Source organism: Pseudomonas sp. S3(2024) (assembly GCF_036861315.1).
Lineage (GTDB): Bacteria > Pseudomonadota > Gammaproteobacteria > Pseudomonadales > Pseudomonadaceae > Aquipseudomonas > Aquipseudomonas putida_A.
Window position 1 is genome coordinate 54,100 of the sequence record NZ_JAZAQQ010000008.1, and the last position, 114,133, is coordinate 168,232.

The 114,133-nt window shown below is 61.9% G+C and carries 107 protein-coding genes (2 of these 107 running past the window's edge); 58 read left to right on the forward strand and 49 right to left on the reverse strand.

Features of this window, described 5'->3' with window-relative positions; translation table 11 throughout:
- The 11 genes from ribD to VLA07_RS20160 all read left to right on the forward strand — a co-directional run.
- Positions 1-1,088: the 3' portion of a bifunctional diaminohydroxyphosphoribosylaminopyrimidine deaminase/5-amino-6-(5-phosphoribosylamino)uracil reductase RibD gene (ribD, locus tag VLA07_RS20110; protein WP_333990872.1), read on the forward strand. 46 nt of this gene lie to the left of the window's left edge; 1,088 of the gene's 1,134 nt are visible here — the last part of the coding sequence; the start codon falls outside the window, past its left edge; the stop codon is at positions 1,086-1,088.
- Between the two features lie 47 nt (positions 1,089-1,135).
- Positions 1,136-1,801, forward strand: coding sequence for a riboflavin synthase (locus tag VLA07_RS20115; protein ID WP_333990873.1), 666 nt, complete (start codon positions 1,136-1,138; stop codon positions 1,799-1,801).
- A gap of 16 nt (positions 1,802-1,817) precedes the next feature.
- Entirely contained in the window at positions 1,818-2,909 is a 1,092-nt protein-coding gene (gene ribBA / locus VLA07_RS20120; protein WP_003228650.1) for a bifunctional 3,4-dihydroxy-2-butanone-4-phosphate synthase/GTP cyclohydrolase II, read from the forward strand.
- Between the two features lie 188 nt (positions 2,910-3,097).
- Positions 3,098-3,574, forward strand: coding sequence for a 6,7-dimethyl-8-ribityllumazine synthase (ribH, locus tag VLA07_RS20125; RefSeq protein ID WP_003228649.1), 477 nt, complete (start codon positions 3,098-3,100; stop codon positions 3,572-3,574).
- Entirely contained in the window at positions 3,571-4,071 is a 501-nt protein-coding gene (gene nusB / locus VLA07_RS20130) for a transcription antitermination factor NusB (protein ID WP_003228643.1), read from the forward strand. The genes ribH and nusB overlap by 4 nt, the downstream gene beginning before the upstream one ends.
- A gap of 17 nt (positions 4,072-4,088) precedes the next feature.
- Positions 4,089-5,054, forward strand: a complete 966-nt coding sequence (gene thiL / locus VLA07_RS20135; protein WP_333990889.1) for a thiamine-phosphate kinase — start codon at positions 4,089-4,091, stop codon at positions 5,052-5,054.
- Positions 5,051-5,554 carry a phosphatidylglycerophosphatase A family protein gene (locus VLA07_RS20140; protein ID WP_007910933.1) on the forward strand — a complete coding sequence of 168 codons (504 nt, stop codon included), beginning with the start codon at positions 5,051-5,053 and terminating at the stop codon, positions 5,552-5,554. Before thiL ends, VLA07_RS20140 begins: the two co-directional genes overlap by 4 nt.
- A 34-nt stretch (positions 5,555-5,588) precedes the next feature.
- Positions 5,589-6,326: a substrate-binding periplasmic protein gene (locus VLA07_RS20145; RefSeq protein WP_333990892.1), complete on the forward strand. Its 738-nt coding sequence runs from the start codon at positions 5,589-5,591 to the stop codon at positions 6,324-6,326.
- A gap of 239 nt (positions 6,327-6,565) precedes the next feature.
- Positions 6,566-7,183 (forward strand): GTP cyclohydrolase II, encoded by a 618-nt coding sequence (ribA, locus tag VLA07_RS20150; protein ID WP_027612931.1) that lies wholly within the window; start codon positions 6,566-6,568, stop codon positions 7,181-7,183.
- Positions 7,180-7,599 carry an MFS transporter gene (locus VLA07_RS20155; protein WP_115986863.1) on the forward strand — a complete coding sequence of 140 codons (420 nt, stop codon included), beginning with the start codon at positions 7,180-7,182 and terminating at the stop codon, positions 7,597-7,599. The genes ribA and VLA07_RS20155 overlap by 4 nt, the downstream gene beginning before the upstream one ends.
- Positions 7,599-8,399, forward strand: coding sequence for a cobalamin-binding protein (locus VLA07_RS20160; protein WP_333990895.1), 801 nt, complete (start codon positions 7,599-7,601; stop codon positions 8,397-8,399). Before VLA07_RS20155 ends, VLA07_RS20160 begins: the two co-directional genes overlap by 1 nt.
- A 111-nt stretch (positions 8,400-8,510) precedes the next feature.
- Here the strand turns inward: VLA07_RS20160 and VLA07_RS20165 are convergent, their stop codons facing one another.
- From VLA07_RS20165 to VLA07_RS20185, 5 genes are all read right to left on the reverse strand, one after another.
- Complete coding sequence (locus VLA07_RS20165; RefSeq protein ID WP_333990896.1) at positions 8,511-10,370, reverse strand: TonB-dependent receptor domain-containing protein; 1,860 nt, start codon at positions 10,368-10,370, stop codon at positions 8,511-8,513.
- A gap of 141 nt (positions 10,371-10,511) precedes the next feature.
- Positions 10,512-12,410: a 1-deoxy-D-xylulose-5-phosphate synthase gene (dxs, locus tag VLA07_RS20170; RefSeq protein WP_333990897.1), complete on the reverse strand. Its 1,899-nt coding sequence runs from the start codon at positions 12,408-12,410 to the stop codon at positions 10,512-10,514.
- A 91-nt stretch (positions 12,411-12,501) separates the two neighbouring features.
- A complete protein-coding gene (gene ispA, locus VLA07_RS20175; RefSeq protein WP_333990898.1) occupies positions 12,502-13,389 on the reverse strand; it encodes a (2E,6E)-farnesyl diphosphate synthase in 888 nt (295 codons plus the stop codon).
- Positions 13,386-13,628, reverse strand: coding sequence for an exodeoxyribonuclease VII small subunit (locus VLA07_RS20180; protein ID WP_003228627.1), 243 nt, complete (start codon positions 13,626-13,628; stop codon positions 13,386-13,388). Before VLA07_RS20180 ends, ispA begins: the two co-directional genes overlap by 4 nt.
- Positions 13,629-13,716: 88 nt before the next feature.
- On the reverse strand, positions 13,717-14,862 hold the full coding sequence (locus tag VLA07_RS20185) for a Fic family protein (protein ID WP_333990902.1): 1,146 nt from the start codon (positions 14,860-14,862) through the stop codon (positions 13,717-13,719).
- A gap of 277 nt (positions 14,863-15,139) precedes the next feature.
- On the opposite strand from VLA07_RS20185, the gene VLA07_RS20190 reads away from it, so the two are divergent.
- From VLA07_RS20190 to VLA07_RS20215, 6 genes are read left to right on the forward strand one after another with little or no spacing between them, the layout of a single operon-like run.
- Positions 15,140-15,931: a YfaP family protein gene (locus tag VLA07_RS20190; protein ID WP_041064910.1), complete on the forward strand. Its 792-nt coding sequence runs from the start codon at positions 15,140-15,142 to the stop codon at positions 15,929-15,931.
- Positions 15,932-15,969: 38 nt separating this feature from the next.
- Positions 15,970-17,682, forward strand: coding sequence for a DUF2138 domain-containing protein (locus VLA07_RS20195; RefSeq protein WP_333990904.1), 1,713 nt, complete (start codon positions 15,970-15,972; stop codon positions 17,680-17,682).
- On the forward strand, positions 17,652-18,317 hold the full coding sequence (locus tag VLA07_RS20200) for a DUF1175 domain-containing protein (protein ID WP_045121987.1): 666 nt from the start codon (positions 17,652-17,654) through the stop codon (positions 18,315-18,317). Before VLA07_RS20195 ends, VLA07_RS20200 begins: the two co-directional genes overlap by 31 nt.
- Positions 18,314-22,888 carry an alpha-2-macroglobulin family protein gene (locus tag VLA07_RS20205; RefSeq protein WP_333990908.1) on the forward strand — a complete coding sequence of 1,525 codons (4,575 nt, stop codon included), beginning with the start codon at positions 18,314-18,316 and terminating at the stop codon, positions 22,886-22,888. The genes VLA07_RS20200 and VLA07_RS20205 overlap by 4 nt, the downstream gene beginning before the upstream one ends.
- Position 22,889: 1 nt before the next feature.
- On the forward strand, positions 22,890-24,509 hold the full coding sequence (locus VLA07_RS20210) for a DUF2300 domain-containing protein (protein WP_330207168.1): 1,620 nt from the start codon (positions 22,890-22,892) through the stop codon (positions 24,507-24,509).
- Between the two features lie 3 nt (positions 24,510-24,512).
- Complete coding sequence (locus VLA07_RS20215) at positions 24,513-25,325, forward strand: YfaP family protein (RefSeq protein WP_108183924.1); 813 nt, start codon at positions 24,513-24,515, stop codon at positions 25,323-25,325.
- Between the two features lie 23 nt (positions 25,326-25,348).
- Here VLA07_RS20215 and VLA07_RS20220 read toward each other — a convergent pair whose 3' ends face one another.
- From VLA07_RS20220 to exaC, 11 genes are all read right to left on the reverse strand, one after another.
- Complete coding sequence (locus VLA07_RS20220; RefSeq protein ID WP_027612917.1) at positions 25,349-25,783, reverse strand: hypothetical protein; 435 nt, start codon at positions 25,781-25,783, stop codon at positions 25,349-25,351.
- 15 nt (positions 25,784-25,798) lie between these two features.
- The gene (locus tag VLA07_RS20225; RefSeq protein WP_333990911.1) at positions 25,799-26,353 is read right to left on the reverse strand and encodes a hypothetical protein; all 555 of its coding nucleotides are present in this window, start codon (positions 26,351-26,353) and stop codon (positions 25,799-25,801) included.
- A gap of 890 nt (positions 26,354-27,243) precedes the next feature.
- Positions 27,244-27,990 carry a S24 family peptidase gene (locus VLA07_RS20230; RefSeq protein WP_027612915.1) on the reverse strand — a complete coding sequence of 249 codons (747 nt, stop codon included), beginning with the start codon at positions 27,988-27,990 and terminating at the stop codon, positions 27,244-27,246.
- A 223-nt stretch (positions 27,991-28,213) separates the two neighbouring features.
- The gene (ppa, locus tag VLA07_RS20235) at positions 28,214-28,741 is read right to left on the reverse strand and encodes an inorganic diphosphatase (protein ID WP_008052339.1); all 528 of its coding nucleotides are present in this window, start codon (positions 28,739-28,741) and stop codon (positions 28,214-28,216) included.
- A gap of 112 nt (positions 28,742-28,853) precedes the next feature.
- On the reverse strand, positions 28,854-29,666 hold the full coding sequence (locus VLA07_RS20240; RefSeq protein WP_003228597.1) for a zinc-dependent peptidase: 813 nt from the start codon (positions 29,664-29,666) through the stop codon (positions 28,854-28,856).
- Between the two features lie 4 nt (positions 29,667-29,670).
- The gene (locus VLA07_RS20245) at positions 29,671-30,321 is read right to left on the reverse strand and encodes a DedA family protein (protein WP_041064947.1); all 651 of its coding nucleotides are present in this window, start codon (positions 30,319-30,321) and stop codon (positions 29,671-29,673) included.
- Positions 30,322-30,667: 346 nt separating this feature from the next.
- Complete coding sequence (locus VLA07_RS20250; RefSeq protein WP_007958617.1) at positions 30,668-31,129, reverse strand: GNAT family N-acetyltransferase; 462 nt, start codon at positions 31,127-31,129, stop codon at positions 30,668-30,670.
- 114 nt (positions 31,130-31,243) lie between these two features.
- Positions 31,244-32,068 (reverse strand): ethanolamine ammonia-lyase subunit EutC, encoded by an 825-nt coding sequence (eutC, locus tag VLA07_RS20255; protein ID WP_333990923.1) that lies wholly within the window; start codon positions 32,066-32,068, stop codon positions 31,244-31,246.
- Positions 32,069-32,073: 5 nt separating this feature from the next.
- Positions 32,074-33,468: an ethanolamine ammonia-lyase subunit EutB gene (locus VLA07_RS20260; protein WP_333990925.1), complete on the reverse strand. Its 1,395-nt coding sequence runs from the start codon at positions 33,466-33,468 to the stop codon at positions 32,074-32,076.
- A gap of 191 nt (positions 33,469-33,659) precedes the next feature.
- Positions 33,660-35,030 (reverse strand): ethanolamine permease, encoded by a 1,371-nt coding sequence (gene eat / locus VLA07_RS20265; RefSeq protein WP_333990926.1) that lies wholly within the window; start codon positions 35,028-35,030, stop codon positions 33,660-33,662.
- Between the two features lie 306 nt (positions 35,031-35,336).
- On the reverse strand, positions 35,337-36,857 hold the full coding sequence (exaC, locus tag VLA07_RS20270; protein WP_025108675.1) for an acetaldehyde dehydrogenase ExaC: 1,521 nt from the start codon (positions 36,855-36,857) through the stop codon (positions 35,337-35,339).
- A 389-nt stretch (positions 36,858-37,246) separates the two neighbouring features.
- On the opposite strand from exaC, the gene VLA07_RS20275 reads away from it, so the two are divergent.
- From VLA07_RS20275 to VLA07_RS20290, 4 genes are all read left to right on the forward strand, one after another.
- Positions 37,247-39,154, forward strand: a complete 1,908-nt coding sequence (locus VLA07_RS20275) for a sigma-54-dependent Fis family transcriptional regulator (protein ID WP_333990929.1) — start codon at positions 37,247-37,249, stop codon at positions 39,152-39,154.
- 157 nt (positions 39,155-39,311) lie between these two features.
- Positions 39,312-40,661 (forward strand): UDP-N-acetylmuramate:L-alanyl-gamma-D-glutamyl-meso-diaminopimelate ligase, encoded by a 1,350-nt coding sequence (gene mpl / locus VLA07_RS20280; protein ID WP_333990931.1) that lies wholly within the window; start codon positions 39,312-39,314, stop codon positions 40,659-40,661.
- The gene (gene ubiX / locus VLA07_RS20285; protein WP_007968137.1) at positions 40,658-41,305 is read left to right on the forward strand and encodes a flavin prenyltransferase UbiX; all 648 of its coding nucleotides are present in this window, start codon (positions 40,658-40,660) and stop codon (positions 41,303-41,305) included. The genes mpl and ubiX overlap by 4 nt, the downstream gene beginning before the upstream one ends.
- Complete coding sequence (locus VLA07_RS20290; protein WP_007968135.1) at positions 41,298-41,582, forward strand: YceK/YidQ family lipoprotein; 285 nt, start codon at positions 41,298-41,300, stop codon at positions 41,580-41,582. Before ubiX ends, VLA07_RS20290 begins: the two co-directional genes overlap by 8 nt.
- Positions 41,583-41,716: 134 nt before the next feature.
- Here the strand turns inward: VLA07_RS20290 and VLA07_RS20295 are convergent, their stop codons facing one another.
- The 3 genes from VLA07_RS20295 to VLA07_RS20305 all read right to left on the reverse strand — a co-directional run bounded on the left by VLA07_RS20295 (position 41,717) and on the right by VLA07_RS20305 (position 44,679).
- Positions 41,717-42,358, reverse strand: a complete 642-nt coding sequence (locus VLA07_RS20295; protein ID WP_108589967.1) for an oxidoreductase — start codon at positions 42,356-42,358, stop codon at positions 41,717-41,719.
- Positions 42,359-42,385: 27 nt separating this feature from the next.
- A complete protein-coding gene (locus VLA07_RS20300; RefSeq protein ID WP_150368180.1) occupies positions 42,386-44,113 on the reverse strand; it encodes a C13 family peptidase in 1,728 nt (575 codons plus the stop codon).
- A 110-nt stretch (positions 44,114-44,223) separates the two neighbouring features.
- Positions 44,224-44,679, reverse strand: coding sequence for a MaoC family dehydratase (locus VLA07_RS20305; RefSeq protein WP_003228575.1), 456 nt, complete (start codon positions 44,677-44,679; stop codon positions 44,224-44,226).
- Between the two features lie 180 nt (positions 44,680-44,859).
- Between VLA07_RS20305 and VLA07_RS20310 the strand changes: the two genes are divergently transcribed.
- From VLA07_RS20310 to VLA07_RS20320, 3 genes are read left to right on the forward strand one after another with little or no spacing between them, the layout of a single operon-like run.
- Complete coding sequence (locus tag VLA07_RS20310; RefSeq protein ID WP_095139173.1) at positions 44,860-45,222, forward strand: CidA/LrgA family protein; 363 nt, start codon at positions 44,860-44,862, stop codon at positions 45,220-45,222.
- Complete coding sequence (locus VLA07_RS20315) at positions 45,222-45,938, forward strand: LrgB family protein (RefSeq protein ID WP_096796307.1); 717 nt, start codon at positions 45,222-45,224, stop codon at positions 45,936-45,938. The genes VLA07_RS20310 and VLA07_RS20315 overlap by 1 nt, the downstream gene beginning before the upstream one ends.
- Positions 45,939-45,948: 10 nt before the next feature.
- Positions 45,949-46,539: an LON peptidase substrate-binding domain-containing protein gene (locus VLA07_RS20320; RefSeq protein WP_007960613.1), complete on the forward strand. Its 591-nt coding sequence runs from the start codon at positions 45,949-45,951 to the stop codon at positions 46,537-46,539.
- A gap of 3 nt (positions 46,540-46,542) precedes the next feature.
- Here VLA07_RS20320 and VLA07_RS20325 read toward each other — a convergent pair whose 3' ends face one another.
- On the reverse strand, positions 46,543-47,859 hold the full coding sequence (locus VLA07_RS20325) for a bifunctional DedA family/phosphatase PAP2 family protein (RefSeq protein ID WP_333990941.1): 1,317 nt from the start codon (positions 47,857-47,859) through the stop codon (positions 46,543-46,545).
- Positions 47,860-47,969: 110 nt separating this feature from the next.
- On the reverse strand, positions 47,970-48,668 hold the full coding sequence (locus VLA07_RS20330; protein WP_103367244.1) for a DNA-3-methyladenine glycosylase: 699 nt from the start codon (positions 48,666-48,668) through the stop codon (positions 47,970-47,972).
- Between the two features lie 177 nt (positions 48,669-48,845).
- Between VLA07_RS20330 and VLA07_RS20335 the strand changes: the two genes are divergently transcribed.
- From VLA07_RS20335 to VLA07_RS20395, 13 genes are all read left to right on the forward strand, one after another.
- Positions 48,846-50,117 (forward strand): glutamate-5-semialdehyde dehydrogenase, encoded by a 1,272-nt coding sequence (locus VLA07_RS20335; protein WP_333990944.1) that lies wholly within the window; start codon positions 48,846-48,848, stop codon positions 50,115-50,117.
- Positions 50,086-50,808, forward strand: a complete 723-nt coding sequence (gene nadD, locus VLA07_RS20340; protein ID WP_049827899.1) for a nicotinate-nucleotide adenylyltransferase — start codon at positions 50,086-50,088, stop codon at positions 50,806-50,808. The genes VLA07_RS20335 and nadD overlap by 32 nt, the downstream gene beginning before the upstream one ends.
- Positions 50,809-50,880: 72 nt before the next feature.
- Positions 50,881-51,375, forward strand: a complete 495-nt coding sequence (gene rsfS / locus VLA07_RS20345; RefSeq protein ID WP_007960601.1) for a ribosome silencing factor — start codon at positions 50,881-50,883, stop codon at positions 51,373-51,375.
- A 9-nt stretch (positions 51,376-51,384) separates the two neighbouring features.
- On the forward strand, positions 51,385-51,852 hold the full coding sequence (rlmH, locus tag VLA07_RS20350) for a 23S rRNA (pseudouridine(1915)-N(3))-methyltransferase RlmH (protein ID WP_003185785.1): 468 nt from the start codon (positions 51,385-51,387) through the stop codon (positions 51,850-51,852).
- 10 nt (positions 51,853-51,862) lie between these two features.
- Positions 51,863-53,758, forward strand: a complete 1,896-nt coding sequence (gene mrdA / locus VLA07_RS20355) for a penicillin-binding protein 2 (RefSeq protein WP_027612897.1) — start codon at positions 51,863-51,865, stop codon at positions 53,756-53,758.
- Between the two features lie 31 nt (positions 53,759-53,789).
- The gene (gene rodA, locus VLA07_RS20360; RefSeq protein ID WP_166497270.1) at positions 53,790-54,893 is read left to right on the forward strand and encodes a rod shape-determining protein RodA; all 1,104 of its coding nucleotides are present in this window, start codon (positions 53,790-53,792) and stop codon (positions 54,891-54,893) included.
- A gap of 17 nt (positions 54,894-54,910) precedes the next feature.
- Positions 54,911-55,921 (forward strand): lytic murein transglycosylase B, encoded by a 1,011-nt coding sequence (gene mltB, locus VLA07_RS20365; protein ID WP_007960589.1) that lies wholly within the window; start codon positions 54,911-54,913, stop codon positions 55,919-55,921.
- Positions 55,921-56,931, forward strand: coding sequence for a septal ring lytic transglycosylase RlpA family protein (locus VLA07_RS20370; RefSeq protein ID WP_247268891.1), 1,011 nt, complete (start codon positions 55,921-55,923; stop codon positions 56,929-56,931). The genes mltB and VLA07_RS20370 overlap by 1 nt, the downstream gene beginning before the upstream one ends.
- 187 nt (positions 56,932-57,118) lie before the next feature.
- On the forward strand, positions 57,119-58,276 hold the full coding sequence (locus VLA07_RS20375; RefSeq protein WP_003228546.1) for a D-alanyl-D-alanine carboxypeptidase family protein: 1,158 nt from the start codon (positions 57,119-57,121) through the stop codon (positions 58,274-58,276).
- A gap of 86 nt (positions 58,277-58,362) precedes the next feature.
- Entirely contained in the window at positions 58,363-58,638 is a 276-nt protein-coding gene (locus tag VLA07_RS20380) for a DUF493 domain-containing protein (protein WP_330207157.1), read from the forward strand.
- A complete protein-coding gene (gene lipB / locus VLA07_RS20385) occupies positions 58,638-59,285 on the forward strand; it encodes a lipoyl(octanoyl) transferase LipB (RefSeq protein ID WP_027612894.1) in 648 nt (215 codons plus the stop codon). The genes VLA07_RS20380 and lipB overlap by 1 nt, the downstream gene beginning before the upstream one ends.
- 25 nt (positions 59,286-59,310) lie before the next feature.
- Positions 59,311-60,309, forward strand: a complete 999-nt coding sequence (gene lipA, locus VLA07_RS20390) for a lipoyl synthase (protein ID WP_160768663.1) — start codon at positions 59,311-59,313, stop codon at positions 60,307-60,309.
- A gap of 126 nt (positions 60,310-60,435) precedes the next feature.
- Positions 60,436-61,386: a S66 peptidase family protein gene (locus VLA07_RS20395; RefSeq protein ID WP_333990966.1), complete on the forward strand. Its 951-nt coding sequence runs from the start codon at positions 60,436-60,438 to the stop codon at positions 61,384-61,386.
- Positions 61,387-61,511: 125 nt separating this feature from the next.
- Here the strand turns inward: VLA07_RS20395 and VLA07_RS20400 are convergent, their stop codons facing one another.
- From VLA07_RS20400 to leuS, 5 genes are all read right to left on the reverse strand, one after another.
- Positions 61,512-62,834 (reverse strand): lytic murein transglycosylase, encoded by a 1,323-nt coding sequence (locus tag VLA07_RS20400; protein WP_247268890.1) that lies wholly within the window; start codon positions 62,832-62,834, stop codon positions 61,512-61,514.
- A 61-nt stretch (positions 62,835-62,895) separates the two neighbouring features.
- Positions 62,896-63,060: an alternative ribosome rescue factor ArfA gene (arfA, locus tag VLA07_RS20405; RefSeq protein WP_027612891.1), complete on the reverse strand. Its 165-nt coding sequence runs from the start codon at positions 63,058-63,060 to the stop codon at positions 62,896-62,898.
- 199 nt (positions 63,061-63,259) lie between these two features.
- Positions 63,260-64,297 carry a DNA polymerase III subunit delta gene (gene holA / locus VLA07_RS20410; RefSeq protein ID WP_003228535.1) on the reverse strand — a complete coding sequence of 346 codons (1,038 nt, stop codon included), beginning with the start codon at positions 64,295-64,297 and terminating at the stop codon, positions 63,260-63,262.
- A 39-nt stretch (positions 64,298-64,336) separates the two neighbouring features.
- A complete protein-coding gene (locus VLA07_RS20415; protein ID WP_333990971.1) occupies positions 64,337-64,942 on the reverse strand; it encodes an LPS-assembly lipoprotein LptE in 606 nt (201 codons plus the stop codon).
- An 88-nt stretch (positions 64,943-65,030) separates the two neighbouring features.
- The gene (leuS, locus tag VLA07_RS20420; protein ID WP_333990973.1) at positions 65,031-67,637 is read right to left on the reverse strand and encodes a leucine--tRNA ligase; all 2,607 of its coding nucleotides are present in this window, start codon (positions 67,635-67,637) and stop codon (positions 65,031-65,033) included.
- A gap of 256 nt (positions 67,638-67,893) precedes the next feature.
- Between leuS and VLA07_RS20425 the strand changes: the two genes are divergently transcribed.
- Positions 67,894-68,217: a hypothetical protein gene (locus tag VLA07_RS20425; RefSeq protein ID WP_096796296.1), complete on the forward strand. Its 324-nt coding sequence runs from the start codon at positions 67,894-67,896 to the stop codon at positions 68,215-68,217.
- 105 nt (positions 68,218-68,322) lie between these two features.
- Positions 68,323-69,102, forward strand: a complete 780-nt coding sequence (locus tag VLA07_RS20430) for a YdcF family protein (RefSeq protein ID WP_330207155.1) — start codon at positions 68,323-68,325, stop codon at positions 69,100-69,102.
- A 91-nt stretch (positions 69,103-69,193) separates the two neighbouring features.
- Here the strand turns inward: VLA07_RS20430 and lnt are convergent, their stop codons facing one another.
- The 5 genes from lnt to miaB form a co-directional block, all read right to left on the reverse strand.
- Positions 69,194-70,717 (reverse strand): apolipoprotein N-acyltransferase, encoded by a 1,524-nt coding sequence (gene lnt / locus VLA07_RS20435; protein ID WP_333991198.1) that lies wholly within the window; start codon positions 70,715-70,717, stop codon positions 69,194-69,196.
- 381 nt (positions 70,718-71,098) lie between these two features.
- On the reverse strand, positions 71,099-71,938 hold the full coding sequence (locus tag VLA07_RS20440; RefSeq protein ID WP_027612886.1) for an HlyC/CorC family transporter: 840 nt from the start codon (positions 71,936-71,938) through the stop codon (positions 71,099-71,101).
- Between the two features lie 5 nt (positions 71,939-71,943).
- On the reverse strand, positions 71,944-72,438 hold the full coding sequence (ybeY, locus tag VLA07_RS20445; RefSeq protein WP_096795275.1) for an rRNA maturation RNase YbeY: 495 nt from the start codon (positions 72,436-72,438) through the stop codon (positions 71,944-71,946).
- Positions 72,431-73,429, reverse strand: coding sequence for a PhoH family protein (locus tag VLA07_RS20450; protein ID WP_007960560.1), 999 nt, complete (start codon positions 73,427-73,429; stop codon positions 72,431-72,433). The genes ybeY and VLA07_RS20450 overlap by 8 nt, the downstream gene beginning before the upstream one ends.
- A gap of 228 nt (positions 73,430-73,657) precedes the next feature.
- Positions 73,658-74,986 (reverse strand): tRNA (N6-isopentenyl adenosine(37)-C2)-methylthiotransferase MiaB, encoded by a 1,329-nt coding sequence (gene miaB, locus VLA07_RS20455; RefSeq protein ID WP_064589373.1) that lies wholly within the window; start codon positions 74,984-74,986, stop codon positions 73,658-73,660.
- A 132-nt stretch (positions 74,987-75,118) separates the two neighbouring features.
- Here miaB and VLA07_RS20460 point away from each other — a divergent pair, with 132 nt between their 5' ends.
- Entirely contained in the window at positions 75,119-75,448 is a 330-nt protein-coding gene (locus VLA07_RS20460; protein WP_003185742.1) for a DUF1820 family protein, read from the forward strand.
- 124 nt (positions 75,449-75,572) lie between these two features.
- Here VLA07_RS20460 and VLA07_RS20465 read toward each other — a convergent pair whose 3' ends face one another.
- The 4 genes from VLA07_RS20465 to VLA07_RS20480 all read right to left on the reverse strand — a co-directional run bounded on the left by VLA07_RS20465 (position 75,573) and on the right by VLA07_RS20480 (position 79,091).
- Positions 75,573-76,127: a tetratricopeptide repeat protein gene (locus VLA07_RS20465; protein ID WP_003228518.1), complete on the reverse strand. Its 555-nt coding sequence runs from the start codon at positions 76,125-76,127 to the stop codon at positions 75,573-75,575.
- 225 nt (positions 76,128-76,352) lie between these two features.
- Complete coding sequence (gene hemL / locus VLA07_RS20470; protein WP_333990991.1) at positions 76,353-77,636, reverse strand: glutamate-1-semialdehyde 2,1-aminomutase; 1,284 nt, start codon at positions 77,634-77,636, stop codon at positions 76,353-76,355.
- A 15-nt stretch (positions 77,637-77,651) separates the two neighbouring features.
- On the reverse strand, positions 77,652-78,275 hold the full coding sequence (thiE, locus tag VLA07_RS20475) for a thiamine phosphate synthase (RefSeq protein ID WP_333990993.1): 624 nt from the start codon (positions 78,273-78,275) through the stop codon (positions 77,652-77,654).
- A gap of 18 nt (positions 78,276-78,293) precedes the next feature.
- Positions 78,294-79,091 carry a hydroxymethylpyrimidine/phosphomethylpyrimidine kinase gene (locus tag VLA07_RS20480; RefSeq protein WP_007960553.1) on the reverse strand — a complete coding sequence of 266 codons (798 nt, stop codon included), beginning with the start codon at positions 79,089-79,091 and terminating at the stop codon, positions 78,294-78,296.
- Positions 79,092-79,532: 441 nt separating this feature from the next.
- Here VLA07_RS20480 and VLA07_RS20485 point away from each other — a divergent pair, with 441 nt between their 5' ends.
- The 4 genes from VLA07_RS20485 (at position 79,533) to VLA07_RS20500 (ending at position 86,025) form a co-directional block, all read left to right on the forward strand.
- Positions 79,533-81,887, forward strand: a complete 2,355-nt coding sequence (locus tag VLA07_RS20485) for a 7TM diverse intracellular signaling domain-containing protein (RefSeq protein WP_333990997.1) — start codon at positions 79,533-79,535, stop codon at positions 81,885-81,887.
- A 97-nt stretch (positions 81,888-81,984) separates the two neighbouring features.
- On the forward strand, positions 81,985-83,634 hold the full coding sequence (locus tag VLA07_RS20490; RefSeq protein ID WP_115988826.1) for an acyl-CoA dehydrogenase family protein: 1,650 nt from the start codon (positions 81,985-81,987) through the stop codon (positions 83,632-83,634).
- 183 nt (positions 83,635-83,817) lie between these two features.
- The gene (gene amn / locus VLA07_RS20495; RefSeq protein WP_167734182.1) at positions 83,818-85,317 is read left to right on the forward strand and encodes an AMP nucleosidase; all 1,500 of its coding nucleotides are present in this window, start codon (positions 83,818-83,820) and stop codon (positions 85,315-85,317) included.
- 72 nt (positions 85,318-85,389) lie between these two features.
- On the forward strand, positions 85,390-86,025 hold the full coding sequence (locus VLA07_RS20500) for a pseudouridine synthase (protein WP_333991000.1): 636 nt from the start codon (positions 85,390-85,392) through the stop codon (positions 86,023-86,025).
- Here the strand turns inward: VLA07_RS20500 and VLA07_RS20505 are convergent.
- Together VLA07_RS20505 and VLA07_RS20510 are read right to left on the reverse strand one after the other, a co-directional pair.
- The gene (locus tag VLA07_RS20505) at positions 86,020-86,229 is read right to left on the reverse strand and encodes a DUF2788 domain-containing protein (RefSeq protein WP_003228500.1); all 210 of its coding nucleotides are present in this window, start codon (positions 86,227-86,229) and stop codon (positions 86,020-86,022) included. The two genes, VLA07_RS20500 and VLA07_RS20505, sit on opposite strands and share 6 nt — an antisense overlap.
- Before the next feature lie 188 nt (positions 86,230-86,417).
- Positions 86,418-86,897, reverse strand: coding sequence for an Lrp/AsnC family transcriptional regulator (locus VLA07_RS20510; RefSeq protein ID WP_008081091.1), 480 nt, complete (start codon positions 86,895-86,897; stop codon positions 86,418-86,420).
- Positions 86,898-87,351: 454 nt separating this feature from the next.
- On the opposite strand from VLA07_RS20510, the gene VLA07_RS20515 reads away from it, so the two are divergent.
- A complete protein-coding gene (locus tag VLA07_RS20515; protein WP_096795269.1) occupies positions 87,352-88,392 on the forward strand; it encodes a DUF6515 family protein in 1,041 nt (346 codons plus the stop codon).
- Here the strand turns inward: VLA07_RS20515 and VLA07_RS20520 are convergent.
- Positions 88,386-89,294 (reverse strand): cation diffusion facilitator family transporter, encoded by a 909-nt coding sequence (locus tag VLA07_RS20520; RefSeq protein WP_098965762.1) that lies wholly within the window; start codon positions 89,292-89,294, stop codon positions 88,386-88,388. The two genes, VLA07_RS20515 and VLA07_RS20520, sit on opposite strands and share 7 nt — an antisense overlap.
- Positions 89,295-89,303: 9 nt before the next feature.
- Entirely contained in the window at positions 89,304-89,723 is a 420-nt protein-coding gene (locus VLA07_RS20525; protein ID WP_333991019.1) for a polyribonucleotide nucleotidyltransferase, read from the reverse strand.
- A gap of 109 nt (positions 89,724-89,832) precedes the next feature.
- Between VLA07_RS20525 and hrpB the strand changes: the two genes are divergently transcribed.
- Positions 89,833-92,352, forward strand: coding sequence for an ATP-dependent helicase HrpB (gene hrpB / locus VLA07_RS20530; RefSeq protein ID WP_333991021.1), 2,520 nt, complete (start codon positions 89,833-89,835; stop codon positions 92,350-92,352).
- A gap of 161 nt (positions 92,353-92,513) precedes the next feature.
- On the opposite strand, the gene VLA07_RS20535 is transcribed toward hrpB, so the two are convergent.
- Together VLA07_RS20535 and VLA07_RS20540 are read right to left on the reverse strand one after the other, a co-directional pair.
- Positions 92,514-93,593, reverse strand: a complete 1,080-nt coding sequence (locus VLA07_RS20535; protein WP_333991024.1) for an endonuclease/exonuclease/phosphatase family protein — start codon at positions 93,591-93,593, stop codon at positions 92,514-92,516.
- A gap of 74 nt (positions 93,594-93,667) precedes the next feature.
- Positions 93,668-94,342, reverse strand: coding sequence for a YciC family protein (locus VLA07_RS20540; protein ID WP_150368164.1), 675 nt, complete (start codon positions 94,340-94,342; stop codon positions 93,668-93,670).
- Positions 94,343-94,520: 178 nt separating this feature from the next.
- On the opposite strand from VLA07_RS20540, the gene VLA07_RS20545 reads away from it, so the two are divergent.
- The 3 genes from VLA07_RS20545 to VLA07_RS20555 all read left to right on the forward strand — a co-directional run bounded on the left by VLA07_RS20545 (position 94,521) and on the right by VLA07_RS20555 (position 96,649).
- Entirely contained in the window at positions 94,521-95,279 is a 759-nt protein-coding gene (locus VLA07_RS20545; RefSeq protein WP_096795265.1) for a DUF2076 domain-containing protein, read from the forward strand.
- Positions 95,280-95,496: 217 nt separating this feature from the next.
- Positions 95,497-96,003 (forward strand): LabA-like NYN domain-containing protein, encoded by a 507-nt coding sequence (locus VLA07_RS20550; RefSeq protein ID WP_333991026.1) that lies wholly within the window; start codon positions 95,497-95,499, stop codon positions 96,001-96,003.
- Between the two features lie 40 nt (positions 96,004-96,043).
- Positions 96,044-96,649, forward strand: a complete 606-nt coding sequence (locus VLA07_RS20555) for a 3'-5' exonuclease (protein ID WP_247268881.1) — start codon at positions 96,044-96,046, stop codon at positions 96,647-96,649.
- A gap of 134 nt (positions 96,650-96,783) precedes the next feature.
- Here VLA07_RS20555 and VLA07_RS20560 read toward each other — a convergent pair whose 3' ends face one another.
- On the reverse strand, positions 96,784-97,236 hold the full coding sequence (locus VLA07_RS20560; protein WP_333991029.1) for an Lrp/AsnC family transcriptional regulator: 453 nt from the start codon (positions 97,234-97,236) through the stop codon (positions 96,784-96,786).
- Positions 97,237-97,399: 163 nt separating this feature from the next.
- On the opposite strand from VLA07_RS20560, the gene yedA reads away from it, so the two are divergent.
- Positions 97,400-98,341 (forward strand): drug/metabolite exporter YedA, encoded by a 942-nt coding sequence (yedA, locus tag VLA07_RS20565; protein WP_247268879.1) that lies wholly within the window; start codon positions 97,400-97,402, stop codon positions 98,339-98,341.
- A 65-nt stretch (positions 98,342-98,406) separates the two neighbouring features.
- The gene (locus VLA07_RS20570; RefSeq protein WP_333991031.1) at positions 98,407-99,744 is read left to right on the forward strand and encodes a DEAD/DEAH box helicase; all 1,338 of its coding nucleotides are present in this window, start codon (positions 98,407-98,409) and stop codon (positions 99,742-99,744) included.
- Positions 99,745-99,861: 117 nt separating this feature from the next.
- Here the strand turns inward: VLA07_RS20570 and VLA07_RS20575 are convergent, their stop codons facing one another.
- Entirely contained in the window at positions 99,862-101,103 is a 1,242-nt protein-coding gene (locus VLA07_RS20575; protein ID WP_333991033.1) for a TIGR03862 family flavoprotein, read from the reverse strand.
- Between the two features lie 281 nt (positions 101,104-101,384).
- On the reverse strand, positions 101,385-102,305 hold the full coding sequence (locus VLA07_RS20580; RefSeq protein WP_333991034.1) for a histone deacetylase family protein: 921 nt from the start codon (positions 102,303-102,305) through the stop codon (positions 101,385-101,387).
- A gap of 81 nt (positions 102,306-102,386) precedes the next feature.
- Here VLA07_RS20580 and VLA07_RS20585 point away from each other — a divergent pair, with 81 nt between their 5' ends.
- From VLA07_RS20585 to VLA07_RS20595, 3 genes are all read left to right on the forward strand, one after another.
- Positions 102,387-102,956 carry a GNAT family N-acetyltransferase gene (locus tag VLA07_RS20585; protein ID WP_333991200.1) on the forward strand — a complete coding sequence of 190 codons (570 nt, stop codon included), beginning with the start codon at positions 102,387-102,389 and terminating at the stop codon, positions 102,954-102,956.
- A 105-nt stretch (positions 102,957-103,061) separates the two neighbouring features.
- Positions 103,062-103,931, forward strand: coding sequence for an acyl-CoA thioesterase II (gene tesB / locus VLA07_RS20590; protein WP_003228466.1), 870 nt, complete (start codon positions 103,062-103,064; stop codon positions 103,929-103,931).
- Positions 103,928-104,521 (forward strand): HAD family hydrolase, encoded by a 594-nt coding sequence (locus tag VLA07_RS20595; protein ID WP_333991038.1) that lies wholly within the window; start codon positions 103,928-103,930, stop codon positions 104,519-104,521. The genes tesB and VLA07_RS20595 overlap by 4 nt, the downstream gene beginning before the upstream one ends.
- Before the next feature lie 115 nt (positions 104,522-104,636).
- Here the strand turns inward: VLA07_RS20595 and VLA07_RS20600 are convergent, their stop codons facing one another.
- The 4 genes from VLA07_RS20600 to VLA07_RS20615 form a co-directional block, all read right to left on the reverse strand.
- Positions 104,637-105,590, reverse strand: a complete 954-nt coding sequence (locus VLA07_RS20600) for an alpha/beta hydrolase (protein ID WP_333991040.1) — start codon at positions 105,588-105,590, stop codon at positions 104,637-104,639.
- Positions 105,591-106,481, reverse strand: a complete 891-nt coding sequence (ypfJ, locus tag VLA07_RS20605) for a KPN_02809 family neutral zinc metallopeptidase (protein ID WP_027612863.1) — start codon at positions 106,479-106,481, stop codon at positions 105,591-105,593.
- 190 nt (positions 106,482-106,671) lie between these two features.
- A complete protein-coding gene (locus VLA07_RS20610) occupies positions 106,672-107,505 on the reverse strand; it encodes an aldo/keto reductase (RefSeq protein ID WP_333991043.1) in 834 nt (277 codons plus the stop codon).
- Positions 107,489-109,228 carry an FAD-dependent oxidoreductase gene (locus tag VLA07_RS20615; RefSeq protein WP_333991046.1) on the reverse strand — a complete coding sequence of 580 codons (1,740 nt, stop codon included), beginning with the start codon at positions 109,226-109,228 and terminating at the stop codon, positions 107,489-107,491. Before VLA07_RS20615 ends, VLA07_RS20610 begins: the two co-directional genes overlap by 17 nt.
- 174 nt (positions 109,229-109,402) lie before the next feature.
- Here VLA07_RS20615 and VLA07_RS20620 point away from each other — a divergent pair, with 174 nt between their 5' ends.
- From VLA07_RS20620 to VLA07_RS20635, 4 genes are all read left to right on the forward strand, one after another.
- Complete coding sequence (locus VLA07_RS20620; protein WP_333991048.1) at positions 109,403-110,179, forward strand: IclR family transcriptional regulator; 777 nt, start codon at positions 109,403-109,405, stop codon at positions 110,177-110,179.
- A gap of 143 nt (positions 110,180-110,322) precedes the next feature.
- Positions 110,323-111,384: a Gfo/Idh/MocA family protein gene (locus VLA07_RS20625; protein ID WP_333991050.1), complete on the forward strand. Its 1,062-nt coding sequence runs from the start codon at positions 110,323-110,325 to the stop codon at positions 111,382-111,384.
- 2 nt (positions 111,385-111,386) lie between these two features.
- A complete protein-coding gene (locus VLA07_RS20630) occupies positions 111,387-112,202 on the forward strand; it encodes a sugar phosphate isomerase/epimerase family protein (protein ID WP_247269249.1) in 816 nt (271 codons plus the stop codon).
- 64 nt (positions 112,203-112,266) lie between these two features.
- On the forward strand, positions 112,267-113,145 hold the full coding sequence (locus VLA07_RS20635) for a DMT family transporter (RefSeq protein ID WP_007963736.1): 879 nt from the start codon (positions 112,267-112,269) through the stop codon (positions 113,143-113,145).
- Positions 113,146-113,272: 127 nt separating this feature from the next.
- On the opposite strand, the gene VLA07_RS20640 is transcribed toward VLA07_RS20635, so the two are convergent.
- Positions 113,273-114,133 carry the 3' portion of an MFS transporter gene (locus VLA07_RS20640; protein ID WP_333991054.1) on the reverse strand. It continues 477 nt past the right edge of the window, so 861 of the gene's 1,338 nt are visible here — the last part of the coding sequence; its start codon lies off the right edge, out of view; its stop codon occupies positions 113,273-113,275.

Genomic DNA, 114,133 nt, shown 5'->3' on the forward strand with positions numbered 1-114,133 from the left:
CACGCGCGCTGGAGCTGGCGCGCAAGGGCCACTACACCACCCATCCCAATCCACGGGTTGGCTGCGTGATCGTGCGTGACGGGCAGATTGTCGGCGAAGGCTTTCACGAGCGCGCCGGCGAACCCCACGCCGAGGTCCACGCCCTGCGCGCTGCCGGTGAACTGGCCCGGGGCGCCACGGCTTACGTGACCCTTGAGCCGTGCAGCCACCATGGCCGCACACCGCCGTGCGCCGATGCGTTGGTGACTGCCGGGGTTGCTCGGGTGGTCGCCGCGATGCGCGATCCGAACCCACAGGTCGCCGGGCGTGGCTTGCAGCGTCTGAGCGATGCCGGGATCGCCACCGAAAGCGGCGTGCTGGAAGTCGAGGCGCGCCAGCTCAATCAAGGTTTCCTGAAGCGCATGGAACATGGCTTGCCGTTCGTGCGGGTCAAGTTGGCGATGAGTCTCGACGGGCGCACGGCGATGGAAAGTGGCGAGAGCCAGTGGATCACCGGCCCGGCCGCGCGTTCCGCCGTGCAGCGTTTGCGCGCGCAGGCGGCCGTGGTGTTGACCGGCGCCGACACCGTACTGGCCGACGGCGCACGCCTGACCGTACGCGCCGACGAACTGGGTCTGGATGCCGAGCAAACCGCACTGGCCATCAGCCGTCCGCCGCTGCGGGTGCTGATCGACGGGCGCCTGCGGGTGCCGTTGGATGCGCCGTTCTTCAAGGCCGGCCCGGCGCTGGTCGCCACCTGCATGGCGGTCGAAGAGCAATACGCCAATGGCCCGGAGTGCCTGATCGTGCCGGGTGATGACGGTCAGGTCGATCTGCATCAACTGCTCATCGAGCTGGCCAACCGTGGCGTCAACGAAGTGCTGGTCGAGGCTGGCCCACGCTTGGCCGGCGCGTTCGCGCAGCTTGGTCTGGTCGACGAGTTCGTGATCTTCATTGCCGGCAAGTTCCTCGGCTCCACGGCGCGACCGTTGCTGGACTGGCCGCTGGCCTATATGAAGGACGCTCCCGAGCTGAAAATCACTGAAATCCGCGCGGTTGGCGATGACTGGCGAGTCACTGCGACGCCAGTCGTTTCGGCGAGCGTATAATTCCCGGCCATCGCCTTAGCGCTGGCTTCGTTCTCAAGGAGAACCCCATGTTTACCGGCATCATCGAATCCATCGGCAGTATCCGTGCACTGACCCCCAAGGGCGGTGATGTGCGGGTGCATGTCGAAACCGGCAAGCTCGACCTGAGCGACGTCAAACTCGGCGACAGCATCGCGGTCAACGGCGTGTGCCTGACGGCGGTTGAACTGCCGGGCAACGGTTTTGCCGCCGACGTCAGCCGCGAAACCCTCGACTGCACCGCCATGAATGACCTGAAAAGCGGCAGCCCGGTCAATCTGGAAAAAGCCCTGACCCCGACCACCCGTCTCGGCGGGCATCTGGTCAGCGGTCACGTCGACGGTGTCGGCGAAGTGGTGTCGCGCAGCGACAACGCTCGTGCGGTGGAATTTCGCATCCGCGCGCCGAAAGAACTGGCCAAGTACATCGCCCATAAAGGCTCGATCACCGTCGACGGCACCAGCCTGACCGTGAACGCGGTCGATGGCGCCGAATTCATGCTGACGATCATTCCGCACACCTTGAGCGAAACCATCATGGCTTCCTACAAGCCGGGCCGCCGGGTGAACCTGGAAGTCGATTTGCTGGCGCGCTACCTGGAGCGTCTGCTCCTCGGCGACAAGGCTGCTGAGCCAAGCGCTGGCGGCACGATCACTGAAAGCTTTCTGGCCGCCAACGGCTATCTCAAATCCTGACTGAAGGGGGTGCCTTGTGGCGCTCAATAGCATCGAAGAACTGGTTGAAGACATCCGCCAAGGCAAGATGGTCATCCTCATGGATGACGAAGACCGCGAGAACGAAGGCGACCTGATCATGGCCGCCGAATGCTGCAAGGCCGAGCACATCAACTTCATGGCCAAGCACGCCCGTGGCCTGATCTGCATGCCGATGAGCCGCGAGCGTTGCGAGCTGTTGAAGCTGCCACTGATGGCGCCACGCAACGGTTCCGGTTTCGGCACCAAGTTCACCGTATCGATCGAAGCCGCCGAAGGCGTCACCACCGGTATCTCCGCCGCCGACCGTGCGCGCACCGTGCAAGCGGCGGCGGCAAAAGACGCCAAGGCTGAAGACATCGTCAGCCCGGGCCACATCTTCCCTCTGATGGCCCAGGCCGGCGGCACCCTGGCGCGCGCTGGTCATACTGAAGCCGCCTGCGACCTGGCGCGTATGGCCGGTTTCGAGCCAAGCGGCGTGATCTGCGAAGTGATGAACGACGACGGCACCATGTCCCGTCGCGCTGAGCTGGAAGCGTTCGCCGCCGAACACAACATCAAGATCGGCACCATCGCCGACCTGATTCACTACCGGATGATCCACGAACGTACCGTTCAGCGGATTGCCGAGCAGCCGCTGGACAGCGAACTGGGCCAATTCAACCTGGTGACCTATCGTGATTCGGTGGAAGGCGATGTGCACATGGCCCTGACGCTGGGCACCGTTTGCGCCGAAGAGCCGACCCTGGTTCGCGTGCACAACATGGACCCGCTGCGCGACCTGCTGATGGTCAAGCAACCGGGCCGCTGGAGCCTGCGCGCCGCGATGGCTGCGGTGGCCGAGGCCGGCAGCGGTGTGGTGCTGTTGCTCGGCCACCCGCTGGACGGCGACGTGCTGCTGGCGCATATCCGCGAAACCGGTGAGCAGGCAGCGGTGAAAAAACCGACCACCTACAGCATTGTCGGCGCCGGTTCGCAGATCCTGCGTGACCTCGGCGTACGCAAAATGCGCCTGATGTCTGCGCCAATGAAATTTAATGCGATATCCGGTTTCGATCTGGAAGTTGTAGAATACGTGCCCTCCGAATAATGACCCGGTTGTTTCCGGCATTGTTGACATGGATTCTTGTGGTGAGGGGATTCATCCCCGATGGGCTGCGCAGCGGCCCCAGTTTTGGGACTGCTACGCAGTCCATCGGGGATAAATCCCCTCGCCACAGCTAATATCACTGAGGGATGCGTACGAAACGCGTCCCGGCTCTTTAAGAGATCTGACGAATGACCCTGAAGACCATCGAAGGTACCTTCATCGCCCCTAAAGGCCGCTACGCTCTGGTAGTGGGCCGTTTCAACAGCTTCGTGGTTGAAAGCCTGGTCAGCGGTGCAGTTGATGCCCTGGTTCGCCACGGCGTGAGCGAAAGCGACATCACCATCATCCGCGCGCCTGGCGCCTTCGAAATCCCGCTGGTTGCGCAGAAAGTCGCCCAGAAAGGCGAGTTCGCAGCCATCATCGCCCTCGGCGCGGTCATTCGTGGCGGCACTCCACACTTCGAATACGTGGCAGGCGAGTGCACCAAGGGTCTGGCCCAGGTGTCCATGGAGTTCGGCGTACCGGTCGCGTTCGGCGTCCTGACCGTTGATTCCATCGAGCAAGCCATCGAACGTTCCGGCACCAAGGCCGGCAACAAAGGTGCTGAAGCTGCCCTGTCCGCTCTGGAAATGGTCAGCCTGCTGGCGCAGTTGGAGGCCAAGTGATTAGCGACGATAGCGATCGTTTCAACCCGCGCGATCCGAAACCTGCGGATGCCGGCAAGCCATCGAAGAGCGTCAAGCGTCGCGAAGCCCGTCAGCTCGCGACCCAGGCCCTGTATCAGTGGCATATGGCCAAGGCTTCGCTGAACGAGATCGAAGCGCAGTTCCGCGTTGATAACGATTTCACCGATGTCGACGGCGCGTATTTCCGCGAAATCCTCCACGGGGTTCCGGCGAGCCGCACCGAAATCGACACCGCGCTCAAGCCGTGCCTGGACATCGAAATCGAAGAGCTGGACCCGGTTGAACTGGCGGTTCTGCGCCTGTCTACCTGGGAACTGCTCAAGCGCGTCGACGTGCCATACCGCGTGGTGATCAACGAAGGTATCGAGCTGGCGAAAGTCTTCGGTTCGACCGACGGCCACAAGTTCGTCAACGGCGTACTCGACAAGCTGGCTCCGCGCCTGCGTGAAGCTGAAGTGAAGGCGTTCAAGCGCTGATACGCGCTTGAGACCTCATGGGCGAGTTTGAGCTGATCCGCAATTTCTTCGCCGCCGCGCCTTGTGCGCAGGGCGGCGAGGGCGTTGCCTTGGGGATCGGCGACGACTGCGCCTTGCTCGCGGTTTCCTCCGGGGAACAGCTGGCGATTTCCACCGATACGCTGGTGGCCGGCGTGCATTTCGCCGATCCCTGCGATCCGTTTCTGCTCGGTCAGCGCTCGCTGGCCGTCGCGGTCAGCGATCTGGCCGCCATGGGCGCCACGCCCGTTGCCTTTACCCTTGCCCTGACTGTGCCGATGGTGACTGCCGATTGGCTGCAAGCCTATGCCCACGGTTTGAACCGCATGGCGCAGAGCTGCAGCATCGCGCTGGTTGGCGGCGACACCACGCGCGGGCCGTTGAGCCTGACGGTCACGGTGTTCGGTCGGGTGCCGGCCGGGCAGGCCTTGACCCGCAGCGGCGCACAACCGGGCGATCTGCTCTGCGTCGGCGGCGAGCTGGGCAATGCCGCCGGTGCCTTGCCGCTGGTGCTTGGCCAGCGTGAAGCCGCAACGGATATCGCCCAGCCGTTGCTCGATCATTACTGGTCGCCCCAGCCGCAACTGGCTCTTGGTCAGGCGCTGCGTGGCAAGGCCACTGCCGCTCTCGACATCTCCGACGGCCTGCTCGCCGACTGTGGGCATATCGCCCTGGCCTCGCAGGTTCGCCTCGAAGTTGAACGTGAGCGCGTACCGTTGTCCGATGCTTTAGTGGCGTTTCTCGGTCAGCGCGGTGCCGAACGGGCGGCGTTGAGCGGCGGCGATGACTATGTGCTGGCCTTCACGCTACCGTCCGTCGAGTTGCCGGCACTGCTGGCCGATGGCTGGCCGATCCATGTGATCGGGCGTGTGGCGCAGGGCCAGGGTGTGGTGTTGCTGGATCGCGAAGGACACGACATCACCCCGCAAATCCGGGGTTATCAACATTTTCAGGAGACACCGTGACAGATCACCCGAAACAGGTTCCGGCCGAATTCGTTCCGCCGTCGGTCTGGCGCAATCCCTGGCATTTCCTCGCGTTCGGCTTCGGCTCCGGCACCTTGCCGAAAGCGCCGGGCACGTGGGGTTCGTTAGTTGCGCTACCCTTTATCCCGTTGTGGCAGATGTTGCCCGACTGGGGTTACTGGCTGATGCTCGGGATCACCATGCTGTTCGGCTTCTGGCTGTGCGGCAAGGTCGCCGACGATCTGCGGGTCCACGACCACGAAGGCATCGTCTGGGACGAAATGGTCGGGATGTGGATCACCCTGTGGCTGGTGCCGGAGGGCTGGTACTGGTTGCTCGCGGGTTTTCTGGTGTTCCGTTTCTTCGACATTCTCAAGCCGTGGCCGATTCGCTGGATCGACCGGCATGTCCACGGCGGCGTCGGCATCATGCTCGACGACGTGCTGGCTGGCGTATTCGCCTGGCTGGCAATGCAGGGACTGGTGTGGATTTTCGCCTGATCCGGATCGTCAGGGTTAAGTGAGGAAACTAGGGATGGCTCGACGCTGGTTGGCGCTTGTGATGTTTACCTTTTGGAGCACCGTCGCCGGTGCCCAAGAAGCCGTGCCGACGCCTGCGGTCATCCATCTGGCCAGCGAAGACTGGGAAGACTACACCGCCGCCGACGGCCACGGCCTGGGCTGGGACGTGCTGCGCAAGGTGTTCGAACCGGCCGGGGTGAAACTCGACATTCGCAGCGAACCATACACTCGTTCAGTTGGGCTGGCCCAGCGTGGCGAGGTCGATGCTTGTGTCGGTTCTTATCATGAAGAATTCAGCGACCTGCTCTATCCGCGCTGGAATTTCGACACCGACCACATCTACGCCCTGGGCCTGGCAAGTAATCCAGCACCGACCCCGGAAACCCTCGGTCAATATCGGCTGGCCTGGGTGCGCGGTTACGACTATCAGAATTATCTACCCGGCGTGCGCAACTTCAACGAGGTCGTGCGACGTACCGGGATCCTCTCGATGCTCACCCACAACCGCGCCGACTATTACATCGATGCCTTGACCGAAATCGATTACGTGCTTGGCCGGGCCAGGGAACCGACGCAGTTTCGCAAGACGCATATCGCCGAACTGCCGCTGTACCTGTGCTTCGCCAACACACCGCAATCGCGCACGTTGATGGCAGTGTTCGACCGACGCATGGAGCAGTTGGTGAAGAGCGGCGAGCTGAAGCCAATTTTCGAACAGTGGAAGCAGCCGTATCCATTCGAGTCGAAATGACAGGGCCGTCCCCCCTGTGGGAGCGGGCTTGCTCGCGAATGCGGTGTGTCAGCCAGCCTATTGATCGACTGACACGACGCTTTCGCGAGCAAGCCCGCTCCCACAGGGTTTTGTACTGCCCGGGTGTTATCAAACTTTTTGATCGTTATGCCCGATAATTCAGCCTAAGCGTCTGCAGGAACCTGCTGTTACAATGCCGGCCTGCGAATTTTCAGAATTTTTAGATCAGGAGCACACCGGTGCCTGTCGTTTTTGTCGCCGCTTCCAAGCTGCCAACGCCTTTTGCGCAATTCACCATGCACGGTTTTCTCGATGAGGCTACCGGCCGCGAGCACGTTGTGCTGAGCCTGGGTGATTTCGCCGACGGTGCCCCGGTTCTCGGCCGGTTGCACTCCGAGTGCCTGACCGGTGATGCGCTGTTCAGCCAGCGCTGCGACTGCGGCTCGCAACTCGAAGCGGCGCTCAAGGCCATCGCCCGTGAAGGCCGTGGCGTGCTGCTGTACCTGCGTCAGGAAGGTCGCGGCATCGGTCTGCTGAACAAGATCCGCGCCTACGAGTTGCAGGACGGCGGCGCTGACACTGTTGAAGCCAACGAGCGTCTGGGCTTTGCCGCCGATCAGCGTGACTACGCCATGTGCCTGCCGATGCTCGAGCATCTGGGCGTGAAGTCGCTGCGTCTGATGACCAACAACCCGCGCAAGGTCAAAGCCCTGACCGACATGGGCATCGTCGTCGCCGAGCGCGTGCCGCTGCACACCGGCCACAACCCGCACAACAAACTGTACCTGGCGACCAAGGCCAGCAAGCTCGACCACATGATGGGTAACGAGCATCAGGGCGAGGTCGACCGCGCGTGACCCGCGGTCAGGTGCGACGCCGCTTGGCGGTCGACTGGTGGAAATACCTGGCGCTGGCGCTGGTACCGCTGTTTGTCCTCAATGGCCTGTTCGGCCAGGGCGCAGGCATTCTGCCGGTGCTGGCCATGCCGTTGTTCATTGCCGGCGTGGCCTCGATGTTTGTCAGCCTGAAGTTTTTCGGCCGCTACAAGCACGCGCTGATCGCCACGCAAAAAGCCCTTGATACCCCCGACGAACCGGCGGCCTGGATTGCCTTGGCGGCCCGGCGTCGCAGTGCATTTCTCGCGGCCGCATTGCCGGCATGGATCGGCGCGCTGGCGGTGTTCGTCGGCCTTGAAGCCGTACCGCTGATGCTGCTGGCGTTGTCCACGGCGGTGCTGTTCTACCTCTATCGCATCCCGCGTCAACTCGGCTGATGCGTCATCTGTGGCTGGCGGTTCTGCTGCTGGCCTGCGCCGGCCCGGTGCTGGCGAGTCTGCGAGTGGTCAGTCTCGCGCCTTCTCTGTCTGAAATCGTTGTTGAGCTGGGCTCGGCCGATCTGCTGGTTGGCGTGCTCGATGCCGGCGAGCGTCCGGCGGCGCTCAAGGATGTCCCGTCAGTGGGGCGCTACGGTCAGCTGGACATGGAGCGTCTGCTCAGTTTGAAGCCCGATTTGCTGCTGCTGTGGCCCGGCAGTGTCGGCCCGGCACAACGCGATCAGCTCAAACGCCTGAACATTCCGACCTACGTCGCCGAGCCGCACAATCTCGAACAGCTTTCTGCACAGATCGAGACGATTGCCGCGCAACTGGGGCGACCTGAGCGTGGGACGAAACTGGCGGCGGACCTGCGCCAGAAGCTCGATGACCTGCGCCAACGCTATCGCCGGGACACGCCGCTGACCGTGTTCTATCAAGTCTGGGACAAGCCGCTGTACACCGTCGGTGGCGGGCAGATCATCAGCGATGCGCTCGAAGTCTGTGGCGCACGCAATGTGTTTGCCGATCTGAGTTTGCCGGCGCCGCAGGTGAGTATCGAAGCAGTGCTGCAGCGCGATCCGCAGGTGATACTGGCCGGTGATCAGGGCCAGCTCGATGCGTGGAAGGCCTGGCCGCAGGTAAGTGCGGTGGCACATGGTCAGTTGCTGCTGATCAGCGACAAAGGCCTGGAGCGCCCAAGCGGCCAGATGATCGAAGCCACCGCCAAACTCTGCCATTTGATTGCGCCTGAGCGCTGAGACCGAGGTGAATTCTTCGCGAGCAAGCCCGCTCCCACAGTTGGAATGCGTTACCCCTGTGGGAGCGGGCTTGCTCGCGAAGAGGTCAGTCAAAACAGCGTCAATTCCGGATCAGAGCCCCGGTGTCCAGGTCACCCCAAACACCCACGCCCGACCTTCCTCGCGATAGCCATACTGGCTGCCGTCATAGCTGTACAGCGCACGGCTGTAACCCTTGTCCAGCAGGTTATCGACCTTCAGATCCAGTTTGATCTCGCGATTCAGCGCCCAGTTGCTGCGCAGTCCAAGCGTGCCGTAGCCACCCAACGGCTGGGTGTTGTTCAGATCGTCGTAACTGCCGCTGACCAATTGCCAGCTCGCGCCGACGCCCAACCGGTCAAACTGTCGATCCAGATCCCAACTCATCGTGCGCCGCGCACGACGCGCCAACGTGTGCCCGCTATCGCGATCACGCGGGTCGATAAACGCCACACCGAGGCTGCTCTGCCAGCCGAACAGTTCCTGCTTCAACGCCGCTTCAAAGCCATTGATCCGCGCCGAGGCCACGTTCTCCGGGCGCGAGTTGCTGCCAAAGATGATCGCGTCTTGCAGATCAGTGCGGTAAATCGATGCCTCCAGCCGACTGCTATCGCTCAACTGACTGCGCCATTGCAGCTCATAGCTTTTCGAGGTTTCCGGCTTCAGATCCGGGTTGCTGAAATCCGGGTAGTACAGGTCGTTGAAGGTCGGCGCGCGGAAGCCTTCGCTGTAGCTCAGCAACAGATCGTTGTCCGGGTTCAGCGGCAGGGTGAAGGTGCCGCTCCAGGTGTTCTGGCTGCCGAACTGCTGGTTGTCGTCGTGGCGCAGACCCAGTTCCGTGGAGAAGCTGTCGGCCTGATAACGATGCTGGATGAACGCGGCGCGATTCCAGCGGCTGTCTTCGTTGAATGCGGTGCTGCTATTGACCCGGTCCTCGTACCAGTCGCCACCGAGGATCAGGCTGTTGCGCGCATCCAGGGTCAGGTCGTTCTGCCAGTTCACCGAGTCGCGATAAGTGTTGAACACCGTGCGCTTGTCGCTGAGCTTGTCGAAGGTTTTCTCGCGATTCTCGCTGTGGCCGAATTCGACGCGGGTTTTCCAGATATCGTTGACCCGCGCATCGACGTAGCTGCTGACACTGCTGACGTTGAAGTCGCTATATGGCTGCTGTTGGTAGGCGCCGAACGGACTGTCGAACTCGCTCTTACCGCGGTTATCCAGCAGGTTGGCGCCGACTTCGATGTCATCGGTCAGCGCATGGCTGAGACTCACGCTGACGGATTTATTGCGGTAGGCATCGTGATCGCTGTCGCTGGGGTACGACTCGTGAGTGCGGTCGAGGCCAGCGGTGTCATCGAGGCTGGCGCCCAGGTTGAAACGGGTCTTGTCATCGCCACCGGACAGGCCGAGGCTGCGTTCCCAGGTCTGGTTGCTGCCGAAGCCGACGTGCAAGCGCGGCTGCAGGCCTTGTTCGGTGCCGCGCCGGGTGAAGATCTGAATCACCCCGCCAATCGCATCGCTGCCGTAAATCACCGAGCGCGAACCGCGCAACACTTCCACGCGTTCGATCTGGTCGATGTTCAGGTGCTGCAGGTTGCTGTCGCCGGAGGTCGAACTGCCGATGCGCTGGCCATCGACCAGCACCAGACTCTGCGCCGACTGGGTGCCGCGAATGTAGATCCCCGGCAGACTGCCGCGCCCACCGGCCTGCGCCACCTGCACGCCCGGCACCCGTTGCAGCAGGTCGGTGACGCTGCCTGGTTGCAGGCGGTCGATGTCTTCGCGGGTGAACACGGTGTTGGCGGCGCTGCTGTCGTTGCGCGCTTCGACCTGGCGGTTGGCGCTGATCAGCGTGTCAGGCAGCTTCAGCGCTTCGTCGCGTTCGAAGGTGTCGGCGAGGGCGCTGGCGGCTGGCAGCAGGAGGAGGGGCAGGGCGAGGCGCGAGAGGTTCATCGGTGTTCCCGTGGGTATTTCTGATGTACACAAATCAAATGTGGGAGCGGGCTTGCTCGCGAAGGCGGTGTATCAGTCCACTCATCATCGACTGATCCGACGCCTTCGCGAGCAAGCCCGCTCCCACATGGGTATTGCGTGTTACTTGTTGAGCAGTTCCAGGCGCTCGCGAATCGAGGCTTCGATTCCCGCTTCATCCAGCCCGCACTCGGCCAGCATCTGCGCCGGTTTGGCGTGCTCGACGTAAATGTCCGGCAAGCCCAGGTGCAGCATCGACTTGAGGATGTTCTCGCGCGCCAGGAACTCGCTGACCGCGCCACCGGCGCCGCCCATGATCGCGTTCTCCTCGATGGTCACCAGCAACTCGTGGCTGCCGGCAATCTCGCGTACCAACGCTTCATCCAGCGGCTTGACGAAGCGCATGTCGACCACGGTCGCATCCAGCTTCTCGGCGACTTTCAGCGCTTCGGTCAGTTGCACGCCGAACACCAGCAGGGCGACTTTGCTGCCCTGACGACGGACGATGCCCTTGCCGATTTCGATCGGCTCGAGATCCTTGTCGATGGTCGCGTTCGGGCCGGTGCCGCGCGGGTAACGCACCGCCGCCGGGCCGTTGTACAGGTGGCCGGTGGTGAGCATCTTGCGCAATTCGTTTTCATCGCTCGGGGTCATGATGACCATGCCCGGAATGCAGCGCAGGTACGACAGGTCGAAGCTGCCGGCGTGGGTCGGGCCGTCTTCGCCCACCAGACCGGCGCGGTCGATGGCGAACAGCACGTCGAGGTTCTGCACCGCCACGTCATGCACCAACTGGTCGTAACCGCGTTGCAGGAACGTCGAGTAGATCGCCACCACCGGTTTGGCGCCTTCGCAGGCCATGCCGGCGGCGAACGTCACGGCGTGCTGTTCGGCAATCGCCACGTCGAAGTAGCGCAGCGGGAAGCGTTCGCTGAACGCCACCAGGTCCGAGCCTTCCTTCATCGCCGGGGTAATCCCGACCAGGCGCGGATCAGCCGCGGCCATGTCGCACAGCCATTCGCCGAACACCGCCGAATACTTCGGCCCGCCGGCCTTTTTCGGCGCAGCAGCCGGGGCGTCGACCGGCTCGAGCTTGGTGATCGCGTGGTAACCGATCGGGTCGACTTCCGCCGGGGCGAAGCCTTTGCCTTTCTTGGTGACGATGTGCAGGAACTGCGGGCCTTTCAGATCGCGCATGTTGCGCAGGGTGGCGATCAGGGTCGGCAGGTCGTGGCCATCGATCGGGCCGATGTAGTTCCAGCCCAGCTCTTCGAACAGGGTGCCGGGAACCAGCATGCCCTTGGCGTATTCTTCGGTGCGACGGGCGATTTCCCAGGCGCCGGGCAGGCGCGACAGGACTTTCTTGCTGCCTTCACGCATGCTCGCGTAAGTGCGGCTGGAAAGGATCTTCGCCAGATAGTTGGACAAACCGCCAACGTTGCGCGAGATCGACATGTCGTTGTCGTTGAGGATCACCAACATGTTGGCGTTGACTTCCGGCGCATGGTTCAGCGCCTCGAAGGCCATGCCGGCGGTCAGCGCGCCGTCACCGATCACCGCAATCGCCTTGCGATCGCTGTCTTGCAGGCGGGCGGCAATCGCCATGCCCAGCGCTGCGCTGATCGAGGTGCTGGAGTGGCCGACGCCAAAAGTGTCGTACTCGCTCTCGGCGCGGCGCGGGAAGGCAGCGATGCCGTCCTTCTGGCGCAGGGTTTCCATGCGCTGGCGGCGACCGGTGAGGATCTTGTGCGGATACGCCTGATGACCCACGTCCCAAACCAGCCGGTCATCCGGGGTGTCGAAGACGTAATGCAGCGCGATGGTCAGCTCGATGACGCCCAGGCCGGCACCGAAATGCCCACCGGTCTGGCCGACCGTGTAGAGCAATTCCAGGCGCAACTCATCGGCCAGGGTTTCCAGCTCGGCTTCGCCTAACCGGCGCAGGCCGTCCGGCGTGTTCGCGCGGTCGAGCAGGGGCGTGGTCGGGCGCTTGCGGGGAATCTCATGAAACGTCGTGGGCATCAGGCGAATCGTTATAGGTATAAAAGATGCGGCAGTTTACCTGATGCATCGCCCCCTGCCCACGCGTTGGTCTTTTTTGGCAGGTTGGCGTTCAGTTGCGCCGCTCGACGATATACCGGGCCAGGTCGCGCAAAGGCTCGGCTGCCGCGTCAAACGGTCGCAGCGCGTGCAGGGCCTGATCGCGCAGTTCCAGAGCGTAGACCTTGGCCGCGTCCAGTCCCAGCAGGGCCGGGTAGGTCGGTTTGTCGCGAGCGATGTCGGCGCCCTGGCGTTTACCGAGGGTTTCGGTATCGCTTTCGACGTCGAGAATGTCGTCCTGCACCTGGAAGGCCAGACCGATGGCCTGTGCATAAGTCTGCAGGGCCTTGAGTTGATCCTGCTCGGCACGGCCGCTGGCCAGGGCGCCGAGCTTGACGCTGACTTCGATCAACGCGCCGGTCTTGTGCCGGTGCATTTGCTCCAGCGCTTGCTGATCCAGCTTCAGGCCGACCGAGCCGAGGTCGATGGCCTGACCGCCGACCATGCCTGCCGGGCCGGCCGCGTGCGCCAGCGCCGTGACCAGTTGCAGACGGATGTCAGCGTCCAGATCGCTCAGGCGCGGGTCGAGCAGGGCGCTGAACGCCAGGCTCTGCAAGCCGTCACCGGCGAGAATCGCGCAGGCTTCGTCGAATTTCTTGTGGGTGGTGGGCTGGCCGCGACGCAGATCGTCGTCGTCCATCGCCGGCAAATCGTCGTGAACCAGCGAATAAGCGTGGATCAGCTCAACTGCGCAGGCCGCGCCGTTGGCTTGTTCAGCCTTGCCGCCCAGCGCTTCGCACGCGGCGTAGGCCAGCAGCGGGCGCACGCGCTTACCGCCAATCATCACGCTGTAGTGCATCGCCTCATACAGGCGCGACAGCTCCGGCAGCGGTGCCTTGAAGAGGATTTCCAGTGCTGCATTGACTCGCGCCTGGCTGGTCGCCGAATACGCCGCAATCATTCTGGCTGTTCCGCGTCGAAGGGTTCCTCGGCGAGTTCGCCATCGCGCTCCAGCAGCACTTGCACCTTCTGCTCGGCCTGGGCCAGCGCTGCCTGGCAGTCACGGGTCAGACCGATGCCCTGCTCGAAAGCGGTCAGCGAGTCTTCCAGCGACAATTCACCGTTCTCCAGACGCTCGACCAGTGTTTGCAGGTCGGCGAGGGACTGTTCGAAATCCAGTGCAGCTTTTTTGCGGGCCATGGCGGCGATTTCCGGTTGACGTTAAACCGGCGCGACACTAGCAGATAGGGGGTTTATGGGCAAATGAGTGGGCCGACGGACAAGGGTGTCAGTCGGTCGAGTCACCCGGATATTGAATCTGATACCGAGTGCTCCGCCCCCCGCCCGGAAGACGTTGCAGGCAGCCTTTTTCCAGCAGTTCCGCCAGATGTCGGGTGGCCGTGGCTTTGGAAACCTTGGCCACACTCTGGTATTGCGCTGCACTGATACCGTGCTCGAAACCGCGCTCACCACCGTCGAGCAAACGATTGAGCACTTTGATCTGCTCCGCCGACAGCCCGGATTCGCGGTGCGCCTGCCAGAAGCGTGATTTTCCCAACACACTTTCAATCCGCGCAATGGCCTGTTGCAGACTGCGCAGTAAGGTTTGCAGGAACCATGTGAGCCAGTCGGTAATGTCCAGCGTGGCTTTCTGACTGGATTCGAGAATCCGGTAATAGCCCGCACGATCATCGAGGATGCTGGCGGACATCGCATAAAAACGAATCGCCTGCGCTTCGCTCTGAGCCAGTGCCAGATCGGTAAGGGTGCGAGTCAGGCGTCCATTGCCGTCGTCGAACGGATGCAAGGTGACGAACCAGAAATGTGCGATGCCAGCTCGCAAGAATGGATCGAGGCCTGCCTGTTGCCGACTGGCGTCGAACCACTTGAGAAAACTGTCGAGTTGCCGCTCAAGGCCTTGTCGCGGTGGCGCCTCGAAGTGCACGGTCGGACGGTCGATTAGCCCTGAAACCACCTGCATCGGCTCATCGCCGCGTAATGCGCCGACATTGATTGCACGCGAAAGGAAACCACTCTCCTGTTCTGGAAACAGCCATGAATGCCATTCCAGCAATCGTTGCAGTGTCAGCGGTTCGGCAAAGCGTTGAGTGGCATCGAGCATCAGTTGCGCGAGCCCTTCGCTGCGCTTGCTGACGTTGTCGCCATCAGGCGATTCCAGCCCCAGGCGTCGTGCCAGTGAAGAACGCACGGATTCAACATTCAATGGTTCCCCCTCGATGGCCGAGGAGGTCACGATGTTTTGCAGCAACGCGTCCAGTTCAGTCTGAGCGCTCAATGAATTGCCCACTGATCCCGCCATGCCCATCAATTGTCCCTGCGCCTGAACGCATTCGCGCAACAGCGCAGTGAGACGCTCTGCCTGCCAGTTGAAGTCGGGCCAGTCGGGCTGCTGCCAGATCCAGTGAGTTGCCATGAAATGCCATTCCTGAGTGCGTGAGCCGAATAGAAACGCTATTCGGCTCATTTCGTGAGCCGAATATGACGCCTATTCGGCTCATCGTCCACCCGAGGGCGTGATTCCTACCGCATTTCAAGATGTATCCGATTGTTAAAAAACTGCCGAATCGCTAATCTTCGCGCCTTCTACGACCCCATAGTCACGGGTCTTTCAGACGAAACGCAGTTTCCACCGCTGTGAAGTACCGAGGATCGGGTGCAAGGTTTCGTTCAGGCATGGCAGGAGGCATTACATGCGTTCATTTCTTTGGCTGCTGATCGGTCTGGCTTGCGCGCCTGCGCTGCTGGCAGCGCCGAGTGCCGAGCTGTCTGAGCCATCCGGTGGCTGGCGCTATAACGGCTTGCTTGATCGCAGTGAAAACCCGCAAGTCGCCTATCCCACGCCGCCGATTGATCGCGGCATTCAGCGCAATCGCACGATGATTCAGGGCCAGCTCAAGGCCATCGGCAATCAGCGCGGGCCGCACACGCTGGCGGTCAACGGCAATCCATTGAATCTGTATACCGACGATGACGGGCGTTTCGCCCGGCCGTATGCGTTTGGCGCCGGTTCCAACAGTGTCGAAGTGCGCAGTGCCGAGGGCCAGTCGCTCAAGCGCGTGCAGTTCTATGAAGCGAACAACCTGCGCACCCCGGCGAAGATCCGTGTGGTGCTCGGCTGGGACGATCCCAAGGCCGAGCTCGACCTGCACATCATCACCCCGGACGGCCAGCACGCGTTTTTCGCCCATACGGCGCTGACCAACGGCGGCGGTCTGGACCCGGACGGCGTCGATGGCCCCGGCCCGGAAATGTTCACCATGACCGCGCCGCTGCATGGCACCTATCTGGTTTACGTCAACTATTGGGGCAACTTCGGCGACGGCGGCTATAACTTCGAGGAGGCCAGCAATCAGAACGAGGTCATCACCTCGCAAATCACGCTGGTGCTCAACGAAAACACGGTCGACGAAAAACGCGAAACATTCATCGTGCCCCTGCGGGCGATCGGTGATCTGCTGCTGGTCAAGACTTTCAACTATTAAGCATCCCGCTCCACGGATGAACTTCGGGTTTTGTGAACATGAGTGATAACGCTGCTTCTCCGGCCGTCCCGACACCTGCCGGCCAAACCTCCCGGCGCTGGCCGGCGCTGCTGATCGGCCTGGTCCTGGTAGCCGGGGTGGCCGGTGGTCTTGGCTGGCTCCTGCACAAGCCCAAGGTGCCGGCGGCGGCACTGGCCAGTGACAAACTCGGCCTGAGTCGTCCGGATGCGCTGCTGGAAACCCGCTCCTTGAGCCAGTTGCCCAAGGACCTGCTGACGGTGCCGTTCCTCAAGGCCACGCTCACCGAGGATTTCGTCTTCTATTACGAAACCCACGCCGACCGCCTGGGGTTGATCGGCAGCCTGCGGCGGATCATCTACGAACACGACCTGAAGCTGCAGGACAGCCTGATCGAACAGCTTTTCGATCAACCGGCCGATGTGGCGTTGTGGCGTGGCGCTGATGGCCGGCTCAAGGATTTTCTGCTGGTAATGGATCGCGGCGGGTTGGCGAAGCTGCTCGAACCGCTGGCGAAAGTGGCGCTGGACGATTCGCAACTCAGCGTCTTCGGCAGCCTCAAGGTCGGCAGCGACGAAGTGCCGCTGTACCAGCTCAGCTACAACGCCAGCAAATCGCTGCTGTTCGCGTCGCGCGGCGACAAACTGGTGGTGCTGTCCAACCCGAACAAATATTACGACCCGGCCAGTGGCGAATCGGAAGAGTCCGGGCACGTCTCGCCGCAAGCGCTGGCAGCGCTGCTCAACGGCGACAAACTGTTCCCCGAGGCCTTCGGTCTGCCGGCCAAAGCCCCGGAGATCAAACAGCGTCTGTCGGTCAATTCCAGCGTCCTTGCGATGGGCTATCAGCGCTTCATCCCGAACTTCGCCGGGCTGCGTTTCGACATGGATGACAAGGGCTGGCACAGCTACCTCGCCATGGACGAACTGGATAATCAGCCGGACTTCGATTTCAAACCGGTGTGGCAAGCCATGCCGCTGGGCGCCAGTGCCTGCGTGACCTTGCCGGTAGCGGCCGAACCGCAGAAACCGCTGCTGGTGAAACTCGGCGCCGACGAAGCGGTGGCGCAGAAACTCACCGAACACGTGGCTGGCGCGGCGGGCCTGTGCTGGTACGCCGATTCGCGGTTGTACACGCCGTTGCTGGTTGCCAGCCTGAAGGACGAGGACAGCGGCAAGCTCGATGGCGACCTGGGCACGTTGTTCGGTTCGATGGTGGGCGCCTACGAGACGAATGTCGATGAACACGCATTCCCGGTGGTCGAGAAACAGGAAGGCCAGAGCCATGTCTGGCAGCGTCAGGTCAGCTCCAGTTTCGGCCCGTACGCCGCCAAGACTGCCGAGAATCCGGATGCGATCAGCGGTAAAGCGTTCATGAAAGTCAGCCTCGCCCGTCACGGTTCGACGCTGCTGTTTTCCCTCGACGACAAACTGGTGGACAAGGCTCTCGGTACTCTCGACAAGCGCTTCCCGCCGATGGCCGACGTGCTGCCGAAAGATGTGCTGATGCCGATCTACTTCGGCCCCGATTCGATGGCGCAACTGATGCAGCAGGAAACCCTCGACAGCCTGCCGCAGGACATGGAGCCGGTGTTCTACAACGCCGCGCAAACCTACCTGATCCCTAAACTGCGCATCCTCGGCGGCTACGGCAAATACGCCCTGACCCTGCCGGAAGGCAGCGAGCCTGACGGCCACTGGCAATGGCTGCCGCTGGAGTGGAAAGCGCTGTGACGACACTGATCCGCAGCCTCGGCCTGCTCGCGCTACTGCTCAGCGCGGGCGCCCGAGCCGTCGAAACGCCGGCGCTGGATCCGGCGCAGTCCCAGGTGTTCCGCGCCTGGTTCGTGCGCATCGCTCAGGAACAACTGAGCCAGGGCCCGAGCCCGCGCTGGTATCAGCAGGACTGCGCAGGCCTTGTGCGTTTTGCCGCCAACGAAGCGCTGAAAGTCCACGACGACAAATGGCTGCGCAGCAATGGCCTGTCCAATCGCTACCTGCCGCCGGAGCTGACGCTCAGCGATGAGCAGCGCAAGCTCGCCCAGCAATGGCAGCAGGGCGGCGGCAAGGTCGGGCCGTACGTCAACGCGATCAAACTGATTCAGTTCAACAGCCATCTGGTCAGCCGCGACGTGTCCCAGGCACGCCCTGGCGACCTGATGTTTTTCGATCAGGGCGACGACCAGCACCTGATGATCTGGATGGGCCGCTACATCGCCTATCACACCGGCACCACCACCCCCACTGACAACGGCATGCGTTCGGCAAGCCTGCAGCAACTCATGACATGGAAGGACACCCGATGGATACCCGACGCAGCCAACCCCAACTTCATCGGCGTCTATCGACTGAACTTTCTCTCCCAATGACCGGTGCCCGCATGCTGCGACTCTGCGCTCGAATTCCTCTGCTGCTGGCACTGTTGCTGCCATTGGCGACCGTCAACGCTGAAGATTCGGTGGAGCCGAGCGGCTACACGCCGGTCTCTGGTGAAAGCTTCTTCCTGCTGGCCGACAGCAGTTTCGCCGCCGACGAGCAAGCGATGGTTCGTCTCGAAGCGCCGGGCCGGGACTATCGTCGTTTCCGCATGGAGCCTTACGGCGGCGCCGACATTCGCGTGTATCGCATCGACAAGCCGCTGGATTTCCTCAAACGTCAGAAGAACCTGCACCGCGTGGTCAGCGACGGTCAGTTCAAAGGCGAGGGCCTGTCCAACACCCTCGCGTACCTGTGGGACAACTGGTACCGCAAATCGCGGCGGGTGATGCAGCGCGCGTTCTCCTACGAGTCGCGCAAGCAGGTCACCGAGGAAGTGCCGGAACTGAAGATGGGCAACGCCATCGCCGCGCCGACGCCGTACGACGCGCAGCCGCAATTCGCGCTGATTCCGGGCCTGCCGGTGGTCAGCCAGTTCCGCTATCCGCTGTGGCAGGCCAAGCCGATCCAGCCGCCGGCCGGGGTCAATCTGGCCGGGTCTTCCAGCGAGTTCGTCAGCGTTGCACCGGGTAACGTGTACATCCCGTTGGGCAAGCTGAAACCGGGCCTGTATCTGGTCGAAGCGCTGATCGGCAAGTACCGCGCGACCTCCATGGTTTTCGTCTCCAACACCGTGGCGGTGAGCAAGATTGCCGGTGATGAATTGCTGGTCTGGGCCGCACGCAAACACGAAGGCAGTTCGGTGCCGAAGGTCAATGTGCTGTGGACTGACGGCCTCGGCGTGATGAGCAGCGGTGCCACTGATGCCGATGGTTTGCTGCGCCTGAAACACGTCAGCCCCGAGCGCTCGTTCGTCATTGGCGAGGACGAAGAGGGCGGGGTGTTCGTCTCGGAAAACTTCTATTACGACAGCGAAATCTACGACACCAAACTCTATGCGTTCACCGACCGACCGCTGTATCGCCCGGGGGATTGGGTGTCGCTGAAAATCGTCGGTCGCGAGTTCAAGAATGCGCGGGATTCGGTGCTGCCGGGCGCTGCTGACGTCAACGTCAGTGTGCTTGATGCCACCGGCACCGAGCTGCAACGCCTCGACCTGAAACTCGATTCCAAGGCTGGTACCCAGGGCCGGTTCCAGTTGCCGGACAACGCTGTGGCCGGTGGTTACGAGATCCGCTTCAACTACAAGGATCAGGCCTACAGCAGCGCCTTCCGCGTGGCCGAGTACATCAAGCCGCACTTCGAAATTTCGCTGAATCTGGCCAAGCAGGATTACCGCACCGGCGAGCCGGTGAAGGGCAGTCTGGTGCTGCTGTACCCGGACGGCAAACCGGTGGCCAACGCCAAACTGAGCCTGAGCCTGCGTGCCCAGCAACTGTCGATGGTCGACAACGAGTTGCAATACCTCGGGCAATTCCCGGTGGAGCTGACCAGCACCGAACTGACCACTGACAGCAAGGGCAACGCGACCCTCGACCTGCCGGCCGCCGACAAACCGAGCCGTTATATGCTCACCGTGTTTGCCAGCGATGGCGCGGCGTATCGGGTCAAGACCACCAAGGAAATCCTCATCGACCGTGGCGCCGCGAGCTTCCGCCTGAGTGCGCCGCAACGTTTCAGCGCAGTCAACGACAAAGTCGCGTTCAGCTACGCCAACGAGGGCGGCAGCGAGCAGAGCAAAGCTGTGACCCCAAGCAGCTACAGCTGGGTGCGTCTGGAAGACCAGAGCACTGGCGAAGGCAAACTCGCGGCGACTGACAAAGGCTTTAGTCTGGCCTTCGAGCGTCCGGGTACTTACAACCTGACGCTGAAAGATCAACACGGTCGCGTCCTCGGCGCCACCGGCCATTCGGTCACCGGCGACGGTGTCAAAGCGGTGCCGGGCACTGTGGAAATCGTCCTCGACAAGCCCGAGTACAAGGCCGGCGATGAAGCGCTGGCACTGATCACCTTCCCTGAGCCGGTCAGCGATGCACTGCTGTCGCTGGAGCGCGACAAGGTCGAAGCCACCGCGCTGCTGGCCAAGGGCGGCGACTGGCTGAAACTGGAAAAACTCAGCGACACCCAATACCGCGCGCGCATTCCGGTGAAGGACAATTTCGCGCCGAACCTGACCTTCTCGGTGCTCTACACCAAGGGCGGGCAGTACAGCTTCCAGAACGCCGGGATCAAAGTTATTGCCCCGCAAATCGACGTGGCGATCAGCACCGACAAGGCAGTATATCAACCGGGCGATACCGTCACCGTTGACCTGACCACGCAGTTCACCGGCAAAGCGGTGCCGGCGCACCTGACCGTCAGCGTGGTCGATGAAATGGTCTACGCGCTGCAACCGGAAGTCGCACCGACCATCGACCAGTTCTTCTACCACCCGCGTCGCAATAATGTGCGCACCAGCGCCAGCCTGTCGTTCATCAGTTACGACGTGGCGTTGCCGGGCAGCCCCGGCGCGCCGGGCAAGGCCAACCGCAGCGAACGTGGGGTGAAAGTGCTGGAGCGCCCGCGTCGCGAAGACGTCGACACCGCCGCATGGCAACCGGAATTGCTGACCGGTGCCGACGGCAAAACCCGCTTCACCTTCAAGATGCCGGACTCGCTGACCCGCTGGCGCATCACCGCCCGGGCCATCGCCGACGACGGCCAGGTCGGGCAGAAGAAGCAGTTCGTTCGCTCGGAAAAACCGCTGTACCTGAAGTGGAGCGGGCCGAGCAAATTCCGCAAGGGCGATCAGCCGCAACTCGGTGTGTTTGCCTTCAGCCAGGCCGAAAAACCGGTCAAGGCTGAGCTGGTCACCCATTACGCTGGCGCCGAACAACGCCTGCCGGTAACCCTGAACAACGGCATCAACTACGTGCCGCTGCCAGCGTTCGCCTTGGCGACCGGTGAGTGGACAGCGGAGCTGGTGCAGGATGGCAAAACCGCTGACGCCCTCGCCGTGCGCCTGAGCGCGACCGGTGACGGCTGGCAAGTCACGCAAACCCAGAGCCTCGACGTGGCCAGCGGCGACACCCCGTTGAGCCTGCCGGCGGACGCCACCGACATTCGCCTGCGTCTGGATGACAGTCCGCAAGCGCTGTTCCGTTCCGCCCTCGATGATCTGCTGAGCTACCCCTACGGCGGTGTCGAGCAGACCGCCAGCCGCTTGCTGCCGCTGAGCATCGCTTATCCGTCGCTGGCGTCGAGCCCGCAGATCCGCGATCGCCTGCGCCTGATCATGCAGAACAGCCGTCTGCGTCTGGTGCAAATGGCCGGGCCGTCGGCGAGCTTCACCTGGTGGGGCTTCGACGGCGAGCCGGACGCGTTCCTCACCGCTTACGCCTACTACGCCGACTGGAACGCCAGTCAGGTGCTGGAACTGACCTTGCCACCGGAGCACTGGCAGCGAGTGCTGGAGGTCTACGCCAAGCAAGCGCCGAACACGCCGCTGCTGCAGCGGGCACTGATTCTGTCGTTCGCCAAGCAGATGCACCTGCCGGTGAATACCCTGCTCAGCGGTTTGATGGACGATCTGGCCAAGGCCGGTGAGGGCAATGCCGAAAACCTGATGGACGACGGCGAAGACAGCCTGGTGATGAGCGACCCGGATTCGGCGCTCGGTCTGGCGGCGGCGCGGGTGTTGACCGCGTCGCTGGCCACGCAGTCGAAAGTCGCGTTGCCGGAGGCATTCAACCGTCAGGTTGGCGCGGCGCAACAGCGTCTGGCGGTCAGTTCGCAGCCGTTTGCCGAAGCGCTGAACCTGTCGCTGCAACCGTTTGATCAGGCGCGGGCGACGGCGTTGTTGCAACGTCTGTTGCCACAGCAATCGACCCTCGAACGTGCGCTGGCGCTGAGCTGGTTGCAACGCAGCATCGCCCAGGCCTCGCCGACCATCGCGCTGATGCCGGGTGAAGGCTGGAAGAAAAACTACGGCGCCACCGGCGAGATAAACTGGACCTGGCAGGGTGCGACGCCGGTGCCGAGCGTGTTGTCGGTGTCCGGCACTCAGGAGCGTCCGTTGCGCGCGGCGCTGAGCTTCCAGACCCAGCAACCGGCCGTCGATCCAATGGCCGTGACCATCACCCGGCGCCTGTCGCGACTGGTGCCGGGCGATGAAGCGTTCACCTTCAAACTGGAGCCGGTCGGCAGCAAACCGCTCTCCAGTGACAGCCTGTATCTGGACGAAGTGATCCTCACCAGCAAGGCGCCGAAACCGCTGCGCTACGGCATGCTCGAAGTGCCGCTGCCACCGGGCGCCGACGTCGAGCGCACCACTTGGGGCATCAAGTTGCAGGGCAAGGACGGCACCGAGCCGACCGCGCTGGAAAAGGCGCGCTTCGAACCGGGGCAATTGGCCTACGCGGTGCCGGTGGATGCGCTGAGCGGCGAATTGCGTCTGCGCCATCTGGTGCGGTTCTCGCAGAAGGGCCAGTTCAACCTGCCGCCGGTGCGCTTCACTCAGGTCTATGCGCCGCAGCATCAGGCCCGGGAAGCGAAAGCCGCCCTCGGTCAGGTCACGGTCAACTGACATGAACCGGCCGCTGCTGTGGCTGTTGATGTGTGTGATGCCTGCGCTGGCGACGGCGCAGGATGAGCCGTTGCGGCTGGCGTACAAGGGCGAGTTGCTGTCGTTGAATCACACGCAACTGATCGCTCGCGAACCGTTGCCGTCGACGCTGGAAACGCCGCTGGGCAGTCTGTGGAAATTGTTCGTCTATGCGTGGCTGGTGGATACCGGCGCGCGCGAGCCAGCGTATGAATGTCGCGGGCAGTCGAAGGAAGAGGTTTATTGCTGCTCGGCGGGCGGCAGGATCGAGCGTGATCAGGCGTTGGTCAAATCCTGCGGCTTGTACTTTGAGCCGGCGCGATTGGGCATCGCTGCTGCCGATTGGCGCACCTATTGGCAGGCGCGGCAGGCGCCGTCGTGGTTGCTGGATTTGCCGACCGTGCAACCGGCTACTCGGGTTTCCGTGACTGACTTGCTGAAGGTGTTGTCGGTGCTGCCAGCGCAGGAGCAGATGCGCCGAGTGTTGCTCGACGTCGTGCTGAATGCGGCGGACGGCAATGTCGTCGGTGAGCTGGGCGGGCGCTTGCGGGTGAAAACCTGGAGCTGGCTCGGCGATCAGGATCCGCAATCGCGGCAGGGCGGTTTCGCCGGTTGGACGGCGGACGGCTCGCCGATCTGGGCCGGTGGGCGTGGCACCAGTCAGATGGTTTTGCGTCATTACGGGCAGGCGTTGGCGATGGTGTTGCCTTCATCGTGGCCGGCGGAAGCGGGGCGTTGTGTAGAGGTCGGACTGTTCTCGCGCTATCCGCTGACGCGTGTTCTGGCAGGGGATCGGGTGGTGTCTTCCGGCCCGTTGCAAGGCGACTACCGCGTCGAGTTCGCCAACGGCAATGCGCTGGATATCCACAGCGCCAGCGAAATGTTTCTGCTCAACGACAAACTGGTCGCCAGACTTGATCGCGAAGAATACGTCGCCCGCGTCCTTGAGCGCGAAGCCAAACCTGAGCCCGCCGAAGCTGCCAAGGCACTGGCCGTGGCGATCCGCACCTATCTGTTGCAAAACGCCACGCGCAACGGCGATTGCCTGAGCATCGACGACAGCAGCAACCGCCAGCGCGTCGCCCCACGCCCAGCCTCCGCCGAGTCGCGCAACATCGCGGCGTGGACCGCGGATCTGGTGCTGGCCGGCAGCACCGTCACCTATCACTCCGATCAACCCGGCCCGGACAAACTCGCCTGGCAACAAGCCGTCGAACAGGCCAACGCCGGTCAACGCTACGACGCGATTCTGTTGCACGCCTATCCGCGCGCCAGCCTCAGCCGTTGGGACAACCCGGTGGCCTCCTGCGAAGCGTTGCCCGCCGCGCAAGACTGGCTGCAAAAGCAGCGTCGCGGCTGGCGTCCGACACTGGAAAGCGAAACCGGCTACAACGAAGTCAGCACCTTTGCCGTGTGCAAACTGGCGTTCGGCCGCCCGTTTGTCGATCGCGAGCGCCAGCGCATCTACGTGCGCGGCGTGCTGACTCTGCAGGATCGCCTCGACCTGACTCACGAATATCTGCACCTGGCCTTTGAAGCACATCCCAATGGCCAGGATGAAACCTACATCGAAGGGCTCGCCCGTCACCTCTTGCTGGAATAGACCATGACACTCCGTTATCCACAGGTCTTGCTGTTGCTCTGCGCGTTCAATGCATGGCCGATGGCAATGGCCGCTGACAGCGTCAAACTCGACACCCCGGTCGGCGGCTGGCGCACCGGCGCGCCCGAGGGCGAAGGCGAGAACTTCCGCCAGACCGTCAACTACCCGGCCTCCTCGGTCAACACTCCGGTGGGCCAGGCCAACACGGCGCGCATCAGCGGCGAAATCAAAGCCACCCCCAAGAGCAAGGAGCCCGGCCGACTGATCGTCAACGGTGTCAGCATGCCGCTGAAAATCGACGACAGTGGCCGCTTCGACCGCCCGTTCTCCTTCCCCAACGGCAGCAACAGCGTCGAAGTGCGCAGCCCCGACGGCCAGCAACGCCACCGCACCCAGTTCCTCAACGCCAGCGGCGGCGCCACCCCGGCCAAACTGCGCGTGCTGCTCTCCTGGGACAGCGACGGCACCGACCTCGACCTGCACCTGATCACCCCCGACGGCGCGCACATCTGGTACGGCGACCGCGTCGCACCCAATGGCGCCGCACTCGACGTCGACGTCACCACCGGCTACGGCCCGGAAATCTTCGCCATGCCGGCACCGATCAAGGGCCAGTATCTGGTGTATGTGAACTACTTCGGCGGTGGTTATCGCGGTGATGATGAAGGCGGGGAAGAGGCGGTGCAGCCGCTGACCACGGCGCAGGTGACGGTGATTACCGAGGAAGGCACGCCAAGCGAGAAAATGGAGACGTTTGTGGTACCGATGCGGGCGGTGGGTGAACTGACGTTGGTGAAATCGTTCAGTTATCCCTGAGCAGCTGCCTGCTCAGGGCTGCACTAAAAACCGGGCGGAATGTAACCAGGCACGAACGGCACGTTGATGCACTTGCCGTGAATGATCTTTCCGTCCTCGATCCTGAACAGCACGATCTTTTTCGCCTTGTTGACGGTGGCTTCGAGTTTGCAATCGGAACTGTGACCGACCGTCTCGTAGTACTCGGTGTAAACCATGCCGTTACCGGTGTGATTCATTGAAGTACCGGCCGCTTCCGTGGTGGTCCAACTGGACGATTTGTACCAGGTGAGCACAGCCAGATTCTCGCCGTTGGCCCCGGTCTGTTTTTTCATCGAGTCAGGTTTGCCGAACAGATCGAGCGCTTCCTGAACATCGCGTCCTTCCCAGCGCGACTGGGCAATCAAGTGGCAACCATTGATCAGCAAAACAGCGGGCGTTATCAGCAGCGCCAATAACGTTTTAGTCCATGGGTTCATCGTAATTCCCGCCGCTTACTTGTTGCCCAGGATCGAGTCGAGGTTATCCATCATCTGGCCTTTCTCCTGAATCGGCGCCAGTTTGAAGAACATCTGCTGCAGGCCCTGAATCATCTGCAAGTACTCTATCTTGCCCAGCGCGATCATGTCCTTTTTGGCAGGTGAGCATACGAACTCGCTGGTGCGCTGCACCCAGAACTCCTTCGGCTGCTGCCATTGGTCGTTAACTTTGAGGTTGCGCATCATGTAAGCGATGCGATCAACCGACTGGCCATTGAGCATTCGGACCTTGTTCGTCGAACACTGAACTTCGAGGTTGTAGGCATCGATCATCGGTTTGCCGGGTTCCTCATACACCAGCGTCACGGCGACCAACTTGGCCCCCTTGGTCTGCTTCGACGGCACGACTGAAGTGCTGTCGGCGACATACATGATGTTCTTGTGGGGAACACCGTTGCCGTAAATGATCCACCAGTCACCGACGAGCTTCGGCTCGTCTGCCAAGGCTGAAGTGGCAGCGGTCAGGAGTGCGGTCAGCAGAACAGCGGAGTGATTGAGTTTGAAAAACATGGTGTTGCTCCATTCCTTGGCGCTTTTGTAATGCACAAAAACAGAATGGAAATTTAGTGGTGAGGTTGGGCGCGGGGCAATTAGGGCGGATGTGCTAATGGCTTATTGCGATGCCTGAGTGGCGGGCGCTGCCCGGTTTATCTTGCGAAAGGCTCAGGTATAAAGAAAGCAAGGTTTGCAATGGGAGCAGGTCAATTCCATGAGGTCCCATGAGGACTCAGTACCGTAATCCGGCCGGAGGATGAGGATAGAGACACTGGGATTTGCGCTTGGCGGGATTTAGCACTCTGGGTATTCGAAGTTACAGGTCATCCAGGCTTATCTTGACCCTTTGAGGAGCTACAAGGCGTTTGGTGACTGCAGCGATGAGAGCCTTATCCTCTACAAAATTCAATTCTGTTTTGAGCGGTGACTGATACTGATCAGCGAAGCGCTGCTTCAGATCGTCGTCAGTAGAGGGTTTAAAGAATGCCACGATGGAAAACCGTAATGAAGTTGTCGCTACGATAACAAGTGGGCCTTCCTAGAGGTAGGCCTGGGTTTCTTTCAGGCATTAAAAAGCCGGCTTGTGGCCGGCTTCTCGGGGACTGGCTTGGTTTATTTTTGGTAAACCGCGCCAGCCTTCAAAACGTACACCCGGATCTGCGTCCGGCTGTGGGACTTGGTCAGACGTTGGTCTGCCGCGTCAGGCGTCATCTGGGCCGCGGGAGCGGGGCGATGCGCAAATGTGGGGCGCAGGATACTGAGTTTTGTCGGGGATTCCCAGTCTCAACTGCGGAATAGAGCCACCGCGGCGGGCAAAAATCGTAATTTGTACTGATTTTCGGGGCCTCTTCGCGAGCGGGCTCACTCCCACAGGGGTTGGTGCAGGGTTGAAGATCCGTATCCGATCAGAGAAACGGTACCACCGGCCGGCGTTTGCCCAGGGTCGACCACCAGAATACCCAGCCCAGAATGTGTATCCGCTGCTCATCGATTTGTGCTGCGCGGAAGATTTCGTCCGGGTATTCGGCGCTGTTGTGGCTGCGCAGGCGCAGGGCGTTGCCGGGCATGCGGTGCAGGTATTTGATGCGCAGCATGCCGTCATGTTCGATCGCGTAGATTTCGCCGTCGACCACCTGGGTCAGGCCGCGGTCGATGCCGACGATGGAGCCGTCTTCGATGCGCTCGGCCATGCTGTTGCCGATCATGTGCGCGCAGATGGCGTCGCTTGGGCGGATTTCCAGTTGCGCTAGATGGGCGCGGGGCAGGCGGACGGTTTGCTCGGGGTCGAGGATGACGTGGGTTTTGTCGGCGCCGGCGCTGAGCGGTGTTTCCTTGAAAAACGGCAGTTCGATGTCGTTGGGGTTGATGATGGAATAGACGCCGTTGACGGACTGCGCGTCGAAGGTGTCGCCGTTGCTGGCAGGCGTTTGCAGGCGGGGTGACTCTTTGCTGCCTTCGCCGGTTTTCAGCCACTCGCTGTTGACCGAGAGCAGGCGTGAGACTTCCTCCATGCGATACGCCGGGACGCCCCGGGTGTACCAGTTATGAATGTTTTGGGCTTCCGTGCCCCAGAACTTTGCGAATCCCGTGGTGGTGATGTTCGCTGCTTCCAGGAGTGCCTTGAATCTTGGACCGCTAGTGTTCTTTCTCATAAACACCGAGTCTACGGCCGTGCCAGAGCGGTTTGAATAAACTGGCTGTTCAAAAAAAGCCTGTATTTTGCGACTGGATGTAAGACGTGCTTGTGGGAAATCACTCACTTCGAAACTTTTCTGTAGTCCGCAATAAACACACTGTTTAAAGCGGCGTTTTTCAGGCACAAAAAACCCCGGATCAACCGGGGTTTTCTTCAAGCGTCATCCAGCCAGCAGATGCTTAGCCCTTGTAGGCAGCAACCGACTTGGTGATCGCGTCGCGAGCGGCGTCAGCGCCAGCCCAGCCTTCGATCTTGACCCACTTGCCTTTTTCGAGATCTTTGTAGTTCGCGAAGAAGTGCTCGATCTGCTGGATCAGCAGCGGTGGCAGGTCGGTGTATTCCTTCACGTCGACGTACAGCTGGGACAGCTTGTCGTGTGGGACTGCGATGACTTTGGCATCGCCGCCGCCGTCGTCGGTCATGTTCAGGATGCCGACTGGACGCGCGCGGATCACCGAGCCTGGAGCAACCGGGTAAGGGGTCACGACCAGTACGTCGAGGGGATCACCGTCGTCAGCCAGGGTGTTCGGAATGTAACCGTAGTTGGCCGGGTAGAACATTGGGGTGGCCATGAAACGGTCAACGAACAGGCAATCGCTGTCTTTGTCGATTTCGTATTTGATCGGCGCGTGGTTGGCCGGGATCTCGATCGCGACGTAGATGTCGTTCGGCAGGTCTTTGCCAGCCGGAATCTTGCTGTAGCTCATTGGGCGTTGCCCCCGTAGTTGACCAAAAACACTTGGCCGGATTGACCAAAAAGTGGCGGCGATTATAGGCACATTCCTACGTCGACGCCACGTACCAGAAGTCGTGCAGCGCTTACTCGTGCGCCTGATAGACCGGGTCTGTGGCCTGAAGTTGCCGCAGCCTGCCCAACGGATCCTGCCGGTAGAAAAGCTGCAGTTGCAAGTAGACCTGTGGATAAGCCGCGTGCAGCAGATCCGGAGCGCTGAAGAAGTATTCGCTGGTGACCGCAAAGAACTCCGCCGGGTTTTCCGCGGCGTACGGGTCGATGGCGGTTTCGGCGTCGGGGTTGCGGTCGAGCTGGCGGTTGAGGTCATCGTAGGCGTGTTGCATGACCTCGGCCCAGTCGCTGACGCGCATGTCGGCGTGCAGCGGCGGCAGGCCGTTGGCGTCGCCGTTGAGCATGTCGAGTTTGTGCGCCAGTTCGTGGATCACCAGGTTGTAGCCTTCCCAGCCACCACTGGCCATCACCCCCGGCCAGGCGAGGATGATCGGCCCCTGTTGCCAGGCTTCGCCGCTGTGCTCGCCGTCCCACTCGTGCTCGACCCCGCTGGCATCGCGATGCCGTTGCGGGCTGAGGAAGTCGTCGGGGTAGAGGACGATTTCGTGGAAACCCTGATACCAGTTCAAGTCGCCGAGATTGAGCAGCGGCAACTGGGCCTGGGCGGCGAGCAGCAGGCGCTGTTCCTGATGCAGTTCGACGCCGGGCAGGGCGGTCAGGTGTTTTTCTTCCAGAAACAGCACGCTGGCTTCACGCAACCATTGGTCTTCGGCGGCGCTGATGCCGTCGAGAAAACTCAGGTGATGGCGTACCCGTTGCCACATCTCGTCGGCAATCGGGTGCCTGGCCAGAATGCGCCGGCGACGCCAGGCGCTCAGTGACCACATCGGATCAGTGGGTTTCGACTTTGGCGCCGCCGAAACGGCTGCGCACCACGCCGATGATCATTGGTACCAGCGACAGCAAAATGATGGCGACCACCAGCAGCGACAGATTCTTTTTGATGAACGGCACGTTGCCGAAGAAATAGCCCAGGGTCACCAGACCGCCGACCCACAGCACGGTGCCGAACACGCTGAACGCGAAGAAACGCGGATAAGGCATTTTCCCTACGCCGGCGACGAAAGGTGCAAACGTGCGGATGATCGGCAGGAAACGCGCCAGGGTCACGGTTTTGCCGCCGTGCCTGTCGTAGAAATCGTGGGTTTTTTGCAGGTAATCGCGACGGAAGATTTTCGAATTCGGGTTGCTGAACAGTTTTTCGCCCGCCGTTCGTCCGATCACGTAGTTGGTGCTGTCGCCGAGGATCGCCGCGAGCATCAACAGACCGCCCAACAGGACTGGGTCCATGCCACCGCCCGCCGCCACCGCTCCGGCGATGAACAACAGCGAATCACCCGGCAGGAACGGCATCACCACCAGACCGGTTTCACAGAAGATGACAGCGAACAGAATCGCGTAGATCCACGGCCCGTAGTTGGTGACCAGCAAATCGAGGTACACATCGAGATGCAGGATAAGGTCAAGCGGGTTGAAATCCATGGGGGCACCTGTGGTGACGGCCCGACTCGGCAGGCCTGTGCGGATGATTCGGGTGTAAGCCTACAGCGGGGTGTAGTTTTTCTTACAAGCCGGAAAGCTCGGGATTATACGGTCTGAGAGGTGAAAAGCGCGTTGGTTTTGTAGCGAGGGATGTCGGGGTGTGAACAAATGTCAGGCAGGCATTGAGGGTGGCGGCAAGCTTGGTGTGGCGAGGGAGCTTGCTCCCGCTGGAGGGCGGAGCACTCCCAAGCCTTGATTTGCCTGACCTGTTGAGATGACTGAGGTGGGGCTGCTTCGCAGCCCGGCGGGAGCAAGCTCCCTCGCCACAACAGGCCCTTGATGAGCGCTAGAGTTCGTCGCTGATCGGCAACACGTAGTTCTTGAACTCGGTGTCTTCCTTGAACCCGATGGACTCATAGGTTTTCTGCGCCACTTCGTTGTCGGCACTGGTGGACACGCGCATGCGCACGGCCTGGGTTTCCTTGGCCATTTTCTTCGCGGTGCGGATCAGGTTGTCGGCCACCAGTTGGCGGCGGGCGTCTTCGGCGACGTAGATATCGTTGAGAATCCACACGCGCTTGAGCGACAGCGAGGAAAAGCTCGGATACAGCTGGCAGAAACCCATGAGCTTCTTGTCGTCATCATCGGCCAGGGCCAGATAAATCACCGATTCCTTGCGGCGCAGGCGTTTTTCGAGAAACGCGCGGGAGGAATCCGGGTAGGGCAGGGAACCGTAGAACTCGCGATATTTGACGAACAACGGGGTCAACAAATCCAGGTGTTCGAGGGTCGCTTGAATAATCCGCATGATAGGTCTCGTCTTCAAGTGGCTGTCTTCAACTGCTCTGACGGCGATGGGAAACCCTGCGGCCGTGCGTCGATCCTGCCTGAAAGCAGCGCAGAAACGCAATGCGGAAACGGTTCAGGTTGTGGGCGGATCAAGCAGGAAATTTCCCTTCATGTCCGCACCGGCGTCCGACTCCAGCGTCTGCACCTGTGCTTCGTCCTTCAGATTGACCCCCGACAGCTGTCGCCGGCAGGCTTCGCGCATCAGATACAGCAAGCGATGCGCCGCCATGCCGTAGCTCAAGCCCTCAAGCCGCACGTTGGAGATGCAATTGCGGTAGGCATCGGTCAGCCCGACTTTTGGATTGTAGGTGAAATATAAACCGAGGCTGTCGGGCGAGCTGAGGCCCGGACGCTCTCCGATCAGCATGACGACCATTTTTGCACCCAGCAACTGGCCGATCTCGTCACCGATGGCGACGCGACCCTGTTCCACCAGCACTACCGGGGCAAGCGACCAGCCGTCGGCGCTCATCTGCTCCTCCAGGCGGGTCAGAAACGGCAGGGTATGCCGATGCACCGCCAGTGCCGACAGGCCGTCCGCCACCACAATCGCCAGATCGACCCCGCCGGGGTTGGCCTGCGCGTAATCCCGCAGGCTCTGCGCCGAGGCGTCGCTGAGCTTGCGCCCCAGATCCGGGCGTTGCAGGTAGCTGTTGCGATCAGTCGCGGCGCTGTGCAGCAACAAACTGTCACGCCCGCGTTCGCTCAATTGCGCGCTGAGCCCGGCATGATCGAACGGCAGATGCACCGCATCCCGCGCCTGGGCGTGAGCGAACTGGAAATCCAGCTGGGCGCTGGTTGGCAGGCTGGTGCCGGTACGGCCCAGAGCGATGCGCGCCGGGGTCAGGCGGCGTAGCTCCAGCCATGGGTTTTGCGGGTCGACAGGCGGTTTGTCCATCACACTCATCCCAGTTGCGCCAGCGCCTGGCGGAAGGCCGGCGGCAGGTTGTTGCCAAAGCGAACCTTGCCGTCCGCCTGGGTGAAAATGCCCATGTTCGCCAGCCACTGTTCGAACTCCGGCGCCGGTTTCAGGCCCAGGGTCTGACGGGCGTAGAGCGCGTCGTGAAACGAGGTGGTCTGGTAGTTGAGCATGATGTCGTCGGAGCCGGGGATGCCCATGATGAAGTTGATCCCGGCCACACCGAGCAGGGTCAGCAGGGTGTCCATGTCGTCCTGATCGGCTTCGGCATGGTTGGTGTAGCAGATGTCGCAGCCCATCGGCACGCCGAGTAACTTGCCGCAGAAGTGGTCTTCGAGGCCGGCGCGGATGATCTGTTTGCCGTTATAGAGGTATTCCGGGCCGATGAAGCCGACCACGGTATTCACCAGAAACGGCTTGAAATGCCGCGCCACGGCGTAGGCCCGGGTTTCGCAGGTCTGCTGGTCGACACCGTGGTGGGCATTGGCCGACAGCGCGCTGCCCTGACCGGTTTCGAAATACATCAGGTTCTGCCCGAGGGTGCCGCGCTTCAGGCTCAGCCCCGCGTCATAGCCTTCCTGCAATACATTGAGGTTGATGCCGAAACTGGCGTTGGCCGCTTCGGTGCCGGCAATCGACTGGAACACCAGGTCCAGCGGCACGCCACGGTTGATCGCCTCGATCGAGGTGGTGACGTGGGTCAGCACGCAGGCCTGGGTCGGGATGTCATAGCGCTGGATGATCGCGTCGAGCATTTCCAGCATCGCGCAGATCGAGGCGATGCTGTCGGTGGCCGGGTTGATCCCGATCATCGCGTCGCCGTTGCCGTACAGCAGACCGTCGAGAATGCTCGCGGCGATGCCGGAGGGCTCGTCGGTCGGATGGTTCGGTTGCAGCCGGGTCGACAAGCGCCCGCGCAGGCCGAGGGTGCCGCGAAACTTTGTGACCACGCGGATCTTCTGCGCCACCAGCACCAGATCCTGCACGCGCATGATTTTCGACACGGCGGCGACCATTTCCGGGGTCAGGCCGGGGGCGAGGGTGCGCAGGCTGGTTTCGTCCGCCGCGTCGCTGAGCAGCCAGTCGCGGAAGCCACCGACGGTGAGGTGACTGACCACGGCAAAGGCTTGTTTGTCATGGGTGTCGATGATCAATCGGGTAACTTCATCGGCCTCGTAGGGAATAAGCGGTTCCTGCAAAAAATGCGTAAGCGGGATATCGGCCAGCGCCATTTGCGCGGCCACGCGTTCGCCGTCATTGAGCGCGGCAACGCCGGCCAGAAAGTCACCGGAGCGCGCCGGGCTGGCCTTGGCCATGACGTCCTTGAGGCTGTCGAAGCGGTAGGTCTGGGCGCCGACGGAATGGGCAAATGCGGCCATGGGGCGGTGTCCTCCAGATTCTGTGGGTAACTCGGTCTCCCTGTGGGAGCGGGCTTGCTCGCGAAAGCGTCGTGTCAGACGACATCGTTGTTGGATGACACGACGCCTTCGCGAGCAAGCCCGCTCCCACATTGGATCTTCATGCACTTCTATATAGCGGGCACCGGGCGACAGGCCCGGTGCCGGTGCAACTAGATACCTTCGAGCATAGCGTCTGCCGGGGCTTCGGCGCGTTGCCTGGCGGTGAGCTGGAAGTACAGATAGCCAGCGGCCATGAAACCAAGGAACACACAGCCGATCAGCGTGTTGAACCACGCCATCGCCACTAGGCACACCACCGCCAGGAACAGCGCAATCGCCGGCACCACCGGGTAGCCCGGGGCGCGGAAGGTGCGTTCCAGGTTCGGTTCGGTTTTGCGCAGTTTGAACAGGCTGAGCATGCTGATGATGTACATCACGATGGCGCCGAACACCGACATGGTGATCATCGCTGCGGTCAGGGTCATGCCTTGCAGATTGACCAGTCCATCGCTGTAAATCGCCGCGATACCAATCACACCACCAGCCAGAATCGCCCGATGCGGGGTCTGAAAGCGCGACAGCTTGGCCAGGCTTTTCGGCAGATAACCGGCGCGGGCGAGGGCGAAGAACTGTCGCGAGTAGCCGAGGATGATCCCGTGGAAACTCGCCACCAGGCCGAACAGGCCGATCCACACCAGCATGTGCATCCACGATGAGTTGTTGCCGACCACCGCTTTCATCGCCTGCGGCAGCGGGTCATTGATGTTCGACAGCTGACGCCAGTCGCCGACGCCGCCGGCCATCACCATCACGCCGATGGCAAGGAACACCAGGGTCAGGATGCCGCTGACGTAGGCCTTGGGAATCGTGCGTTTCGGATCCTTGGCTTCTTCGGCGGCCATGGCCGCGCCTTCGATGGCGAGGAAGAACCAGATCGCGAACGGGATCGCCGCAAAGATTCCGGGGATCGAGCCCATCGTGAACTCGTTGGAACCCGACCAGCCATTGAGCACGAAATTGCTGAAGCTGAAGCCCGGCGCGACCACGCCCATGAACACCAGCAGTTCGGCGACCGCCAGCACGGTGACCACCAGCTCAAAAGTCGCGGCGATGCTGACGCCGAGGATGTTCAGGGTCATGAACACGAAATACGCGCCGACCGCTGCCACCTTCGGATCAAGCTCCGGGTACTGCACGTTGAGGTAGGCACCGATGGCCATGGCGATCGCCGGTGGGGCGAAGACGAATTCGATCAGCGTGGCGATGCCGGCGATCAGTCCGCCTTTTTCGCCGAACGCCCGGCGGCTATAGGCAAACGGCCCGCCCGCGTGGGGAATCGCGGTGGTCAGTTCGGTGAAGCTGAAGATGAAGCAGGTGTACATGGTCGCGACCATCAGCGCCGTGACCAGAAATCCGAGGGTGCCCGCGGTGCCCCAGCCGTAACTCCAGCCGAAGTATTCGCCGGAAATCACCAGGCCGACGGCAATACCCCAGAGGTGCAGGGTGCCGAGTGTGGGTTTGAGCTGTGTGGTGGAAGTCATAAGTCCTCTCTGTTTTTTATTGTTCGATCTGTTGGACTTTCGGGTGCAGTGGTTGAGGTGGATGGATGCTGTTCACGCAGCGGCAGTTTTTGTGCAAAACCTGAATGACGGGTACGCAAGGGCCGTGCCAGAGCGGCCAGGCCTTGTGTTGTGTCATTGAGGACGCCATCGCGAGCAGGCTCGCTCCCACAGTGGATTTGTGCCGAGCCTGTGTATGTGGTGCGACACGACTCCCTTGTGGGAGCGAGCCTGCTCGCGAAAGCGGTCGAAAGGGCGACACAGAAATATCTGTATCGCCCCCGGGTTTTAGAAGAAACCCAACGGATTGATGTCGTAGCTCACCAGCAGGTTTTTGGTCTGCTGATAGTGATCGAGCATCATCTTGTGGGTTTCACGGCCAACGCCGGACTTCTTGTACCCGCCGAACGCGGCGTGCGCCGGGTACAGGTGGTAGCAGTTGGTCCACACACGACCGGCCTTGATCGCGCGGCCCATGCGGTAGGCGCGGTTGATGTCGCGGGTCCACAGGCCGGCGCCGAGGCCGAACTCGGTGTCGTTGGCGATGGCCAGGGCTTCGGCTTCGTCCTTGAAGGTGGTGATGCTCACCACCGGGCCGAAGATTTCTTCCTGGAACACACGCATTTTGTTGGTGCCCTTGAGCAGGGTCGGCTGGATGTAATAGCCGGTTGCCAGATTGCCCTCGAGTTTTTCCACCTTGCCGCCGGTCAGCAGCTCGGCGCCTTCACCCTTGGCGATTTCCAGGTACGAAAGGATCTTGTCGAATTGCTGCTCGGACGCCTGCGCGCCAACCATGGTGTCGGTGTCCAGCGGGTCGCCGCGTTTGATCTGCAGGACTTTCTTCATCACCACTTGCATGAATTCGTCGTAGATCGATTCCTGTACCAGTGCGCGGGACGGGCAGGTGCAGACTTCGCCCTGATTGAAGAATGCCAGCACCAGACCTTCGGCAGCCTTCTCGATGAAGGTCGGTTCGGCCTGCATGATGTCTTCGAAGAAGATGTTCGGCGACTTGCCGCCCAGTTCCACGGTGGACGGAATGATGTTCTCGGCCGCGCATTTCATGATGTGCGAGCCGACCGGGGTCGAACCGGTGAAAGCGATCTTGGCGATGCGTTTGCTGGTGGCCAGGGCTTCGCCGGCTTCTTTGCCGAAACCTTGCACCACGTTGAGCACGCCCGGTGGCAGCAGATCACCGATCAGCTCCATCAGCACGCAGATGCCCAGCGGGGTTTGCTCGGCAGGCTTGAGTACCACGCAGTTGCCGGCGGCCAGTGCCGGGGCGAGTTTCCACGCGGCCATCAGCAGCGGGAAGTTCCACGGGATGATCTGCCCGACCACACCCAGCGGTTCATGGATGTGATAGGCCACGGTGTTGCCGTCGATTTCGGCAGCGCTTCCTTCCTGCGCGCGCAGGCAGCCGGCGAAGTAGCGGAAATGGTCGGCGGCCAGCGGGATGTCGGCGTTGAGGGTCTCGCGGATGGCTTTGCCGTTGTCCCAGGTTTCGGTGATCGCCAGCAGTTCGAGGTTCTGTTCGATGCGGTCGGCGATTTTCAGCAGGATCAGCGAGCGCGCCTGCACGGAGGTCGCGCCCCACGCATCGGCAGCGGCGTGGGCGGCGTCCAGTGCCTTGTCGATGTCTTCGGCAGTGGAGCGGGGGAATTCGGCAATCGGCTGGCCATTCACTGGCGAGGTGTTGGTGAAGTACTGACCTTTGACAGGCGCGACGAACTCGCCGCCGATGTAGTTACCGTACTTGCTCTTGAACGAGACTTTGGCGCCTTCAGTACCGGGGTGAGCGTAACGCATGATTTGTTCTCCTTGGCTTTGTACTTATTAGAGAAACGCGCAAGTGCGCTTGCTATAAGCGTAGAGCAAGGGTCGGGCCACTGCCGTGCAGGTCAGGCAAATCAAGGCGTTACGTATTTTTTGTCGGACGGGCGGGCGACGCCTGTGATGGTTTCGGTACAGATCGGGTGACAGTTTGTACCGCTTTTGGCACAGCCTGTGACCGGGTGGTCTTGCCAGCATTGCAATGCCGGCCTGCCTGGAGGATCCTCAGCCAACAGAAACCCTGTAGGGGCTGCCGCAGGCTGCGATCTTTTGATCTTGATCCTCAAAAACAAGATCAAAAGATCGCAGCCTGCGGCAGCTCCTACATGAGGTTTGCGTCGACCTTTCGGGGAGAACAATAATAAATGCACGATAACCATTTGAGTCGCCATGCCCAGCAGGTTCTCACCGTCAGTCAGGGCAAGCCGCACCTGCACGGGCCCGGTGCCGATCCGTCGATTGCCCGCTCGTGGCTGCGCTGTCTTGAGGACTATCACCTCGATCCGGCCCTGACCATGGCGCCCACCGTGCTCGAACACGGGCGCGTGCTTGAAAGCCGCGAACGCCTGCAACAGGTGTTGCAGATCGCCGGTAATGAAATGAGCAGCCTGCATCAACAACTCTCCGGCGCCGGTCATGCGGTGCTGCTGACCGACGCGCGCGGGGTGATCCTCAACTGCGTCACCGCGCCGGCCGAGCGCAAGATTTTCGAACGCGCCGGTCTCTGGCTCGGCGCCGACTGGAGCGAAGCCTGCGAAGGCACCAACGGCATCGGCACCTGTCTGGTCGAGCGCCAGGCACTGACCATCCATCAGGACGAACACTTTCGCGGCCGCCACACCGGCCTGACCTGCTCGGCGAGCCCGGTGTTCGACCCGCACGGCGAACTGCTGGCGGTGCTCGACGTGTCCTCGGCGCGCCACGACGTTTCTCGGCAGAGCCAGTTCCACACCATGGCGCTGGTCAATCTGTCGGCGAAGATGATCGAGAGCTGCTATTTCCTGCGTTGCTTTGATAACCAGTGGTTGCTGCGTTTCCATCTGCAGGCCGAGTCGGTCGGTCTGTTCAGCGAAGGGCTGCTGGCGTTTGACGGGGAAGGGCGGATCAGTGCGGTCAACCAGAGTGCGCTGAACCTGCTCGGGCATATTCGCGGAGGCTTGCTCGGCAAGCCGGTGGAAGCGTTCTTCGATTGTTCGCTGGACGAGTTGCTCGGTCGGGCCAGCGCCAATGCCAGCGCCAGTTGGCCGCTGCGCACCCGCGACGGGCGGCATCTGTTTGCCTTGTTGCGCGGCGAATCGCGCAAGCCGGCGCCGATCCTGCCGGCCCCGGTCGTGGCCAAGCCTCAAGCGCTGGTGGGCATTTGCCTCGGTGACGCGGCGCTGCAAGCGGATTTCCGCAAGGCGCTGCGGGTGTTCGAACGCGACGTGCCGCTGCTGATCAACGGTGAAACCGGCTCCGGCAAGGAAGCATTCGCCAAGGCTGTGCATCACGCCAGCCAGCGCGCCAACAAAGCCTTCGTCGCCCTCAATTGCGCGGCGATCCCGGAAAGCCTGATCGAGAGCGAGCTGTTCGGTTATCGCGGCGGCAGTTTCACCGGCGCGCGCAAGGACGGCATGCGCGGCAAGCTGCAGCAGGCCGATGGCGGCACGCTGTTCCTCGATGAAATCGGCGACATGCCGCTGGCGCTGCAAACCCGGTTGTTGCGAGTGCTGGAAGACCGGCAGGTGGTGCCGATTGGCGGCGAGCCGGAAGCGGTCAACGTGCGGATCATCAGCGCCACGCACCGTAATCTGCTGGAGCGCGTGGCGGACGGCAGCTTCCGCGAAGATCTGTATTACCGTCTCAATGGCCTCGAAGTTGCGCTACCGGCGTTGCGCGAACGCAGTGATAAATCGCAGTTGCTGGATTTCCTGCTGGCCGAGGAGGCCGGCGGAGAAACAATTGTGATCGACGAACCGGCGCGCCAGGCGTTGCTGGCCTTCAACTGGCCGGGCAACGTTCGGCAGTTGCGCAATGTTCTGCGCACATTGGCGGCATTGTGTGATGAAGGGCGAATCGGGCTGGAGGATTTGCCGGCGATGATTCGCCAGGCGCAGCCAAGGCTGGAGCTGAAGACGGTTGAGTCCGGGCATCCGCTGGAGGACGCCGAACGCCTGGCGTTGCTCGATGTGCTGGAGCAAACGCGCTGGCACATGACCCAGACCGCGCAGCAGCTCGGGGTCAGCCGCAATACCCTCTATAGAAAGCTGCGCAAACACGCGATCTCCCGTTAAACCGCGCCGCACCGTTCGCGAGCAAGCCCGCTCCCACAGGATCAGCGCCAACCTTGTGGGAGCGGGCTTGCTCGCGAAGGCGTCGGCGCAGGCGAAACACAAGGTGCGATTTCCCCCTCCCTGCGCTAACCTGCGGCCATGTTTTACGAGGTCGACTATGCACATTCATATTCTGGGTATCTGCGGGACTTTCATGGGCTCGATGGCGGTTCTGGCCAAAGAGCTGGGCCATCACGTGACCGGCTCCGACGCCAACGTCTATCCGCCGATGAGCACGCAGCTTGAGGCCCAGGGCATTCAGCTGACCCAGGGCTACGACCCGGCCCAGCTCGATCCGGCACCGGATCTGGTGGTGATCGGCAACGCCATGTCGCGCGGCAACCCGGCGGTGGAGTATGTGCTGAACAAAGGCCTGCCGTACGTCTCCGGCCCGCAATGGCTGGCCGATCACGTGCTGCAAGGGCGCTGGGTGCTGGCGGTCGCCGGTACGCACGGCAAGACCACCACCAGCAGCATGCTCGCCTGGGTGCTGGAACACGCCGGCATGAGCCCGGGGTTCCTGATCGGCGGCGTGCCGCAGAACTTCTCGGTGTCCGCACGTCTGGGCGGCACGCCGTTCTTCGTGATCGAGGCCGACGAGTACGACAGCGCGTTTTTCGACAAGCGTTCGAAGTTCGTCCACTACCGTCCGCGTACCGCGATCCTCAACAACCTTGAGTTCGATCACGCCGACATCTTCCCCGATCTGCCGGCGATCGAGCGGCAGTTCCACCACTTGGTGCGGACTATTCCGAGCGAAGGTCTGGTGATCCACCCGACCACCGAACCGGCCTTGCAGCGCGTGATCGAAATGGGCTGTTGGACCCCGGTGCAGACCACCGGCGTCGGCGGTCAGTGGCAGGTCAAGTTGCTCAAAGACGATGGCTCGGCGTTCGAAGTAATATTCGAAGGCGTGTCCCAGGGCACTGTCGAATGGGAGCTGACCGGTCAGCACAACGTCGCCAACGCCCTGGCTGCGCTGGCAGCGGCGCGGCATGTCGGTGTGGTGCCAGCGATGGGCATCGCCGGCTTGAGCGCATTCAAGAACGTCAAACGCCGGATGGAGAAAGTCGCCGAAGTGCGCGGCATCACCATCTACGACGACTTCGCCCACCACCCGACCGCCATTGCCACCACCCTCGACGGTTTGCGCAAGCGCATCGGCGACGCACCGCTGATCGCGATCATCGAACCGCGCTCCAACTCGATGAAACTCGGCGCGCACCGCGATGGCCTGCCCGACAGCGTGGTCGATGCCGATCAGGTGATCTGGTACGCCCCGGCCAACCTCGGTTGGGATCTGGGCGCCACCGCCGCACTGTGCAGCGTGCCATCGATTGTCAGCGACTCTCTGGAAGGCATCATCGAACGCGTGAAGAGCCAGGCCCAGCCCGGTACTCACGTGGTGATCATGAGCAACGGCGGCTTCGGTGGTCTGCACGGCAAACTCGCCGAGGCACTGCAATGAACACTTTTGCCCAGAGCGGCGGCCCGGAACGCATCACGCTGGCGATGACCGGCGCGTCCGGCGCGCAGTATGGATTGCGCCTGCTCGACTGCCTGGTACGGGAAGATCGCGAAGTGCACTTCCTGATCTCCAAGGCCGCGCAACTGGTGATGGCCACCGAGACCGATGTCACGCTGCCGCCCAAGCCGCAGATGATGCAGGCGTTCCTCACCGAGTACACCGGGGCGGCCGCCGGGCAGATCCGCGTGTATGGCAAGGAAGACTGGATGTCGCCGGTAGCTTCGGGCTCCGGCGCACCGGCGGCGATGGTCGTGGTGCCGTGTTCCACCGGTACCCTGTCGGCGATTGCCACCGGTGCCTGCAACAATCTGATCGAACGCGCAGCGGACGTCACCTTGAAGGAGCGGCGCCAGTTGATCCTGGTGCCGCGTGAGGCGCCGTATTCGAGCATTCATCTGGAGCACATGCTCAAGTTGTCGAACATGGGCGTGACCATCCTGCCGGCCTCGCCGGGCTTCTATCACCAGCCGCAGACCATCGACGACCTGATCGATTTTGTCGTGGCGCGGATTCTCAATCTGCTGGGCATTCCTCAGGACATGCTGCCGCGTTGGGGCGAGCATCATCTGAGCAGCGATGAATAAGCTGTTGGTGATTGCGCTGGCGCTGCAACTGGCCGGCTGCGCCACCGCGCGCACGCTGGATGCAGCCAAGCCGGGGGCGCCGGTGGTGTATTCCGGGACACGCCTGGATTTGTACGCGATGAATGGCGGGTGCTGTGCGATGGACCGCTTCGGGGCTGAGGCGCCGAGTTATCCGGGAGTGGACCTGCCGGCGAGTGCGTTGCTTGATACGCTGCTGTTGCCGTTGTCTTTGCTGACCGTGATTGGCGTGGGGTTTCAGGCGACTGGTGGATTGTAGGGGAGTGCTGCGCACTCCATTCGCGGGCAAGCCACGCTCCCACAGGGATTGAGTCGTGCACTAAATCTGTGTTCGCTGAAGACTACTGTGGGAGCGGGCTTGCCCGCGAAGAGGCCAGCCCAGACACCGCAAAACTATTTGCCGAGCTTTCGCAGCTCATCCGACTCGACGATCCGCACCCCATCCTGTTCTTCCAACGCCAGGCGCCACATCGCCCGGGCCAGTTGGCAGGCTTCGATGCCGCGATATTTGCCGGGAATCAGTTTGGAGAACGGCGCCGCCAGTTGTTCGCCCAAGCGCGGCTCGGTGCGATCTCCCAGCAATAGCGATGGTCGGCAGATGGTCAGTTGCGGCCAGTCCTGCGCGCGCAACGCCTGCTCCATCTCGCCTTTGACCCGGTTGTAGAAAATCGACGATTTCGGATCGGCGCCCAGCGCACTGATCACGATCAGGTGCCGTGCGCCCATCTCCCGCGCGCGTTTGGCGAACGCCACCACCATGTCCAGATCTACCGCGCGGAACGCCTCTTCCGAGCCGGCCTGTTTGATGGTGGTGCCGAGGCAGCAATAGGCGATATCGACGCGACCACTGAGTTGCGGCAGAAACGCCTGTGGGTCGCCCACCGGGTTTTCCAGGTGCGGATGCTCCGCCAATGGACGACGGGACGGGGCGAGCACGCGGGTGATCGTCGGCTCGTTGAGCAAACGGTCGAGCAGATGTTCACCGGTCAGTCCGGTGGCTCCGGCAAGCAATACGTGCTGAGGCGTCAAGTACATAGTGTTTCTCCCTTGATACTGTTCAGCTTAGTTGCTGTTTGTTGCTCCGTCGTTCAATGCAGCACTCTGCAACGCTTTTCTGGCCTGCTGTTTACGCAGCAGTTGCCAGTGCGCCAGCACGGTTTTCGGTGCCCAGATCTGTGGCTCCGAAGCTTCGAAGTTGTCCGCCAGTTCGCGCTCGGCGACGGTGGCCTTGGCCAGTTTGAAGGCCTGCTCCAGATCGTCGGTCTGGTTCAGGGCCTGAGCGAACAGGGCGTCGCCGAAGTAGGTGAAGTTGGCTTCTTCCGAGCAACCGAACGACACGCGATCGGCACGCGAGGCGGTCATGATCAGTGTGCGCTCATCTTTCAGCGCGGGGATGAAACCGCCGGAATAGCACGATGAAATCACGATCACCTTGTCGCGGTTTTTCAGTGGCGCGAGCACGGCGGCAAGTTCGTCGGCGGGCAGGTCGGCGAGCTCCATGCGCGGTTGATCGAGTACCAGCTCGTGTTCGGCAGTGCCGTGGCTGGTCAGGTAGATGAAGATCAGGTCTTCCGGGCCGCTGCGTTCAGCGAGGGTCTGCGCGGCGCGGCGCAGGTTTTCGCGGGTGGCCATCGGCCGGTCGGCGAGATGCTCGCGGTGGTTGACCAGACGAATCTGGCCATAAGCGCCGAAACGCGTAGTGAGCATGTTGGCGACGTAATCGGACTCGCGCAGGAACACGCTTTGCTTGCCGTCGCCGCCGAGGGTCAGGGTGTACAGCTCGACTGCCGGAGTTGAGGCAGGCACGGCGGCCAGTGCGTCATCGAGCAGACGCCCTTGGGCCAGCAAGCCGAGTTCGAGGGTGTCGGGCAACAGCTTGCCGTCGGCGTCACGTACGCGCTGGCCGTTGATCCAGGTGCCGCTGAGCACGGTGCCGTCGGTCAGCACCAGAGTGCCGCGTCCGGCGTAGCTGTCGCCGTCAAACCCGCCGATGTAGAAGCTGCCGTCAGACAGGTTCAAGCGGCCCTGACCGCTGAAGCGCCAGTCGTTGAAGTAGCCGATGTAGTGGCTGCCGTCGGCACCGATCAGTTCGCCCTTGCCGGTCAGCGCACCTTCCTTGAACTGGCCGAGCCACACGTCGCCGTCGGCGTTCTCGTAGCGGCCCTTGCCGTGCAGTTGGCTGTTCTTGAAGCCGCCGACATAGATGTCGCCATCGGCACTGTTGAATGTGCCATTGCCTTCGAGCTGGCCGTTGACGAAGTGGCCGCTGAAGGTATTGCCGCTAGAGTCGCCGCGCTGGCCTTCGCCGTTGGGTTTGCCGTGGGCGAACTGGCCTTGATAGGAGCTGCCGTCGTCCATTTCCAGACGACCCAGCCCGGAATACTGGTCAGCCTTGAACTCGCCACGGTAGGTCATGGCGTTTTCCTTGAGGGTGCCTTCGCCATCGCGGCGGCCCTGCTTGAAACCGCCGGTGTAACTGCTGGCGTTGGTGGTCAGGCTGCCCTGGCCATCGAACAGACCCTGCTGAAACTGACCGCGATAGACTTCGCCGTTGCTGCCGTGCCACTCGCCCTGGCCATGCCATTGGCCCTTGTCGAACTGCCCGGCGTACCAACTGCCGTTGGGGTAGTCGACCCGGCCCTGGCCTTGCAGCAAGCCGTTGACCAGTTCACCGCGATAGCGTCCGCCGTCCGGCAGCCGTGCATCCGGGGGCAACAGCGATTCGCCGTCGCCGCACGCGGTGAGCATCAGGGTCAGGGCAAGGGGTGCAAGAGAAGCGAGTGGGCGCATAGCGGGATCCGGGCAATTAGGCGACCGAGTATGCCGCAGCTATGTGACCTTATACAGCCGGGAAAACAGCGCTGATGCGAAACAGCGTGCGCTGTTTCGCATCCCGTGACTCAAACGAAGCAGAGCGACAGCGGTTCGGCGATATAGGCCGGTTTGTCCGAGCCTTCTATCTCAAGCGTCGCGGTGGCCTTGAGCAGCCATTGACCGGGCTTTTTCTCGGTCACTTCGGCCAGATCGACTTTCAGGCGCACTTTTGAATTGACCTTCACCGGCTGGATGAAACGCACGCTGTCCAGGCCGTAATTGACCACCATCTTCAGGCCTTGCGGCAGCACGAGGATGTCTTCCATCAGTTTCGGGATCAGCGACAACGACAGGAAACCGTGGGCAATAGTGCTGCCAAAAGGCGTTTGCGCGGCTTTGACCGGATCGACATGGATGAACTGATAATCCCCGGTGGCTTCGGCGAACAGGTTGATGCGCTCCTGATCGATGGTGAGCCATTCGGAACGTCCGAGTTCCTTGCCGACATAATCTTTGAGCTCTGCAACGGGAACATAGGGCATTGAGACTCTCCTTGGGTTCATCGGTTTTATAGTTTTTCAGGTGGGGGATTTGACCGCCCTGCGAACCACTGTAGATCAACATGGCGATTTGCTCCGGTCAACCGACCATGCTTTTGGCGAATGCCGATCCATAGCGCTGCCGTGCTTATAATGCCGAGGACTTGCGGGGGGAGATGTCTGATGTTGTTACGTGGCCTGACCATGCTGGTGCTGTTCCAATTGCTCGGCACGGCACTCAACCATTTGCTGTTGCCGGTGCTGCCGGGGCCGATCATCGGTCTGCTGCTGTTGCTGGTGTTCCTGATCATTCGCGGTGAAGTCGGCGAGCCGCTGAACCTCGCGGCCGGCAGCCTGCTGCGCTATCTGCCGTTGCTGCTGGTGCCGCCGGCGGTGGGCGTGATGGTTTATGCGAGCGACATTGCCGCTGACTTCTGGGCCATTGTCGGCGCGCTGGTGTTGTCGTTGATCCTGTCGATGGCCTTCGCCGGGGTGCTGATGCAACGGCTGGTCAAGCGCCATGCGCCGCACTCGGAGGAGTCGTGATGCTCTTCGATTGGCAAGGCGCCTGGGCTTCGGTGATCCATCATCCGCTGTTCGGCATCGGCATCACCCTCGGTGCCTATCAACTGGTACTGGCGGCGTTCGAGAAAACCCGCTGGATCTTTCTGCAACCGGTGCTGGTCTCGATGCTGGTGGTGATCGGCGTGCTGGTCGGCTGCGGCCTGACCTACGCCGAGTACCGCAAGAGCACCGAAATCCTCAGCATTCTGCTGGGCCCGGCGACGGTGGCGCTGGCGGTGCCGCTGTATCTCAACCTAAAGCGCATCCGCCAATTGTTCTGGCCGATTTTTACTACGCTGGTGATAGGCGGCGTGGTCGCCACGGGCATGGGCGTGTTGCTCGGCTGGTGGTTCGGCGCCGAGCACATGATTCTGATGACCATGGCGCCGAAGTCGGTGACCTCGCCGATTGCCATGCTGGTGGCCGAGCAGATCGGTGGCGTGGCGGCGCTGGCGGCGGTGTTCGTGCTGATCACTGGGGTGATCGGCGCGATCTTCGGCCCGGCGCTGCTGACCCGGCTCGGCGTGCGCAGCCCCGAGGCGCGCGGCATGGCGCTGGGCATGACCGCGCACGCGGTCGGCACTTCGGTGGCGTTGCAGGAAAGCGATGAGTGCGGCGCCTTCGCGGCGCTGGCGATGAGTCTGATGGGCGTGGCCACGGCGGTGTTCCTGCCGTTGGCGGTGTCGATGGTGGTGTAAGGAAATGTCTATGAGTCTGCCGCTTTTTCCGCTCAACACAGTGCTGTTCCCCGGCTGCAACCTCGACTTGCAGATCTTCGAGGCGCGCTACCTGGACATGATCGGCCGCTGCATGAAGCAGGGCGGCGGTTTCGGCGTGGTGTGCATCCTCGATGGCCACGAAGTCGGCGTTGCCCCAGAAGGCTTTGCCCTGGTCGGCTGCGAGGCGCGGATCACCGATTTCCAGCAACAGGACAACGGTCTGCTCGGGATCCGGGTGCAGGGTGGGCGGCGTTTTCAGGTATTGCGCACCGAAGTGCAGCGCGATCAGTTGATCCTCGCCGACGTCGAGTGGCTGGACGATGAGCCGGAGCAACCGTTGCAGGACGAAGACGCCGATCTGGTGGCGCTGCTCAAGGCCTTGGCCGAGCACCCGATGGTCGAGGCGTTGAACATGGGCACCGAAGCGCTGGGGCAGCAGTCGCTGGCCAATCAGCTGGCGTATCTGCTGCCGTTCGCCGAAGAAGACAAGATCGACCTGCTGCAACTCGACGATCCGCAGCAGCGACTGGATGCGATCCAGGCGCTGCTCGATGAGTTGCAGGGCGAGCTGTTCGCCTGAGCGTCAGTAGGCGTATCGCAACATCGTGTCCGGCAGATGCCGCAGAACGAACAGGCTGAACAGCGCCAGCAGCGCTGGCAGGATCAGCCACCAGACCTTGAACGGCATGGCATTGAGCGGCGCCTTGCGCTGGCTCAGCCACAAGCCCGCCGCACATACGCATGCCGCCAGCATTGCGCCGGCCAGGATATCGGTTGGCCAGTGAGCGCCCAGGTAAACGCGCGACAGGGCAATCGAGAGTGCCGGGATACAGGCGAGCAGCAACCAGGTCAGGCGCATGCGTGGCGGTTGGCCGCGACCGGCGAGTACCGCCAGCACCAGAAACAGCGCGAACGAACCCGATGCGTGACCGCTGGGCATGCTGTAGCTGGTCAATGGATCGGTCAGCACTTCCGGGCGAACCCGGGCGAAAAACTGTTTGGTGACGGTATTGAGGAGCGCGGTGCACAGCAGCACGCCACCGGCAAAGATTGCCTGGCGCCATTGCCGGCACAGCAGCAACAGACCGGTGAGCAGGGCGCTGAACATCAACATATTGCGGAATTCACCGATCAGGGTGAAGGTCACTGCGATTTCATCGAGCATCGGCTGCCGATGTTCCTGCACCAGGGTCATCACGCCCTGGTCGAGGGCGTGCAGGTACGGATAGCCAATAAACAGGCCGATCAGAATCATCAGGCTCATGCTGCTGATCCAGATCGTCGCCCGGCGATGCTGGCGCAAGCTGCTGTTGACGCTCATGCCGACCATCACCGCAATACTGGCGGCAACGATGCCGGCCTGCAGCCAGAAACCTTCCGGCAGCGGCAGACGGATCGCCGCGCCGGTGGCCCAACCCGGCAGCAGGTAGGCGACGCTCCAGCCGGCGGCGGCCAGCAGGCTGACGGCGGCGAAACGCGGGAAGGGCATGTCGCACATCCCGGCAACCATCGGCAACATCGGCCGCAACGGGCCGATGAAGCGCCCGACCAGCAGACTGGCGATGCCGTAACGCTGGAAGTAGGTTTCGGCCCCGGCCATCCATTCCGGATGGTGGTGCAGTCCCGGCAGGCGGCGGATGTTCTGATGGAAATGGCGGCCGAGGAAGTACGAGATCACATCGCCGAGTATCCCGCCGAGAAAGCCCAGCAGCAGGGTTTCACTCAACGACAGTGCGCCGCTGCCGGCGAGTACGGCCACGGCAAACAGCAACACCGTGCCGGGCACGATCAGCCCGGCAATTGCCAGGCACTCCACGCAAGCGACGATAAATACCGCAGCGGCCAGCCACTGCGGATTGGCGGCGAGCCACCCGGTCACGCTATCGAGCCATGGGCCCATACACACAACTCCATCAAATCTTCAATAAGTCCCGAAGGCTGCACAAAATTTCAGCAATCACTCAGTACCCCTGTGGGAGCGGGCGCATAGGGTTCAAAACCTGTGTCACTTCAGGACAGCAAAAAATAATCGCGACCTTCGACCTGGCCCCGGCGCAGCGGGTTCCGCGTGCACCACTGGGCATACGCGGCGTCGACGAAACGGTACATCAGGTGTTCGTCGCGGCCATGGGGGATGCCCAGGCGGGTGGTCTGGATAATCTGAGTCGGTGCCGGCCCGGTGTCTTCCACCAGCATCAGCTCGTGATCGAAACGCTTGGCGTCCCACATCGGCACCTTCAACCCCAGCGCCTTGCACAGCAGCGTCTGCCCGGCGCAAAGCTTTTGCGAAGGACGCGGCCGGCCTTGGGCATCGGGATTGTTCAGCAGCATCTGCGCCAGACTCGCCGGCCCACTGATTTCATCGACCCACGGGTAGGCGGACTTGATCAGCACCGCATTGCCGGGCCCCTGAGCGCTGAAGTTCAGCGAATCGCCACCGCGGGCGTAATACATATAGATGTGCCCGCCATCCAGAAACAAAGCCTTACGTTTTTCCGTGTAGCCGAGCGATGCATGACTGCCTTTTTCCGCGCAGTAATAGGCTTCGGTTTCGATGATCCGGGCGCTGAGCCACAGATCGCCGACCCGGTGGCGGATGACTTTGCCGAGCAGGTCGCGGGCCAGCACTTGCGCGTCACGGTCGAAAAAAGCGTCCGGAAGGCCCAGTGGCAGGCGCTCGGCGGTGGCGCGAACGGTCAGGTTGGACATGGCAAACGGTGGTTATCCAGGCGAAGGAGGTCGTGATGATAACAATCCGCGGCTTAATTACGGCTGAACGTCGGCAAATTGCAGTCCATTTCGACCATCCGCCTGTCACCGCTGTTAGTCCCGGGACGCGACAGCTATAATCTGCCGCTTTCCTCTTTGCCAAGACCCCAGCAGACCATGACTGAGTCCGTTCTTGACTACATGACCCGATTGGGTCGCGCCGCCCGCGAAGCTTCCCGGGTCATCGGCCGTGCCAGCACCGCGCAGAAAAACCGCGCCTTGCAGGCTGCTGCCAATGCGCTGGACGCTGCTCGCGCCGAGCTGGCCGCAGCCAATGAACAGGATCTGGCGGCTGGGCGCGCCAACGGTCTGGAGCCGGCCTTGCTGGAGCGTCTGGAACTGACCCCGGCGCGCATCGACGGCATGATCGTCGGCCTGCGTCAGGTGGCGGCACTGCCCGATCCGGTCGGTGCGATCCGTGACATGAGCTTCCGCCCGTCCGGGATTCAGGTCGGCAAGATGCGCGTACCGCTGGGCGTGATCGGGATCATCTACGAATCCCGGCCCAACGTGACCATCGATGCCGCCAGCCTGTGCCTGAAGTCCGGCAACGCGACCATCCTGCGCGGTGGCTCCGAGGCGATTCATTCCAACCGCGCGATTGCCGCGTGCATCCAGCGCGGTCTGGCCGAGGCCGAATTGCCGGCAGCCGTGGTGCAAGTGGTCGAAACCACAGACCGTGCCGCCGTCGGCGCGATGATCACCATGCCCGAGTACATCGACGTCATCGTGCCGCGCGGTGGCCGTGGCCTGATCGAACGCATCAGCCGCGATGCGCGCGTGCCGGTGATCAAGCATCTGGACGGCATCTGCCACGTATTTGTCAGCGAGCACGCCGATCTGGCCAAAGCCCAGCGCATCGCCTTCAATGCCAAGACTTACCGTTATGGCATCTGCGGCGCGATGGAGACCTTGCTCGTCGATCAAAGTGTTGCGAAGGATTTCCTGCCGTCGATGGCTGCCCAGTTCCACGAGAAAGGCGTCGAGCTGCGTGGCTGCGAACGCACCCGCGCGATCATCGACGCGGTGGCGGCCAGCGAAGACGACTGGAGCACCGAGTATCTGGCGCCGATCCTGTCGATCCGTGTGGTCGACGGACTGGATCAGGCCATCGAACACATCAACCATTACGGCTCGCATCACACCGACTCGATCGTCAGCGAAAACCTCGCCGACACCCGGCGTTTCGTCGCGGAAGTCGACTCGGCGTCGGTGATGATCAACACCCCGACCTGCTTCGCCGATGGATTCGAATACGGATTGGGTGCCGAGATCGGCATTTCTACTGATAAGCTGCACGCCCGCGGCCCGGTGGGCCTCGAAGGACTGACCTGCGAGAAGTACATCGTGGTCGGTGATGGCCAGTTGCGCGGCCAGGCGACGGTCTGACTTGACCGACCTCGACTTGACAGCGCCGCTGCCTGACGGCGAACTCCGACCTCGGCGCATCGGCGTACTGGGCGGCACGTTCGACCCGGTGCACATCGGCCATTTGCGTGGTGCGCTGGAAGTCGCCGAAGCGCTGCTGCTCGACGAGCTGCGCATGATGCCCAGCGCCCGGCCGCCGCACCGCGATACGCCGCAGGTGTCGGCGCAGGATCGGTTGGCAATGGTTGAGTGCGCGGTGGCCGGAGTGCCGCCGCTGGTGGTGGACGCCCGCGAATTGCAGCGGGACAAGCCGTCTTACACCATTGATACCCTGGAGTTGATGCGTGCCGAAATGGCCGCCGAGACCCAGGTTTTTCTGCTTTTGGGCTGGGACGCATTTTGCGGCCTGCCCACTTGGCACCGCTGGGAAGAGTTGCTCCAGCATTGCCACATCCTGGTGCTACAGCGCCCGGACGCCGACAGCGAACCGCCGGATGCCTTGCGCAACCTGCTGGCAGCGCGTTCGGTGAGCGACCCGCTGGCCCTGAAAGGGCCGAGCGGACAGATTGCATTCGTCTGGCAGACACCGCTCGCGGTTTCCGCCACCCAGATCCGTCAACTGCTGGCCAGCGGTAAGTCGGTACGTTTCCTGGTGCCCGACGCGGTCCTGGCCTACATCGATGCGCACGGTCTTTACCGTGCGTCGAACTGAACAAGGCGTGCTTCACTGATACGAATCCACGTATCGCCAAGCCGCCGAATATACGAGCAAAACGAGTTTTATATGACTGACAAAGACGTAAGCAAAGTTAAGCGCAAAGGCACGTTCAAGAGCGCACCGCTGCCGGAAGTCGCCAACACCAACGAGCCGCTCAAGGGCGACGAGCTGGTCAAGGTTGCCGTGGCAGCCCTGGAAGACGTCAAGGCACAAGACATCCAGATCATCGATGTGCGCGACAAGCAGAGCATCACCGACTACATGATCATCGCCACCGGTACGTCCAATCGCCAGATCAACGCGATGCTGGACAAGGTCCGTGAAGAAGTCAAAAAGCAGGGCGCCAAGCCGCTGGGCGAAGAAGGCAAGGGCGACAGCGACTGGGTGCTGCTCGACCTCGACCTGGTGATCGTGCACATGATGACTGCCTCGGCGCGTCAGTTCTACGACCTGGAACGCCTGTGGGCCGGTGCCGAGCAAAGCCGTGCGGCAGACGCCAAGCACCACAGCCCGGAAAACACCCACGAGCATTTCACCAAGCTCAACAAAGACCAGCTGTAAGGGATTGCTGTGCGACTGCGACTGATCGCCGTCGGTTCACGCATGCCCAAGTGGGTGGAAGAAGGCTGGCATGAATATGCCAAGCGTCTTCCGTCCGAGCTGGCGCTGGAACTGGTGGAAATTCCGCTCAATACCCGTGGCAAGAACGCCGACGTGGCCCGTTTCATCCGCCAGGAAGGCGAAGCCATGCTGGCCAAGGTCGGGCCGAACGAGCGGATCGTCACGCTGGAAGTCCACGGCAAGCCCTGGAGCACCGAGCAACTGGCGGTCGAACTCGACCGTTGGCGGCTGGATTCGCGCACGGTCAATTTCATGGTCGGTGGCCCCGAAGGGCTGGCGCCGGAAGTCTGCGCCCGCGCCGATCAGCGCTGGTCGTTGTCGCCGCTGACCTTGCCGCACCCGCTGGTGCGGATCCTGATCGGCGAACAGCTGTACCGTGCCTGGACCGTGCTGTCCGGTCACCCTTACCACAAGTAGTCCTGCCCTCATGTCTCAGCCGATCCGCATCAAGGACCACGAAAAGGACGCCCGCCTGGTGCGCAGCCGCGTCGTGTTCGGGGCCATTGCGGTCATGCTGTTGATCTGCGTGCTGATTGCGCGGCTGTACTACTTGCAGGTGATCCAGTACGAGTACCACTCGACACTCTCGGAAAACAACCGCGTCCACGTGCAGCCGATTCCGCCGACCCGCGGCTTGATCTTCGACCGCAACGGCGTGGTGGTGGCGGACAACCGTCCGAGCTTCAGCCTGAGCATGACCCGCGAGCGTTCCGGCGACTGGCAGCAAGTGCTCGACGTGATCGTCGAAGTGCTGCAACTGACGCCCGAGGACCGGGTGATCTTCGAGAAACGCATGCGTCAGGGGCGTCGGCCATTCGAGCCGGTGCCGATCCTTTTCGAACTGACCGAAGAGCAGATCGCCCGGATCGCGGTTAACCAGTTCCGCCTGCCTGGGGTGGAAGTGGTCGCGCAACTGGTGCGCCACTACCCGCAGGGCGCGCATTTTGCGCACTCGGTGGGTTACATGGGGCGCATCAACGAGAAAGAGCTGAAGACCCTCGACCCGGTCAACTACAGCGGCACCCACCACATCGGCAAGACCGGCATCGAGCGTTTCTACGAGCCGGAGCTGCACGGGCAGGTGGGGTACGAGGAAGTCGAAACCAACGCTCGGGGCCGCGTATTGCGCGTGCTCAAGCGTACCGATCCGATTCCCGGCAAGGACATCGTCCTGAGCCTGGACATCAAACTGCAGGAAGCGGCCGAAGCTGCGCTGGGCGGGCGACGTGGCGCGGTGGTGGCGCTCGATCCGAAGACTGGCGAAGTGCTGGCGATGGTCAGCCAGCCGAGTTTCGACCCGAACCTGTTCGTCACCGGCATCAGCTTCAAGGCCTATGCCGAACTGCGCGATTCCATCGACCGGCCGCTGTTCAACCGCGTGCTGCGCGGCCTGTACCCGCCGGGTTCGACGATCAAGCCGGCGGTGGCGATTGCCGGTCTCGATTCTGGCGTAGTGACAGCGTCGAGCCGGGTGTTCGACCCCGGTTACTACATGCTGCCCAACTACGATCACAAGTACCGCAACTGGAACCGCACCGGTGACGGCTTCGTCGATCTCGACACGGCGATCATGCGTTCCAACGACACCTACTTCTATGACCTGGCGCACAAGCTGGGCATCGATCGGTTGTCGGCCTACATGAACAAGTTCGGCATCGGCCAGAAGGTCTCGCTGGACATGTTCGAAGAATCCCCCGGCCTGATGCCGTCCCGCGAGTGGAAGCGTGCGACGCGCAAGCAGGCGTGGTTCCCGGGTGAAACCCTGATTCTGGGGATTGGCCAGGGTTATATGCAGTCCACACCGTTGCAACTGGCGCAGGCCACGGCGCTGGTCGCCAACAAAGGCATCTGGAACCGGCCGCACCTGGCCAAGACCATCGAAGGTGCCAAACCGGTAGACGAGAACCCGATGCCGGACATCGTCCTGCGCGATCCGTCGGACTGGACCAAGGTCAACCACGGCATGCAGCAGGTGATGCACGGCGCCCGGGGTACTGCGCGCAAGGCAGCAATCGGTGCGCAATACCGCATCGCCGGCAAGTCCGGTACCGCTCAGGTCGTCGCGATCAAACAAGGTGAAAAATACGACCGCTCCAAGGTTCAGGAACGCCACCGCGACCACGCCTTGTTCGTCGGTTTCGCCCCGGCCGACAACCCGAAAATCGTGGTTTCGGTGATGGTCGAGAACGGTGAGTCCGGCTCTGGGGTCGCCGCGCCAGTGGTGCGTCAGGTCATGGACGCCTGGCTTCTGGATCAGGATGGTCGATTGAAGGCCGAATACGCCGGTCCTATCAGTGCGGAGGCTACGGCCCGTGATGAATAATTTTGATCGCATGCTCTCTAGCGAGGATGTGATGCGTCGCCGGGCGACGCTGCTGCAACGCCTGCATATCGATGGCCCGCTGTTGATCCTGCTGCTGATCCTCGCTGCGGGAAGTCTGTTCGTGCTGTATTCGGCCAGTGGCAAAAGCTGGGATCTGCTGGGCAAACAAGCCACTTCGTTCGGCATCGGCCTGGTGTCGATGATTGTCATCGCCCAGTTCGAACCACGGTTCATGGCGCGTTGGGTACCGCTCGGTTACGTGATCGGGGTGGTGCTGCTGTTGGTGGTGGACATCATGGGCCACAACGCCATGGGCGCGACGCGCTGGATCAACATCCCCGGGGTGATCCGCTTCCAGCCCTCGGAGTTCATGAAGATCCTGATGCCGGCGACGATTGCCTGGTATCTGTCCAAACGCACGCTACCGCCGCAACTCAAGCATGTCGGCATCAGCCTGATGCTGATCGGCGTGCCGTTCATTCTGATCGTGCGCCAGCCTGACCTTGGTACGTCGCTGCTGATTCTGGCCGGCGGCGCGTTCGTGCTGTTCATGGGCGGACTGCGCTGGCGCTGGATCCTCAGCGTGCTGGCCGCCGCCGTACCGGTGGCGATCGCCATGTGGTTCTTCATCATGCACGACTACCAGAAGCAGCGGATCCTCACGTTCCTCGACCCGGAAAGCGATCCGCTCGGCACCGGCTGGAACATCATCCAGTCGAAAGCCGCGATCGGTTCCGGGGGCGTGTTCGGCAAGGGCTGGCTGCTGGGCACCCAGTCGCACCTGGACTTTTTGCCGGAAAGCCACACCGACTTCATCATTGCCGTACTGGGCGAGGAGTTCGGTCTGGTGGGCATCTGCGCGCTACTGCTGATCTATCTGCTGCTGATCGGTCGCGGCCTGGTGATTACCGCCCAGGCGCAGACGCTGTTCGGCAAATTGCTCGCCGGCGCGCTGACCATGACGTTTTTTGTTTATGTTTTCGTCAACATCGGTATGGTCAGTGGCCTGTTGCCGGTGGTGGGGGTGCCGTTGCCCTTCATTAGCTACGGAGGAACTTCGCTGGTGACACTGCTGTCAGCGTTTGGGGTTTTGATGTCGATTCATACGCATCGCAAGTGGATCGCACAGGTTTGAATAAGGTGAAGAGTTCAATGCAAGTCATGCGCAGCTGGGCGACTCGTTACGCGCCGTGGGTCGGCCTGGTCGGCATCCTTGGCAGCGCGCAGGAAGCGCTGGCCGGCGATTACGAAGGTTCACCGCAGGTGGCCGAATTCGTCGGTGAAATGACCCGCGACTACGGTTTTGCCGGCGAGCAACTGATGGCGGTGTTCCGCGAGGCCCAGCGCAAGCAGGCGATTCTCGACGCGATCTCCAAACCCGCCGAGCGGGTCAAACAGTGGAAAGAATATCGCCCGATGTTCATCACCGACGCGCGCATCGCCCGTGGTGTGGACTTCTGGCGCCAGCACGAGGCCGTACTGGCCCGTGCCGAGCAGGAATACGGCGTACCGGCACAAGTCATCGTGTCGATCATCGGCGTCGAGACCTTTTTCGGACGTAATACCGGCAATTACCGGGTGATTGATGCATTGTCCACGCTCGGTTTCGACTATCCTCCCCGTGCCGAATTTTTCCGCAAGGAATTGCGTGAGTTCCTGCTGCTGGCCCGTGAAGAACAGGTCGATCCATTGACCCTCAAAGGCTCGTACGCCGGGGCGATGGGCTTGCCGCAATTCATGCCGAGCAGCTTTCGCGCCTATGCGGTGGATTTCGACGGTGACGGTCACATCAATATCTGGACCAATCCGGACGATGCGATCGGCAGCGTGGCCAGTTACTTCAAACGGCATGGCTGGGTCGCCGGGGAACCGGTGGTCAGTCGCGCCGATGTGCGCGGCGAGCAGGTCGATGAAGGCCTGACCACCGGCATCGAGCCGACGAAAACGGTCGGAGAGTTGCGGGCGCTGGGCTGGTCAAGTCATGATGCGCTGCGCGATGATATGCCGGTTACTGCATTTCGCCTCGAAGGCGACAACGGCCCTGAATACTGGATGGGCCTGAAGAATTTCTACGCGATCACGCGTTATAACCGCAGCGTGATGTACGCCATGGCCGTACATCAACTGTCTGAAGAGCTGGTAAAAGCACGGGGCGTCAAGTAATGCGGGCATTGCCTATCAATAAACCCCTGAAGCTGGTGGCATTCGCCGCGTTGGCGGTGCTGGTCGCCAGCTGTTCGACCAGCCGCACGCCAACCCAGAAGACCTCGTCCACCGCCGTACGTGCGCAGCCGGGGCTGGACATCAACCGCGCGCACAAAGACGGCGCGCCGTGGTGGGATGTCGATGTTTCGCGGATCCCGGACGCCACGCCGACCCTGCACACCGGCCCGTACAAGGCCAACCCGTACACCGTGCTGGGCAAGACCTATTTCCCGTTGCAGGAATCCAAGACCTACGTCGCCTCGGGCACGGCGTCCTGGTACGGCACCAAGTTCCACGGGCAAAACACCGCCAACGGCGAAGTGTATGACCTGTACGGCATGAGTGCCGCTCACAAGACTCTGCCACTGCCAAGTTACGTTCGGGTGACCAACCTGGACAACAACAAGAGCGTGATCCTGCGGGTCAACGATCGCGGGCCGTTCTATTCGGACCGGATCATCGACTTGTCCTACGCGGCCGCGAAGAAGCTCGGTTATGCCGAAATCGGCACCGCGCGGGTCAAGGTCGAGGGCATCGATCCGCAGCAATGGTGGGCCGCCAAGGGCCGTCCGGCGCCGCTGATGCTCAACGAGCCGCAAGTCGCGCAGAATAGCGCCCCGGTGATCACGGCGTCGGCCGGTACCATCGAGCAGTGGACCCCGCCGCCGCAGCAACATGCCTCTGACACTGTCCCTGTACAGATCAGCGCAAAAAAAAACGCTTCTGCACCAGCGTCTGGCCAGTATCTGCAGGTGGGCGCGTTCGCCAACCCGGACGCTGCAGAACTCCTGAGGTCGAAGCTCAGCGGGATGGTGAGCGCTCCGGTGTTCATCAGCTCGATCGTGCGCAATCAGCAGACCCTGCACCGGGTACGCCTGGGGCCGATCGGTTCGCCGGGTGAGATCGCCCAGGTGCAGAACAGTGTGCGCCTGGCCAATCTCGGCTCGCCGAGCGTGGTCACCGAGTAAGAAACGTAGCACTTGATTGACGGTTCACTTGCGGTTTTGGGGGGTGGACCAGGTTGTTGGCTCGTCGAAGAACAAAAGCCCGGCAAGGGTGACTGGAGTGAGCAACTGAACACGCGATGGCCCGTTAGAAGGCTGTCTGAATAGTTTTGCCTTCGGGCAAGTTTCCATTAGCGATTTCGAGAGACGGATGAACATCACCACCTTTGCCAAACGCCTGTGTCTGCTAGTCCCGCTGCTCCTCTCGCCAGCCGCCTTCGCGGCCGAGATGATGCCGTCGCCACCTCAACTGGCTGCAAAAGCCTACGTGCTCATGGACGCCAGCAGCGGCAACGTGCTGGTGGAGAACAACGGTGACCAGCGTCTGCCGCCAGCCAGCCTGACCAAACTGATGACCGCGTACATCGCTACGCTGGAAATCCGCCGTGGCCAGATCGGTGAGAACGACCCGGTGACTGTCAGCGAAAACGCCTGGCGTACCGGCGGTTCGCGGATGTTCATCAAAGTCGGCTCGCAAGTGACCGTCAGCGACCTGCTGCACGGCATCATCATTCAGTCCGGCAACGACGCCAGCGTGGCGCTGTCCGAGCACATCGCCGGCAGCGAAGACGCGTTCGCCGACCTGATGAACAAGACGGTCGCCGATCTGGGCATGACCAACTCGCACTTCATGAACCCGACCGGTCTGCCGAACCCTGAGCACTACTCGTCGGCTCACGACATGGCGATCCTGGCCCGTGCGATCATCCACGAAGACCCGGCTCACTACGCGATCTACTCGCAGAAAGAGTTCTTCTGGAACGGCATCAAGCAGCCTAACCGCAACCTGCTGCTGTGGCGCGACAAGACCGTTGACGGTCTGAAAACCGGTCACACCGACGAAGCCGGCTACTGCATGGTGTCCTCGGCTGTACGTGATGGCCAGCGTCTGATCGCCGTGGTGTTCGGCACCAATAGCGAAGTGGCGCGTGCCGCTGAAACCCAGAAGCTGCTGACCTACGGTTTCCGTTTCTTCGAAACCCAGACCTTCTACCAGAAGGGCACCGAACTGGCTCAGGCCCCGGTGTGGAAAGGCACCACCAGTCAAGTCAAGGCCGGCCTGGCTGAAGACCTGACCATGACCCTGCCAAAAGGCCAGCTGAAAAAGCTCGCTGCCAGCATGACCATGAACCCGCAACTGACCGCGCCAATCGCCAAGGGCGACGTGATCGGTAAAGTCGAAGTGAAACTGGACGACAAGGTCGTGCACAGCGCTGACCTGATCGCTCTGGACGCTGTCGAGGAGGGTGGTATCTTCCGCCGCATGTGGGATAGCATCCGTCTATTCTTCTACGGCTTGTTCAACTGATTGAGTGTTGACCTGCATGGCCCCGTTCCTGTCCGGTTCGGGGCCATGTGCGTTACCACGGCTTACGCTTACGAGGCCGTTACGCCATGACCGATACCGAAGTAAAGGCGCCAAAGATCGAATTCCCCGCTAAGGACTACCCGATTAAAGTGATCGGTGAGACCGGGGTTGGGAACAAGGACAAGATTGTCGCAATCGTTGAGAAGCATGCGGAAATCAATCATCGCCTTGATGTCGAACGCCAAAGCACCAACGGCAAGTACACCACCATCCAGTTGCACATCGTCGCGACCGATCAGGATCAGCTGTACAACATCAACAGCGAACTGCGGGCGACCGGTTTCGTACACATGGTGTTGTGATGCCGGGCACGCTGGGCTTTCGCGAACTTGGCCAGATGGCTTACGAGCCGGTCTGGCATGCCATGCAACGTTTCACCAACGAACGCGGCAGCGATGCCGCCGACGAAATCTGGCTGGTCGAGCACCCTCCGGTGTTCACCCAAGGCCAGGCCGGCAAGGCCGAACACCTGTTGCTGCCGGGCGATATCCCGGTGGTACAGGTCGATCGCGGCGGGCAGGTGACTTATCATGGCCCGGGCCAATTGGTGGCTTACCTGTTGCTGGATGTGCGCAAGCTGGGTTTCGGCGTACGTGATCTGGTCACGCGCATGGAACAGTGCCTGATCGAACTGCTGGCCAGCTACGGCGTCACCGCCGCCGCCAAGCCAGATGCTCCCGGCGTCTACGTCGACGGAGCGAAAATCGCTTCTCTGGGTTTGCGGATTCGCCACGGTTGCTCCTTTCATGGCCTGGCCCTGAACGTGGATATGAACCTGGAGCCGTTTCGACGGATTAATCCCTGCGGCTATGCCGGGCTGGCGATGACCCAGCTGAGCGATCACGCAGGATCGATTGAATTTGCCGAGGTAAGTGCCCGGCTGCGCGCGCAGCTCGTCAAACACCTCGACTATGCTGAGCAGACGACCCTGACGGGCGGAATCGACTGATATGACTACTGATGCAGTGCAAACCATGATCCCGACGCTCGACGTGACCGAGCGCCCGGCCCCGCGTCCCAAGGTTGAAGCCGGCGTCAAGCTGCGCGGCGCCGAGAAGGTTGCACGCATCCCGGTAAAGATCATTCCGACCACCGAACTGCCGAAGAAACCCGACTGGATTCGCGTGCGCATCCCGGTTTCGCCGGAAGTCGACCGGATCAAGAGTCTGCTGCGCAAGCACAAGCTGCACAGCGTCTGCGAAGAAGCCTCCTGCCCGAACCTGGGCGAGTGCTTCTCCGGCGGCACCGCGACCTTCATGATCATGGGTGACATCTGCACCCGTCGTTGCCCGTTCTGCGACGTTGGCCACGGTCGTCCGAAACCACTGGACGTCAACGAGCCGGAAAGCCTGGCGATCGCCATTGCCGACCTCAAGCTCAAGTACGTGGTGATCACCTCGGTTGACCGCGACGACCTGCGCGACGGCGGTGCCCAGCACTTTGCCGATTGCATCCGCGAGATCCGCAAGCTGTCGCCGAACGTGCAGTTGGAAACCCTGGTCCCGGACTACCGTGGCCGCATGGACATCGCCCTGGAAATCACCGCTGCCGAGCCGCCGGATGTGTTCAACCACAACCTGGAAACCGTGCCGCGCCTGTACAAGGCTGCGCGTCCGGGTTCGGATTACCAGTGGTCGCTGACCCTGCTTCAACGCTTCAAGCAGATGATGCCGCACATTCCGACCAAATCCGGCCTGATGCTGGGTCTGGGCGAGACCGACGAAGAAGTCATCGAAGTCATGAAGCGCATGCGCGAACACGACATCGACATGCTGACCCTCGGCCAGTACCTGCAACCGTCGCGCAGCCACTTGCCGGTGCAGCGTTTCGTGCACCCGGACACCTTCGCCTGGTTCGCCGAGGAAGGTTACAAGATGGGCTTCAAGAACGTTGCTTCCGGCCCGCTGGTACGTTCCTCGTATCACGCCGACGAGCAGGCGAAACTGGTCAAGGCTGAACTGCTCGGTTCCTGATCCGGCGCTGATAGCCTCGAAAAATACCCGCCTCGGCGGGTATTTTTGTTTGGGCCTGCCGCGCACTCTTTTGTTTGTCTCTGTACCTGACTACTGTGTGTTCATGAATTCACAGGGAGACCATGGATGACCGTTCGACCGATCCACAGCCTTTTTCCGCATAAACCCGTACCGGCGCTGCCATCCGAAGGGCTGATCGGCGTGATCGCCCCTGCTGGCCCCGGTGCGCTGGACACGGAAAAGGCTGTGCAGTGGATGCGCGCCCGCGGGTATGCGCTGAAAGTGTTCCCCGGTGTCTACGAGAAGGACGGCTATCTGGCCGGCAGCGATGACGTGCGCCTCAACGACCTGCATGCCGCGTTCGCCGACCCTGAAGTCGACGCGATCATCTGCCTGCGCGGCGGCTACGGTACGCCGCGCCTGCTGGACCGGATCGATTACGATCTGCTCAGCCGCCACGCCAAGCCGTTTGTCGGCTACAGCGATATCACCGCGCTGCATCTGGCGATCAGCCGCTACGCCGGGTTCGTGACCTTCCATGGCCCGTTGCTCAATGCCGACCTGCTGGGCAACAAGGAGCCGCCGACTGTCACCTCATTCTTCGCCATGCTGCGCGGTCAGTTGAAGGCGGGGAGTGTGTTGAGCCATCCGGTGGCTTATCCCTTGACCACCGTCGAACCGGGCATTGCGCACGGGCGTTTGCTCGGCGGCAATCTGGCGATGATCGCCGCAACGCTGGGCACGCCGTATGAGATTGATGTCGAGGGCGTGATTCTGCTGATCGAGGACGTCAACGAGCCGCTGTACCGCATCGACCGTTTGCTCACGCAGATGCGTCTGGCTGGCAAGCTGGCCAGATTGCGCGGGGTGCTGGTGGGGGATGTCGCCGGGGTCGATGTCGAGGCGCTGAATCGCTTGCTCAAGCAGACGTTCGAGCCGTTACGGATTCCGGTGCTGTCGGGGTGGCGCAGCGGGCATTGTGATCCGAACCTGACGCTGCCGATGGGGGCGCTGGTGCGGCTGGATGCGGGGAAGAAGGAATTGATGCTGGAACAGGATGTAGTGATCAAACGCTAGGGTTTGATTGCCAGTGAGTCAGTCTTCGGGAGCAAGCCCCCTCCCACATTTGATTCGTGTCGTACACAGAACCAATGTGGGAGCGGGCTTGCTCGCGAAGGCGGCATCAGCCATACGGCTATCTTCTATTGAGTACGCAGGCTCTCAAGCAACTTATGCGTCGGATAACCATCCGCCGGCCAACCCAGCGCCTGCTGGGCACTGCGGATCGCCTTGCGGGTATTGGCGCCGATAATCCCATCCGCCGTTCCCGCATCGTAGTTACGCGCACTCAGCAGGGTCTGCAATTCGATACGTTCGGTACGGCTCAATGGCAGGTCGTCTTTCGGCCATGTGCCGTTGATCAGGCCTGCGCCATTGAAGCGCTCGGACAACAGGCTGACGGCCAGTGCATAGGACGACGAGTTGTTGTACTTGAGGATCGCCCGGAAATTATCGAGGATCAGGAACGCCGGACCACGGTAACCGGCCGGCAGCAGCAGGGCCGCGGACAGCTGTTCCGAACCGGCTGGGGCCTGACCGCCATTGGGCAGGATCACGCCGAGTTGACGCCATTCGGTGACGGTCTTGCGAATCGTGCCATCGGCGAGGGTGTAGTTGAAGCCGCTCGGCAGCTGCACTTCAAAGCCCCACGGCTGACCACGCTGCCAGCCGGAGCTTTGCAGGTAGTGCGCGGTGGAGGCCAGCGCATCGGCCGGGCTGCCCCAGATGTCGCGGCGGCCGTCACCGTCGAAGTCCACCGCGTGGGTGTTGTAGGTGGTCGGAATGAACTGGGTCTGGCCCATCGCACCGGCCCACGAGCCAAGCATCTTTTCTGGCGTGATGTCACCCTGCTGCAGGATCTGCAGCGCCGCGATCAGTTGTGCATGAGCAAATGCGGGGCGACGGCCTTCGTAGGCCAGGGTCGCCAGCGAGTTGATCACCGATTTGCTGCCCTGGAACTGACCGAAGTTGCTTTCCATGCCCCATACCGACACCAGTGCCTGGCGATCCACGCCATAACGCTGTTCGATGCTTTGCAGGATGTCGGCGTACTGACTGATCAGCGCCTGCCCCTTGCGCACTCGCAGCGGCGACAGGGCGCCATCGAGGTATTCCCATACTGGACGAGAGAACTCCGGCTGGCTGCGGTCGGCTTTGATCACACTGGCATCGAAGCTGACATTGGCAAACGCGCGGTCGAACAGATCGGCGCGGATCCCGGCTGCCAAGGCATCCTTGCGGAAACCCGCCTGCCATTCGGCAAAGGTCTGGGTTGGCTGAAGATCAAGCGGGTCAGCGGACGGCACTACCGGCGGGATGATTGCCGGGGCTGTTGCGACAGGGGCGGCTTGAAGGGGTTGCGCATCGGCGGCGGTAGGTTTTTCCGCGCAGGCGACAAGCAGAATGAAGCTGGAGGCAGCGATCAGTTGGCGAACGGGCCAACGACGGGAAAGACTGAAGGGCATGCACAGTTCCAGGGGATACGAATCAGGTGCAGACCTTAACATGACCAGGGGGTGCTGTGCTTCAGGCAGCCAGAAAGTAAGAAGCCTCCCAGCTATTAGACTGGAAGGCTTCGCGGCGGTAGCTGCCTTTACCCTTGGTTGGTCGTTCCTGGCGACTGCGGAACAGGGGTTGGGCGATGATGGATTTGGCCTTGTTCGGGCCATGTTTCGATGGCTTTTTGCTCATGAGGGTTCTCTCGGTAGGTGGGTGCTGCGGGGCGAATAATCTGCCGAAGCCGCGCGTCTGTCCAGCCTCTATTGCGTAGGAATATTCTGACGCCTTCGCGAGCAAGCCCGCTCCCACAGTCGACCGAGTTCTATCATGTGAATGCGATCGACTGTGGGAGCGGGCTTGCTCGCGAAAGGGCGTTATGCGGTTGAACGTCTTACTCGGCGGGCAGTGAAAGACGCTGGCCCGACATCAACAACGCCAACCGGCTCAGGCTCATCCACGGCGAACCGGCGGCCTGACCCTTGATCTGCGCATCGATGCGCTGGGCTTCGAGCAACAACTGCGCCCAGCGTTGCGCCGAGTAGCGTTGCAGGGCTTTGCTCATCAGCGGTTTGCGCTTGTCCCAGACTGGCGGTTTCGCCTGGCTGAAGCACTTGTCCAGCGGCGTGCCCTGGCTGTACTGCAGCGAGATATTGGCCAGCAGGCGCAACTCCCGCGCCAGTGCCCAGAGAATCACCGGTGGCTCGACGCCTTCACCGCGCAGGCCTTCAAGCATGCGCAAGGCGTGGGCCGGTTCGCCGTTGAGTACGGCGTCGGTCAGGCCAAACACGTCGAAGCGCGCACTGTCGGCCACCGCGGCCTGCACGGTTTCGACGGTGATCTGCCCACCTTCGGCCATCAACTTGAGCTTTTCGATTTCCTGCGCGGCGGCGAGCAGGTTGCCCTCGACGCGTGCAGCGATCAGTTCGACCGCGTCCTGGCTGGCCGACAAACCGGCTTGCGACAGACGCTGGCGAATCCAGCTCGGCAACTGGTTGGCGTCCACCGGCCAGATCTGGATGAACTGGGTCTGCTGGCCTTCGACCAGGGCCTTGCCCCACTTGGTTTTCTGCGCACTGCCGTCGAGCTTGGGCAAGCTGATCAGCAGCACCGTGTCTTCAGCGGGGCGCGAGCAGTATTCGATCAGCGCGGCAGCGCCCTTGTCACCGGGCTTGCCCGAAGGCAGGCGCAGTTCCAGTAGGCGTTTTTCGGCGAACAGCGACATGCTGGCGCCGGCCTGCAACAAGGTCCCCCAATCGAAATTGGCGTCGGCGGCGAACACCTGGCGTTCGTCGAAACCTTGCTGGCGGGCAGCACTGCGAATGGCGTCGGCGGCTTCCTGGCACAACAGCGGGTCATCGCCGCTGATGATATAGACGGGCGCGAGCGCGCCTTGCAGGTGTTTGCCGAGTTGAGCGGGAGCGAGCTTCATAAGAGAGGGCGAACGGGGCGCCTGAGCGCCCCGTACGTCTTACTGCTGCGGCAGTTCGAGCGGCGACTGACGCGGGGTTTCCGCTTCAGCTTTCTGTGCCGCCTTCAGCGCGTCGGCTTCAGCCCGGGCACGGTCGTTGGCCGCTTGCTGCAATTGCTGCAGTTGGCCCGGCGTCAGCTGTTGCAGGCGCAGCATCATGCGCTGAACCAGTTCGCGACGGGTTTCGCGACGGGCGTCGTTGGCTTCCTGATCGGAGCCGACGAGGTTGTTGCCGTCGTGGATGAACACTTTCTGCACTTCAAGCTTGTCGCTCAGCAGGTTCAGATTGTGTTCGCCTACGATGTTGTAGTTCAGCACGGTGGTCACTTGGTACTCACCCGTACGACCGGCACCGGCGTAGCTGAGGATACGCTGGTTTTCCTGTTCGTCAGCCAGATACAGCTTGTACGGTGCACCGCTGTAGACCTTGACGCCGCTGGACTCGAGCACCTGACGCAGCTGGGTGACGGTCTCGCCATAAGCGTTACGGGCGCTCAGATCGAGCTCCTTGATCGACAGTTCGTTGGTGCCGGTGCCACGCAGCTGGAAACCGCAGGCGCTCAGCAGAACGGCGAGGCCCATCACCAGCAGATTGCGTTTGATCATTGTGTTGCTCCCCTTGAAACCATGTGGGCCGACCCTGCGGCCCGAAAGGTTTTACAGTGCGTCAGGCGAACCTGACGCCCAATCCAATTTAGCTGGCGACGATGTTAACCAGTTTCCCTGGTACAACGATCACTTTGCGAATGGTCAGACCGTCGACGAAACGCAGCACGTTTTCGTTGGCGCGGGCCGCCGCTTCAACTTCTTCGCGGGTGGCGCTGGCCGGCATTTCGATCTGGCCACGCAGCTTGCCGTTCACTTGAATGACCAGTTGCAGGCTGTCCTGCACCAGTGCGCTTTCATCGACCGCAGGCCAGCCGGCATCAATCACCGGGTCAGCGTGGCCCAGTTGATTCCACAGCTCATGGCTGATGTGCGGCGTGATCGGAGCCAGCAACAACGTCACGGCTTCCAGACCTTCGTGAATCAGCGCGCGGTCCTGTTCGGTGCCTTGCGCAGCTTTTTCCAGCACGTTCATCAGCGTCATCACCTGAGCGATGGCGGTGTTGAATTTGTGGTTCTGGCCGACGTCATGGCTGGCCTGTTTGATGGCCAGGTGGATGGCGCGGCGCACAGCTTTCTGCTCGTCGTACAGGCCGGCGATGTCCAGCTTGCCCGGCAGGCCCTGGGTCACATGGGCCTGCGCCAGACGCCAGACGCGCTTGAGGAAACGGTGCGAGCCTTCAACGCCGGAGTCCGACCATTCGGCGCTCATGTCCGGCGGCGAAGCGAACATCATGAACAGGCGGCAGGTGTCGGCGCCAAACTGATCGATCATCGACTGTGGGTCGACGCCGTTGTTCTTCGACTTGGCCATTTTCTCGGTGCCACCGATTTCCACCGGCAAGCCGTCGGATTTCAGTTTGGCGCTGATGACCTTGGCCTTGCTGTCACGCTCCAGTTCCACGTCCGCCGGGTTGAACCAGGTGTAGGCACCATTGGCTTCGCGGCGATAGTAAGTTTCGGCGATCACCATGCCCTGGGTCAGCAGGTTCTTGAACGGCTCGTTGGAGCTGACCAGACCTTCGTCACGCATCAGCTTGTGGAAGAAACGCGCGTACAGCAGGTGAAGAATGGCGTGTTCGATACCGCCGATGTACTGATCCACCGGCAACCAGTGGTCGGCCGCGGATTTTTCCACCAGGCCACCTTCGAAGTGCGGCGAGGCGTAACGGGCGTAGTACCACGAGGACTCGACGAAGGTGTCCATGGTGTCGGTTTCACGCTTGGCAGGCTGGCCGCATTTCGGGCAGCTGCACTCGTAGAATTCCGGCATGCGCGCCAGCGGCGAACCGGCGCCGTCCGGCACCACGTCTTCCGGCAGCACCACCGGCAACTGGTCTTCCGGCACCGGCACGTCACCGCACGTGGCGCAGTGGATGATCGGGATCGGGCAACCCCAGTAGCGCTGACGGCTGATGCCCCAGTCGCGCAGGCGGAACTGGGTGCGCGAGGCGCCGAGGTTTTTCTTGATCAGGGCGACTTCCATGGCGTCGAACGCGCCGGTGAAGTCCAGGCCGTCGAACTCGCCGGAGTTGATCAGCGTGCCGTGCTCGCCGTAGGCGTCTTGCCACGGAGCCGGGTTGGTGTCGCCGGAGCTGGTGCGCACCACCGATTTGACCGGCAGGTTGTACTTGTGGGCGAATTCGAAATCGCGCTCGTCGTGCGCCGGAACTGCCATCACGGCGCCGTCGCCGTAGTGCATCAGCACGTAGTTGGCGACCCAGACCGGAAGTTTTTCACCGGTCAGCGGGTGCTCGACGAACAGGCCGGTCGGCAGGCCTTTTTTCTCTTGAGTGGCGACGTCGGCTTCAGCCACGCTGCCGCCCTTGCATTCGGCGATGAAGGCTTGCAGCTCTGGGTTGTTCTGCGCTGCCTGGGTGGCCAGCGGGTGCTCGGCTGCCACGGCAACGTAGGTCGCGCCCATCAGGGTGTCCGGACGGGTGGTGAAGACCTTGAGGGTGCCTGCTTCGCCGATCGAGTCGACGTTGTACGGGAACTGTACTTCCATGCCGCGGGATTTGCCGATCCAGTTGCGCTGCATGGTCTTGACCTGTTCCGGCCAGCCAGTCAGTTCGTCGAGGCTCTCCAGCAGCTCATCCGCATAAGCGGTGATCTTGAAGTAGTACATCGGGATTTCGCGCTTTTCGATCAGCGCGCCGGAGCGCCAGCCGCGCCCGTCGATCACTTGTTCGTTGGCCAGCACGGTCTGGTCGACCGGGTCCCAGTTCACGGTGCCGTTCTTGCGGTAGATCACGCCTTTTTCGAACAGGCGGGTGAACAGCCATTGTTCCCAGCGGTAGTAATCCGGCTTGCAGGTGGTCACTTCACGGGACCAGTCCACCGCGAGGCCCAGGCTGCGCAGCTGGGACTTCATATAGGCGATGTTTTCGTAGGTCCACTTGGCGGGTGCCACGTTGTTCTTCATCGCGGCGTTTTCCGCCGGCATGCCGAAGGCGTCCCAACCCATCGGTTGCAGAACGTTCTTGCCTTGCATGCGCTGGTAGCGGGAGATCACGTCGCCGATGGTGTAGTTGCGCACGTGCCCCATGTGTAGCTTGCCGCTGGGGTAAGGGAACATCGACAGGCAGTAGTAGGTTTCCTTGCCTGGCTGTTCACTGACTTCAAAGGACTTTTGCTCGTCCCAGAACGACTGGGCGGCGGCTTCGATTTCACGGGGCTGATATTGTTCGTGCATGGCTACTTTTGTACTGGATAGGGGTGGCCTAATCCTCTTCAACGCGCCCTCCGGGGGATGCTCCGGACAGGCTGGAAGTGGAATGACAGGAAGCGCCGTAGCATACATGACCGCGCTTGGCCTAGGGAAACCCTGATTACAGCTGTCTGGCCCCGGAAAACCGTGGCGAGGGCCGTTGGTCGCGGCGTTCAGCCGGTTTGTGCAGCGAAGCTAAGCTCTTATTGGGGAGTGAGTCTTATCTTCAATGAGGTGAGGGATGGTGGAGCAACGGCAGAAAAACGTGACGAAACCCGAGTTGTATGAACGGTTGATGGATCGTCTGGGCATGGCGCTCGACGCTGCAAAAACCGCTGGCCGGCTGCGCGATGAGCGCCCCGTGGAACTGGAATTGCGTGGCTTGAGCCCCGCCGAGTTCAAACTGGTCAAGGCCTATCTGGATCGCAGTGAGCGTGAATCGCATGGATACCTGTCGCAGGCAGTGAAACAGCTCGATGCAGCACATTCAGCCAAGGTCATCTGGCTCAAGGACAAGGCGCCCGGCAGAGACACCGTAAAGGTTCGTTCTGTGCAGGCCAAGTAATCGCATGGCAGGTCAAGTAACGGATCTTTTCCAACAGGATCCTACCTATCGGTTGTAACGTTTCATTAACACTCTTAGGCTTCGGGCATCTCTGGAGATGCCCCGATGCCTTTTCGTTACTTCATCAAACAACTGCTCTTGCCGCCCGGCATTCTTTTGCTGCTGTTGCTGGTCGCCTGGTGGCTGCGCCGCTCCCGGCCACGGCTGGCCGGCCTGTGTTTTGCTCTTGGCCTGGGTGGTTTCTGGCTGATGAGCCTGCCGGTGGTGGTGCAATGGGGCGCCAAAGCGCTGGAGCGTGAGCCGCCGCTGCCCCGTGAGTCGTGGTCGATATTGGCGCAGCGCGCCGATGCCATCGTGGTGCTGGGTTCCGGGCGCGAGCGCGGCGATCTGGCCTGGGGCGAGGACCAGCCAACCGGCGTGGGGCTGGAGCGTCAGCGCTATGCGGCGCGACTGGCCAAGGCCTCCGGGCTGCCGATTCTGACCAGCGGTGGCCTGCATTACGGCACGCCGCCGACCGAGGCGAAGCTGATGGCCGATTCGTTGCGCGATGATTTCGGCGTGACCACGCGCTGGCAGGAAGGCGAGAGCCGTACCACCTGGGAAAACGCCAAATTCAGCGCCGACATCTTGTTGCCCCAAGGCATCAAGCGCGTCGTGGTGGTCACGCAGGCCTGGCACATGCCGCGCGCCGTGTGGTGTTTCCAGCAGGCAGGATTCGAAGTGGTGCCGGCGCCCGTCGGGTTTCTCGGAACCGATAATGCGCGCCCGTTTGGTGGCTGGCTGCCGGAGTTCAAGTCGATCTGGCAGAGCGGGCAGTTGCTGAATGAGGCGGTGGGGCAGGTGGGGTATTCGCTGTTTTACCGGGGTGATGCCAACCCTGATTGATTGGGTGCTACTGATGTCCATTCGCGAGCAAGCCCGCTCCCACATTTGAATTGCATTCCAAATATGGGAGCGGGCTTGCTCGCGAAGCTTTTTAAAGGGTTTTCGACATCCGGCTCGCCATCAGCGCCCAGCCAAACAGCAGCACACAGACGATGATCAGCGGCCATGAACGCCATTGCAGGTACGGCGTCAGGTTGTGCATCGGCACCACTTCGCCATACAGAATGCCCTGTTCGAACTGCGGGATCTGCTCGGTGATCTGCCCGAACGGGTTGATCAGTCCGGTCACGCCATTGTTCGTAGCGCGGATCATCCAGCGGCCGGCCTCAAGTGCGCGCATTTGCGCCATTTGCAGGTGTTGCAGCGGGCCGATCGAGGTGCCGAACCAGGTGTCGTTGCTGATTGTCAGCAGCAGATCGCTGCGTGCCGACAGCCCAGCGGCGAATTCCGGGTACACCACTTCGTAGCAGATGAATGGCGCGATTTGATAACCCTTGGCCTGCAGCAGCGGCTGATCCGCCGGACCGCGAGCGAAGTCGGACATCGGCAAGTCAAAGAACGCGATCAACCCGCGCAGCAGATCCTGCAACGGTACATACTCACCGAACGGCACCAGTTTCTGCTTGAGGTAGGTGCCATCGCCTTCGCCGACCACGGTGATGCCGTTGAAGAAGCGTTTTTCGTGACGAACCGTCTCGCGGATCGGCACCCCGGTGATCAGCGCCGATTTACGCTCGGCGGCGAAGTTGCCCATCATGTTCAAGTAGCCCTCGGCGGACTCCTTGAGCACCGGTACCGCGGTTTCCGGCCAGATCAGCAGGTCCACCGGCTTCGAGCGAAAACTCAGGTCGCGATACAGCGCCAGTTGCGCGTTAAGCTGCGCCGGATCCCATTTCATGCTTTGTTCGACGTTGCCCTGAATCGCAGCGATGCTCAGTGCCGGGCCGGACGGGCTGGTCCAGGCGTGGCCCTTGAGCGCAATACCCGCCACCCATGGCCCGACCAGCAAAAGCAAACCGGCCGCGATAAAGCCTTTACGACCGGTTTGCAGCAGACGCGGTGCGTTGTAGATCAGCGCCGCAGTCAGCGCCAGAACGAACGACACCAACCACATGCCGCCCACCGGCGCGAGCCCGGCCAATGGGCCGTCGAGCTGGCTGTAGCCGGAGTAGAGCCACGGAAAACCAGTGAGGAACCAGCCACGAAACGCTTCCTGCCCGACCCACAGCGCGGCAAACGCCAGCGCATCGGCCAACGGTGCCTCGTTGCGGCGCAACCAGCGCGCCCAGACCCAGGCGGGCAGGGCGAAGAACAGCGCGATCGCTGCGGTGAACAGCAGCATCAGGAACCCGGCCAGCAGCACCGAGGCACCGCCGAAGTGGTGGATGCTGTAGTAGATCCAACTGGTGCCGGCGCCGAACAGGCCGAAACCGAAACACCAGCCACGGCCCAGCGCCTGACGCGGTTTCAGCTCGCGCAGGCCGGCGTAGAACAGCCCAACCGCGAGCAAAGCCAGCGGCCAGATGTTGAACGGGGCGAGGGCGAAGGTGGTGATTGCACCGGCCGCCACGGCCAGCAGGTTACCGGGCCAGCCGGGGCGGGTTGTCCAGCGCAGGGGGTATGTCATCAGCTATTTCCTGTATCGCGCCGGGTCTGCTGTTACACAGGGCAAGGCGCGAGGAGTGAAGTTTGGTTTTTCAAATGAACGACGAGCAACGCAGCCCTGCGTAACAGCCGGCCCGGCCCTCCGGGTTACGCCTGAAAGCGGGGCCGGCTGCGTTGCAGTCCTTGGAAAGGGGATGCCACTCCCCGCGGACTGCGCCTTTTCTGGCCCGCTTTCAGGCGTAACCCGGAGGGCCGGGCCTGCTGTTACGCCAGGCTGCGTTGCAGTCCTTGGAAAGGGAATGCCATTCCCTGCGGACTGCGCCTTGCCTGGCCCGCTTTCAGGCGCAACGCGATACAGGAAATAGCTGATGACATACCCCAATCCTTAGATTTAACGAGCGATTGGCGTCAGTCGCAGCAAATGAATCCGACGGCTGTCGGCGTTCAGGATGCGGAAACGATAGGCGCCGATTTCAGTGATTTCGTTGCGTTTTGGCAAGTGCCCGAACGCGCTCATCACCAGACCGCCGACGGTGTCGAACTCGTCGTCGGAGAATTCGCTGTCGAAGAACTCGTTGAAGTTCTCGATCGGCGTCAGGGCCTTGATCAGGAAGTCACCGCTGGGCAGCGGCTTGATGTAGCTGTCTTCTTCGACGTCGTGCTCGTCTTCGATGTCGCCGACGATCTGTTCCAGCACGTCTTCAATCGTCACCAGGCCGGCGACGCCGCCGTATTCGTCGATGACGATGGCCATGTGGTTGTGGTTGGCGCGGAATTCACGCAGCAACACGTTCAGACGCTTGGACTCGGGCACGAAGGTGGCCGGGCGCAGCAGGTCCTTGATGTTGAAGCTGTCACCGTTCTCCTTGAGGATCAGCGGCAGCAGATCCTTGGCCAGCAGCACGCCCATCACGTCGTCGTGGCTTTCGCCGATGACCGGATAGCGCGAGTGGGCCGAGTCGACCACGGCCGGGAGGAATTCACGGGGTGTCTGGTTCGCCTTGATGCTGATCATCTGCGAGCGCGGCACCATGATGTCGCGTACTTGCAGGTCAGCCACTTGAATGGCGCCTTCGACGATGGCCAGCGCTTCGCTGTCCAGCAGTTTGTTCTGATGTGCATCACGCAGCAGCTCAAGCAGCTCCTGACGGTTCTTCGGCTCGTGGGCAAAAGCCTGGGTCAGTTTACCCAGCCATGACTTCTGCCCGTTGCTCGATCGATCTTCGCTCATAGCGATTACTCTGAATCCTTTGTTGTAACGATAGGGGATGTTTCGGCTTCGTCGTCCGCGTACGGATCGGGATAGCCCAGTTCGGCAAGCAACTCGCGTTCCAGTGCTTCCATTTCTTCGGCTTCGTCGTCATCTATATGGTCGTAACCGAGCAGATGCAAGCAGCCGTGAATGACTAGATGTGCCCAATGGGCCTGGAGTTCCTTGCCTTGTTCGGCAGCCTCGCGCTCGACCACGGCCACGCAGATCACCAGATCGCCGAGCAGCGGGATGTCGAGAAACTCGTCCGGGACTTCGGCCGGGAACGACAGGACGTTGGTCGCGTAATCCTTATGGCGCCAGGTGTGATTCAGCTCACGACCTTCTTCCTCGTCAACCAGACGAATGGTCATTTCCGAGTCGGCGCTGCGCTGGCGCAGGGCCAGTTCGCACCATTTGCGGAAGTCGGCTTCACTCGGGGCGTTCGCTTCGGTAGCGATTTGCAGATCCAGCTCAAGCATCGCGCGAGGTTTCCCTGGCGGCTTCGGCACGGGTCTCGAAGCGCTCGTAGGCCTCGACGATCCGCTGCACCAATGGATGGCGCACGACGTCTTTGGGCTGGAAGTGGGTGAAGCTGATGCCCGGGACGTCCTTGAGCACTTCGATCACATGATGCAGCCCGGACTTGGTGCCGCGCGGCAGGTCGACCTGGGTGATGTCGCCGGTGATGACCGCGGTGGAGCCAAAGCCGATCCGGGTCAGGAACATTTTCATCTGCTCGACGGTAGTGTTCTGGCTTTCGTCGAGAATGATGAAGCTATTGTTCAGCGTACGACCGCGCATGTAGGCCAGCGGCGCGACTTCGATCACCTGGCGCTCGATCAGCTTGGCCACATATTCGAAGCCGAGCATTTCGTAGAGGGCGTCGTACAGCGGGCGCAGGTACGGGTCGATCTTCTGGCTCAGGTCGCCGGGCAGGAAGCCGAGTTTTTCACCCGCTTCAACCGCCGGACGTACCAGCAGGATGCGGCGGATCTGCTCGCGCTCCAGGGCATCAACGGCGCAAGCCACGGCCAGATAGGTCTTGCCGGTACCGGCCGGACCGATGCCGAAGTTGATGTCGTTGCCGAGGATTTCTTTCACGTAGCGCAGCTGATTCAAGCCGCGTGGGCGAATCATGCCTTTCTTGGTGCGCAGGGCGACGGAGGCTTCGGCGGGGGCGTGGTTGTCCAGTTCGACGACGGCCGATTCCTGGAGGAACAGGTGCACCATGTCTGGCGACAGTTCGGTACCCTTGGTTTCGCGGTACAGGCGGCGCAGCAGGTTTTCCGCAGACGTGGTGTGCTTGGGGTCGCCGATCAGCTCGAACTGGTTTCCGCGATTGCGGATCTCGATGGCCAGGCGCTGTTCGATCAAGCGCAGATGCTCGTCGAATTGCCCGCACAGATTGGCGAAGCGGCGAGCCTCAAAGGGCTCGAGGATAAAACGATGTGGTTCTATGGGTGCGTTCAAGGTCGTATTTAGCCGCCCTGGGGCAATTAAGATGAAATCAAGGATAACGCCAGTGGCGTGGGTGCGAAAGCTCTTAAATGGATGAGTACATTCTAAAGAACAATGCTGTCCACTGTGGGAGCTGGCTTGCCAGCGATAGCGGTGCAGCAGGCGACATATTTGTCGGGGCTGATGGCCTCATCGCTGGCAAGCCAGCTCCCACAGGTTTCTCTGTGCTTCTGATATCTATTACTGGATCAACGAGCCGCGCAGCGAGTGCGGTTGCGCCGCGTCGATGTGCACGTCGGCGAACTGGCCGATCAGGGTCGGATTATCGCAGCGGAAGTTGACGATACGATTATTCTCGGTACGCCCTTGCAGCTCGCCCGGGTCTTTCTTCGAGTAGTCGGTGACCAGAATGCGCTGGATCGAACCGACCATTTGTCGGCTGATCTCGAACCCTTGCTGATTCAAGCGATGCTGCAAGGCGTTCAGGCGTTCTTTCTTCAGCTCTTCCGGGGTGTCGTCGGCCAGATCGGCCGCCGGGGTGCCCGGGCGCTGGCTATAGACGAACGAGTAGGAGAAGTCGAAACCGACATCGGCAATCAGCTTCATGGTCTGTTCGAAGTCTTTCTCGGTCTCGCCAGGGAAGCCGACGATGAAGTCCGAACTGATGCAGATGCCCGGCACGGCAGCGCGCAGTTTACGCAGCTTGGATTTGTACTCCAGCGCGGTGTGGTTGCGCTTCATCGCCGCGAGGATCCGGTCGGAACCCGACTGCACCGGCAAGTGCAGGTGTTTGACCAGCTCCGGCACTTCGGCGTGGGCCTGGATCAGGCTGTCGGAGAACTCCAGCGGGTGAGAAGTGGTGTAGCGGATGCGGTCGATGCCGTCGACAGCGGCGACCACGCGGATCAGCTCGGCCAGATCGGCCAGGCGACCGTCATGAGTCGTACCGCGATAACCGTTGACGTTCTGCCCGAGCAGGGTCACTTCACGCACGCCGTTCTCGGCGAGGTGGATGATCTCGGCAATTACGTCATCGAACGGCCGGCTGACTTCTTCGCCACGGGTGTAAGGCACCACGCAGAACGTGCAGTACTTGCTGCAACCTTCCATCACCGACACGTAGGCGCTCGGGCCGTCGATGCGCGGCTCGGGCAAATGGTCGAATTTTTCGATTTCCGGGAACGAGACGTCGACTTGCGGCAACTTGCTGCTGCGTGCGGCGTCGATCATTTCCGGCAGGCGGTGCAGGGTCTGCGGGCCGAAGACCACGTCGACGTACGGCGCGCGATCACGGATCGCCGCGCCTTCCTGGCTGGCCACGCAACCACCGACGGCGATCACCATGTCCGGGTTGGCCAGTTTCAGTTCGCGCCAGCGGCCGAGCTGCGAGTACACCCGATCCTGAGCACGTTCGCGGATCGAGCAGGTGTTGAGCAGAATCACGTCGGCGTCTTCGGCGCGGGCGGTGACTTCCAGGGCCTGATGTTCGCCCAGCAGATCGACCATGCGCGAGCTGTCGTACTCGTTCATCTGGCAACCGTGGGTTTCGATGTAAAGCTTCTTGGCCATGGATTTTGGTCGTCACGTGATTCAAAGAACCGCGCATTATAGGGAACAAGCCCTCAGGTTCCTACCGCTGTGCGTCCGGTGGCTATGCTATAGTTTGCGCCCTCATTTTTATCCCCGATGTTATCCCCCGCCATGACCAAACGCGAAGCTCCAATCTATAAGGTGATTTTCCTCAACCAGGGCCAGGTGTTCGAAATGTACGCCAAGCAGATCTATCAAAGTGATCTGTGGGGTTTTCTGGAAGTGGAAGAGTTCGTCTTTGGCGAGCGCACGCAAGTGGTGGTCGATCCGAGCGAAGAGAAGCTCAAGGCGCAGTTCGAAGGCGTGGTGCGCAGCTTTGTGCCGATGCATTCGATCGTGCGCATCGACGAGGTGGAACGTCTGGGCACCCCGAAAATCAGCGAAGCCCGTGGCGCGGTCGGCAATGTGATGCCGTTTCCGATGCCGATGCCTGAGAAGTAGGGCTCAGAACCGCGTCGCCCCCTTCGCGAGCAGGCTCGCTCCCACAAAAGATCTTCGCAGCGCTGGAGATCAAATGTGGGAGCGAGCCTGCTCGCGAATGGGGATAGTCAGAGCAAAGCAGAAATCAGGGAAGCGGCGAGAACGGCGTACGCCCATCGGCGCTCTGCAGTTCCATCAGGTATTTACGGAAAATTTGCCCGAGCACCTGGGTCGCGGTTTCGAGGTCTTCGCGGGACATTTTTTCGGAAACTTCGTCGGCGGTGTCCAGCGCATCTTCGGCGCCGTTGACCGCGGCCATCTTCAGCACGATGTACGCCTGAATGTTGTTGGCCTGCACGCCTTCGCCGTGGAAGAACATGGTGCCAAGCTTGAACTGCGCCTGAGCGTGGCCTTGCAGCGAGGCCTTTTCGAAATAGCTCAGGGCTTGATTGAGATCGCGTGGCGCATTCTTGCCGTCGTAGTAGAACTCACCCAACTCGTATTGCGCTTGCGCATCCCCTTCGTCGGCCGCTTTCTGGCAGGCGGCCAGTGCCTGCGTGACGTCTTGCGGCTGAGTGTTGAGGGTGCAACGCCCCATCGCCGGGATCAACAACGAGTTGCCGCCTGCTTGTGCATGCGCGAGCAGGGGCTGAAGGAGCAACAGGCAGCCCAAGGCAAGGGTGCGGCCGGTGCGGTTCATGGGAATCGACTTACCTCTGAAGGGCACGCGGACCCATCGAGGGATCCAATAAGCGCGCATTATGAAATAAGCAGGGCCAACCTTACAAAGTCTTTACTCGTTTTTCTGCCGCGCGGGGAATATATCGGCCACTTTCTGGCGGATTTTTGGCAGAGGCGTGGGAAAAACAGCGTGGGTGTAGGTGAAAGCTGACGCTGGCAATGGCCAACGTCAGCGGTACGGCGATTACTTCAATGCAGCGAAGGCGCGTTCGGCAGCGTCCAGGGTGATTTTCAGCTCGGCTTCGCCGTGAGCGATCGAGGTGAAACCGGCTTCGAATGCACTCGGCGCCAGGTACACGCCGCCTTCCAGCATCAGGTGGAAGAAGCGACCGAACAGTGCTGCGTCGCTGGCCATCACGTCTTCAAAGGTGACGATGTCGTCGGCACCGCTGAAGTACAGACCGAACATGCCGCCGGCCTGAGTGGTCACGAACGGAATGCCCGCGGCATCAGCGCGTTGTTGCAGACCGTCGAGCAGGCGCGTGGTGTAGTCGGTCAGCTCGGCGTGGAAACCCGGACGGCTGATCAGACGCAGGGTGGTCAGACCGGCGGCCATCGCCAGCGGGTTACCCGACAGGGTGCCGGCCTGATACACCGGGCCCAGCGGCGCGATGCGCTCCATGATTTCACGCTTGCCGCCGAAGCAGCCGACCGGCATGCCGCCGCCGATGATTTTGCCGAAGGTGGTCAGGTCCGGGGTTACGCCGTAGTACGCCTGAGCGCCGCCGAGGGCAACGCGGAAACCGGTCATCACTTCGTCGAAAATCAGCACCACGCCATGCTTGTCGCACAGCGTACGCAGGCCTTCGAGGAAACCCGGTGCCGGCGGCACGCAGTTCATGTTGCCAGCGACTGGCTCGACGATGATGCAGGCGACGTCCTGACCGACTTCGACGAGCATCTTTTCCACGGCGTCAATGTCGTTGAACGGCAGGGTCAGAGTGTGTTTGGCGAACGCTGCCGGGACACCGGCGGAGCTTGGTACGCCTTGGGTCAGCGCGCCGGAACCGGCCTTGACCAGCAGGCTGTCGGAGTGACCATGGTAGCAGCCTTCGAACTTGATGATGCTGTCACGACCGGTGTAACCACGGGCCAGACGAATCGCGCTCATGGTCGCTTCGGTGCCGGAGCTGACCATGCGCACCATGTCCATCGACGGTACCAGCGAGCAGACCAGGTCGGCCATCTCGGTTTCCATCGCGGTCGGCGCGCCGTAGGACAGGCCGTGTTGCAGTTGATTGCGCACTGCATCGAGCACGTCCGGGTGGCTGTGGCCGAGGATCATCGGCCCCCACGAACCGACGTAATCCACATAACGCTTGTCGTCTTCGTCAGTGACGTAGGCGCCTTCGGCATGCTTGAAGAACAGCGGTGTGCCGCCCACACTCTTGAACGCGCGAACCGGCGAGTTCACGCCACCGGGAATGTGTTTCTGGGCATTGGCAAACAGGGTTTCGGAACGAGACATGATCGGGCTCTCAAATCAGATTTTCAGAAGTTCGTTGAAGGCGCGGGCGCGGCGGGTCACTTCGGCGGTGCTCTCGGCACCGAACAAACCGTGGACCACCGCCAGCAGGTCGACCCCGTGGGCCACCAGTGGCGCGGCGTTGTCGAGGGTGATGCCGCCAATCGCGCAGACCGGCAGATGCAGCTTGCGTTTGGCCTCGTCGAGCAGATCGAGGCTGCAGCTTGGCGCGCCGGGTTTGGTGTTGGAATTGAAGAAGCGACCGAAGGCGACATAGCTCGCGCCTTCCTTGGCGGCCTGTTCAGCCAATTCAAGCTGCGCGTGGCAGGTCGACCCGATGAAGGCCTTGGAGCCGAGCAGGGCGCGGGTCGGCGACAGCGGGCCATCGGTCTGCCCCAAGTGCACGCCGACGTTGAGGCGCGCGGCCAGCTCGGCGTCATCGTTGATGATCAACTGCGTCTTGTAGCGTTCGCACAGATCGCGCAGCGCTTCGGCCTCGCGCAGACGGCGGGCCTCGTCGCTGCTTTTGTCGCGGTATTGCAGCAGGGTGACGCCGCCTTCCAGCGCCGCCTCCACGTAGGACAGAAACTTGCCCGCCAGCAATTGGCTGTCGGTGATGGCGTACAGGCCACGTAGTTTCATCAGGCAGACCTCACGACGTTACGAGCAAAAATCCAGCGGCAGGCGACGCGGCACGAACTGGCCTTTGCCCAGCTGTTCGGCATCGCGCAGGGTGCGCCAGGTGTAATCCAGTGCAGTACGCACCGCGCTGGCGAGGTTTTCACCCTGGGCCAGCCGACCGGCGAGGGCGCTGGCCAATGTGCAGCCGGAACCGTGATAACTGCCCGGCAAACGCTGGCAATAGAAGGTTTCACGCAGGCCGTCACGGCTGTACAAGCGATTGTGGATTTCAGTTTCGTCGCCATGGCCGCCGGTGATCAGCAGGTTTTTGACGAACGGCAGGAGTTTTTCCGCGCACTCATCCGCGGTGCCTTCGGGCAGTTCGGCGAGAATCCGCGCTTCAGGAAGGTTGGGGGTGGCAATGATCGACAGCGGCAGCAGACGCTCGCGCATCGCATAACCGACTTCGTCCTTGCCCAGGCGTCCGCCGCCGCCGGCACGCAGCACCGGGTCGCAGACCACTGGCAAGTGCGGGTGCGCAGAGAGCAGTTCGACCACGGTGTCGACCATTTCCAGCGAGCCGAGCATGCCCAGTTTGACCGCAGCGACTTCGGAGTCGTTGAGCACGGCATTGGCTTGCGCCAGCACCCACTCACGGTCGAGGACGCGGAAGTCAGTGACGTTGACGGTGTCTTGCACGGTCAGGGCGGTGACGGCCGGAGCCGCATGGCAACCCTGCGCGAGCAGGGCTTCGATATCTGCCTGCAAGCCGGCGCCACCACTGGGGTCGTGGCCGGAGAGACAGAGGACAACGGGGCGGGAGCTGTAGATATTCATGGTGCGCGAGCTTACCACCAAAGCTGATTTTGGGGTTCAGTCCTGACGGTGTTTGCGAGCAGATTGTCGGACAACACTGCAGCTACCATTGTGGCGAGGGAGCTTGCTCCCGCTGGGTTGCGAAGCAACCCCCTGCATTTATTCAGGCACAGCGCATTTACAGGTTTTACGACTGCTGCGCAGCCGAGCGGGAGCAAGCTCCCTCGCCACAAAAGCGGATCGCAATGATTGAGTTGACCAACTCAACAGCTCTAGCTCGCTGCTTTGCTCTGAAACGCCCGTTCTAGAGCCTTTGTAGGAAAAATTTCGATGGTGCTCAATGGCCATCAACGGCTATGCTAGTCTGGATCCAAACCAATAACAGGTAATACCGGTTTTACGTCTACTCAAAGGGAATGGGGGGCTTCCTGACACAACCGGACGAGCCACGCTGGGGCTTCAATGCGCTATTTGCTGATGTTGCTGTTCTGCTTGCCCCTCCTCGCAAGCGCCGTCGAGTTCGACGAAAATACCCAGAGCCTTCCCCTGGGCCGCTCCATGCAAGTGTTCGAAGACCCGAGCGGTCAGGCGAACATCGCCGACGTCCGTGCTCAAGCGGCGGCGGGCAATTTCAAACCCCACGACAAAGCCACGCTCAATGCCGGTTACTCGCGCTCGGCGTTCTGGCTGAAGATCGACCTGCATTACCGTCCGAACAACCCGGCCGCGCAACGCACCTGGCTGCTGGAGCTGGCGTATCCGCCGCTCGATCACCTCGACCTTTATACGGCCGATGCCAATGGCGACTACCGGCTGATCCGGCAGACCGGCGACGCCTTGCCGTTCGCCAGTCGCGAGATCCGGCAGAACAATTACCTGTTCGACCTGACCTTCGCCCCTGACCAGCAAAAAACCGTGTACCTGCGCCTCGCCAGTGAAGGTTCGATCCAGGCGCCGGTGACGTTATGGTCGAGCACCGCGTACCTCGAGGATCAACCGGTGCGCCTGTATGTGCTGGGGATCATCTATGGCGTGCTGCTGGGGATGCTGGTCTACAACCTGTTCATCTACCTGAGCGTGCGCGACACCAGTTACCTCTATTACATCTTCTACATCGCCTCGTTCGGCCTTTATCAACTGTCGGTGAACGGCGCGGCGGTCGAGTATTTCTGGCCGGACAATCCGTGGTGGGCCAACGCCGCCACACCGTTTTTCATCGGTTGCGCCGGGTTGTTCGGCAGCCAGTTCGCCCGCAGTTTCCTGCAGACCAGAACCCACAGCCGCTGGCTCGACTATCTGCTGATCGCCCTGATCGCGTTCGGCGCGCTGGTGGTCGGGCTGTCGCTGATGACCAGTTACGCATTGTCGCTGCGCCTGGCGACCCTGTTGGCGCTGGTGTTCACCGTGGTGATCTTCGCCGCCGGGATTCTCGCCTGGTGGCGTGGCTTGCGGGTGGCGCGTTATTTCATCATTGCCTGGTCGGCATTCCTGCTCGGCGGCATCGTCAATACGCTGATGGTGCTGGGCCTGCTGCCGAACGTGTTCCTGACCATGTACGCCAGTCAGATCGGTTCGGCGATCGAAGTCGCGCTGCTGTCGCTGGCGCTGGCCGATCGCATCAACGCGATGCGCGAGCAACAGGCGCAAACCCTGTTCGATGCCGGGCAGAAACTCGAAGTGCTCAACCAGCAACTGGCCCACAGCAACAAGCTCAAGGATGAATTCCTCGCGACCCTGACCCACGAATTGCGCACGCCGATGAACGGTGTGATCGGTTCGCTGGAACTGATGCAGACCGTCGAGCTGGAGCCTGAACTGGAGCAATACCAGCAAACCGCCGCTGGCTCTGCCCGGGACATGATGCGCATGGTCAACGGCATCCTCACCCTCACCGAATTGCAGGCCGGCAAGCTCAAGGCGACGCCGGGCAGTTTCAGCCTGCGCGCGGTGGTCGAGGCCTTGCGCGTGCAGTTCGACGGCAACGCGGCGAGCAAGTCGCTGGACTTCAAGGTCGAGGTGCTGCCGACCCTGCCGGATCGTTTGCACGGCGACAGCGCAAAACTGGCGCAGTGCCTGGAGTGCCTGCTGGACAACGCGATCAAGTTCACCCGGGTCGGTGGTCTGGCGCTGCGGGTGACCGGCAAGCCGACGGCGGACAACCGCTTGGCGTTGTCGTTTGCGGTGATCGACACCGGCATCGGTTTCACCGATCTGGGCGAGGCGACGATGTATCAGCGCTTCTTCCAGCTTGATGGCTCGATGACCCGCGAATACGGTGGGCTGGGCGTGGGGCTGGCGATCTGTCGGCAACTGGTGGAACTGCTCGGCGGCAAGCTGACTCACCGCTCCCAACCTGGCAGCGGCAGCCGTTTTCAACTGGATGTCGAGTTCGAGCTGCCGCCGCTCGAAGCGGTACCAACCCCGGACACGCTGAACGAACGCAGCCGTGCGCCGCAGGACTGCACGGTGTTGCTGGTGGATGACAACAGCGTCAACCAACTGGTGATGCGCGGCATGCTGCTCAAACTGGGGTTCCGCGTACGCACTGCGGACAACGGCATGGCGGCGCTGGACTGTCTGCAACGGGAAACCTTCGACGCGGTGCTGATTGATTGCCAGTTGCCCAATCATGAAGGCGCGTCGTTGTGCTGCCAGATTCATGGGTTGCCCGGCTGCGCCAATCTGCCGGTGTTCATGCTGGCCCTGGGCACGGATCGCGAGCACTGCGCACCTGGCACGCGCATCGATTACCTGAACAAACCGGTGAAATTCGAAGACTTGCAAACGGCACTGGAGCGTCGGGTGCTCAGCGCGTAACAGGGTGAAAGCGCCGACAGTTCGGCGCATATGACACTTTGATCAACCGCGGGCCGGTGCTTAACTGAATCCCTTGGCTGACCAAAGGAGCCCCGTCATGAACCTGCATCAGTTCGCCGAAACCCACGAAGTCACCAACCAGCCACCGTCGCTGGACGGTGCCAACCTGTACCGCATCGACCTGCCATTGCAGGAGTGGTCGCGCCGCTTTGGTGCTGGGTGGGCCGAGTCGCGGATCGATGCCTACGGTGCTCTGGCCGGTGGGCCGCTGATGGCGGCAGGGTTCCTTGCCAATCAGAACAAACCGGTGTTTGTCAGCCATGACCGCTACGGTCATCGCATTGATCTGGTGGAATTCCATCCCGCTTATCACGAGCTGATGCGCACCGCGATCGAACATGGCCTGACCTCATCACCCTGGACCCATCCGCAGGACGGCGCGCATGTCGCCCGCGCCTCGATGAGCTATCTGCACAGCCAGGCCGAGGCAGGCAGCGGTTGCCCGTTGACCATGACCTTCGCCAGCGTCCCGGCCATGCGCTTGCAGCCGGATCTGGCCGAACAGTGGCTGCCGAAAATTCTCGCCACCGAATACGACCCGCGTAACGTCGGCATGGCGCACAAGGCCGGCGTGACCATCGGCATGGCGATGACCGAGAAACAGGGCGGCACCGACGTGCGGGCCAATACCACCAAGGCCTATCCGGTCGGTGCCAGTGGCCCGGGGCAGGCCTATGAACTGGTCGGGCACAAGTGGTTCTGCTCGGCGCCAATGTGCGATGCGTTCCTGACGCTGGCGCAGACCGACAAGGGCCTGACCTGCTTCCTGCTGCCGCGCCATCGCCCCGACGACACGCGCAATCAGTTCTACATCCAGCGCCTGAAGAACAAACTCGGCAACCAGTCCAATGCCTCCAGCGAGGTGGAATTCCGTGGCGCTTTGGCATGGATGGTCGGCGAAGAAGGGCGCGGCGTACCGACCATCATCGAGATGGTGGCGATGACCCGTTTCGATTGCATGGTCGGCTCCAGCTCGCTGATGCGTCAGGCGCTGACCCAGGCCAGCCACCACTGCGCGCACCGCAAGGTCGGCGGCAAACTGCTCAGCGAGCAACCGTTGATGCAGAACGTGTTGGCCGATCTGGCGCTGGAAAGCGAGGCCGCACTTGCGCTGAGCCTGCGCATGGGCAAGGCGCTGGATCATCTGGATGATCGCCATGAAGCGCAATTCGCCCGCCTGGTGACGGCGGTGGGCAAATACTGGATCTGCAAGCGTGCCCCCGGAATGATCAACGAAGCCGCCGAGTGCATGGGCGGTGCCGGGTATGTCGAGGAGAGCATCCTGCCACGGCTGTATCGCGAAGCGCCGGTCAACTCGACGTGGGAAGGCTCGGGCAATGTGCAGTGCCTGGATGTCTTGCGCGCACTGTCGAAAGAGCCGGGTGTGCTCGATGTGCTGTTCAGCGAGTTGGGCGATGGACATGGCGATAAACGTCTGGCTGCGCATATCCAGCAGTTGCAGGCGCAGTTCAAGGACACCAGCGACATTCAGTATCGGGCGCGGCAACTCACCGAAGACATCGCGCTCGGTTTGCAGGCCAAGCTATTGCTGGAGGCCGGCAACTCGGCGGTCAGCGACGCGTTCATTGCCAGCCGCCTGAGTGGTGGCGGCCGGGTCTACGGTGCATTGCCGCGTGGGCTGGACGTCGAAGCCATCGTCGCCCGCGCTACCCCCCAGGGTTTCTGACCCACCACAAATCCCCTTGTGGGAGCGGGCTTGCTCGCGAATGCGGTGTGTCAGTCAATGGATAGGTCGACTGACACTGCGCATTCGCGAGCAAGCCCGCTCCCACAGGGGGATCTCCATTGATAGGGAGATTTGGATATAGCCACAACGCCACTGTTCCCGTGACGCGATGTTGCAGGCAAGATGAAGCTCTGCAAGTCAGAACACAGGAAGCTGATCGTGACCGAAGCGTTTATTGTCGTTCAAACCGCCGAACAAGCCGTGGATCGTCTGGCCGAGCTGCATGAGCGGGCCACCACTGCGCTGAACTCGGCGCTCAAGCGTTACCTCAAGGATCGCGTCGAGCCTGACGCCGAACAGCGTGCCCTGTTTCGCTATCCCGAACTGCGTCTGACCTACCTGTGTCAGGGCGAAGTCCCGCAGACCACCCGCGCCTACGCCAAGGTGCAACTGCCGGGCACTTACAGCGTCACCGTCACCCACCCCAAGGCGTTCCGCAAATACCTGCTGGAACAGCTGGTGCCGTTGATGCATGACTTCACCGTGACCGTGGAAGTCGGTGTCAGCCAACAGAACATTCCGTACCCGTACGTGGTCGAGCAGGGCGATGAGCTGGCCGGCTCCGGCGTTACCGCTGCGGTGCTGGCGCGGGTGTTCCCGAGTACCGATCTGTCCGCCGCCACCGATGGCATTGCCGACGGTCTCTACGACTGGGAAAACACCGATCCGCTGCCACTGGCGCTGTTCGATGCCGCGCGCGTCGACTTCTCCCTGCGTCGCCTGGTGCACTACACCGGCAGCGACTGGCGGCATGTGCAGCCGTGGATTCTGCTGACCAACTATCACCGCTATGTCGACCAGTTCATCGTTCATGGCCTGGAGCAACTGCGCAACGACCCGCGTTTCGTGCGCATGGTGCTGCCGGGCAACGTGATCATCGAGAAGGGCATGGACCACGGTGAAGCCTCGGCGATTGCCGCTGGCGTGGTCTGGCACCGCTACCAGATGCCGGCCTATCACCTGATCGCCAACGACGGCCACGGTGTGACCCTGGTCAACATCGGCGTCGGCCCGTCCAACGCCAAGAACATCACCGACCACCTGGCGGTGCTGCGTCCGCATTGCTGGCTGATGATCGGTCACTGCGGCGGCCTGCGTCAGTCGCAGACCATCGGCGATTACGTGCTGGCCCACGCCTACATGCGTCGCGACGGGATTCTCGACCGCGTGGTGCCGCCGAACATTCCGATCCCGGCACTGGCGGAAGTGCAACTGGCGCTGCAGCAAGCCGCGGCCAATATCACCGGCGAGAAGGGCGAGGAGCTGAAAAAACGCCTGCGCACCGGCACCGTGCTGACTTACGACGACCGTAACTGGGAACTGCGCTGGGCGCAGGAACGTCCGCTGATCAACCTGTCCCGCGCCGTGGCGGTGGACATGGAAAGCGGCACCATCGCCGCCCAGGGTTATCGCCTGCGAGTGCCCTACGGCACGTTGCTGTGCGTCTCGGACAAACCGCTGCACAGTGAAATCAAGCTGCCGGGCTCGGCCAACGCGTTCTATGAGCGTGCGGTCAGTCAGCACTTGAAGATCGGCATCGCGGCGGTGGATCTGCTGCGCACCGAACTCAACTCGCTGCACTCGCGCAAACTGCGCAGCTTCGACGAGCCGCCGTTCCGTTAACGGTTAGTCGTGGTCATTTGGCGGTCGGGGCACTAGCATTGTCAGCCCAGATCGCCAGATGTTGTTTTGCCCATGTCCCGTCCCCCGCGCCCACCTTCCCGCCGTCCCGGTGCGAAGCCATCCTCCTCGGCTCCACGTCGTGTCGCCAAAGCGCCGCCGGCCGAGCCGAAGTTGATCCTGTTCAACAAACCGTTCGATGTGCTGACGCAGTTCAGCGACGAAGGCGGGCGGGCGACGCTCAAGGATTACATTGACGTGCCCGGTATCTATCCGGCCGGACGCCTTGATCGCGACAGCGAAGGCTTGTTGTTGCTGACCAACGACGGCCAGTTGCAGGCGCGGATTGCCGACCCGAAACACAAGTTGCCGAAGACGTACTGGGTGCAGGTCGAGGGCGAGCCGACGGCCGAGCAACTGCAGCGTTTACGCGATGGCGTTGAGCTGAATGACGGCATGACCCTGCCCGCCGAGGCGCGGCAACTGGACGAGCCGCAACTGTGGCCACGCAATCCGCCGGTACGCTTTCGCAAAAGCGTGCCGACCAGTTGGCTGGAGTTGGTGATTCGTGAAGGGCGCAACCGTCAGGTACGACGTATGACCGCAGCGGTGGGGCTGCCGACGTTACGGCTGGTGCGGGTACGGATTGGCGACTGGACGCTTGAAGGGCTCGATCAGGGCCAATGGAAAGAAGTGCCGGCGCGGTTATAGAGCGCCGGATTCGATCAGGCCGATCACCACACTCTTGATGATGAACGCGGCCACGCCCAGGCCCAGGACGAAGAACAGAATGAACGAGCCGAAACGCCCGGCCTTGGACTTCTTCGCCAGATCCCAGACGATGAAACCCATGAAAATGATCAGGATGCTGACCAGGCCAGTCATCATCCATTCTTCGAATACTGCTGGATCCATCGGGCATCTCCGGCGCGCACAGGGCTGAAAGGGCTGGGCGATTATACGCCGAGGGTGGCAGGGCCGCATTGACCTGTGTCGGTGTGCCGCGGTTATGGGGTGCCTGTACCGGCCTCTTCGCGAGCAAGCCCGCTCCCACATTTGGAATGCATTTCCCTGTGGGGGCGGGCTTGCTCGCGAAGGCGATGTCAGTTGCGCAGATGCGTCAGCGGCAGTTCGGTGCTGTTGAGCACCTGATTCAGTACAAAACTCGAACGCACGCTGGTCACCCCTTCAATCCGGGTCAGATGCCCCAGCAACAGCTTCTGATAGTGGTCCATGTCCGGCACCACCACTTTCAACTGATAGTCGGCATCCACGCCGGTCACCAGGCTGCATTCCAGCACTTGCGGCAGGGTGCGGATCGCCGCTTCGAAATTCTCGAAACGCTCCGGTGTGTGCCGGTCCATGCCGATCAGCACGTAGGCCGTCAGGCTCAGGCCGAGCATCTTGCGATCGAGCAGGGCGACCTGGCGCGAGATGTAGCCGTCGTCCTCCAGTTGCTTGACCCGGCGCGAGCAGGGCGAGGGCGACAGACCGATGCGCTCGGCCAGTTCCTGGTTGGAGATGCGGGCGTCGCGCTGCAATTCCGCCAAAATACTCAGGTCGTAACGGTCGAGTTTGCTCATGAATCAGTCCTTGGTTGTAACTATTGCGGCGGATTATCTATCCAGGGTTAAAAATTGCGCAAGCAGTGTTTATTTGAGCAATCTTAGCAATCCTCTGTCGCGTCTTGCGGCCTATTCTTATCACCAGAATCACTGCTCGGTAACACAGTCCACTGCGGCCCGCCCAATCAGGCCCGCCGCGGCCGCCACCCCCACCGGGGATGGGCCGGCCCCCGAGCTGCACACTGTCCAGAAGACGGCGTGAGGTGAGCCGACGTCAAAAGCGTCGAGCCAGGACGAAGTTATCTAAAGGGAGGCCGACGGGTCTCCCTTTTTCTTGCCTGCGATTTTTGTGCCTCGATGCACAGCCTTCCTCAATAAATAAGTTTCGTGACTGATAACCTGTCGCAGAACCCGGTGTGCGTATTCCCGGTCTTAGCTACAAGCCCTCTTAATACCCGCAGTGAGGAAGAGCATGAAGTCGCGCATCTGGCGTCTGGCCGGTGTTGGTTTGCTGTGTGTGAGCGTCAGTGCGCAAGCGCTCGCCGACGATCCGGAGAGCCGCAGCCCTAATGGTGGACGCGGCCCTGAGCATCAGGGAAATAACCAGGGCCATGGGGGCGATCATCAGCCCCACGGGCAGAACAATCCGCCGCCGCAAAATCAGCCGCGGCCGCAGAACAACGAGATCATTCGGGGCGACAATAGCCGTCAGTTCGAGCACAACGGCCAGCAGCACAACAATGGCCAGTGGCAGAACCAGAACCGCGCGCCCAATCAGCCTGCTCCGGTGCATCAGGCGCCCCCGTCGAACAACCTGCCGATCCAGCCACGGCCCGACACCGTGCGCCAGACTCAGGAACCGCGCCAGGGTTACTACCGCGACGAGCGTCCGCAGAATGGTTACCACAACCAGCAATGGCAAACCGGCAACCGGCCCAATGACAATCGCTGGCCGGGTCGCCCGGATGGCCATGGCAACGGTTGGGGTCCAGGCCCGCAATACCGTCCGGGGCATGTGATCGACCGCTTCCCGGATCGCGAATACCGAGTGCCGTATCGCGGTCAGGATTACTTCTATTCCGGCGGGTACTGGTATCGCCCGCAAGGCCCGCGCTACATCGTCGTGCAGCCGCCGCGAGGGATTCGCACCCAGTATCTGCCGGACTATGCCCGCGAAGTGTGGATCGGCGGTGCGCTGCTGTTCCTCGCTGCCGGTTCCTACTATGCGTATCAGGAAGCCACTCAGGATTACGTCGTAGTCGAACCCCCGGTGCAGCAACCGCCGCAACCGCAGCCGCAATCCCAGGGCTATGACGTCGAGGCCTATCCGGCCAACGGGCAGTCGCCGGAACAGGTGCAGCAGGACGGTTATCAGTGCTACCAATACGCCGTGCAGCAGAGCGGTTTCGACCCGCGTACCGCGACCTATCAACCAGCGCCTGAAGTGGTGCAGGCTTACCGTCAGGCGCAGGGCAACTGCCTGAGCAGTCGCGGTTATCAGGTGTCTTACTGAATCCGGGTTTGCGCCCGTTCGGTCTTGACCACTTCCTGCGGGTCGGCGTGCACCAGCACTTCGGCTCGCGGGTAGGCGGCGTGAATCGCATCCGCCGCCTGATCGCTGATGCCGTGAGCCACTGACAAGGTCAGCTCTCCTGGCAACTCCAGATGCAACTGCACAAACCAGTGGTTGCCCGAGATCCGTGTGCGCAAGTCATGCGCGCCCAATACGCCAGGTACCGCGCAGGCCAGTTCGAGCATGTGCTGACTGACGTCCGTCGGCAGCTCTTCATCCATCAGCACCGAAAAACTTTCCCGGGCGATCTGGATCGCGCTCCACAAAATGTACCCGGCAATCCCCAGACCGAACCATGCGTCCAACTGATGAAAGCCCATGCCGGCGAGAATCAGCGCGATCAGAATGCTGCCGTTGAGCAGCATGTCCGAACGGTAGTGCAGCGAGTCGGCGCGCACGGCGTTGGAGCCGGTCTGCTTGATCACCCGATGTTGCAGCGTCAGCAACGCGGCGGTCAGCAGCAGCGAGAACACGATCACGCCGATGCTCAGCCAAGGCGCGCCCAACGGCTCCGGTTGCTTGATGCGTTCATACGCCTGGAACGCAATCAGCACCGCACTGCCACCGATAAACAGCGCCTGCGCCATGCCCGCCAGCGATTCGGCCTTGCCGTGGCCGTAACGGTGATCGTCATCGGCCGGACGCAGCGCGTAATGCACCGCCAGCAGATTGAGCAGCGAAGTGACGCCATCCAGCGCCGAGTCGGTGAGGCCGGCGAGCATGCTCACCGAGCCGCTCAGCCACCAGGCGATGGCTTTGGCGATGATCAGCGTGCAGGCCACCGCCACCGAAGCGCGGGTTGCCAGCCGCAGCAGGCGGGCGTGTTCGGGGCTGGTGGTCATGTGATTTCCTTATGCGGCGGGTTGCAGGCCAAACATCGCCAGTTGTTGCGTGCTGCCCTTATGCTGGATCAGGCGCGGATCGTCCAGCGGCAGGTTGCGGCCCAGTTCTGTTTCGAGAATAGCCTGCAACTTGAGGCTATCGACCTGACCGTCCGGGCCGACCGCCTGTTTGAGCTTGGCCGGATCGACCTGAGCGGTGTGGCCGGGTTCGAAATAGATCGCGCCGGTGGTGAAGTCGACCGCGAACGCGATCAGCCCTGGAATCACGTAGAACAGCAGGCCCACGGCGTCGAGCACGGCAATCGCCGGGTCGATCTTGCCATCGATCTGACCGCGACGATCCGGGTAGAAAATCGAACCGCAGGCCGTGAGTTGAGTGAGCAGGGTGGCGACCAGTACACCGCCGATCAGGCGAGAAGGTAAGCGCATGGAAAATCTCCTGAGTCATCTATTAACGAAGCTTCGTCTTGTGAAGTTAAGACCCTGACGAACGCTTGGCAGTTCGCCGTTATACTCGCCGCTCTGTTTGGGAGCCAGCATGATTTCTTTGCCGATCGATGAAGTTTTACCCGCCCTGCGTGAAGCGTTGGCGACACGCCACGAAGCAGTGCTCGAAGCACCGCCCGGCGCCGGTAAAACCACCCGCGTGCCTTTGGCCTTGCTCGATGAAGCGTGGCTGGCCGGGCAGACCATTCTGATGCTCGAACCACGGCGTCTCGCCGCGCGAGCCGCTGCCGAACGGTTGGCCAGCGAACTGGGTGAGAAGGTCGGTGAAACCGTCGGTTATCGCATCCGCCTCGACAGCAAGGTCGGCCCCAATACCCGTATCGAAGTGGTCACCGAAGGCATTCTCACCCGACGCCTGCAGGATGATCCGGCGCTGGAAGGCGTCGGTCTGCTGATCTTCGACGAATTTCACGAACGCAGTCTTGATGCCGATCTGGCCTTGGCCCTGAGTTTGAACGGTCGTGAACTGTTCCGCGCTGAACAGCCGCTGAAGATTCTGCTGATGTCCGCCACGCTGGAAGGCGAGCGTCTGGCCGGGTTGCTGGATGACGCGCCGATCCTGCGCAGCGAAGGGCGCATGTACCCGGTGACGATGCGCTGGGGGCGACCGTTCCAGCCCGGCGAATACATCGACCAGCGCGTGACCCAGACCGTCCTCGAAGCCCTGCACGATGAGACTGGAAGCCTGCTGGTGTTCTTGCCGGGGCAGGCGGAAATCCGTCGGGTGCATCAGCAACTGAGCGATGCCATTGGCGAGCGTAAAGACGTATTGCTCTGTCCGTTGCACGGCGAACTGGACCTCAACGCCCAGCGCGCTGCCATCGACCCGGCGCCGGCGGGCCAGCGCAAAGTGGTGCTGGCGACCAACATCGCCGAGACCAGCCTGACCATCAACGGCGTGCGCGTGGTGATCGACGCCGGGCTGGCGCGGGTGCCGCGTTTCGACCCCGGCAGCGGCATGACCCGCCTCGATACTCAGCGCATTTCCAGGGCCAGCGCCACCCAGCGTGCGGGCCGGGCCGGACGTCTGGAGCCGGGTGTGTGTTACCGCTTGTGGTCGCAGGTTCAGCACGAGCAACTCGCCGCTTACGGCAGTGCCGAAATTCTGTCGGCGGATCTGGCGAGTCTGGCGCTGCAACTTGGACGCTGGGGCGTGACCCCGGGCGAGCTGGTCTGGCTCGATGTGCCGCCGGCAGCGGCCTATGCCCAGGCGCAGGATTTGTTGCAGCACCTGGGCGCACTTGAAGGCGAGGCGCTGACGTCCCACGGTCAGGCCATGGCCGAGTTGCCAGCGCATCCGCGCATCGCCCATCTGTTGCTGCGCGGTCAGGCGTTGGGGCTGGCGAACATGGCGTGCGACGTCGCGGCACTGCTCGGCGAGCGCGATATCCTGCGCGGCGCCGGTGCGGATCTGCACAGTCGCCTGGTGCTGCTCTCCGGCGAAGAACGCGCGGCACGCGGTGCTCAGGGCGGCGTGCAGCGTGCGCGGCAACTGGCGCGGCAATATCGCGGTTACCTGCGCGGCAAGGCCAGCGCGCCGGTCAGCGATCCCGATCACCCGCGCTGGCTCGGTGCGCTGCTGGCGCTGGCTTACCCGGATCGGGTTGCCCAGCAGCGGCGTGCCGGTGGCGCCGAATATCGTCTGGCCAATGGTCGCGCTGCGCTGTTCGCCGAAGCCGACAGCCTGATGAAGGAGCCGTGGATCGTTGTCGCCGACCTGGGCAGTCGTCAGGGCCAGCGTGAAGAACGGATTTACCTGGCGGCGGATTTTGATCCGGCGCTGTTCGATTCGGTGCTCGCCGAGCAAGTGCGCGCTGTCGATCAACTGGACTGGGATGAGCGCGAAGGCGTGCTGCGCGCCGAGCGTCAGCGCAAGGTTGGCGAACTGATCCTCAGCCGCGAACCGTTGACCGGTCTCGACGAAGCGGCGCGCAGTCAGGCGCTGGTCAATCTGGTGCGGCGCAAGGGACTGGAGTTGTTGCCGTGGACGCCGGAGCTACGGCAGTGGCAGGCGCGGGTTGCCCTGTTGCGGCAGTTGGATCTGGCCACGCAGGATGACAGTCAGTGGCCGGATGTCAGCGATGTAACGTTGCTGAAAACCCTCGAGCATTGGTTAATGCCTTACCTGGGCAAGGTCTCGCGGCTCAGCCATTTCGCCAATCTGGACCTGTCGAGCATCGTCCGCAATCTGCTGCCGTGGCCGTTGCCGCAGAAGCTTGATGAGCTGGCGCCGCACCACATCAGCGTGCCGTCGGGGTCATCGATTCGTCTGGATTACAGCGAACAGCCACCGATTCTCGCGGTGCGTTTGCAGGAGCTGTTCGGCCTCGCCGAGACGCCACGAATTGCCGGCGGCCGGCAAGTGGTCAAGCTGCATCTGCTGTCCCCGGCACGGCGGCCGGTGCAGGTGACGCAGGATCTGGCCAACTTCTGGCGCAGCACCTATGCCGAGGTGAAGAAGGATCTCAAGGGGCGCTATCCGAAGCATTATTGGCCGGATGATCCGTTGGTGGCCGAGGCGACCGCGCGGGCCAAGCCGCGCGGCACCTGAAGAGCAAAACATCGCAGCCTGCCAACCAATCACGGTACGACATCAATCTACTGTGGGAGCGGGCTTGCTCGCGAAGGCGGTGCGCCAGGCGCGGATGCATCAACTGACACGACGCTTTCGCGAGCAAGCCCGCTCCCACAGGGGGATATCGTGTTAACTGGCTACGGGGCTGCGGGCAGCAGGAACCGCGCAATCACCGGCAAGTGATCGGAAATGCGCAACGTATCGTCCTGGCGCACCCGCGCTTCGACCCGTTTGATCTTCGGGCTGTAGAACAGATAGTCGACCGTGCGATCCGGGCCATTGAGGCCGGGGTCGTTGGGGTAGTGGGTCAGCCAGTGGGCGCGGTCGATACCGCTGGCTTCGTTGTTGGTCGGGATCATCGGGTACTTGTCCCACAACAGGTGCAGCGCACTGTCGATGGAGTAGGGCGTGCGCTGCTCGGCCGGCAGGCGCTGATACTGGCCCAGTGGCAACAGGTTGAAGTCACCGCCGATCAGCCATGGCAGGCCCTGGCTTTCGTACTTGTCGAGTACCTTGGCCACCGCCGTCACTTGCGCCTGCAAGGTCTCGTCCGCTTGGCTAGCGCGATCCAGATGGGTGTTGAACACCGTCAGTTGCCCGCCGTCGCTCAGCGGCAGCTTGGTGGCGAGCAGAGCATCCTTGGGTTCGAACTGGCGGGAGATGAAATTCGCCGGCGGCACCGGCAATTGCAGGCGTTCGGCGTGTTCGATGCGGTAGCGGCTGAGGGTCGCCAGTTGCCGGCCAACGCTGCCGAAGATGTGCGGATCGGGGACAAAATCGGCCTTCCAGTCGAAGGCGTGAGCGCTGCACGGGTAGAGATCGGTGACCCGCTCCTGCAACAGCTTGAGCTGATTCTGGTAATCGCTGGCCTTGGCGCCGTCATCCAGCTCCTGCAGGAGCACTACGTCGGGTTGCTCGTCGCGGATCACCCGCGCCACTTCGTCGAGACTGAAGGCCATGTCTTCCGGGGATGGTGCTTCATCGGCGCCTTGGGCGAGATCGTTCCAGAACACATAACGCTTGCCCGCCAGATACTGCACGTTCCAGGTCATGACTTTCAGCGCTTGCCCGGGCACCAGGGTCGGCGGCGTGCCGCTGCAGGTGGCGGGCAAGGTTTCTCGCGCATCGGGGCGCCAGGTCAGGCTGTAGATCAGCCCGCCGATCACGGCGATGGCGAGCACAATCAGTAACAGGGTGTAGCGCAGCAGACGGGGCATGGCTCGGCTTATCGCGTTACAAAAGTGGCTCCGAGCATACCTGACCGCAGAGCCTTGGCCCAAGGGTCGCGAAGTCAGACCGCTCCGGTACGTTTGTCAGGCAATTCGCTGATCAGCATGAACAGACGGAACAGTACCACACTGGTGAACAGCTGCAGGAAACTGTGCGCGCTGTCGATCATTACCGCGATCAGCGGATTCTGTGGGTCGGGGTACGCCGCCAGGGTCGCGCCCTTGAGCAGCCACAACGGCCCCATCACACACAGAATGCACAGCAGGATCCGCCAGAAATGCCCACGCGTCAGGCGCAGACTTTCCTTCATCGCCTGCAGCGGCCCCATGCCGCGCAGCACCAGCAGGTATTCAGCGAATGCGAGCATGACCATCAGCATCAGGCCTGGCAGGAAATACAGCGACAGCCCCAGCAGAATCAGCAAGGTATTGAGCGCGGTGAGCAAGGCGAAACGCGGCCACAGGCGCGCGGACATCGCCAGCAGGTCGAGATTGCGCGGAGCTTCGCCACGGGTGCGTGCGTCGAGGAACAGGATCAGCGCGGCGGTGTACAGCGGATACACCAGCAGACCGACGACCACGCTGGCGGCGGAGAAACTGTCCGGGTCGGTGACGTGATCCACCACTTGCTGCAGCGCCGCCTCGAAGATCACCAGCGGCAGGCACAGCTGCACGATGCTGACCAGGTGGCGTTTGAAAAAATACAGAGAGTCGCGCAGTACATCGAAAGCATTCATCAGTCGGTATCGCAGGTCGAAAACAGTGGCTCACTTTAACCGATGATGGGCGGGCGGACACAAACGTAAACATTCGGTAAAGGTCGTTGAAACATCCTGTCACTGCCTCCATTACAGAGGTGCGCCATGTCCACAGTGGACACGGGCAACGTTATCCCCGGCAATCTACGAGGTCGCCATGAACAGCGAAGAGCAAACCCTGATCGATGGACTGTTTTCCCGGCTGCAACAGGCCGAAACGGAGGCAGCCCCGCGCGACGCCCAGGCCGAGGCGCGGATCAAGGAACACCTGACCCGCCAGCCGGCGGCAGGTTATTTCATGACCCAGGCGATTCTGGTGCAAGAGGCGGCCATCAAGAGCCTCGACGAACAGAACAAGCAGCTGACCCGGCAAGTCCAGCAATTGCAGGCTGAACTGCAAGCGGCCAAGTCCCAGAGCGCGGCCCCGGCGCCAAGCGGCGGCGGTGGTTTCCTGTCGAGCATCTTCGGCGGCGGCAGCTCGCGTCCAGCGCCGACCCAGAGCGCTCCGGCTTCTACCGGCGGCTGGCGTGAGCCGGCACCGCAGCAGAACTACGCTGCGCCAGCGCCACAACAGAACTATGCCGCACCACCGCCCAACTACGCGCAGCAAGCAGCTCCGGCTGCGGGCAGCAGCTTCCTCGGCGGCGCTCTGAAAACTGCCGCTGGCGTGGCCGGTGGCGTGATGCTGGCGCAGGGCATCAGCAGCCTGTTCCATCACAACCAGCAGCCCGAAGAAATCGTTGAAGTGATCAAGGAAGAGCCGGCGCAAGTGGCCGACCAGAGCGGTAACGACTGGGGCAATGACCAGCGTGTGGCCGATAACGGTTTCTCTGGCAATGACCAGGGCGGATTCACTGACACCGACTACAGCGATGACAACTCGTCATTCTTCGATGACGACGATTCGTTTGTCTGACTGATCAGCCGTCAGTATCAAATCTGTGGTGAGGGGATTTATCCCCGATGGAGTGCGCAGCAGTCCCATTTTCGGGGCCGCTGCGCTGCCCATCGGGGATAAATCCCCTCACCACAATCCACCATCCGTCCGGAGTGGTGGGTCGATTATTCGCGCCACCTTCCTGTGGGCTGGCATACTGAGCGCCTTTTTCGGGCCCGGCGCCTGATCCCGCTTCATGCGCTATGCGCTCACAGGAATCCCGGTGAAAAAAATCGCAGTGTTCGCCGATGTGCAGAACCTCTACTACACCGTGCGTCAGGCCTATGGTTGTCACTTCAACTACGCCGCGCTGTGGGCTGACATTAGCAAGCAAGGGCAGATCGTCGAGGCCTATGCCTACGCCATCGACCGTGGCGACAGCAAGCAGCAGCAGTTCCAGCAGATCCTGCGCAACCTCGGTTTCACCGTGAAGCTCAAACCCTATATCCAGCGCAGCGACGGCTCGGCCAAGGGCGACTGGGACGTGGGCATCACCCTCGACATCATGGACGCCGCCGACCACGTCGACGAAATCGTCCTGGCCTCCGGTGACGGCGACTTCGACATGCTGCTCGAACGCATCATCAGCAAGCACGGCGTACAGGCAGTGGCCTATGGCGTGCCGGGCCTGACCGCCAACTCGCTGATCCGCGCCGCCAGCCGTTATGTGCCGATCGAAGGCGCACTGCTGTTGAAAAACTGAGCGTTGCTCAAGAATTGATTTGAACGGAGTTGAACCCGGTTTGGAACGCATTGCAGTCATCGACTTTGAAACCACCGGCCTGTCGCCGAACAGCAGCTGCCGCGCCACGGAAATCGCCGTGGTCATGCTGGAAAACGGCCGTATCGTCGAGCGTTACCAGAGCCTGATGAACGCCGGCGTGCGCGTTCCTGCGTTCATCGAACAACTGACCGGCATCAGCAACGCCATGCTGCGCAGTGCACCGTCGGCCGAGCGGGTCATGGAAGAGGTCAACGAATTCGTCGGCTGCACCCCGCTGGTGGCGCACAACGCCTCGTTCGACCAGAAGTTCTGGGACTTCGAGCTGGGGCGGATCAAACGCACCCGATTGCAGAACTTCGCCTGTTCGTTGCTGCTTGCCCGACGCCTGATGCCGACGGCGCCGAACCACAAGCTCGGCACCCTGACCACGTTCGCCCGCCTGCCACACACCGGCCAGGCGCACAGGGCGATGGCGGATGCCGAGATGGCGGCCAACCTGATGGCGCATCTGGCTGAAGAACTGCGGCACAAGCATGGGGTGCGGGAGCTGAACCACGACCTGCTGTGCAAATTGCAGAAAGTCCCGGCCGCGAAAGTCAGCGAACACCTGCTGCGCTACCGCTGATCCCGAACCCAACACAACATCCTTGTAGGAGTGAGCCTGCTCGCGATGGCGGTCTGTCATTCGACATTATCGGTGACTGACACACCGCTATCGCGAGCAGGCTCACTCCTACAGTGGGTTTGTGGTGGGCTGAATTATTTGCCATTGCTTTCGATATGGCCCAGCGGCACGCGCTTTTCGATCGCGCTCGACAGCACAATCGAGGTCTTGCTGAAGCCGAACTTCGCCACGCGATTGATCAATTCTTCCAGCTCCGTCATCGAGCCCACCGCGCCTTTCATCATCACGCACGGATCGCCCGTCACCCGAAAGCACTCGGTCAGTTGCGGGATTTTCACCAGTTCGTCGTAGACCTTCTGGCTGCCGTTCTGGTGCAGGCGCAATTCGATCATGCACTGGATCGGCAAGCCGATTTTCGACAGGTCGATGTTCGCCTGATACCCGGTGATCACGCCGGCGGCTTCAAGCTTGGCCACGCGCTCGGCCACTGCCGGGGCGGACAGGTTCACTTTGCGCGCGAGATCGGCGTAGGACGCGCGACCGTTTTCCAACAGGGCGCTGAGCAGCATGCGGTCGTATTTGTCCAAGGCCGGACTCCTGAAATTGCCAGACTTTCGAAATCGTGGTTTATCCCGTCGATCTCCGTTGTTTCAAAAGTGTACCGGCGCGATAAACAGGTTTTGTAGCTTATTTTTGCTCGCGGGCCTTTCTAGAATAATTCACACCCTGCCTCTGACTGTCGAGCTGCCCATGCCTGCCTTGCGCCGTTTTTCCTTGCCGTTGATCGCCGCGTTTTTCGCGCTGTATGTGATTTGGGGATCGACCTATCTGGTGATCCGCCTCGGCGTCGAATACTGGCCGCCACTGATGCTCGGCGGGGTGCGTTTCGTGATTGCCGGCAGCCTGATGTACGCCTTCCTGCGCTGGCGCGGGGCACCGGCGCCGACCTGGGCGCAATGGAAAGCGGCGGGGATCATCGGGATTCTGTTGCTCAGTTTTGGTAACGGCGCGGTCAGTGTCGCCGAGCATACTGGCGTGGCTTCCGGCGTGGCGGCACTGGCGGTGGCGACGGTGCCGCTGTTCACGTTGCTCTTCGGGTATTTCTGGGGCGCGCGCAATACGCGCCTGGAGTGGGCCGGGGTGGCGTTGGGGATTGTCGGCATCGCTATGCTCAACATGGGTTCCAACCTGCAATCGAGCCCGCTGGGCGCGGCGTTGCTGGTTTTTGCAGCGGCGACCTGGGCGTTCGGCTCGGTGTGGAGCAAGCATCTGCCGTTGCCGCAAGGGGCAATGGCCAGTGCCGTGGAGATGCTGGTGGGTGGCGTGGTGCTGTTGATCGGCAGCGCAGTGAGCGGCGAGCACCTGCAAGCCATACCGCCGGTGGAAGGCTGGCTGGCCCTGGGTTATCTGATCTTCTTCGGCTCGATCATCGCTTTCAATTCCTACATGTACCTGCTCAAACACGTGCGTCCGGCAGCGGCCACCAGCTATGCCTACGTCAACCCGGCGGTGGCGGTGTTGCTGGGGATCGTGTTTGTCGGCGAGACCATCGGCATGGAAGAGGCGCTGGCGATGCTGGTGATCATCAGTGCCGTGGTGTTGATCGGTCTGCCGCAGTGGCGGCGGCCGGCGCAGCCGCTCGTCGTGGAGACGCCGAAGACCGCCATTCCAGCAGAGCAACGTGTGAATTAGGGTAAACTGCGCGCCATTGCACCCTTGTTTTGCGCAACCGCGCTGATTTTTCCTACGGTACTCCCATGACTTTCGCCACCCTTGGCCTGATCGAACCCTTGCTGCGCTCCCTCGAGAAGCTCGGCTACCAGACTCCAACGCCGGTTCAGGCGCAAGCCATTCCGGCCGTGCTGGCCGGTCGCGACCTGATGGCTGCGGCCCAGACCGGCACCGGCAAGACCGCCGGTTTCGCCTTGCCGCTGCTGCAGTTGCTGGCCATGGAAGGGCCGAAAGTGGCCGCCAATTCGGCGCGTGCACTGATTCTGGTGCCGACCCGCGAGCTGGCGGAGCAGGTTCATGAGTCGGTGCGCCAATACGCTGAAAACCTGCCATTGCGCACGTATGCGGTGTACGGCGGCGTCAGCATCAACCCGCAGATGATGAAGCTGCGCGGCGGCGTTGATGTGCTGGTCGCCACGCCGGGTCGCCTGATCGACCTGTTCCGCCAGAACGCGTTGAAACTCGATCAGTTGCAAACTCTGGTGCTCGACGAAGCCGACCGCATGCTCGACCTGGGCTTCTCCGAAGAACTGGCGAACATTTACCGCATGTTGCCGAAGAAGCGCCAGACGCTACTGTTCTCCGCGACCTTCTCCGATGACATCCGCCTGCTCGCCGGGCAGATGCTCAACGATCCGCTGAGCATTGAGGTCAGCCCGCGCAACGTCGCGGCCAGCACCGTCAAGCAGTGGGTGGTGACGGTAGACAAGAAGCGCAAGCCGGAACTGTTCGTGCACTTGATGCGCAAGAACAAGTGGAAGCAGGTGCTGGTGTTCGCCAAGACCCGCAACGGCGTGGATGCGCTGGTGGAAAAACTCCAGGGCCTGGGCATCAACGCCGACGGCATCCATGGCGACAAACCGCAGGCGACCCGTCAGCGTGCGCTGGATCGTTTCAAACTCAGCGAAGTGCAGATTCTGGTGGCGACCGACGTCGCTGCCCGTGGTCTGGATATCGAAGACCTGCCGCTGGTGGTCAACTTCGACCTGCCGATCGTGGCTGAAGACTACATCCACCGCATCGGTCGTACTGGCCGTGCGGGCGCGACGGGCGAGGCGATCTCGCTGGTGTGCGCGGATGAAGTAAACATGCTCTCGGCAATCGAGATGCTCACCCGCCAGACCCTGAAGCGCCAGAACGAGCCGGACTTCGAACCTGAGCACCGCGTGCCGGATACCGATGCCAGCGGTCAGGTGATCAAGAAGCCGAAGAAACCGAAAAAGCCGAAAGCATCCGGCGGCGGTGGCAAGCGCAATCTGGGCAAGTGGGTCGACAGTGGCGACACCCAGGCGCCGGAGCCGTCGATCAAGCCTGTGCGTAAAGTGCCGGTATTTAATACCGGGCCACGCAAGCGCAAGCCTTGATTTGATGCGCTGTCTGTAAAGGCGCCTTCGCGAGCAAGCCCGCTCCCACATTGGTCTTCAGTGAAATGCAGATCTCCTGTGGGAGCGGGCTTGCTCGCGAAGGGCGCGCCGCGGTCTTCAGCCCTTACTCTGCAACCACTCCAACATTGCCAATCCCACCGCCCGGCCACTGGCAAAGCACCCGGTCAGCAGATAGCCGCCTGTCGGCGCTTCCCAATCCAGCATCTCGCCCGCACAGAACACCCCCGGCAACGCCGTGAGCATCAAACGCTGATCCAGCGCTTCGAACGTCACGCCACCGGCACTGCTGATGGCTTCGTCCAGCGGACGGGTTTTCACCAAGGTCAGCGGCAACGCCTTGATCGCCCGCGCCAACAACGCCGGATCAGCGAAGGTTGCCGCGTCGGTCAGCTCACGCAACAACGCCGCTTTCACCCCATCAATTCCAACCTGACTGTGCAGATGCTTGGCCATCGAACGCGAACCGCGCGGTTTGCTCAACGCTGCCTGCAATTTATCCACAGGTCGGCCGGGCAACAGATCGATGTGCACCGTGGCTGAACCCTGCGTATTGATCGCTTCGCGAATCGGTGCCGACAGCGCATAGATCAGGCTGCCTTCGACCCCGGTCGCGGTGATCACGCATTCGCCCAAGCGTGGCACGTCGTCGTTCAAACCGATGGCGACATTTTTCAGCGGTGCGCCGGCGAATTTGCTGACAAGCAATTCGCTCCAGGCCTGCACCTCGAATCCGCAATTGCTCGGCTGCAACGGCGCCAGTCCTACGCCTTTTTGCTCCAGGGGCAGCATCCACGCGCCATCCGAACCCAGGCGCGACCAGCTGCCGCCGCCGAGGGCGAGCAGGGTGGCATCGGGTTTGACGGTGATTTCGCCGTCGGGGCTGCTGATGCGCAGTGCGCCGTGTTCATCCCAGCCGAGCCAGCGATGGCGGGTGTGGATAACCACGCCGCTGTCGCGCAGGCGTTTGAGCCAGGCGCGCAGCAGCGGCGCGGCTTTCATGTCGGTGGGGAACACCCGGCCGGAGCTGCCGATAAAGGTTTCGATGCCCAGTTCATGAATCCAGCGGCACAACGCGTCGGCGTCGAAACCGCGCAGTAACGGCGCGATCTGCGGCGCGCGTTCGGCGTAGCGCGCGAGGAATGCCGGGTAAGGCTCGGAGTGAGTAATGTTCATGCCGCCGACCCCGGCCAGCAGGAACTTGCGCCCCACCGAGGGCATGCCGTCGTACAGATCGACGCGCACGCCGGCCTGGCTCAGCACTTCGGCGGCCATCAGGCCGGCGGGGCCACCGCCGATGATGGCGACGTGAGCGGGGTGGGGGGCGGAGTTCTGGGTCATGGCGTGCGCTGCGGTATGGCGGGATAAGGCGCGCATTCTAACAGCGCAGACCTTTGTAGGAGTGAGCCTGCTCGCGATGGCGGTTTATCAGGCGACATAAGTGCTGAATGTTGGTCCGCCATCGCGAGCAGGCTCACTCCTACAAAGAGATCGAGGTGAATTCAGTATGTGGTTAAAAAATAACCATCGAGCTGTACGCCATGTTCGATATGGCCTGTAGTCCCTTTCGCTCAGGTTATCCACAGGCCGTTCCACAGCGATTGTGGGTAACGCAGCACAGCTTAGTGACATCCGTGTGACGTCCAGACCCGTTGCGCGCTGTGATGCAGGATGCCGTGGCGGCGGGCGAGGGCGTGGCGATCCTTGCTGTAGCCGCCGCCGATCACGCCGACTACCGGAATGTCGCGGCCCAGGCAATGGCGCATCACGCTTTCATCGCGGGCGGCAACGCCTTCGTCTGTCAGCTGCAGATAACCGAGGGCGTCGTCCTTGTGCACATCGACCCCGGCGTCGTACAGCACCAGGTCCGGTTGATACAGCGGCAGCAGGTAGTTGAGGGTGTCATCCACCACCTGCAGATAGTCGGCATCGCCCATGCCTTTGGGCAACGGAATGTCCCAGTCGCTTTCGGCCTTGCGTGCAGGAAAATTCTTCTCGCAGTGCAGGGAAACGGTAACTGCCTCCGGGGTGTCGTGGAGGATCCGCGCGGTGCCATCGCCCTGATGCACGTCGCAATCGAAGATCAGCACCCGGTTCACTCGACCGCTTTGCAGCAGGTAATGGCTGATGATCGCCAGGTCGTTGAAGATGCAGAAGCCGGCCGGGTAATCGTAGTGGGCGTGATGTGTTCCACCGGCCAAGTGACAGGCCATGCCATGCTCCAGAGCTTTTTCTGCCGCGAGTATCGAGCCGCCGACCGCCCGCACCGTGCGCCGCGCCAAGGCTTCGTTCCACGGCAGGCCAAGGCGCCGCTGGTCTTCGCGAGACAACTCGCCGCTCATGTAGCGTTCGATATAGCGGCGGTCATGCGCCAGGGCGAGGATGTCGTTGGGGCAGATCTCGGGACGCAGCAGGTCGGCGTCGCGGGTCAGGCCGCTGTCGACCAGGTGGTCGCGCAGCAAGCGGAATTTGTCCATCGGAAAGCGGTGATCCGCCGGAAACTCGGGGCTGTAGTCTTCGTGGTAGATCAGCGGCAGGGGCATGGCAACTTCATGTAGGAACGATGGAAAGAGTGAACGATCCTACCAGCGATGTAGACTTGCGGCATGGAAATGGAGGGCATGATGGAGCCGATTCAGCAACTCGAAAGCGCACGCCTGCTGATGCGTCAGTGGCGCGACGAGGATTTGCCGGCATTTGCGGCGATGTGCGCCGATCCTCAGGTGATGCGTTACTTTCCGGCCCCGCTCAGCCGTCTGGAAAGTGCCTCGATGATTGGCCGGGTGCGCGGGCATTTTGCCGAGCACGGTTTCGGTCTGTGGGCGCTGGAGCGCAAGGACAGCGGTGAGTTCATCGGTTTCACTGGCCTGGGTGTGGTCGGTTTCGATGCGCCGTTCACCCCGGCGGTGGAAATCGGCTGGCGTCTGGCCCGCGAGCATTGGGGGCTGGGCTATGCCAGTGAGGCGGCGTGGACGGCATTGCGCGCAGGTTTTGATCGGCTGGGACTGAAGGAAATCGTGTCTTTCACCGCCCAGAGCAATCTGCTGTCGGAGAAAGTCATGCAGGCGATTGGCATGCAGCACGATCCGGCCGATGATTTCGATCACCCCAAACTTGCCGTCGATCACCCGTTGCGGCGGCATCTGTTGTACCGAATTACCAGGGAGCAATGGCTGCAAACCCTGCATGGCTAAGCCGACACGGACGTTTACAATGGCGCGACAGTGGCTCGCGCCAGAACCTGAATGGGCCGCCGCAGCCAAGACTGCGCGGCATAGCGTTGTGTGAGGAGAGTCTGAATGAGCCAAGTGTTGGAAGATCTGGTCGACCTGCTGACCCTGGAGCCAATCGAGGAAAACCTGTTCCGTGGCCGCAGCCAGGACTTGGGTTTCCGTCAGTTGTTCGGTGGTCAGGTACTCGGTCAGTCGCTGTCGGCGGCCAGTCAGACGGTTGAAGAGGCGCGCCACGTGCATTCGATGCACGGTTATTTTCTGCGTCCGGGCGATGCCAAGTTGCCGGTGGTGTATTCGGTGGATCGCGTGCGTGACGGCGGCAGCTTCAGCACCCGCCGGGTCACGGCAATCCAGAAGGGCCACCCGATCTTCACCTGCAGCGCGTCGTTCCAGTACGACGAGGCTGGCTTCGAGCATCAGAGCCAGATGCCGGTGGTGGTCGGCCCGGAAAACCTGCCGTCGGAGCTGGAACTGACCCAGCAACGCGCGCACCTGATCCCCGAACACATGCGCGAAAAACTGCTGTGCCCGAAACCGATCGAAGTGCGCCCGGTCACTGAAAAAGATCCGTACAACCCGCAGCCGGCCGATCCGGTGAAGTATGTGTGGTTCCGTGCCGACGGTGCGCTGGCGGATATTCCGGCGCTGCACAAGTACCTGCTGGCCTACGCCTCGGACTTCGGTCTGCTGACCACCTCGATGCTGCCGCACGGCAAGTCGGTCTGGCAGAAAGACATGCAGGTCGCCAGCCTCGATCACGCGTTGTGGTTCCACAACGATCTGCGCGCCGATGACTGGTTGCTCTACGCGATGGACAGCCCGTGGGCCGGCAATTCCCGTGGATTCTCCCGTGGCAGCGTGTACAACCGCGCCGGGCAACTGGTGGCGTCGGTGACCCAGGAAGGCCTGATTCGTCACCGCAAGGACTGGGCATGAGCCTGAGCGATGTGAAGCACTGGGTGTTCGACATGGACGGCACCCTGACCATCGCCGTGCATGACTTTGCGGCGATCCGCGTGGCGCTGGCGATTCCGCCCGAGGACGACATTCTCACCCACCTTGCAGCGCTGCCGGCCGAGGAGGCCGCGGCTAAGCATGCCTGGTTGCTGGAGCATGAGCGCGATCTGGCGCTGGGTTCGAAGCCGGCTGCCGGTGCGGTGGAGCTGGTGCGTGACCTGCACGGGCGTGGCTATCGGCTCGGCATCCTGACGCGCAACGCACGGGAGCTGGCGCATGTGACGCTCGACGCCATCGGCCTGGCCGACTGCTTCGCCGTGGACGATGTGCTGGGCCGCGATGAAGCACCGCCGAAGCCGCATCCCGGCGGGTTGCTGAAACTGGCCGAAGCCTGGAGCGTGCCGGCCAGCGAAATGGTGATGGTCGGGGATTACCGCTTTGATCTGGATTGCGGTCGGGCGGCCGGGGCACGGACGGTGCTGGTGAATCTGCCGGACAACCCGTGGCCGGAGCTGACGGACTGGCATGCGCAGGATTGTGTCGAGTTGCGGCGGATGCTTTTGGCCTGAGATCTTCGGTGCCTGTCAGATTGCCTTCGCGAGCAAGCCCGCTCCCACAGGGGAATGCATTCCAAATGTGGGAGCGGGCTTGCTCGCGAAGAGGCCAGAACGGCCACCGCAAGAATTACTGATCAAACAGCGCTTTCAGCCCCTCCGGCGACGTCAACATCCCATCGCCGTTATGCCCGACCCCGGGCACTTCAACCAGCCGCTGATTGACCCCTTCCGGATGCCGGCGCAGCAGGTAGCCGAAAAACAGCTTGCCGCGTTCCAGCCGATACGTGCCTTGTGCCTCGGCGGCGCAACTCTTGTCCAGCGCCGGATGTTGCGGGTCTATGTCCTGCTGCCCCAGCAGGTAAATCACTTCGCGTTTGATGTAGCTGCTCTCAAGCTGCAATGGCGTTTGCCCACCGGCGTACACCGGCATGTCGGTCAACCCGTACTTCCAGCGATTGAAACCCGGGCACTGTGCGTGATCGAACGCTACCGGCCGCTGTTCGTTGAAATACGCGTACGACGACGGATTGGCCACCACATAGCGCAGGCGAATGCCATTGGCCTTCAGCGCCGGTTGATCCTTGGCCAGCAAGGCATAACGCTGCACCACTTGACCGCCACCGGAATGGCCGAAAATCACGATCTGCTTCACGTCCGGAAACTGCTTGCGGTCGCTGACCCGGGCGACGATGGCGTCGAGTGCGGCGTAGGAACTCAGCGGCTTCGGCCCTGTGGATAACCCGCCGCCCATCCACTCGTTGCCTTTCCAGCGCAGCAATGTATTGGGCAGGGAGTACAGCGCGACGTCGCTTTCGTTGAGAAACTGCGGCGCGATCACCAGCGTGTGCGCCGTTTGCCCGGCCAGTTCGGTGGCGTGCTCGGCACTCTTGCGATAGGTCTCGGCATTGCGCAGACGACCGTGAATGACGATCAGCACCCGCTCGATTTTCTCAGGTGCCGGGCTGATGCCAACGGCCATTTCGCCGGCCTCGAATTGCAGGCGCCCTGGGCTGATGGCATCGACGCCTGCCGCGTGCGCGTTGCCGCCGATGATCAGTAAAGCCAGAAGCCATTTGCGCATTTACAGGTTTTTCGCCGCGAAGGTATCGCACTGGCCGACCTGGCCCTGGGCGAAACCGGTTTTGAACCAGCGCACCCTTTGCGCCGACGTGCCATGGGTAAACGAGTCCGGTACCACACGGCCCTGACCCTGTTGTTGCAGGCGATCATCACCGATGGCGTTGGCCGCATTCAAGGCCTCTTCGACGTCACCCGGTTCCAGCCAGTTCAGGCGCTTCTGCGCATGGTAGGCCCAGACGCCGGCCAGGCAGTCGGCCTGCAATTCCTGACGCACCAGCAAACCGCCGTCGCCCTGCATCTGCCGGCCCTGCTGACGGGCCGTCTGAATTTTTGCCGAGACGCCGAGCAGCGTCTGCACATGGTGGCCGACTTCGTGCGCGATCACGTAGGCCTGGGCGAAGTCGCCGGCGGCCTTGAAGCGCTGGGCCATTTCCTGAAAGAAGGCCATGTCCAGATAGACTTTCTGATCTGCCGGGCAATAGAACGGGCCGGTCGCCGAAGTCGCCAGACCGCAGGCGGAATTCACCCGGTTGCTGAACAGCACCAGGGTCGGGTCCTTATATTGGCGACCAGCTTGCTGGAAGATGGCGCCCCAGGTGTCTTCGGTATCGCCGAGGATCGAACGCACGAATTCGGCCTGCTGGTCGTTGGCCGGTGGCGCCTGACGCGTCTGCGTACTGGCCGGTGCCGATTGCTCGGTCATTTGCCCAGTGAGCTGGCCGAGGATCTGCAACGGATCCTGTCCGGTGATCCAGCCGATGCCGACGATCAGCAGGATCGCCCCCAGGCTCAGGCCTTTGCCGCCACCGAACCGCATGCCACCACCGCCGCCGCTATCATCGCCACGGGCATCGACGACGTTGTCACTGCGTCGGCCTTTTTTCCATAGCATGTGGGAATCCTCTTTTCTGTTCGTGGTGATGAGTGTTGCTGGTGTGGGAGTGTGGCGCCAGTCCGGTCGTCCGTCTATTGGCGTGCACGCAAACAGGCCCGGCCTCGGGTGACGAGGGCGGGCCTGTTATTGACGAGCGTGTGGGCGACTAATTCAATCAGTTGGCGGATTTCTCTCGGCGCGCTGTGCGTCAGCGATCGAAGGCGTCCCACACCGGGGCGAAATCCGGGCTGACTTGACGCTGATTCTTCGGCAGGGCGGCGATCAGCGCGCGGTCTTCAGCGTCCAGTTCAACCTGCAGCGAAGCCAGGTTCGCCAGTTGATTGGCGCGGCTGCTGGCTTTGGGAATCGCTGCCACGTTGTTCTGATCCAGCAGCCATTTCAACGCCACCTGAGTCGGCAGCACGCCGTGTTTTTCGGCAATCTGCTGAATCTGTGGAATCTCCGAGACCTTGTTGCGCGCCAGCGGTGTGTACGCGGTCAGCGCCAGGTCGTGTTGGCAGGCATAGTCGAGCAGGGCGTTCTGACCGAGCAGGACGTGGTACTCGACCTGGATCGCTGACAGAGGGATGCCGTATTCCTCGACGACTGTGCGCAGCAGCCGCAGCGGAAAATTCGCCACGCCGATGTTGCGAGCCAGACCTTGCTCCTTGAAGGATGCGAGGGTTTCAAGCGTGCGCGGCAAGTCCCAGTCAGTGCTCGGCCAGTGGATCATGAACAGGTCGACGTACTCGCTGCGCAAAGACTTGAGGCTTCGTTCCATCGAGTGGCGCATGGCGTCGGGTTGCAACTGGTCCCACCAGACCTTGGTGGTGACATGAATCTGCTCGCGGGGTGTCGGTGTATTCGCCAATGCTTGTCCGACCGAGTCTTCGTTGTTGTAGGCCGCTGCCGTGTCGATGTGCCGATAGCCGAGTTCCAGGGCCTGCTCGACGGCACGGGTGCATTCGTCGCCGAGCATCGGCCAGGTGCCGAGGCCGAGTTTCGGCATGTTCAAACCCTGGGCGTTAACGATGTGCTGCATGGTCGATCTCCTGTTCGAAAGCAGTGATGCCGGCGATATGCCGAGCGGCGATGTAGCCGAAAGTCAGCGCCGGGCCGAGGTTGATCCCGCCTGCCGGATAGTGCCCGCCCATGATGCTGGCCATGTCGCCACCGGCGGCGTAGAGCCCGGCGATGGGCTGGGCATGGGCATCGAGCACTTGCGCCTGCGGGTTGACCTTGAGCCCGGCAAAGGTGCCGAAGCAGCCCGGTTGCACTTTCACGGCATAAAAAGGGCCGGCTTCTATTGGGGCAACGCAAGGGTTGGGAAGGTTCGCCGGATCGCCCTGCTTGCGGTTGTAGGACGTTGAACCGCGACCGAACAACGGGTCTTCGCCAAGGCGAGCCTGCAGGTTGTAGTGATCCACCGTGCGGCGTAATCCACTGGGATCGATGCCGCAGGCGCTGGCCAATTCTTCAAGGGTGTTGCCGGTTTTCAGATAGCCGCTGCGGATAAATCCTGACAGCGGAACGGGAAATGGCCGCGACATGCCCAAGCCATAACGCCGTTGAAAGGCGCGGCTGCAGATCAGCCACGAGGCGACTTCTTCGCCTTCAGGCGTGGCGGCAACCATGGCGCTGACGTAGTCGTAGTAACCGTTGGCCTCGTTGACGAAGCGCTGGCCGTTGCGCAGTACGCCGATGATTCCCGGTTTGCCGCGTTCGATGATGTGCGGGAAATGGCCGATGCTGCCGTCAGCATGCGGCACTTGCGAGACCGGCGCCCAGGCCACGGGCGACGCCAGCTCGGTATTGACCGTGGCGCCGACGCTTTCGCCCAGACGCAGGCCATCGCCATTCACCGCCAGCGGCGGCAGTGCCCAGTGTTCATGACCCGTGGGCGTGCGCGGAAACAACGCCTTGCGCCGTTCGACGTCGTTGGCGAATCCGCCGGCGGCCAGCACCACGGCTTTGCGTGCATGAATGCGGATCGGGCCTTTGGCGCTGTTGACCAGCGCGCCGCAAACCCCTGCTTCATCGCGCAGCAGTTCGGTCACGGGTGCCGACTCCCATAACAAAACGCCAAGGTCCTCGGCGGACTTCGCCAGCCTTGCGACCAACGCCACCCCGTTGACCAATTGCATGGCCCGGCCGTGTACCGCCAGATCGAGCAAGTGTCGGGTAAAACGACGGGTTACATGCCACGCGGCTTTCAGCGAACGGGTGAGATTGAGGAACGCCGAAAGGTCGGCGCCGGCCATGATCGGCATGCCCATGAAGGACGTTTCGCGCATCGTTGTACGCAGGCGCCTGAGCAAGCGTCCGACGTTTCGTCCGTCGTAAGGCGCCGCGATGACCGAGCGACCGCCCGTGCCCGCGCCGGGCGTATCGCCATGAATGTCGGCAATGGCGTTACCGTCGGCAAATTGCAGAGCGGTGTGCTGTTCGAAAAACGCGACCATGTGTGGCCCGGCAGTGAGGAATGCGTCGACCATTGCCGGGTCGTAATGCTCACCGAGTTCGTGGCGCAGGTAAGTGCGCGGTCGCTCGACGTCTTCGACGATGCCGGCGCGTCGGGCCAGCGGATTGCACGGCACCCATGCCCAGCCGCCGGACCACGCGGTAGCACCGCCGAACACCGGATCTTTTTCAACCACGATGACCTTCAGACCGTGCCATGCGGCAGTGACCGCTGTGGATAAACCGGCGGCACCGGAGCCGACGACCAGAACGTCGCAGTCGATTTCGGGAAGTTCGGCAGGCATCAGGCAAAGCTCCGCAACTGGGTTATTGGAATTAGATTCCAGAAATTAACCAATGAAGTTCAGCTGCAACAAGGCATGGTTCAGTAAAGTGGGCGGTTATCGCACGGCCAGTTCCGGATTTCGCTTTGTCTCGGATGTCTTCTAGAATCGGCAAAATTTCACTTGGACCTTCCCATGGCCGGCAGTCAGATCGAACGGGTTTTCAGCGTGCTGGAAAGCCTCACCAGTGAGCCGCGCGGGCTGCCGATGCAGACCTTGGCCGAGCAACTGGACATCCCGAAAAGTGCCACGCACCGGATGCTCGCGGAGCTGATTCGCCTGGGCTACGTGCGACAGAATGCCGAGACTTTGCGCTATCACCTGTCGACCAAACTGGTGGCGATGGGGTTTCAGTACCTGTCGAGCAGCGGTGCCGACATCGTGCAACCGGTGCTGGATCGACTGGCTCAGGAAACCGGCGAACTGGTGCGCCTGGGGGTGATCGATGGCGAGCGCCAGACCTGGATCGCCAAGGCGCAGGGCGCACGGACGGGCCTGCGCTATGACCCGGATATGGGTCGCGATGCGCCGCTGTTCTACACCGCTTCCGGGCACGCGTGGCTGGCCTGCATGAGCGACGCCGAAGCCTTGTCGCTGGTCGAGCGCCAAGGCGCGGAAGTTCCGGTGGGCGTAGGGCCGAATGCACCGCGCTCCAATATCGAGCTGCTGGAGCGCCTGCGCCTGGCGCGGGAACAGGGTTATGCCTGTGTCGACGAAAGTTCGGCGGTGGGCACCTCGGCGATTGCCGCGGTGGTCAAGCATCCGGTTGACGGGCGAGTGATCGGCGTACTGAGCATTGCCGGGCCGAGCGCACGGATGCCCGGCGCGCGACTGCACGAATTGGCGCCGCTGCTGATGAAGTTCACGGAGGAATTGTCGGCGGCGAGCCTGGCGTCCGAATTGTTCATCTGACCCGCGCCTGTAGATTCAGCGGCAAATACAAAGTTGTGCGGTGTTCGCACGGTTTTCCCATCACTGGGTGTTTGATTGTGGAACGCGGTTCTAAATTGTTGCTGGAGTGACATTTCCAACAACAATCACAAAAGGATCGCGCCTTGACTCCGCCCCTTCGTATCGCCCTGATCGGCGCTGGCAACATGGGCCAGCAGCATTACCAGCATTTGCAAACCCTCGAAGAAGCCCGGTTGTGCGCAGTGGCCGATCCCGGCCCGCAGGCTCCCGCGCTGGCGGCGCAGTGGGGCGTGGCGTATTTCGCCGATCACCGGCAGATGCTGGAGCAGGTGCGGCCCGATGCGGTGATCGTGGCCAATCCGAATAATCAGCACGTCAGCACGGCGCTGGATTGCCTCGCCGCCGGGGTTCCGGTGTTGCTGGAGAAACCGGTGGGCGTGCATCTGGATGAGGCACGCGAACTGGTGGCGGCAGTCAAACGCAGTGGCGTGCCGGTGCTGGTCGGCCACCATCGGCGGCACAATCCGTTGATCGTGCGTGCCCACCAATTGTTGCTCAGCGGCGCGCTCGGGCGGCTGACCACGGTTACTGCACTGTTCCAGTTACGCAAACCCGACCGATATTTCGAGGTCCCGTGGCGCCGTGAACCGGGGGCGGGCCTGTTGCTGACCAATCTGATTCACGACCTCGATCTGCTGCGTCACCTGTGCGGTGAAGTGCAGTCGGTGCAGGCCGTCACCGACAACGCGGTGCGGGGTTTTGCCAACGAAGACAGCGTCGCGGTGTTACTGCAATTTATCGACGGTGCACTGGGCACGCTGACCGGTTCCGATGCGGTCGCCGCGCCGTGGAGTTGGGAGCTGAACTCCGGAGAGAACCCGGTCTATCCGCGTCAGGTCGATCAGCCGTGTTATCTGCTGGCGGGCACCGCCGGGGCGCTGAGCATTCCGCAACTCAAGCGCTGGCATTACCCTGCCGATCAAATCGATGCCGGTTGGCACGAGCCTTTGCTCGCGGTGCAAGAGCATTGCGCAGCCGGGGACGCGTTGCGGTTGCAGCTGCAGCATTTTGTGCAGGTCGCGCGGCGTGAAGTCGAACCCTTGGTCAGTGCCGCCGATGCCGCGCGAACCCTGGCGCTGGTCGAGGCGATTCGTGAAGCGGCGGCCAGCGGCCGTGCCTGTTCCCCAGCAGCGGTCGAGGCTTGAGCATGAACGAACGAATCCTGTCTCTGGCCAGTCTCACCGTACTCGAGTTGTCACCGCCGCAAATGGTCGAGGTGGCGGCGCGTGCCGGTTACAGCCATGTCGGCCTGCGCCTGGAACCGGCGACGGCGGAGGAATATCACTTTCCGCTGGTGGCCGATGGTGATCTGCGGCGTCAGACGTTGAGGCGTTTGCGCGACACTGGCATCGCGGTGCTCGATGTGGAAATCCTGCGTCTGAAACCGCAAACCGTGGTCGCCGATTTCGAGAGGCTGCTGGCCGTCGGCGCGGAGTTCGGTGCCAGTGAATTACTGATCGCCGGCAATGATCCTGACGAGCAACGGCTCACCGACAACTTTGCCGCGTTGTGTGATCTGGCGGCGCCTTACGGTTTGCATCCGCATCTGGAGTTCATGCCCTGGACCGATGCGTGCAACCTCGAACAGGCGTTGCGCATCGTTGCCAATGCCGACCGGGAAAACGCCGCGGTGCTGGTCGATGCCTTTCATTTCGATCGCTCCGGCTCACGGCTGGAGGATCTGGCCAGCGTTGCGCCCGCGCGCCTGCGTTATGCGCAATTGTGTGATGTGGCGGGACCGAGACCGGCGGACATGGCCGAGATCTTGCGTCAGGCGCGCAATGAGCGGCGGTTTCCCGGCGAGGGCGATTGTGATTTGCACGGTTTGTTGCGCAGTCTGCCAGCTAATATTCCACTGAGCCTGGAGATCCCCACGGTAAAACTGCTGGAGCAGGGCGTAAGCGGATTGCAACGAGCGCAGATGGCGCTCGACAGGACGCGGGAATTGTTGGCGCAGTTGTAAGTCAGTTTTTGTGGCGGGGCGCCAGCGTCCTCGCCACTGTTTATTTTTCCTTCAGAGATATCCAATGACCGTCAGCACCCCGCTCTCCGGTGTCAACCAACCCTTCAAGGGGATCCTGCTGATTGTCGTGGCGACTTTCCTGTTCTCCAGCCACGATGCGCTGTCGAAATACCTCTCGGGTTTCTACCCGATCGTCATGGTGGTATGGGCGCGGTATCTGGTGCACACCTTGCTGATGGCGGGGATTTTCCTGCCGCAATCAGGGCTGCGTGTGCTGCGCACCAAACGGCCGTTATGGCAGTTGGCGCGGGCGCTGTGCCTGCTCGGCACCAGTCTGTTTTTCACCACGGCGCTGCTGTATATCCCGCTGGCCGAGGCCACCGCGGTCAACTTTCTCGCGCCGGTGCTGGTGACGGCGCTGTCGGTGCCGTTGCTCAAGGAACGGGTGACGCGCGGGCAGTGGATCGCGGTGATCTGCGGTTTTATCGGGGTGCTGATCATCGTCCATCCGGGAGGCGAGTTGTTCACCCCGGCGGTGCTGCTGCCGTTCTGCTCGGCGTTGTTTTTCTGCTTCTATCAGCTGCTGACGCGCAAGCTCAGTGAGGTCGACAGCCCGACCACCAGCAACTTCTTCGCTGGTCTGTGCAACACGCTGGTGATGAGTGCGTTGGTGCCGTTCTTCTGGCAGGTGCCGACTTTGTCGCACGCCGTGTTGATGCTGGCGCTGGGCAGTTGCGGGATGACCGCGCACCTGTTTCTGACCCAGGCGTTCCGCCATGCCGCGCCGGCATTGCTGGCGCCGTTCGGCTACTGCCAGATCGTGTTTGCGGGGCTGTTGGGGTGGGTGGTGTTCAACCACACGCCGAGTCTGTTGACGGTGATCGGGATTGCGGTGATCTGCTGCAGCGGCCTGGCGGCGGCGTGGCAGCAGAGCCGCAGATGAGAGAGATAAATAACCCTGTGGGAGCGGGCTTGCTCGCGAAGGCGGTGTTTCAGTCGACATCTTCAGTGACTGACTGGACGCTTTCGCGAGCAAGCCCGCTCCCACAGGGGGGAGGGGGGCAGGCCGGTTACTCGGTGACGTCTGGAATCTTGCGCGGTGCCATGAAGTACATCCAGGTCAGGGCAATGAAGTACATCGCCGGGATCAGGGTGAACAGCACCGTGTAGTTATTGTTGGTGACGGTCAGGATGTGGCCGACGATCTGGGTCATGAACATCCCGCCGATCGCGGCGCACATACCGCCGAAACCGAACACCGTGCTCATCATGTGCTTGGGCGTGTAGTCCATCACCAGGCTCCAGATGTTCGCAGTCCAGGCCTGATGCGCGCCGATGGCCAGGGAGATTGCCGCGACGGCGACCCACAGATTGCTTGAGCCGGCGGCCATGATCACGCCGATGATGCAGCAGGCGAACAGGAACATCGACAGCAGCCGCGCCTTGATCGAGTTCATGCCGCGACCAATCAGGAACGAAGACAGAATCCCGCCGCCCACGCTGCCGAAGTCAGCGGTGACGTAAATGATGATCAGCGGAATGCCCATCTGGGTGACGTTGATACCCAGGTTGTATTGCTGATTGAGAAACGGCGGCAGCCAGTACAGGTAGAACCAGAACACCGGCGCGGTCAGCGAATAGGCGAGGGCGAAGGCCCAGGTGCCGCGCATGCGCAGGATTCGCGAGAACGGTACGCGGGCCTGTTCCGGTTCGACTTCCTGCTGGATGTAGTCGAGTTCGGATTTTTTCACCCGTGGATGATCTTCCGGGTTGAAGTATTTCAAGCCCCAGAACAGCAGCCAGATCCCGCCGAGTGCCGACATGCACAGGAACGCCGCCTGCCAGCCCCATGCGTGGAGAATCAGCGGCAGCAGCATCGGTGTGAACATCGCGCCGACGTTGGTTCCGGCGTTGAAGATGCCGGTGGCCAC

Coding starts and splice junctions, on each gene's coding strand:
- ubiX (WP_007968137.1), top strand. CDS start 40,658: ATGAACACTTTTGCCCAGAGCGGCGGCCCGGAACGCATCACGCTGGCG.
- VLA07_RS20430 (WP_330207155.1), top strand. CDS start 68,323: ATGCCTTTTCGTTACTTCATCAAACAACTGCTCTTGCCGCCCGGCATT.
- VLA07_RS20180 (WP_003228627.1), bottom strand. CDS start 13,628: ATGGCCCGCAAAAAAGCTGCACTGGATTTCGAACAGTCCCTCGCCGAC.
- VLA07_RS20300 (WP_150368180.1), bottom strand. CDS start 44,113: ATGCGCCCACTCGCTTCTCTTGCACCCCTTGCCCTGACCCTGATGCTC.
- thiL (WP_333990889.1), top strand. CDS start 4,089: ATGGGCGAGTTTGAGCTGATCCGCAATTTCTTCGCCGCCGCGCCTTGT.
- VLA07_RS20320 (WP_007960613.1), top strand. CDS start 45,949: ATGAGTCTGCCGCTTTTTCCGCTCAACACAGTGCTGTTCCCCGGCTGC.
- VLA07_RS20480 (WP_007960553.1), bottom strand. CDS start 79,091: ATGAATATCTACAGCTCCCGCCCCGTTGTCCTCTGTCTCTCCGGCCAC.
- VLA07_RS20200 (WP_045121987.1), top strand. CDS start 17,652: ATGGCTGCCGCTGGAGTGGAAAGCGCTGTGACGACACTGATCCGCAGC.
- VLA07_RS20550 (WP_333991026.1), top strand. CDS start 95,497: ATGCGCTATGCGCTCACAGGAATCCCGGTGAAAAAAATCGCAGTGTTC.
- tesB (WP_003228466.1), top strand. CDS start 103,062: ATGAGCCAAGTGTTGGAAGATCTGGTCGACCTGCTGACCCTGGAGCCA.
- VLA07_RS20260 (WP_333990925.1), bottom strand. CDS start 33,468: ATGGCCGCATTTGCCCATTCCGTCGGCGCCCAGACCTACCGCTTCGAC.
- mpl (WP_333990931.1), top strand. CDS start 39,312: ATGCACATTCATATTCTGGGTATCTGCGGGACTTTCATGGGCTCGATG.
- VLA07_RS20520 (WP_098965762.1), bottom strand. CDS start 89,294: ATGACCACCAGCCCCGAACACGCCCGCCTGCTGCGGCTGGCAACCCGC.
- VLA07_RS20620 (WP_333991048.1), top strand. CDS start 109,403: ATGGCCGGCAGTCAGATCGAACGGGTTTTCAGCGTGCTGGAAAGCCTC.
- VLA07_RS20305 (WP_003228575.1), bottom strand. CDS start 44,679: ATGCCCTATGTTCCCGTTGCAGAGCTCAAAGATTATGTCGGCAAGGAA.
- VLA07_RS20515 (WP_096795269.1), top strand. CDS start 87,352: ATGAAGTCGCGCATCTGGCGTCTGGCCGGTGTTGGTTTGCTGTGTGTG.
- VLA07_RS20635 (WP_007963736.1), top strand. CDS start 112,267: ATGACCGTCAGCACCCCGCTCTCCGGTGTCAACCAACCCTTCAAGGGG.
- VLA07_RS20370 (WP_247268891.1), top strand. CDS start 55,921: ATGCGGGCATTGCCTATCAATAAACCCCTGAAGCTGGTGGCATTCGCC.
- nadD (WP_049827899.1), top strand. CDS start 50,086: ATGGCCAGTTGCGCGGCCAGGCGACGGTCTGACTTGACCGACCTCGAC.
- VLA07_RS20545 (WP_096795265.1), top strand. CDS start 94,521: ATGAACAGCGAAGAGCAAACCCTGATCGATGGACTGTTTTCCCGGCTG.
- VLA07_RS20210 (WP_330207168.1), top strand. CDS start 22,890: ATGAACCGGCCGCTGCTGTGGCTGTTGATGTGTGTGATGCCTGCGCTG.
- VLA07_RS20585 (WP_333991200.1), top strand. CDS start 102,387: ATGGAGCCGATTCAGCAACTCGAAAGCGCACGCCTGCTGATGCGTCAG.
- VLA07_RS20615 (WP_333991046.1), bottom strand. CDS start 109,228: ATGCCTGCCGAACTTCCCGAAATCGACTGCGACGTTCTGGTCGTCGGC.
- mrdA (WP_027612897.1), top strand. CDS start 51,863: ATGTCTCAGCCGATCCGCATCAAGGACCACGAAAAGGACGCCCGCCTG.
- lipB (WP_027612894.1), top strand. CDS start 58,638: ATGCCGGGCACGCTGGGCTTTCGCGAACTTGGCCAGATGGCTTACGAG.
- VLA07_RS20595 (WP_333991038.1), top strand. CDS start 103,928: ATGAGCCTGAGCGATGTGAAGCACTGGGTGTTCGACATGGACGGCACC.
- VLA07_RS20115 (WP_333990873.1), top strand. CDS start 1,136: ATGTTTACCGGCATCATCGAATCCATCGGCAGTATCCGTGCACTGACC.
- thiE (WP_333990993.1), bottom strand. CDS start 78,275: ATGAAACTACGTGGCCTGTACGCCATCACCGACAGCCAATTGCTGGCG.
- VLA07_RS20400 (WP_247268890.1), bottom strand. CDS start 62,834: ATGCCCTTCAGTCTTTCCCGTCGTTGGCCCGTTCGCCAACTGATCGCT.
- ypfJ (WP_027612863.1), bottom strand. CDS start 106,481: ATGCTATGGAAAAAAGGCCGACGCAGTGACAACGTCGTCGATGCCCGT.
- rsfS (WP_007960601.1), top strand. CDS start 50,881: ATGACTGACAAAGACGTAAGCAAAGTTAAGCGCAAAGGCACGTTCAAG.
- VLA07_RS20610 (WP_333991043.1), bottom strand. CDS start 107,505: ATGCAGCACATCGTTAACGCCCAGGGTTTGAACATGCCGAAACTCGGC.
- VLA07_RS20395 (WP_333990966.1), top strand. CDS start 60,436: ATGACCGTTCGACCGATCCACAGCCTTTTTCCGCATAAACCCGTACCG.
- VLA07_RS20190 (WP_041064910.1), top strand. CDS start 15,140: ATGCGTTCATTTCTTTGGCTGCTGATCGGTCTGGCTTGCGCGCCTGCG.
- yedA (WP_247268879.1), top strand. CDS start 97,400: ATGCCTGCCTTGCGCCGTTTTTCCTTGCCGTTGATCGCCGCGTTTTTC.
- lipA (WP_160768663.1), top strand. CDS start 59,311: ATGATCCCGACGCTCGACGTGACCGAGCGCCCGGCCCCGCGTCCCAAG.
- VLA07_RS20295 (WP_108589967.1), bottom strand. CDS start 42,358: ATGTACTTGACGCCTCAGCACGTATTGCTTGCCGGAGCCACCGGACTG.
- holA (WP_003228535.1), bottom strand. CDS start 64,297: ATGAAGCTCGCTCCCGCTCAACTCGGCAAACACCTGCAAGGCGCGCTC.
- mltB (WP_007960589.1), top strand. CDS start 54,911: ATGCAAGTCATGCGCAGCTGGGCGACTCGTTACGCGCCGTGGGTCGGC.
- VLA07_RS20215 (WP_108183924.1), top strand. CDS start 24,513: ATGACACTCCGTTATCCACAGGTCTTGCTGTTGCTCTGCGCGTTCAAT.
- VLA07_RS20330 (WP_103367244.1), bottom strand. CDS start 48,668: ATGTCCAACCTGACCGTTCGCGCCACCGCCGAGCGCCTGCCACTGGGC.
- ybeY (WP_096795275.1), bottom strand. CDS start 72,438: ATGCTTGAGCTGGATCTGCAAATCGCTACCGAAGCGAACGCCCCGAGT.
- VLA07_RS20165 (WP_333990896.1), bottom strand. CDS start 10,370: ATGAACCTCTCGCGCCTCGCCCTGCCCCTCCTCCTGCTGCCAGCCGCC.
- VLA07_RS20250 (WP_007958617.1), bottom strand. CDS start 31,129: ATGCGGATTATTCAAGCGACCCTCGAACACCTGGATTTGTTGACCCCG.
- VLA07_RS20225 (WP_333990911.1), bottom strand. CDS start 26,353: ATGTTTTTCAAACTCAATCACTCCGCTGTTCTGCTGACCGCACTCCTG.
- VLA07_RS20375 (WP_003228546.1), top strand. CDS start 57,119: ATGAACATCACCACCTTTGCCAAACGCCTGTGTCTGCTAGTCCCGCTG.
- VLA07_RS20275 (WP_333990929.1), top strand. CDS start 37,247: ATGCACGATAACCATTTGAGTCGCCATGCCCAGCAGGTTCTCACCGTC.
- VLA07_RS20160 (WP_333990895.1), top strand. CDS start 7,599: ATGCGTCATCTGTGGCTGGCGGTTCTGCTGCTGGCCTGCGCCGGCCCG.
- miaB (WP_064589373.1), bottom strand. CDS start 74,986: ATGGCCAAGAAGCTTTACATCGAAACCCACGGTTGCCAGATGAACGAG.
- VLA07_RS20290 (WP_007968135.1), top strand. CDS start 41,298: ATGAATAAGCTGTTGGTGATTGCGCTGGCGCTGCAACTGGCCGGCTGC.
- VLA07_RS20630 (WP_247269249.1), top strand. CDS start 111,387: ATGAACGAACGAATCCTGTCTCTGGCCAGTCTCACCGTACTCGAGTTG.
- VLA07_RS20310 (WP_095139173.1), top strand. CDS start 44,860: ATGTTGTTACGTGGCCTGACCATGCTGGTGCTGTTCCAATTGCTCGGC.
- VLA07_RS20230 (WP_027612915.1), bottom strand. CDS start 27,990: ATGAGAAAGAACACTAGCGGTCCAAGATTCAAGGCACTCCTGGAAGCA.
- VLA07_RS20335 (WP_333990944.1), top strand. CDS start 48,846: ATGACTGAGTCCGTTCTTGACTACATGACCCGATTGGGTCGCGCCGCC.
- hemL (WP_333990991.1), bottom strand. CDS start 77,636: ATGTCTCGTTCCGAAACCCTGTTTGCCAATGCCCAGAAACACATTCCC.
- VLA07_RS20245 (WP_041064947.1), bottom strand. CDS start 30,321: ATGGATTTCAACCCGCTTGACCTTATCCTGCATCTCGATGTGTACCTC.
- VLA07_RS20540 (WP_150368164.1), bottom strand. CDS start 94,342: ATGAATGCTTTCGATGTACTGCGCGACTCTCTGTATTTTTTCAAACGC.
- VLA07_RS20195 (WP_333990904.1), top strand. CDS start 15,970: ATGAGTGATAACGCTGCTTCTCCGGCCGTCCCGACACCTGCCGGCCAA.
- VLA07_RS20240 (WP_003228597.1), bottom strand. CDS start 29,666: ATGTGGTCACTGAGCGCCTGGCGTCGCCGGCGCATTCTGGCCAGGCAC.
- hrpB (WP_333991021.1), top strand. CDS start 89,833: ATGATTTCTTTGCCGATCGATGAAGTTTTACCCGCCCTGCGTGAAGCG.
- VLA07_RS20525 (WP_333991019.1), bottom strand. CDS start 89,723: ATGCGCTTACCTTCTCGCCTGATCGGCGGTGTACTGGTCGCCACCCTG.
- VLA07_RS20580 (WP_333991034.1), bottom strand. CDS start 102,305: ATGCCCCTGCCGCTGATCTACCACGAAGACTACAGCCCCGAGTTTCCG.
- VLA07_RS20315 (WP_096796307.1), top strand. CDS start 45,222: ATGCTCTTCGATTGGCAAGGCGCCTGGGCTTCGGTGATCCATCATCCG.
- ppa (WP_008052339.1), bottom strand. CDS start 28,741: ATGAGCTACAGCAAGATTCCGGCTGGCAAAGACCTGCCGAACGACATC.
- VLA07_RS20465 (WP_003228518.1), bottom strand. CDS start 76,127: ATGAACCGCACCGGCCGCACCCTTGCCTTGGGCTGCCTGTTGCTCCTT.
- VLA07_RS20440 (WP_027612886.1), bottom strand. CDS start 71,938: ATGAGCGAAGATCGATCGAGCAACGGGCAGAAGTCATGGCTGGGTAAA.
- VLA07_RS20500 (WP_333991000.1), top strand. CDS start 85,390: ATGTCCCGTCCCCCGCGCCCACCTTCCCGCCGTCCCGGTGCGAAGCCA.
- VLA07_RS20535 (WP_333991024.1), bottom strand. CDS start 93,593: ATGCCCCGTCTGCTGCGCTACACCCTGTTACTGATTGTGCTCGCCATC.
- VLA07_RS20380 (WP_330207157.1), top strand. CDS start 58,363: ATGACCGATACCGAAGTAAAGGCGCCAAAGATCGAATTCCCCGCTAAG.
- VLA07_RS20505 (WP_003228500.1), bottom strand. CDS start 86,229: ATGGATCCAGCAGTATTCGAAGAATGGATGATGACTGGCCTGGTCAGC.
- amn (WP_167734182.1), top strand. CDS start 83,818: ATGAAGCTCTGCAAGTCAGAACACAGGAAGCTGATCGTGACCGAAGCG.
- rodA (WP_166497270.1), top strand. CDS start 53,790: ATGCGTCGCCGGGCGACGCTGCTGCAACGCCTGCATATCGATGGCCCG.
- leuS (WP_333990973.1), bottom strand. CDS start 67,637: ATGCACGAACAATATCAGCCCCGTGAAATCGAAGCCGCCGCCCAGTCG.
- exaC (WP_025108675.1), bottom strand. CDS start 36,857: ATGCGTTACGCTCACCCCGGTACTGAAGGCGCCAAAGTCTCGTTCAAG.
- VLA07_RS20205 (WP_333990908.1), top strand. CDS start 18,314: ATGACCGGTGCCCGCATGCTGCGACTCTGCGCTCGAATTCCTCTGCTG.
- VLA07_RS20325 (WP_333990941.1), bottom strand. CDS start 47,859: ATGGGCCCATGGCTCGATAGCGTGACCGGGTGGCTCGCCGCCAATCCG.
- VLA07_RS20575 (WP_333991033.1), bottom strand. CDS start 101,103: ATGACCCAGAACTCCGCCCCCCACCCCGCTCACGTCGCCATCATCGGC.
- VLA07_RS20425 (WP_096796296.1), top strand. CDS start 67,894: ATGGTGGAGCAACGGCAGAAAAACGTGACGAAACCCGAGTTGTATGAA.
- VLA07_RS20145 (WP_333990892.1), top strand. CDS start 5,589: ATGGCTCGACGCTGGTTGGCGCTTGTGATGTTTACCTTTTGGAGCACC.
- VLA07_RS20415 (WP_333990971.1), bottom strand. CDS start 64,942: ATGATCAAACGCAATCTGCTGGTGATGGGCCTCGCCGTTCTGCTGAGC.
- VLA07_RS20490 (WP_115988826.1), top strand. CDS start 81,985: ATGAACCTGCATCAGTTCGCCGAAACCCACGAAGTCACCAACCAGCCA.
- VLA07_RS20460 (WP_003185742.1), top strand. CDS start 75,119: ATGACCAAACGCGAAGCTCCAATCTATAAGGTGATTTTCCTCAACCAG.
- VLA07_RS20570 (WP_333991031.1), top strand. CDS start 98,407: ATGACTTTCGCCACCCTTGGCCTGATCGAACCCTTGCTGCGCTCCCTC.
- VLA07_RS20220 (WP_027612917.1), bottom strand. CDS start 25,783: ATGAACCCATGGACTAAAACGTTATTGGCGCTGCTGATAACGCCCGCT.
- eat (WP_333990926.1), bottom strand. CDS start 35,030: ATGACTTCCACCACACAGCTCAAACCCACACTCGGCACCCTGCACCTC.
- VLA07_RS20600 (WP_333991040.1), bottom strand. CDS start 105,590: ATGCGCAAATGGCTTCTGGCTTTACTGATCATCGGCGGCAACGCGCAC.
- arfA (WP_027612891.1), bottom strand. CDS start 63,060: ATGAGCAAAAAGCCATCGAAACATGGCCCGAACAAGGCCAAATCCATC.
- VLA07_RS20185 (WP_333990902.1), bottom strand. CDS start 14,862: ATGGCAACTCACTGGATCTGGCAGCAGCCCGACTGGCCCGACTTCAAC.
- VLA07_RS20485 (WP_333990997.1), top strand. CDS start 79,533: ATGCGCTATTTGCTGATGTTGCTGTTCTGCTTGCCCCTCCTCGCAAGC.
- eutC (WP_333990923.1), bottom strand. CDS start 32,068: ATGGACAAACCGCCTGTCGACCCGCAAAACCCATGGCTGGAGCTACGC.
- ribH (WP_003228649.1), top strand. CDS start 3,098: ATGACCCTGAAGACCATCGAAGGTACCTTCATCGCCCCTAAAGGCCGC.
- ispA (WP_333990898.1), bottom strand. CDS start 13,389: ATGATTGCGGCGTATTCGGCGACCAGCCAGGCGCGAGTCAATGCAGCA.
- dxs (WP_333990897.1), bottom strand. CDS start 12,410: ATGCCCACGACGTTTCATGAGATTCCCCGCAAGCGCCCGACCACGCCC.
- VLA07_RS20510 (WP_008081091.1), bottom strand. CDS start 86,897: ATGAGCAAACTCGACCGTTACGACCTGAGTATTTTGGCGGAATTGCAG.